Annotated in this window: 106 protein-coding genes, 6 pseudogenes and 1 riboswitch (1 of these 113 cut by a window edge); of the genes and pseudogenes, 63 read left to right on the top strand and 49 right to left on the bottom strand. The window is 60.0% G+C overall.

Annotated features, from left to right (window positions below; translation table 11 throughout):
• Positions 1–7 carry the beginning of a TonB-dependent siderophore receptor gene (locus LRS56_22235; GenBank protein WDU61516.1) on the bottom strand. Its footprint begins 2,297 nt before the window's first position, so only the first 7 of its 2,304 coding nucleotides appear in the window; the start codon lies at positions 5–7; its stop codon lies off the left edge, out of view.
• A 206-nt stretch (positions 8–213) separates the two neighbouring features.
• Here LRS56_22235 and LRS56_22230 point away from each other — a divergent pair, with 206 nt between their 5' ends.
• Positions 214–894, top strand: coding sequence for a Fe2+-dependent dioxygenase (locus tag LRS56_22230; GenBank protein WDU61515.1), 681 nt, complete (start codon positions 214–216; stop codon positions 892–894).
• A 2-nt stretch (positions 895–896) separates the two neighbouring features.
• Positions 897–1,646, top strand: a complete 750-nt coding sequence (locus tag LRS56_22225; GenBank protein ID WDU61514.1) for a tetratricopeptide repeat protein — start codon at positions 897–899, stop codon at positions 1,644–1,646.
• A 49-nt stretch (positions 1,647–1,695) separates the two neighbouring features.
• Here LRS56_22225 and LRS56_22220 read toward each other — a convergent pair whose 3' ends face one another.
• The 5 genes from LRS56_22220 to LRS56_22200 all read right to left on the bottom strand — a co-directional run bounded on the left by LRS56_22220 (position 1,696) and on the right by LRS56_22200 (position 6,789).
• A complete protein-coding gene (locus LRS56_22220; GenBank protein WDU61513.1) occupies positions 1,696–2,859 on the bottom strand; it encodes a type III PLP-dependent enzyme in 1,164 nt (387 codons plus the stop codon).
• 479 nt (positions 2,860–3,338) lie between these two features.
• Positions 3,339–4,496 (bottom strand): ABC transporter ATP-binding protein, encoded by a 1,158-nt coding sequence (locus LRS56_22215; GenBank protein WDU61512.1) that lies wholly within the window; start codon positions 4,494–4,496, stop codon positions 3,339–3,341.
• A complete protein-coding gene (locus tag LRS56_22210) occupies positions 4,493–5,146 on the bottom strand; it encodes an ABC transporter permease (GenBank protein ID WDU61511.1) in 654 nt (217 codons plus the stop codon). Before LRS56_22210 ends, LRS56_22215 begins: the two co-directional genes overlap by 4 nt.
• A gap of 12 nt (positions 5,147–5,158) precedes the next feature.
• The gene (locus tag LRS56_22205; GenBank protein ID WDU61510.1) at positions 5,159–6,052 is read right to left on the bottom strand and encodes a glycine betaine ABC transporter substrate-binding protein; all 894 of its coding nucleotides are present in this window, start codon (positions 6,050–6,052) and stop codon (positions 5,159–5,161) included.
• A gap of 20 nt (positions 6,053–6,072) precedes the next feature.
• Positions 6,073–6,789, bottom strand: coding sequence for an ABC transporter permease (locus LRS56_22200; protein WDU61509.1), 717 nt, complete (start codon positions 6,787–6,789; stop codon positions 6,073–6,075).
• A 331-nt stretch (positions 6,790–7,120) separates the two neighbouring features.
• Here LRS56_22200 and LRS56_22195 point away from each other — a divergent pair, with 331 nt between their 5' ends.
• From LRS56_22195 to LRS56_22185, 3 genes are all read left to right on the top strand, one after another.
• Complete coding sequence (locus LRS56_22195; protein WDU61508.1) at positions 7,121–8,704, top strand: peptide chain release factor 3; 1,584 nt, start codon at positions 7,121–7,123, stop codon at positions 8,702–8,704.
• A 192-nt stretch (positions 8,705–8,896) separates the two neighbouring features.
• Positions 8,897–9,154 (top strand): hypothetical protein, encoded by a 258-nt coding sequence (locus LRS56_22190; GenBank protein ID WDU61507.1) that lies wholly within the window; start codon positions 8,897–8,899, stop codon positions 9,152–9,154.
• Between the two features lie 98 nt (positions 9,155–9,252).
• Positions 9,253–9,522, top strand: coding sequence for a hypothetical protein (locus LRS56_22185; GenBank protein ID WDU61506.1), 270 nt, complete (start codon positions 9,253–9,255; stop codon positions 9,520–9,522).
• 218 nt (positions 9,523–9,740) lie between these two features.
• Here the strand turns inward: LRS56_22185 and LRS56_22180 are convergent, their stop codons facing one another.
• The 10 genes and pseudogenes from LRS56_22180 to LRS56_22135 all read right to left on the bottom strand — a co-directional run bounded on the left by LRS56_22180 (position 9,741) and on the right by LRS56_22135 (position 23,170).
• Positions 9,741–10,712, bottom strand: coding sequence for an ABC transporter ATP-binding protein (locus LRS56_22180; protein ID WDU61505.1), 972 nt, complete (start codon positions 10,710–10,712; stop codon positions 9,741–9,743).
• A complete protein-coding gene (locus LRS56_22175) occupies positions 10,712–11,680 on the bottom strand; it encodes an ABC transporter ATP-binding protein (GenBank protein WDU61504.1) in 969 nt (322 codons plus the stop codon). Before LRS56_22175 ends, LRS56_22180 begins: the two co-directional genes overlap by 1 nt.
• Positions 11,681–11,690: 10 nt before the next feature.
• Positions 11,691–12,602: an ABC transporter permease subunit gene (locus LRS56_22170; protein WDU61503.1), complete on the bottom strand. Its 912-nt coding sequence runs from the start codon at positions 12,600–12,602 to the stop codon at positions 11,691–11,693.
• Positions 12,603–12,612: 10 nt separating this feature from the next.
• On the bottom strand, positions 12,613–13,623 hold the full coding sequence (locus LRS56_22165; GenBank protein WDU61502.1) for an ABC transporter permease subunit: 1,011 nt from the start codon (positions 13,621–13,623) through the stop codon (positions 12,613–12,615).
• A 76-nt stretch (positions 13,624–13,699) separates the two neighbouring features.
• On the bottom strand, positions 13,700–15,298 hold the full coding sequence (locus LRS56_22160) for an ABC transporter substrate-binding protein (protein WDU61501.1): 1,599 nt from the start codon (positions 15,296–15,298) through the stop codon (positions 13,700–13,702).
• Between the two features lie 80 nt (positions 15,299–15,378).
• Positions 15,379–16,794, bottom strand: coding sequence for an OprD family outer membrane porin (locus LRS56_22155; GenBank protein ID WDU61500.1), 1,416 nt, complete (start codon positions 16,792–16,794; stop codon positions 15,379–15,381).
• 171 nt (positions 16,795–16,965) lie between these two features.
• Positions 16,966–18,571, bottom strand: a pseudogene (locus LRS56_22150) (ABC transporter substrate-binding protein).
• A gap of 305 nt (positions 18,572–18,876) precedes the next feature.
• Positions 18,877–20,505: an ABC transporter substrate-binding protein gene (locus LRS56_22145; protein ID WDU61499.1), complete on the bottom strand. Its 1,629-nt coding sequence runs from the start codon at positions 20,503–20,505 to the stop codon at positions 18,877–18,879.
• A 258-nt stretch (positions 20,506–20,763) separates the two neighbouring features.
• On the bottom strand, positions 20,764–22,365 hold the full coding sequence (locus LRS56_22140) for an ABC transporter substrate-binding protein (protein WDU61498.1): 1,602 nt from the start codon (positions 22,363–22,365) through the stop codon (positions 20,764–20,766).
• Between the two features lie 91 nt (positions 22,366–22,456).
• Positions 22,457–23,170 carry an SIMPL domain-containing protein gene (locus LRS56_22135; GenBank protein ID WDU61497.1) on the bottom strand — a complete coding sequence of 238 codons (714 nt, stop codon included), beginning with the start codon at positions 23,168–23,170 and terminating at the stop codon, positions 22,457–22,459.
• Positions 23,171–23,375: 205 nt separating this feature from the next.
• On the opposite strand from LRS56_22135, the pseudogene LRS56_22130 reads away from it, so the two are divergent.
• From LRS56_22130 to LRS56_22120, 3 genes and pseudogenes are all read left to right on the top strand, one after another.
• Positions 23,376–24,637 (top strand): annotated as a pseudogene (locus tag LRS56_22130) (ATP-binding protein).
• Positions 24,630–25,190 carry a response regulator transcription factor gene (locus LRS56_22125; protein WDU61496.1) on the top strand — a complete coding sequence of 187 codons (561 nt, stop codon included), beginning with the start codon at positions 24,630–24,632 and terminating at the stop codon, positions 25,188–25,190. The pseudogene LRS56_22130 and the gene LRS56_22125 overlap by 8 nt, the downstream one beginning before the upstream one ends.
• Before the next feature lie 100 nt (positions 25,191–25,290).
• Entirely contained in the window at positions 25,291–27,015 is a 1,725-nt protein-coding gene (locus tag LRS56_22120) for an ABC transporter ATP-binding protein/permease (GenBank protein WDU61495.1), read from the top strand.
• Between the two features lie 196 nt (positions 27,016–27,211).
• Here LRS56_22120 and LRS56_22115 read toward each other — a convergent pair whose 3' ends face one another.
• Positions 27,212–27,649 (bottom strand): DUF1043 family protein, encoded by a 438-nt coding sequence (locus tag LRS56_22115; protein ID WDU61494.1) that lies wholly within the window; start codon positions 27,647–27,649, stop codon positions 27,212–27,214.
• A gap of 147 nt (positions 27,650–27,796) precedes the next feature.
• Between LRS56_22115 and LRS56_22110 the strand changes: the two genes are divergently transcribed.
• The 3 genes from LRS56_22110 (at position 27,797) to zapE (ending at position 30,980) form a co-directional block, all read left to right on the top strand.
• Entirely contained in the window at positions 27,797–28,426 is a 630-nt protein-coding gene (locus tag LRS56_22110) for an alpha/beta hydrolase (GenBank protein ID WDU61493.1), read from the top strand.
• Positions 28,427–28,450: 24 nt separating this feature from the next.
• Positions 28,451–29,806 (top strand): tryptophan--tRNA ligase, encoded by a 1,356-nt coding sequence (locus LRS56_22105; GenBank protein ID WDU61492.1) that lies wholly within the window; start codon positions 28,451–28,453, stop codon positions 29,804–29,806.
• Positions 29,807–29,885: 79 nt separating this feature from the next.
• Positions 29,886–30,980 carry a cell division protein ZapE gene (gene zapE, locus LRS56_22100; GenBank protein ID WDU61491.1) on the top strand — a complete coding sequence of 365 codons (1,095 nt, stop codon included), beginning with the start codon at positions 29,886–29,888 and terminating at the stop codon, positions 30,978–30,980.
• A gap of 128 nt (positions 30,981–31,108) precedes the next feature.
• Here zapE and LRS56_22095 read toward each other — a convergent pair whose 3' ends face one another.
• Positions 31,109–32,005 (bottom strand): GlxA family transcriptional regulator, encoded by an 897-nt coding sequence (locus tag LRS56_22095; protein WDU65796.1) that lies wholly within the window; start codon positions 32,003–32,005, stop codon positions 31,109–31,111.
• A gap of 244 nt (positions 32,006–32,249) precedes the next feature.
• Here LRS56_22095 and LRS56_22090 point away from each other — a divergent pair, with 244 nt between their 5' ends.
• Positions 32,250–33,386 carry an acyl-CoA dehydrogenase family protein gene (locus LRS56_22090; GenBank protein ID WDU61490.1) on the top strand — a complete coding sequence of 379 codons (1,137 nt, stop codon included), beginning with the start codon at positions 32,250–32,252 and terminating at the stop codon, positions 33,384–33,386.
• Between the two features lie 113 nt (positions 33,387–33,499).
• Here LRS56_22090 and LRS56_22085 read toward each other — a convergent pair whose 3' ends face one another.
• A complete protein-coding gene (locus tag LRS56_22085) occupies positions 33,500–34,540 on the bottom strand; it encodes an NADP(H)-dependent aldo-keto reductase (GenBank protein WDU61489.1) in 1,041 nt (346 codons plus the stop codon).
• Between the two features lie 248 nt (positions 34,541–34,788).
• On the opposite strand from LRS56_22085, the gene rplM reads away from it, so the two are divergent.
• The 8 genes and pseudogenes from rplM to LRS56_22045 all read left to right on the top strand — a co-directional run bounded on the left by rplM (position 34,789) and on the right by LRS56_22045 (position 40,590).
• Positions 34,789–35,217 (top strand): 50S ribosomal protein L13, encoded by a 429-nt coding sequence (gene rplM, locus LRS56_22080; GenBank protein WDU61488.1) that lies wholly within the window; start codon positions 34,789–34,791, stop codon positions 35,215–35,217.
• Positions 35,218–35,231: 14 nt separating this feature from the next.
• Entirely contained in the window at positions 35,232–35,624 is a 393-nt protein-coding gene (gene rpsI, locus LRS56_22075; GenBank protein ID WDU61487.1) for a 30S ribosomal protein S9, read from the top strand.
• Positions 35,625–35,890: 266 nt separating this feature from the next.
• Positions 35,891–36,478, top strand: a pseudogene (gene petA, locus LRS56_22070) (ubiquinol-cytochrome c reductase iron-sulfur subunit).
• Between the two features lie 7 nt (positions 36,479–36,485).
• Complete coding sequence (locus LRS56_22065; GenBank protein WDU61486.1) at positions 36,486–37,697, top strand: cytochrome bc complex cytochrome b subunit; 1,212 nt, start codon at positions 36,486–36,488, stop codon at positions 37,695–37,697.
• Positions 37,697–38,479, top strand: a complete 783-nt coding sequence (locus tag LRS56_22060; GenBank protein WDU61485.1) for a cytochrome c1 — start codon at positions 37,697–37,699, stop codon at positions 38,477–38,479. The genes LRS56_22065 and LRS56_22060 overlap by 1 nt, the downstream gene beginning before the upstream one ends.
• Positions 38,480–38,628: 149 nt before the next feature.
• Entirely contained in the window at positions 38,629–39,246 is a 618-nt protein-coding gene (locus tag LRS56_22055; protein ID WDU61484.1) for a glutathione S-transferase N-terminal domain-containing protein, read from the top strand.
• Positions 39,247–39,263: 17 nt separating this feature from the next.
• Positions 39,264–39,683 (top strand): ClpXP protease specificity-enhancing factor, encoded by a 420-nt coding sequence (locus tag LRS56_22050; protein ID WDU61483.1) that lies wholly within the window; start codon positions 39,264–39,266, stop codon positions 39,681–39,683.
• 157 nt (positions 39,684–39,840) lie between these two features.
• Entirely contained in the window at positions 39,841–40,590 is a 750-nt protein-coding gene (locus tag LRS56_22045) for a FadR/GntR family transcriptional regulator (GenBank protein ID WDU61482.1), read from the top strand.
• 192 nt (positions 40,591–40,782) lie between these two features.
• On the opposite strand, the gene LRS56_22040 is transcribed toward LRS56_22045, so the two are convergent.
• The gene (locus LRS56_22040; GenBank protein ID WDU61481.1) at positions 40,783–41,940 is read right to left on the bottom strand and encodes a phospholipase; all 1,158 of its coding nucleotides are present in this window, start codon (positions 41,938–41,940) and stop codon (positions 40,783–40,785) included.
• A gap of 275 nt (positions 41,941–42,215) precedes the next feature.
• Between LRS56_22040 and kdgD the strand changes: the two genes are divergently transcribed.
• The 5 genes from kdgD (at position 42,216) to LRS56_22015 (ending at position 48,973) form a co-directional block, all read left to right on the top strand.
• The gene (gene kdgD, locus LRS56_22035; protein ID WDU61480.1) at positions 42,216–43,127 is read left to right on the top strand and encodes a 5-dehydro-4-deoxyglucarate dehydratase; all 912 of its coding nucleotides are present in this window, start codon (positions 42,216–42,218) and stop codon (positions 43,125–43,127) included.
• 54 nt (positions 43,128–43,181) lie between these two features.
• On the top strand, positions 43,182–44,627 hold the full coding sequence (locus LRS56_22030; protein ID WDU61479.1) for an aldehyde dehydrogenase family protein: 1,446 nt from the start codon (positions 43,182–43,184) through the stop codon (positions 44,625–44,627).
• Positions 44,628–44,813: 186 nt separating this feature from the next.
• Entirely contained in the window at positions 44,814–46,178 is a 1,365-nt protein-coding gene (locus tag LRS56_22025; protein WDU61478.1) for an MFS transporter, read from the top strand.
• Between the two features lie 11 nt (positions 46,179–46,189).
• Positions 46,190–47,743, top strand: coding sequence for a galactarate dehydratase (garD, locus tag LRS56_22020; protein WDU65795.1), 1,554 nt, complete (start codon positions 46,190–46,192; stop codon positions 47,741–47,743).
• A 261-nt stretch (positions 47,744–48,004) separates the two neighbouring features.
• On the top strand, positions 48,005–48,973 hold the full coding sequence (locus tag LRS56_22015) for an AEC family transporter (protein ID WDU61477.1): 969 nt from the start codon (positions 48,005–48,007) through the stop codon (positions 48,971–48,973).
• A gap of 84 nt (positions 48,974–49,057) precedes the next feature.
• Here LRS56_22015 and LRS56_22010 read toward each other — a convergent pair whose 3' ends face one another.
• The 6 genes from LRS56_22010 to gatC all read right to left on the bottom strand — a co-directional run bounded on the left by LRS56_22010 (position 49,058) and on the right by gatC (position 54,283).
• Positions 49,058–49,441, bottom strand: a complete 384-nt coding sequence (locus tag LRS56_22010; GenBank protein WDU61476.1) for a carboxymuconolactone decarboxylase family protein — start codon at positions 49,439–49,441, stop codon at positions 49,058–49,060.
• Positions 49,438–50,484, bottom strand: coding sequence for a calcium/sodium antiporter (locus LRS56_22005; protein ID WDU61475.1), 1,047 nt, complete (start codon positions 50,482–50,484; stop codon positions 49,438–49,440). Before LRS56_22005 ends, LRS56_22010 begins: the two co-directional genes overlap by 4 nt.
• Before the next feature lie 58 nt (positions 50,485–50,542).
• A complete protein-coding gene (locus LRS56_22000; protein WDU61474.1) occupies positions 50,543–50,914 on the bottom strand; it encodes a septal ring lytic transglycosylase RlpA family protein in 372 nt (123 codons plus the stop codon).
• A gap of 157 nt (positions 50,915–51,071) precedes the next feature.
• Complete coding sequence (gene gatB / locus LRS56_21995; protein WDU61473.1) at positions 51,072–52,517, bottom strand: Asp-tRNA(Asn)/Glu-tRNA(Gln) amidotransferase subunit GatB; 1,446 nt, start codon at positions 52,515–52,517, stop codon at positions 51,072–51,074.
• 10 nt (positions 52,518–52,527) lie between these two features.
• Positions 52,528–53,979: an Asp-tRNA(Asn)/Glu-tRNA(Gln) amidotransferase subunit GatA gene (gatA, locus tag LRS56_21990; protein ID WDU61472.1), complete on the bottom strand. Its 1,452-nt coding sequence runs from the start codon at positions 53,977–53,979 to the stop codon at positions 52,528–52,530.
• A gap of 16 nt (positions 53,980–53,995) precedes the next feature.
• A complete protein-coding gene (gene gatC / locus LRS56_21985) occupies positions 53,996–54,283 on the bottom strand; it encodes an Asp-tRNA(Asn)/Glu-tRNA(Gln) amidotransferase subunit GatC (GenBank protein WDU61471.1) in 288 nt (95 codons plus the stop codon).
• A gap of 210 nt (positions 54,284–54,493) precedes the next feature.
• On the opposite strand from gatC, the gene mreB reads away from it, so the two are divergent.
• The 8 genes from mreB to tldD all read left to right on the top strand — a co-directional run bounded on the left by mreB (position 54,494) and on the right by tldD (position 65,684).
• Complete coding sequence (mreB, locus tag LRS56_21980; protein ID WDU61470.1) at positions 54,494–55,531, top strand: rod shape-determining protein MreB; 1,038 nt, start codon at positions 54,494–54,496, stop codon at positions 55,529–55,531.
• Between the two features lie 140 nt (positions 55,532–55,671).
• Positions 55,672–56,772: a rod shape-determining protein MreC gene (mreC, locus tag LRS56_21975; GenBank protein ID WDU65794.1), complete on the top strand. Its 1,101-nt coding sequence runs from the start codon at positions 55,672–55,674 to the stop codon at positions 56,770–56,772.
• Entirely contained in the window at positions 56,772–57,260 is a 489-nt protein-coding gene (gene mreD / locus LRS56_21970) for a rod shape-determining protein MreD (GenBank protein WDU61469.1), read from the top strand. The genes mreC and mreD overlap by 1 nt, the downstream gene beginning before the upstream one ends.
• Positions 57,261–57,311: 51 nt before the next feature.
• Positions 57,312–57,908, top strand: a complete 597-nt coding sequence (locus LRS56_21965) for a Maf family protein (GenBank protein WDU61468.1) — start codon at positions 57,312–57,314, stop codon at positions 57,906–57,908.
• A 70-nt stretch (positions 57,909–57,978) separates the two neighbouring features.
• Complete coding sequence (gene rng, locus LRS56_21960) at positions 57,979–59,436, top strand: ribonuclease G (GenBank protein WDU61467.1); 1,458 nt, start codon at positions 57,979–57,981, stop codon at positions 59,434–59,436.
• Positions 59,437–59,512: 76 nt separating this feature from the next.
• Complete coding sequence (locus LRS56_21955; GenBank protein ID WDU61466.1) at positions 59,513–63,328, top strand: YhdP family protein; 3,816 nt, start codon at positions 59,513–59,515, stop codon at positions 63,326–63,328.
• A 48-nt stretch (positions 63,329–63,376) separates the two neighbouring features.
• A complete protein-coding gene (locus tag LRS56_21950; GenBank protein WDU61465.1) occupies positions 63,377–64,225 on the top strand; it encodes a carbon-nitrogen hydrolase family protein in 849 nt (282 codons plus the stop codon).
• Positions 64,226–64,241: 16 nt separating this feature from the next.
• A complete protein-coding gene (gene tldD, locus LRS56_21945; GenBank protein ID WDU61464.1) occupies positions 64,242–65,684 on the top strand; it encodes a metalloprotease TldD in 1,443 nt (480 codons plus the stop codon).
• A gap of 45 nt (positions 65,685–65,729) precedes the next feature.
• On the opposite strand, the gene LRS56_21940 is transcribed toward tldD, so the two are convergent.
• Positions 65,730–66,251: a ribosome-associated protein gene (locus LRS56_21940; protein ID WDU61463.1), complete on the bottom strand. Its 522-nt coding sequence runs from the start codon at positions 66,249–66,251 to the stop codon at positions 65,730–65,732.
• A 108-nt stretch (positions 66,252–66,359) separates the two neighbouring features.
• Here LRS56_21940 and pmbA point away from each other — a divergent pair, with 108 nt between their 5' ends.
• The 6 genes from pmbA (at position 66,360) to LRS56_21910 (ending at position 71,617) form a co-directional block, all read left to right on the top strand.
• On the top strand, positions 66,360–67,706 hold the full coding sequence (gene pmbA / locus LRS56_21935; protein WDU61462.1) for a metalloprotease PmbA: 1,347 nt from the start codon (positions 66,360–66,362) through the stop codon (positions 67,704–67,706).
• Between the two features lie 149 nt (positions 67,707–67,855).
• A complete protein-coding gene (locus LRS56_21930) occupies positions 67,856–68,251 on the top strand; it encodes a FagA protein (protein ID WDU61461.1) in 396 nt (131 codons plus the stop codon).
• On the top strand, positions 68,244–69,620 hold the full coding sequence (locus tag LRS56_21925; protein WDU61460.1) for a class II fumarate hydratase: 1,377 nt from the start codon (positions 68,244–68,246) through the stop codon (positions 69,618–69,620). Before LRS56_21930 ends, LRS56_21925 begins: the two co-directional genes overlap by 8 nt.
• A 27-nt stretch (positions 69,621–69,647) precedes the next feature.
• Positions 69,648–70,076: a hypothetical protein gene (locus LRS56_21920; GenBank protein WDU61459.1), complete on the top strand. Its 429-nt coding sequence runs from the start codon at positions 69,648–69,650 to the stop codon at positions 70,074–70,076.
• Position 70,077: 1 nt separating this feature from the next.
• Complete coding sequence (locus LRS56_21915) at positions 70,078–70,689, top strand: superoxide dismutase (protein WDU61458.1); 612 nt, start codon at positions 70,078–70,080, stop codon at positions 70,687–70,689.
• Between the two features lie 34 nt (positions 70,690–70,723).
• Entirely contained in the window at positions 70,724–71,617 is an 894-nt protein-coding gene (locus LRS56_21910) for a ZIP family metal transporter (protein ID WDU61457.1), read from the top strand.
• A 22-nt stretch (positions 71,618–71,639) separates the two neighbouring features.
• Here LRS56_21910 and LRS56_21905 read toward each other — a convergent pair whose 3' ends face one another.
• The 10 genes from LRS56_21905 to LRS56_21860 all read right to left on the bottom strand — a co-directional run bounded on the left by LRS56_21905 (position 71,640) and on the right by LRS56_21860 (position 78,660).
• Entirely contained in the window at positions 71,640–71,912 is a 273-nt protein-coding gene (locus LRS56_21905) for an HPr family phosphocarrier protein (protein ID WDU61456.1), read from the bottom strand.
• 16 nt (positions 71,913–71,928) lie between these two features.
• Positions 71,929–72,786: an RNase adapter RapZ gene (gene rapZ / locus LRS56_21900; GenBank protein ID WDU61455.1), complete on the bottom strand. Its 858-nt coding sequence runs from the start codon at positions 72,784–72,786 to the stop codon at positions 71,929–71,931.
• Between the two features lie 2 nt (positions 72,787–72,788).
• Positions 72,789–73,253, bottom strand: a complete 465-nt coding sequence (gene ptsN, locus LRS56_21895; protein WDU61454.1) for a PTS IIA-like nitrogen regulatory protein PtsN — start codon at positions 73,251–73,253, stop codon at positions 72,789–72,791.
• Positions 73,254–73,263: 10 nt separating this feature from the next.
• Positions 73,264–73,569, bottom strand: coding sequence for a ribosome-associated translation inhibitor RaiA (raiA, locus tag LRS56_21890; GenBank protein WDU61453.1), 306 nt, complete (start codon positions 73,567–73,569; stop codon positions 73,264–73,266).
• A 75-nt stretch (positions 73,570–73,644) separates the two neighbouring features.
• A complete protein-coding gene (locus LRS56_21885) occupies positions 73,645–75,138 on the bottom strand; it encodes an RNA polymerase factor sigma-54 (GenBank protein ID WDU61452.1) in 1,494 nt (497 codons plus the stop codon).
• 196 nt (positions 75,139–75,334) lie between these two features.
• Entirely contained in the window at positions 75,335–76,060 is a 726-nt protein-coding gene (lptB, locus tag LRS56_21880) for an LPS export ABC transporter ATP-binding protein (GenBank protein WDU61451.1), read from the bottom strand.
• Complete coding sequence (gene lptA, locus LRS56_21875) at positions 76,060–76,593, bottom strand: lipopolysaccharide transport periplasmic protein LptA (GenBank protein WDU61450.1); 534 nt, start codon at positions 76,591–76,593, stop codon at positions 76,060–76,062. The genes lptB and lptA overlap by 1 nt, the downstream gene beginning before the upstream one ends.
• Positions 76,580–77,152: an LPS export ABC transporter periplasmic protein LptC gene (gene lptC, locus LRS56_21870; GenBank protein ID WDU61449.1), complete on the bottom strand. Its 573-nt coding sequence runs from the start codon at positions 77,150–77,152 to the stop codon at positions 76,580–76,582. Before lptC ends, lptA begins: the two co-directional genes overlap by 14 nt.
• 8 nt (positions 77,153–77,160) lie before the next feature.
• Entirely contained in the window at positions 77,161–77,685 is a 525-nt protein-coding gene (locus tag LRS56_21865; GenBank protein ID WDU61448.1) for an HAD family hydrolase, read from the bottom strand.
• Positions 77,686–78,660, bottom strand: coding sequence for a KpsF/GutQ family sugar-phosphate isomerase (locus LRS56_21860; GenBank protein WDU61447.1), 975 nt, complete (start codon positions 78,658–78,660; stop codon positions 77,686–77,688).
• A gap of 311 nt (positions 78,661–78,971) precedes the next feature.
• On the opposite strand from LRS56_21860, the gene LRS56_21855 reads away from it, so the two are divergent.
• The 10 genes from LRS56_21855 (at position 78,972) to hisC (ending at position 87,023) form a co-directional block, all read left to right on the top strand.
• Positions 78,972–79,781, top strand: coding sequence for an ATP-binding cassette domain-containing protein (locus LRS56_21855; GenBank protein ID WDU61446.1), 810 nt, complete (start codon positions 78,972–78,974; stop codon positions 79,779–79,781).
• Complete coding sequence (gene mlaE / locus LRS56_21850) at positions 79,781–80,578, top strand: lipid asymmetry maintenance ABC transporter permease subunit MlaE (GenBank protein ID WDU61445.1); 798 nt, start codon at positions 79,781–79,783, stop codon at positions 80,576–80,578. Before LRS56_21855 ends, mlaE begins: the two co-directional genes overlap by 1 nt.
• Positions 80,578–81,045, top strand: a complete 468-nt coding sequence (gene mlaD, locus LRS56_21845; protein WDU61444.1) for an outer membrane lipid asymmetry maintenance protein MlaD — start codon at positions 80,578–80,580, stop codon at positions 81,043–81,045. The genes mlaE and mlaD overlap by 1 nt, the downstream gene beginning before the upstream one ends.
• A gap of 11 nt (positions 81,046–81,056) precedes the next feature.
• Positions 81,057–81,704 carry an ABC transporter substrate-binding protein gene (locus LRS56_21840; protein ID WDU61443.1) on the top strand — a complete coding sequence of 216 codons (648 nt, stop codon included), beginning with the start codon at positions 81,057–81,059 and terminating at the stop codon, positions 81,702–81,704.
• A complete protein-coding gene (locus LRS56_21835; GenBank protein ID WDU61442.1) occupies positions 81,701–82,006 on the top strand; it encodes an STAS domain-containing protein in 306 nt (101 codons plus the stop codon). Before LRS56_21840 ends, LRS56_21835 begins: the two co-directional genes overlap by 4 nt.
• A 114-nt stretch (positions 82,007–82,120) precedes the next feature.
• Positions 82,121–82,360, top strand: a complete 240-nt coding sequence (locus LRS56_21830) for a BolA family transcriptional regulator (protein WDU61441.1) — start codon at positions 82,121–82,123, stop codon at positions 82,358–82,360.
• 23 nt (positions 82,361–82,383) lie between these two features.
• A complete protein-coding gene (gene murA / locus LRS56_21825; protein ID WDU61440.1) occupies positions 82,384–83,649 on the top strand; it encodes a UDP-N-acetylglucosamine 1-carboxyvinyltransferase in 1,266 nt (421 codons plus the stop codon).
• A gap of 234 nt (positions 83,650–83,883) precedes the next feature.
• Complete coding sequence (hisG, locus tag LRS56_21820; protein WDU61439.1) at positions 83,884–84,519, top strand: ATP phosphoribosyltransferase; 636 nt, start codon at positions 83,884–83,886, stop codon at positions 84,517–84,519.
• 128 nt (positions 84,520–84,647) lie between these two features.
• Positions 84,648–85,967, top strand: coding sequence for a histidinol dehydrogenase (gene hisD, locus LRS56_21815; GenBank protein ID WDU61438.1), 1,320 nt, complete (start codon positions 84,648–84,650; stop codon positions 85,965–85,967).
• Between the two features lie 3 nt (positions 85,968–85,970).
• A complete protein-coding gene (gene hisC, locus LRS56_21810) occupies positions 85,971–87,023 on the top strand; it encodes a histidinol-phosphate transaminase (protein ID WDU61437.1) in 1,053 nt (350 codons plus the stop codon).
• 124 nt (positions 87,024–87,147) lie between these two features.
• On the opposite strand, the gene LRS56_21805 is transcribed toward hisC, so the two are convergent.
• Both LRS56_21805 and upp read right to left on the bottom strand, forming a co-directional pair.
• Positions 87,148–88,422 (bottom strand): uracil-xanthine permease family protein, encoded by a 1,275-nt coding sequence (locus tag LRS56_21805; GenBank protein WDU61436.1) that lies wholly within the window; start codon positions 88,420–88,422, stop codon positions 87,148–87,150.
• A 2-nt stretch (positions 88,423–88,424) separates the two neighbouring features.
• Complete coding sequence (gene upp / locus LRS56_21800) at positions 88,425–89,063, bottom strand: uracil phosphoribosyltransferase (protein ID WDU61435.1); 639 nt, start codon at positions 89,061–89,063, stop codon at positions 88,425–88,427.
• Between the two features lie 164 nt (positions 89,064–89,227).
• Between upp and LRS56_21795 the strand changes: the two genes are divergently transcribed.
• The 3 genes from LRS56_21795 (at position 89,228) to LRS56_21785 (ending at position 90,811) form a co-directional block, all read left to right on the top strand.
• Complete coding sequence (locus tag LRS56_21795) at positions 89,228–89,785, top strand: hypoxanthine-guanine phosphoribosyltransferase (GenBank protein WDU61434.1); 558 nt, start codon at positions 89,228–89,230, stop codon at positions 89,783–89,785.
• 61 nt (positions 89,786–89,846) lie between these two features.
• Entirely contained in the window at positions 89,847–90,332 is a 486-nt protein-coding gene (locus LRS56_21790) for a hypothetical protein (GenBank protein WDU61433.1), read from the top strand.
• A gap of 191 nt (positions 90,333–90,523) precedes the next feature.
• Complete coding sequence (locus tag LRS56_21785) at positions 90,524–90,811, top strand: PA4642 family protein (protein WDU61432.1); 288 nt, start codon at positions 90,524–90,526, stop codon at positions 90,809–90,811.
• A 67-nt stretch (positions 90,812–90,878) separates the two neighbouring features.
• On the opposite strand, the gene mqo is transcribed toward LRS56_21785, so the two are convergent.
• Together mqo and LRS56_21775 are read right to left on the bottom strand one after the other, a co-directional pair.
• Positions 90,879–92,387: a malate dehydrogenase (quinone) gene (gene mqo, locus LRS56_21780; protein ID WDU61431.1), complete on the bottom strand. Its 1,509-nt coding sequence runs from the start codon at positions 92,385–92,387 to the stop codon at positions 90,879–90,881.
• Between the two features lie 727 nt (positions 92,388–93,114).
• On the bottom strand, positions 93,115–93,348 hold the full coding sequence (locus LRS56_21775; protein ID WDU61430.1) for a hypothetical protein: 234 nt from the start codon (positions 93,346–93,348) through the stop codon (positions 93,115–93,117).
• 194 nt (positions 93,349–93,542) lie between these two features.
• Here LRS56_21775 and LRS56_21770 point away from each other — a divergent pair, with 194 nt between their 5' ends.
• Positions 93,543–94,127: a YajG family lipoprotein gene (locus tag LRS56_21770; protein ID WDU61429.1), complete on the top strand. Its 585-nt coding sequence runs from the start codon at positions 93,543–93,545 to the stop codon at positions 94,125–94,127.
• Between the two features lie 67 nt (positions 94,128–94,194).
• On the opposite strand, the gene LRS56_21765 is transcribed toward LRS56_21770, so the two are convergent.
• On the bottom strand, positions 94,195–94,404 hold the full coding sequence (locus tag LRS56_21765; GenBank protein WDU61428.1) for a hypothetical protein: 210 nt from the start codon (positions 94,402–94,404) through the stop codon (positions 94,195–94,197).
• A gap of 183 nt (positions 94,405–94,587) precedes the next feature.
• Here LRS56_21765 and LRS56_21760 point away from each other — a divergent pair, with 183 nt between their 5' ends.
• Entirely contained in the window at positions 94,588–94,845 is a 258-nt protein-coding gene (locus LRS56_21760) for a hypothetical protein (protein WDU61427.1), read from the top strand.
• Between the two features lie 135 nt (positions 94,846–94,980).
• Here LRS56_21760 and LRS56_21755 read toward each other — a convergent pair whose 3' ends face one another.
• Positions 94,981–96,144 (bottom strand): 1-acyl-sn-glycerol-3-phosphate acyltransferase, encoded by a 1,164-nt coding sequence (locus tag LRS56_21755; protein WDU61426.1) that lies wholly within the window; start codon positions 96,142–96,144, stop codon positions 94,981–94,983.
• A gap of 133 nt (positions 96,145–96,277) precedes the next feature.
• Here LRS56_21755 and LRS56_21750 point away from each other — a divergent pair, with 133 nt between their 5' ends.
• From LRS56_21750 to LRS56_21735, 4 genes are all read left to right on the top strand, one after another.
• Complete coding sequence (locus LRS56_21750; GenBank protein ID WDU61425.1) at positions 96,278–96,460, top strand: CPXCG motif-containing cysteine-rich protein; 183 nt, start codon at positions 96,278–96,280, stop codon at positions 96,458–96,460.
• A 10-nt stretch (positions 96,461–96,470) separates the two neighbouring features.
• Positions 96,471–96,731, top strand: coding sequence for a DUF2007 domain-containing protein (locus LRS56_21745; GenBank protein WDU61424.1), 261 nt, complete (start codon positions 96,471–96,473; stop codon positions 96,729–96,731).
• Between the two features lie 37 nt (positions 96,732–96,768).
• Positions 96,769–97,389 (top strand): SOS response-associated peptidase, encoded by a 621-nt coding sequence (locus tag LRS56_21740; protein ID WDU61423.1) that lies wholly within the window; start codon positions 96,769–96,771, stop codon positions 97,387–97,389.
• A 268-nt stretch (positions 97,390–97,657) separates the two neighbouring features.
• Positions 97,658–98,476, top strand: coding sequence for a M48 family metalloprotease (locus tag LRS56_21735; GenBank protein WDU61422.1), 819 nt, complete (start codon positions 97,658–97,660; stop codon positions 98,474–98,476).
• 46 nt (positions 98,477–98,522) lie between these two features.
• Here the strand turns inward: LRS56_21735 and LRS56_21730 are convergent.
• The 3 genes and pseudogenes from LRS56_21730 to LRS56_21720 form a co-directional block, all read right to left on the bottom strand.
• A pseudogene (locus LRS56_21730) lies at positions 98,523–99,105 on the bottom strand (TMEM165/GDT1 family protein).
• Positions 99,106–99,196: 91 nt separating this feature from the next.
• A riboswitch (yybP-ykoY riboswitch) is annotated at positions 99,197–99,316 on the bottom strand.
• A gap of 50 nt (positions 99,317–99,366) precedes the next feature.
• A pseudogene (locus LRS56_21725) lies at positions 99,367–100,364 on the bottom strand (class I SAM-dependent methyltransferase).
• A 30-nt stretch (positions 100,365–100,394) separates the two neighbouring features.
• The gene (locus LRS56_21720; GenBank protein ID WDU61421.1) at positions 100,395–101,360 is read right to left on the bottom strand and encodes a 2-hydroxyacid dehydrogenase; all 966 of its coding nucleotides are present in this window, start codon (positions 101,358–101,360) and stop codon (positions 100,395–100,397) included.
• Positions 101,361–101,444: 84 nt separating this feature from the next.
• Between LRS56_21720 and LRS56_21715 the strand changes: the two genes are divergently transcribed.
• The 5 genes and pseudogenes from LRS56_21715 to LRS56_21695 all read left to right on the top strand — a co-directional run bounded on the left by LRS56_21715 (position 101,445) and on the right by LRS56_21695 (position 110,574).
• Positions 101,445–102,077 (top strand): LysE family transporter, encoded by a 633-nt coding sequence (locus tag LRS56_21715; protein WDU61420.1) that lies wholly within the window; start codon positions 101,445–101,447, stop codon positions 102,075–102,077.
• 266 nt (positions 102,078–102,343) lie between these two features.
• Positions 102,344–104,026 (top strand): fatty acid--CoA ligase, encoded by a 1,683-nt coding sequence (locus LRS56_21710; GenBank protein WDU61419.1) that lies wholly within the window; start codon positions 102,344–102,346, stop codon positions 104,024–104,026.
• A 330-nt stretch (positions 104,027–104,356) separates the two neighbouring features.
• Positions 104,357–106,216 (top strand): DUF1302 domain-containing protein, encoded by a 1,860-nt coding sequence (locus LRS56_21705; protein ID WDU61418.1) that lies wholly within the window; start codon positions 104,357–104,359, stop codon positions 106,214–106,216.
• A 43-nt stretch (positions 106,217–106,259) separates the two neighbouring features.
• Positions 106,260–107,624, top strand: a complete 1,365-nt coding sequence (locus LRS56_21700) for a DUF1329 domain-containing protein (protein WDU61417.1) — start codon at positions 106,260–106,262, stop codon at positions 107,622–107,624.
• Between the two features lie 224 nt (positions 107,625–107,848).
• Positions 107,849–110,574, top strand: a pseudogene (locus LRS56_21695) (LuxR C-terminal-related transcriptional regulator).
• 40 nt (positions 110,575–110,614) lie between these two features.
• Here LRS56_21695 and LRS56_21690 read toward each other — a convergent pair.
• The 3 genes from LRS56_21690 to LRS56_21680 are packed head-to-tail and all read right to left on the bottom strand — an operon-like array spanning position 110,615 to position 113,977.
• Positions 110,615–111,391 (bottom strand): PP2C family serine/threonine-protein phosphatase, encoded by a 777-nt coding sequence (locus LRS56_21690; protein WDU61416.1) that lies wholly within the window; start codon positions 111,389–111,391, stop codon positions 110,615–110,617.
• 5 nt (positions 111,392–111,396) lie between these two features.
• Entirely contained in the window at positions 111,397–112,071 is a 675-nt protein-coding gene (locus tag LRS56_21685) for a VWA domain-containing protein (protein ID WDU61415.1), read from the bottom strand.
• 22 nt (positions 112,072–112,093) lie between these two features.
• Positions 112,094–113,977: a hypothetical protein gene (locus tag LRS56_21680; protein ID WDU61414.1), complete on the bottom strand. Its 1,884-nt coding sequence runs from the start codon at positions 113,975–113,977 to the stop codon at positions 112,094–112,096.
• Positions 113,978–114,065: the final 88 nt, after the last annotated feature.

Here is a 114,065-nt window from a genome sequence, read left to right as displayed (position 1 = left end):
GCGACATGACGTGTCCCTTCCCCAAGGATGTGAGGCCGCGGAATATAGGGTTAACAAGACTTCATATCAATTGCGATACATTGCTAATTGCAACGAATTTACATTCTTTACACTTTTTGCTTACGGTTTTTACGAACTCATCCGTCTGTCGCGTTTTACAGGCAGGATAAGAATCAATACCATTGGCGCCTCTCTGATTTCAGGTATTGCCCCATGTTGCTGCACATTCCCGGCCTGTTCTCTCGTGAGGAAGTGCAGCGCATCCGCCAAGCCCTGGAAACCACCGAGTGGGCCGACGGCAAAATCACTGCCGGGCACCAGTCCGCCAAGGCCAAACACAACCTGCAATTGCCCGAAGGCCATCCATTGGCCAAGGAAATCGGCGCGGCGATGCTCGAACGGTTGTGGAAAAATCCGTTATTCATGTCAGCGGCGTTACCGCACAAGGTTTTCCCGCCGTTGGTTAACTGCTACACCGCCGGTGGCAGTTTCGACTTCCATATCGACAATGCCGTGCGCCAGGCCCGGGGCAGCCATGAGCGGGTGCGTACCGACCTGTCGTCCACGTTGTTCTTCAGCGACCCGCAGGAATACGACGGCGGCGAACTGGAGATCCAGGACACCTTCGGCCTGCAGCGCGTCAAGTTGCCGGCCGGTGACATGGTGCTCTACCCCGGCTCCAGCCTGCACAAGGTCAACGCCGTGACGCGTGGGGCGCGTTACGCCTCGTTCTTCTGGACCCAAAGCCTGGTGCGCGAAGACAGCCAGCGTACGCTGCTGTTCGAGATGGACGGCGCGATCCAGCAACTGACCGCGGACGTCCCCGACCACCCCGCGTTGATCCAGCTCACCGGCACTTATCACAACCTGTTGCGCCGCTGGGTCGAGGTCTGAGCATGGGTTTTTTATTGCGCCGTGAAGAAGTGCTCAACGTCGAGCAGTTGCAAAGCATGCTCGACGACTCCCCGGTGCGTGCAGCGCAGGCGATCCTGATGGCGGCGAAAGAGGGCGTGGTCGACGCCCAGGCGCTGCTCGGGCAGATCCTGCTGGAAGGGCGCGGCATTGCGCGTGATGAAGCGCTGGCCCTGCGCTGGTTCCGGATTGCGGCCAAGGGCGGGCATTCGATGGCGCGCAATATGGCCGGGCGCTGCCTGGAGCATGGGTGGGGGTGTGCCGTGGATGAAGCGGCGGCGGCGCAGGAATATCGCCAGGCGGCCGAGGCCGGGTTGGATTGGGGGCAATACAACTACGCCAACCTGCTGGCTACTGGGCGCGGGGTTGCTGAAAACCAGCGACAGGCGCTGGCCTTTTATCGCCAGGCGGCGGAACAGGGCCACGCTAAGTCGATGAACCTGCTGGGGCGCTATCTTGAGGACGGCCGTTTTTGCCCCCAGGACCTGGAGGCGGCCGAGGCGTGGTATCGGCGCTCAGCCGAAGGCGGCGATTTTCGTGGGCAGTTCAGCTATGCGGCGGTGCTGGCGGACAGCGGTCAAATCGATGAGGCGCTGGGTTGGTTGGGCAAGGCGTTGGCAGGCGGCAATCTCAAGTTTCTGAACACGGCGCACAAGGCCCTCGCGGCGGCGAATGATCCGCAGATACGCGCGATGGCTGACGCCTACCAGCAACGCGCCGCCAGCTTTTCTTGAGGCATAAAAAAACCCATGACATGTCATGGGTTTTTTGTGTGCAGCGGTCTTACACGTAGAACGACTTCAACGGCGGGAAGCCATTGAACTCAACCGCGCTGTAGCTGGTGGTGTAGGCACCGGTCGACAGCCAGTACAAACGATCACCAATCGCCAGGTTCAGCGGCAGGCCGTACTTGTAGTTTTCGTACATGATATCGGCGCTGTCGCAGGTAGGACCGGCGATCACCACTTCTTCCATCTCGCCTTTCTTCTCGGTCCAGATCGGGAACTTGATGGCTTCGTCCATGGTTTCGATCAGGCCGGAGAATTTGCCCACATCCGTGTACACCCAACGCTCGACGGCGGTGCGCGATTTACGCGCTACCAACACCACTTCACTGACCAGGATACCGGCGTTGGCGATCAACGAGCGGCCTGGCTCCAGGATGATTTCCGGCAGGTCGTCGCCGAAATCTTCCTTGAGGAAGCGGATGATTTCTTCGGCGTAGGTTTCCAGGCTGTTGGTGCGGGTGATGTAGTTGGCCGGGAAGCCACCGCCCATGTTGATCAGCTTGAGGTGGATGCCGTCTTCTTCTTTCAGGCGTTCGAAGATCACTTTGACCTTGGCGATTGCCGCGTCCCATACGCTGATGTCGCGCTGTTGCGAGCCGACGTGGAACGAGATGCCGTACGGCACCAGGCCCAGGTCACGGGCGAGGATCAGCAGGTCCATGGCCATGTCGGTCTGGCAGCCGAATTTGCGCGACAAAGGCCAGTCAGCCGTGGTCGAGCCTTCAGTGAGGATACGTACATACACTTTCGAACCCGGCGCGGCCTTGGCGATGTTGCGCAGGTCGGCTTCGGAGTCGGTGGAGAACAGGCGCACGCCCTTCTCGTAGAAGTAGCGGATGTCCTTGGACTTCTTGATGGTGTTGCCGTAGCTGATACGGTCGGCGCTGACGCCACGGTCCATGACCTTGTCCAGCTCGTAGATCGAGGCGATGTCGAAGCTCGAGCCCTTGTCTTTCAACAGGTCGATGATTTCGACGGCCGGGTTGGCCTTGACCGCGTAATAGACTTTGGCGAACTCGAAACCGGCGCGCAGGTCATCGTAGGCCTGGCTGATCATCGCGGTATCGATTACCACGAACGGGGTTTCTTGCTTGTCGGCGAACGCCTTCATTTTGTCAAAAGTGGCGCGCGCGAAATAATCTTCGACGTTGATCGACATGCTGGGAACTCCTAAGGGCAAACTAATTTGATCAATGGGTGCAAATGAACGTCCTCCGTATCCCCACTTTGGTTCGCCTACTTCCCAAGGCATGTCGCCGAAAGCAAAAAGGCCATGGGAATAGACGCTTCCCTTGGCCTTGCTGTCTCGTCGTCAGTACTTGAGCCGGATGGATCGTTTCCAGCATGGACGTTCGGCGCGAACTTTAGGACGTGAGGGGCGATAGATCAACTAAAAATGTCGCGTTTTTGCACGCGTTCGTCGCGGGACCGCGTGCAGCTACTTATGTAACCGACAGGTGTGACGGATTGATGTTCCCTGGAGGGGCACAATTGAGGTAATTCCTCTGACACACCAACGATCCAAATGTGGGAGCGGGCTTGCTCGCGAAAGCGGTGTATCAGTCAATATATTCGGTGACTGACACTCCGCTTTCGCGAGCAAGCCCGCTCCCACAGTTTTAACCGAGGTGTGTCAGATCAGGCCAACGCAGTCTCGGCAGGCGACACAATGCTGGTCTTGCCCCCACGCGACTTGCCCGAGCTCAAGTACTCGGCAATCGACTCCTGGGTCACTTCACCCAGGAACACCCGCTCCGCATCCATCACCGGCAGCCACGAGCGGTTGAACTCGTACATGCGCGACAGCAGGATGCGCAAGTGCTCGTCATACGCCGCCGTGGCGTTGAACTCGCGCAGGTACTGGCCGCAGGTGCCGGTCTGACGGTGCAGGTCGCGACGTCGCACATAGCCCAGTGCCTTGTTCTCGGCGCAGGTGACCACCACGTAGCGGCGGTCGGTTTCGTCCATCAGCTCCAGGGCCTCGGCCACCGGGGTTTCCGGGCTGACCGACGGGGCGTTGTCCGCCGCGTCTTCGGCTTTCACCAGCAGCAGGCGCTTGAGGGTGCTGTCCTGGCCGACGAAGTTGCTGACGAACTCGTCAGCCGGGTGCGCCAGCAGGGTGTCCGGGTGGTCGATCTGCAGCAGCTTGCCGGCACGGAAGATCGCAATCTTGTCACCCAGCTTGATGGCTTCGTCGATGTCGTGGCTGACCATGATCACGGTCTTGTTCAGCGCACGTTGCATCTCGAAGAACTCGTTCTGGATCATCTCGCGGTTGATCGGGTCGACCGCGCCGAACGGTTCGTCCATCAGCAGCAGCGGGGCATCCGCCGCCAATGCGCGGATCACGCCGATCCGCTGTTGCTGGCCACCGGACAGCTCGCGCGGGTAGCGATGCAGGTACTGCTTGGGTTCCAGCTTGATCATGCTCATCAACTCGCGGGCGCGGTCGTGGCATTTCTGTTTGTCCCAGCCGAGCAGCTTGGGCACGACCACGATGTTTTCCTCGATGGTCATGTTCGGGAACAGGCCGATCTGCTGGATCACATAGCCGATGTTGCGACGCAGGGTCACTTCATCGAGATCGGTGGTGTCTTCGCCGTTGATCAGGATCTTGCCGGAGGTGGGCTTGATCAGGCGGTTGATCATTTTCAGCGTGGTGCTCTTGCCGCAACCCGATGGGCCGAGGAATACGCAAATTTCGCCTTCGTTGACGGTCAGGCTTACGTCGTTCACGGCAGACACGGTTTTGCCGTTGCTTTGAAAAGTCTTGGTCAGGTTTTGAAGTTCGATCATTTGAGCAGTCCTTTTGGAGTCAGCGAGCGTTGCAGCCATTGCAGAAGCAGGTCGGCGAAGATGGCCAGAAGACTGACCAGCACGGCGCCAACGATCAGCATCGACATGTCGCTGCGGCTGATGGAAGCCAGAATAAGTACACCCAAACCACCGGCGCCGATGGTGGCGGCGATGGTCATCACACCAATGTTCATCACTACGGCGGTGCGTACACCGGCAAGGATTACCGGCACGGCGATGGGCAACTCGACCATGCGCAGGCGCTGGCCGAAGGTCATGCCGATGCCTTTGGCGGCCTCGCGAATGCCCGGCTCGACGCCGGTCAGTGCCAGGTAGGTGTTACGCATGATCGGCAGCAGGGAGTAGAGGAACACGGCGGTGATCGCCGGCATCGGCCCCAGGCCCTGGCCGAATTTGGAGTAGAACGGCAGCAGCAGGCCGAACAGAGCGATGGACGGCACGGTCAGCAGCACCGTGGCGCTGGCTTGCAGCGGCCCGGCCAGGCTCGGGAAGCGGGTCATCAGCACGCCCAGCGGCACGCCGATAAAGATCGCCAGCAACACGGCGATACCGACCAGGGTGATGTGCTGCCCGGTGAGTTGCAGGACTTGGGCCCAATCAAGGTGGGAAAAGGCGTTCAGGAATTCCATGTCTTCTCCTTCTTAGTTGATCGGATGTTGGCGCAGGAAATCGGCGGCAACAGCGGAGGGGCTTTCATGCTCGACGTCGACCCGCGCATTCAGCTCGCGCATGGTTTTGTCATCGAACAGCGCGGCCAGTGGCGCAAGGTCGGCGGCCAATTCAGGATGGGCGTCGAGGTAAACCTGACGCACCACGGGGGCGGCGGTGTAGTCCGGGAAGTAGTGCTTGTCGTCTTCCAGCAGCTTCAATTTGAAGGCATTCAGGCGACCGTCGGTGGTGTAGACCAACCCGGCAAATACCTGGCCATTACGCAGCGCGGTGTAGACCAGGCCGGCGTCCATCTGCCGGGTGTTTTTGCGGGTCAGGTTCATGTCGTACAGCTTGACCATGCCACCCATGCCGTCGGACCGGTTGGCGAACTCGGTGTCCAGGGCCACCAGGCGCGTGCCTTTGGTTTTCTCGGCCAGGGCTTGGGTCAAGTCGCTGATGCTGTTGATCTGCGGGAATTCCTTGGCCACGTTCTCTGGCAGCGCCAGGGCGTAGGTGTTGCTGAACTTCGACGGGGAGAGCCAGACCAGGCCTTTTTTCGCGTCGAGTTCTTTCACCCGGGCGTAGGACTGTTCGCTGTCGAGCTTCTCATCCACGTGGTTGTACGCCACCAGCGACACGCCGGTGTATTCCCAGATCAGGTCCAGTTGCCCGCTTTCCTGGGCACTGCGCGCCAGGTTGCTGCCCAGGCCGCCGGTCACGCGGGTGTCGTAGCCCTTGGTGCGCAGGTACTGGGAGGTGATTTCGGCGAGCAGGGTCTGTTCGGTGAACACCCTTGCGCCGATGCGGATCACCGGTTTTTCAGCGGCTTGTGCAAAACCTGCAAACAGCAGGACGCAGCTCAATATCAATGTCAGTTTTTTCATGTGAGTTCCTTTGCCAAGCCTTAAGACGGACGCAACCCGCGTTCCAGCCAGAGGCGGCTGGCCATGGTCACCAGACCGTCGAGCAGCAATGCCAGCAGCGCGGTGCACGCGGCGCCAAGCAGCAATTGCGGCTGATTGTTCAGGGCGATGCCGGGGAAAATCAGGCTGCCCAGGCTGTTGGCACCAATCAGGAAGGCCAGCGGTGCGGTACCGACGTTGATCGCCAGGGCCACGCGCACACCACCGATGATGATCGGCACGGCGTTGGGCAGCTCCACGCGAAACAACACCTGGCGCGGCGTCATGCCGATGCCGGTAGCGGCTTCTTTGAGCGAGCCTTGGACGTTTTTCAGGCCCTCGTAAGTATTACGCACGATGGGCAGGAGGGAGGCGAGGAACAGCGCGAAGATGGCCGGGCCGCTGCCGATGCCAAGGACGCCGAGGGCGATGGCCAGTACGGCCAGGGGCGGGACGGTGTTGCCGATGTTGAAGATCTGCATGAAGCGTTCTGCGCGCCCGACCATGTTCGGTCGGCTGAGCAGGATACCGGCGGGGATGCCCACAATCAGGGCCGCCAGCATCGAGACTAGAACAAGGATCAAATGAGCTTGCAGGTAAAACAACAAATCGTCGCGGTACAGTTCGATCGTGTTGATGCCGATCCAGTGGATCAGCAGGGCCAGGAGAGCGACGACAACCGCTCCTCCTATCAGCCCTTTGCCATAGCGAATAGCCACAGGCGGACTCCTTTTTTCTTTTGTCGGCGACCACATTCTCCGGCGGCAATGCCATTCCTGGCTGTCGGCGAATAGAGTCGCGAAAAGCAGCTCGTCGATACCGGCAATGCGGTATGTATTCGAGCCATGAGCGCAGCCTCGTCAGGCTAACTTGCTGATTTATCAGCCCCTGTTCCGAGTGCGGTAGCAGGGGAGTGGACGTCTCTACCTTTTAAAAGGTTCCACACTTGGCAGCATTTAGCCACCCCCAATCGGGTGAACGGTGGTCCGGCCTACTGGGTTTGCGCTATACTCGCCGCCCTTTTTTGACTCACCTGCCAGGCGATTTCCCATGACCCACCAGGCCGCCGAAGTCGCGAAACGCCGCACTTTCGCCATTATTTCCCACCCCGATGCCGGTAAAACCACCATCACCGAGAAGCTCCTGCTGATGGGCAAGGCAATCGCTGTGGCCGGCACGGTGAAATCCCGCAAATCCGACCGCCATGCCACCTCCGACTGGATGGAAATGGAAAAACAACGGGGTATTTCCATTACCACGTCGGTCATGCAGTTCCCGTATCGCGACCACATGGTCAACCTGCTCGACACCCCGGGCCACGAAGACTTCTCCGAAGACACCTACCGCACCCTGACCGCGGTGGACTCGGCACTGATGGTCCTCGACGGCGGTAAGGGCGTTGAGCCACGGACGATTGCGCTGATGGACGTGTGCCGTCTGCGTGACACGCCGATTGTCAGCTTCATCAACAAACTCGACCGTGACATCCGCGACCCGATTGAATTGCTGGATGAGATCGAAGCGGTCCTGAAGATCAAGGCTGCGCCGATCACCTGGCCGATCGGTTGCTACCGCGATTTCAAGGGCGTGTACCACCTGGCCGACGACTACATCATTGTCTACACCGCCGGCCATGGTCACGAACGTACCGATGTGAAAATCATCGAGAAGCTCGACTCCGACGAAGCCCGCGCCCACTTGGGTGATGAGTACGACCGCTTCGTCGATCAGTTGGAGCTGGTGCAGGGCGCCTGCCACGAGTTCAACCAGCAGGAATTCCTCGACGGCCAACTGACCCCGGTGTTCTTCGGTACTGCCTTGGGCAACTTCGGTGTCGACCACGTGCTCGACGCGGTGGTGAACTGGGCGCCGAAGCCGCTGGCCCGCGTTGCCAACGAGCGCACCGTGGAGCCGGTCGAAGAGAAATTCACCGGCTTCGTGTTCAAGATCCAGGCGAACATGGACCCCAAACACCGCGACCGTATCGCCTTTATGCGCATCTGCTCCGGCAAATACGAAAAAGGCATGAAGATGCGCCACGTGCGCACCGGCAAGGACGTGCGCATCGGCGACGCCCTGACGTTCTTCTCCTCCGAGCGTGAGCAGCTCGAAGAAGCCTACGCCGGCGACATCATCGGCCTGCACAACCACGGCACCATCCAGATCGGCGACACTTTCACCGAAGGCGAAGCCCTGGGATTCACCGGTATCCCGCACTTCGCCCCGGAACTGTTCCGCCGCGTGCGCCTGCGTGACCCGCTCAAATCCAAGCAACTGCGCCAGGGCCTGCAGCAGTTGGCCGAAGAGGGCGCCACCCAGGTGTTCTTCCCCGAGCGCAGCAACGACATCATCCTCGGCGCCGTCGGTGTGCTGCAGTTCGACGTGGTGGCCAGCCGCTTGAAAGAGGAATACAAGGTTGAATGCTCCTACGAGCCGATTACCGTGTATTCCGCGCGCTGGATTGATTGCAGCGATAAGAAGAAGCTCGAAGAGTTCTCCAACAAGGCCGTGGAAAACCTCGCGGTCGACGGCGGCGGTCACCTGACCTACCTGGCGCCGACCCGGGTTAACCTGGCATTGATGGAAGAGCGTTGGCCGGATGTGAAATTCCGTGCGACCCGCGAACACCACTAAGGTCTGAGCGGTCGATAAAGGGCGAAGCTGTGATGGCTTCGCCCTTTTTTGTCGGCGCCGAAAAGCTAAAAGTGTGGGAGCGGGCTTGCTCCCACATTTTGATCTGCACAGGGCGATGAGTTGGCGAGAAGCCCACATCCGGTCTAGCGTTGCAAATACTTCACCCATTCACCGACGGATCAGGAGACTAACTTGCGTATAACTCAACGCGCCATTCAATGGATGCTACTGGGCGCCTTGGGCCTGTCTGCCTCCCTGGCGCACACATCGGCGCTGGCGGATGCAGGAACGCCCCAGTGGAAAGACACCGGCCCGGTCAGCAAGCGCAAGCAGAACGAGGTCAACTCCGGCAGTTGGCAGCCCCAGGCCCAGCCCGCGCCCAAGGAGGATGCAGAAAACCCCTACAACGAAGGTGAAGACAGCGAAACCTATGACGACGGCGACACCTGATAGCTGGCGCGAACCTGGTATCAGAACTAGCTTCAATGACTGGCGACGGTAAACCGCTGTCGTGCGGGACTCATCTACTGACTGGACGGAAATCGACCATGAGTATTTTTCAACGAGTAGTGCTGTTGATAAAGGTGCTGGTGCTGATGTCTTTGGGCATGTCGGCGGCCTGGGCGCATAGCCCGGTGCACAGCCTGGCGGGTGTGTCGGCAGTGCAGAGCGAGCCGGGCCAGGGGCTGCAACTGGCCAAGTCCGAGGCGGAGCCCGGTGATCAGGACCAGGGCGGCAGCAAGGACGATGATGACTCGACCACCAACGAGCCGGACAGTGATGACCCGGACGATGATGACGGCGACAGCCAGACGTAGCCCGCTCCCAAAAGAAAGCCCCTCCCACCAGGCTGATGCGCAACCTGATGGGAAGGGCTGTAGAACTCACTGACAGTCGCGGCGCCTTCTGTGGCGAGCGAGCTTGCTCGCGTTGGGGGGCGAAGCGCCCCCAAAAAAGCTTGGGACTACCGCGCACTCCAACGGGAGCAAGCTCCCTCGCCACAAAAGCAGCTCACCAAGAGGGAGCTGTAGGCAATTTAAGCCACAAACTGCTCCGCATAGTGGCAAGCCACTTGGCGGTTATCCAACGGCCGCAACAGCGGCTCCTCGCTGCTGCAGCGCGCCGTCGCGTACGGGCAGCGCTTGTGGAACGCGCAGCCAGGCGGCGGGTTCAACGGGTTAGGCAACTCGCCGACGATTTTGATCTTCGGTTTGTTCGGGTCCGGATGAATGGTCGGTGTGGCCGACAGCAGCGCCTGGGTGTAGGGGTGCAGCGGGCGGGCGTAGATGTCGTCCTTGGGGCCCACTTCCACCGGGCGGCCGAGGTACATCACCATCACGTCGTCGGCCACGTGCTGCACCACCGCCAGGTTGTGAGAGATGAACACGTAGGCGGTGTTGAATTCCTGCTGCAGGTCCATGAACAGGTTGAGCACCTGGGCCTGGATCGACACGTCGAGGGCCGAGGTCGGCTCATCCGCCACCAGCACTTTGGGTTGCAGCATCATGGCACGGGCCAGGGCGATACGCTGGCGCTGGCCACCGGAGAACATGTGCGGGTAGCGCTGATAATGCTCAGGGCGCAGGCCCACTTGCTTCATCATCGCCTGCACTTTTTCGCGGCGTTCGGCGGCGGACAGGTTGGTGTTGATCAACAGCGGCTCGCCGAGTTGATCACCGACTTTCTGGCGTGGGTTCAACGAAGCGTACGGGCTCTGGAACACCATCTGCACGTCTTTGCGCAGTTGCTTGCGCTGGGCCTTGTCGGCGCCGGCGACTTCCTGGCCGGCGATTTTCAAGGAGCCCGACGACGGCTCTTCAATCAGGGTCAGCGCACGGGCCAGGGTGGATTTGCCGCAACCCGACTCACCTACAACGGCGAGCGTCTTGCCGGCTTCCAGCTCGAAGGACACGCCATTGAGGGCGCGCACGGTGGCGTGGCCCTTGAACAGGCCACGGGACACTTCGTAGTGACGGGTGAGGTCGCGGGCGGTAAGAACGACGGCCATTACGCCACCTCCTGGTTCAAGGGGTAGAAGCAGCGCGCAAGGCTGTTGGATTTAGGGTCCAGACCCGGGCGGGTCTGACGGCAGCTTTCCTGCACATACGGGCAGCGCGGCGACAGCAGGCAACCCTGCGGGCGGTCATAGCGGCCCGGCACGATGCCGGGCAACGTGGCCAGACGCGTGGCGCCCAGGCTGTGCTCGGGGATCGCCTTGAGCAGCGCTTCGCTGTACGGGTGCGCCGGAATATCGAACAGTTGCGGCACCTGGCCGACTTCCACCGCTTGGCCTGCGTACATCACGCACACGCGCTGGGCGGTTTCGGCGACCACCGCGAGGTCGTGGGTGATCAGCACCAGGCCCATGTTCTGCTCTTTCTGCAGGGCCAGCAGCAGTTCCATGATCTGCGCCTGGATGGTCACGTCCAACGCGGTGGTCGGTTCATCGGCAATCAGCAGTTTCGGCTCGCCGGCGATGGCCATGGCGATGGCCACGCGCTGGCTCATACCACCGGACAGTTGGTGCGGATAGGCATCCATACGGCTGGCGGCGCCTGGGATTTCAACTTTTTCCAACAACTCGATGGCACGCTTGCGGGCTTGCTTGCCGGACATTTTCAGGTGCAGGCGCAGCACTTCTTCAATCTGGAACCCCACGGTGTAGCTGGGGTTCAGCGCCGTCATCGGGTCTTGGAAAACCATCGCCAGGTCTTTGCCGACGATCTGGCGACGCTGGCGGTTGCTCAGCTTGAGCATGTCCTTGCCGTCGAAGTTCAGGGCGTCGGCAGTGACGATGCCGGGGTGCTCGATCAGGCCCATCAGCGCCATCATGGTCACGGATTTACCCGAACCCGACTCGCCAACGATCGCCAGTACTTCGCCTTTGTCGACCGAAATGTCGAGGCCATCGACCACCGGCACGGCGGTCTTGTCGCCGAAGCGCACATTGAGATTCTTGATTTCTAACAGTGACATGGGAATCTCCTCAGGCGGCGTTCTTGAGTTTCGGGTCCAGCGCATCGCGCAGGCCGTCACCCATCAAGTTGATTGCCAGCACGCTGAGCAAAATAGTCAGACCGGGCAGGCTCACCACCCACCAGGCGCGTTCGATGTAGTCACGGGCCGAAGCCAGCATGGTGCCCCACTCAGGCGTTGGCGGTTGTACGCCAAGGCCAAGGAAACCCAGGGCTGCGGCATCGAGGATCGCCGAAGAGAAACTCAAGGTAGCCTGCACGATCAGCGGCGCCATGCAGTTGGGCAACACGGTGATGAACATCAGGCGTGGCAGGCCGGCGCCGGCGAGGCGGGCGGCAGTCACGTAGTCGCGGTTCAGTTCGCCCATCACCGCCGCGCGGGTCAGACGTACATAGGACGGCAGCGAGACGATCGCGATGGCGATCACGGTGTTGATCAGGCCAGGGCCGAGGATCGCGACGATGGCAACGGCCAGCAGCAGCGAGGGCAGGGCCAGCATGATGTCCATCAGACGCATGATGGTCGGGCCGAGCAAGCGCGGGAAGAACCCGGCAAACAGGCCCAGCAGGATGCCCGGGATCAGCGACATCACCACCGACGATAAACCGATCAGCAACGACAGGCGCGAGCCCTGGATCAGGCGCGAGAGCAGGTCGCGGCCCAGTTCATCGGTGCCGAGCAGGAACTGGATCTGCCCGCCTTCCAGCCACGACGGCGGGGTCAGCAGGAAGTCGCGGTATTGCTCGCTGGGGTTATGCGGCGCAACCCACGGGGCGAAGATCGCGCAGAACACGACCAGCAACATGAACAGCAGGCCGGCAACCGCGCCTTTGTTCTTGGAGAAGGCTTGCCAGAATTCTTTGTACGGGGACGGGTACAGCAGGCTTTGATCGACTGCTGACACTGGAGTAGGTGTGGTCATGGTCATGATCTCAGCGCTGGTGACGGATGCGTGGGTTGGCGAAGCCGTAGAGGATATCCACCACGAAGTTCACCAGGATCACCAGGCAGGCGATCAGCAGGATGCCGTTTTGCACCACCGGGTAGTCCCGTGCGCCAATGGCTTCGATCAGCCATTTGCCGATGCCGGGCCACGAGAAGATGGTTTCGGTCAGTACCGCACCGGCCAGCAGGGTGCCGACTTGCAGGCCGACCACGGTGAGCACCGGAATCAGCGCGTTACGCAGGCCGTGCACGAACACCACACGCGCCGGCGACAGGCCCTTGGCCTTGGCGGTACGGATGTAGTCTTCACGCAATACTTCGAGCATCGAGGAACGGGTCATCCGCGCAATCACTGCCAGCGGGATGGTGCCGAGCACGATGGCCGGCAGGATCAGGTGGTGCAGGGCGTCCCAGAACGCGTCCGGCTCGTCGGCCAGCAGGGTGTCGATCAGCATGAAGCCGGTGCGCGGCTCGATGTCGTAGAGCAGGTCGATCCGTCCGGAAACCGGGGTCCAGCCCAGGCTTACCGAGAAGAACATGATCAGGATCAGGCCCCACCAGAAGATCGGCATCGAATATCCCGCCAGGGAGATGCCCATCACCCCGTGGTCGAACAGGGATCCTCGCTTGAGTGCCGCGATCACCCCGGCCAGCAGGCCCAGGATACCGGCGAACAACAGGGCGGCCATGGACAGTTCCAGGGTCGCCGGGAAGAGGGCGGTGAACTCGGTCCACACGCTGGTGCGCGTGCGCAGGGATTCACCCAGGTCGCCTTGGGCGAGCTTGCCGACATAGTCCAGGTATTGCGCATACAACGGCTTGTTAAGGCCAAGGCGTTCCATTGCCTGTGCGTGCATCTCGGGGTCGACGCGGCGTTCGCCCATCATGACTTCGACAGGGTCGCCAGGGATCATGCGAATTAACGCAAACGTCAACAAAGTGATGCCGAAAAACGTGGGGATCAGTAACCCCAGTCGGCGGGCAATAAAACTAAACATCTTGTTGTGTACCTCAATCAGCCGGTTAGGCAGGTTCGGCGCCGTCAATGTCGACGGCGCCGAGCGTTTCTCTTATTTACTTCACCTGAGTGGTGGCGAAGTTATTTGTACCTAGAGGGCTTTGGGTGAAGCCTTCTACGTTCTTGCGCATGGCGGTGAACAGTTTCGGGTAAGCCATGGGAAGCCATGGTTGGTCCTTGTCGAAAACGTCCTGTGCTTGTTCATAGAGTGCAGCGCGCTGGCCGGGTTCAGCGATGGCGCGCGCCTTGTCGATCAAGTCTTGAAATTCTTTGTTACACCAGCGCGCGTAGTTTTCGCCGTTTTTGGCTGCATCGCAACTCAGGTTCGGCGTGAGGAAGTTGTCGGGGTCGCCGTTATCGCCTACCCAGCCAGCCGAAACCATGTCGTGCTCGCCGTTTTTAGCGCGCTTGAGCATCTCGCCCCATTCCATGACTTTGATATTGACCTTCAGGCCAATCTGGGCCAGATCCGCCTGCATACGCTGGGCGCCGAGCATCGGGTTGGGGTTGGTCGGGCCGCCGCCATTACGGGTGAACAGGGTGAATTCGGTGCCTTCCGGTACACCGGCCTCTTTGAGCAGGGCACGGGCCTTGTCCAGATCACGGGGTGGGTTTTTCAGTTTGTCGCTGAAACCCAGCAAGGTCGGCGGATAAGGGCCGGTGCCCACTACCGCGTTGCCTTTGCCGAACAGGGCTTCGGTATAACCGGCCTTGTCGAACGCGATGTTGATCGCGTGACGTACCCGCGCATCGCTCATGTATTTGTGGGTGGTGTTCAGCGCGGTGTAACTGGTGGTCATCGCCGCCAGTTCATCGACTTTCAGGTTCGGGTCTTTCTTGATGCTTGGAATGTCATCCGGCTTGGGGAACAGTGCGATCTGACATTCGTTGGCCTTGAGCTTCTGCAGGCGTACGTTGTTATCGGTGCTGATTGCCAGGATCAGCGGGTCGACTGCCGGTTTGCCGCGGAAGTAGTCGGGGTTGGCCTTGAACCGCGCCTGAGCGTCTTTCTGATATCGGATGAAGATAAACGGGCCAGTGCCGATGGGCTTGGCGTTGAGGTCTTCGGTCTTGCCGGATTTGAGCAACTGGTCGGCGTATTCCTTCGAGTGGATTGAAGAGAATGCCATTCCCAGGTCGGCCAAAAACGGTGCTTCAGGACGGGTCAGGGTGAAGACCACGGTGTGATCGTCGGTCTTCTCTACGCTCTTGAGCAGTTCCTTGAAGCCCATGCTTTCAAAGTACGGGTAGCCCACGAGGGACTTGTTGTGCCACGGGTGATTCGGGTCCAGCTGGCGCTGGAAGCTCCAAAGCACGTCGTCGGCGTTCAGGTTGCGCGTGGGTTTGAAGTAGTCGGTGGTGTGGAACTTGATGTCGTCACGCAGGTGGAAGGTGTAGGTCAGGCCATCGGCGCTGATCTCGGGCAGGTCTTTGGCCAGCGCGGGGATCACCTCGGTGGTGCCGGGCTTGAAGTCCACCAGGCGGTTGAACATGGTTTCCGCCGCAGCGTCAGCGGTGACGGCCGTGGTGTACAGGACCGGATCGAAGCCTTCCGGGCTGGCTTCGGTGCAGACCACCAGCGGTTTGGCCGAAATGCCGACGGCCACGCTCAACAGCGCGGCAGCAATGGCGGCTTGTAGCGGGAGCATTTTCATTCAGAGCCCTCTGCAATCGATGGGACCAGACAAGCGTAGACGGCAGGCTCGTCCTGAGCCCACCGTCTACCTGGTGCTAATTAAAGAATGTTGAACGGGATGGTGGTGACCAGACGGAACTCTTTGATGTTGCCGTCAGCTTGTTGTGCGCTGGCGCGGTGAGTCACGTAGGTACCACGGATGGTGGTGGCCTTGAGCGGGCCGCTCTGGATCGCGTAGGAGGTGCCAACACCGTATTCCTGGTGTTTCTCGCCGTCCATCAGGCGCAGGTCGCTGCGGCTCTCGCCCGTGGTGCCGTAGGCGGTACCGTTGTAGTGAGTACCGTCGATGCCCCAACCGCGAGCCGAGTAGACGTTGAACTTCAGGCCCGGTACACCGTACTCGGCCATGTTGATGCCGTAGGCGATCTGGAAGGACTTCTCGTTCGGGCTGTTGAAGTCGGAGGTCAGGGAGTTGGCCAGGTAGATGCCGTTGGTTTCGTGCAGGTAGTCGAAGTACTCGTCACCGTTAACTTCCTGGTACGAGAAGGTCAGGCTGTGAGCCTGGTGGGTCAGGCCCAGGGACAACGAGTAGGTGTCGTTGTCGATCTTGCCCATCTTCTTGCTGCCGGTATCGGTGGTTTTGTAGTAGTTCAGGCCGGTGGTCAGTGCCAGGGTCTGTGCATCACCCAGTTCATGGGTGGCGCCGAAGTAGTACTGGTTCCAGAAGTCTTCGACGTTAGCGGCGAACACGCTGGTTTTCAGGCTCTTGAACGGCTGGTAGTTGAAGCCCAGGGTTTTGACTTTGTCGGTTTCCTGGCCATTGCCGTATTCGGAGCGGAATTTCGACAGGCTCTGCTCGGTACGTGGCGAAACGCGGTCGAAGATACCGCCCTGGAACGACAGGTTGCTCAGCTCTTCGCTGTTGAAGCTCACACCCTCGAAGCTCGAAGGCAGCGCACGGTTACCGATGGTGTCGATGATACCGGTGCTGAAGTTCTGGCGACCGGCGGTCAAGGTGGTGTTGGACACACGGAACTTGACGTTGGCCAGGCCCAGTTTGCTCCACTGGCCTACAGCGTCACCGAAGGAATGAGCCAGGGTACGGTTGGAGCCGCCGGCGATGTCTTTCTGGTCGCGGTCGAGCGCGATGTAGTTGTACGCGGCAACTTCGGTGCTCACGCCAACGGTGCCTTGGGTGAAACCCGAGGTGTAGTTGAGGATGGTGCCCTGGGCCCAGTTGTAGCGGCGAGAGACGCGGGTAGTTACGTCGTTGGCTTTATCGGCTTCATTTTTGTAGTAGCCGAATTTCTGGCCACGAAATTTCATTTCGTTGGAGTACCAGTTACGGGTAGTACCGCCCAGGCTTTGACCGTCGATAAAGCCTTTGGCCTCGCTTTGGGCGCTGGAGCCGGCCAGGGTGGTAGGAACGAATTCCTGGCTGGCGGGTTCAGCGTAGGCGGTGGCCGTGATGCTGCTGATGGCCAGGGCCAGAAGCGCTTTGCTGCTCAGTTTCATGGGTGAAGCTCCTTTGGTTCTCTTTTTAATGCCGGTCTTTTTTGGTGATCCGGCTATTGGGTGTGTAACTCGTTCAAGCCATTGCAAACGTTTGCCGTAGGAAAAATCCCGATAAAAGGCTGCACGTTTGCAGCAGGGCGGGGAGCCGCCCTGCACAATCCGGTTATTTTCTTATGGGGTAACGCTGACGCCCGAGAACACGTTGCGGCCGAAGGGGCTCACTTTGAAGCCTTCGACTTTGGCGCTTAACGGCTGGTTGACCGTCGAGTGGGCGACGGGCGTGATCGGCACCTGCTGCTTGAGCAGTTGCTGCGCCTGTTTGTACAGAACAGTCCTTTGTTCGCGGTCGGTCACGACCTTGGCTTGCTTGATCAGCGTGTCGTACGCCGGGTCACACCACATGGAGTAGTTATTCCCGCCGATGGCGTCGCAGCTGTAGAGGGTGCCCAGCCAGTTGTCCGGGTCACCGTTGTCGCCGGTCCAGCCGATCAGGCTGATATCGTGCTCACCGTTCTTGGTGCGCTTGATGTATTCGCCCCACTCGTAGCTGACGATCTTGACCTTGAGGCCGATCTTGGCCCAGTCGCTTTGCAGCATCTCGGCCATCAGCTTGGCGTTGGGGTTGTACGGCCGTTGCACCGGCATCGCCCACAGGGTGATTTCGGTGCCTTCCTTCACGCCGGCGGCCTTGAGCAGTTCCTTGGCTTTTTCCGGGTTGTAGGCGGCGTCCTTGATGGTGTCGTCGTAGGACCATTGCGTCGGCGGCATGGCGTTGACCGCCAGTTGGCCTGCGCCCTGAGTACACGGCATTCAGGATGCTCTGCTTGTTCACCGCCATGTCCAGCGCCTGGCGCACTTCGAGCTGGTCGAACGGCTTGTGGCGCACGTTGTAGGCGATATAGCCGAGGTTGAACCCGGGCTTGGTCAGCAATTGCAGGTTGGGGTCGGCCTTGAGGGCATCGACGTCGGCCGGGCGCGGATGCAGGGTCACCTGGCATTCGCCGGCCTTGAGCTTCTGCACGCGCACCGAGGCGTCGGTGTTGATGGCGAAGATCAGTTGGTCCAATTGGACCTTGCTCGGGTCCCAATACTGTTTGTTGGCCACATAGCGTATCTGCGAGTCTTTCTGATAGCGCTGGAACACAAACGGGCCAGTGCCGATCGGCTTCTGGTTGATGTCACTGGGCTTGCCGCTCTTGAGCAACTGTTCGGCATATTCGGCCGACAGGATCGCGGCGAAGCTCATGGCGATGTTCTGCACGAACGCGGCGTCAACCGAGTTCAGGGTCATCACCACGGTGTGCGGGCCGGTTTTTTCGACCTTGGCAATGTTCTTGTTCAGGCTCATCCCGTTGAAGTACGGAAACTCGGTGGGGTAGGCCTTGCGAAACGGGTGGTCGGGGTCAAGCATACGGTTGAAGGTGAACAGCACGTCGTCGGCGTTGAAATCCCGCGTCGGCTTGAATTCCTTGTTGCTGTGGAATTTCACCCCTTCACGCAGGTGAAAGGTGTAGGTCAGGCCGTCTTCGGAAATATCCCATTTGGTTGCCAGTGCAGGTACCACGTTGGTCGCGCCTTTTTCAAACTCGACCAGGCGGTTGTACAGCGGCTCGGCCGCATCGTTGTCGGTGGCGGTGGTGTATTGCGCAGTGTCGAACCCTGCCGGGCTGCCTTCGGAGCAGAACACCAGGCTCTTTTTGTCGGCGGCTTGGCCCATCGTGGCCACAGCCAGCAGGCTGGTGCCAAAAATTGCGGATAGAACGGTGGTATGGCGCATGACGATCCCGATCCTTGTTTGTAATTGTCATCAGCGAGCAATCACCCAGGCTTTCGGCCTGGGGGACATCACTGATCCCACGCACAGCAAGTGCCTTTCCCAAGTTGGAGCCTCTGCTGTCCTACGACGGTATGGGCCGCGGACTTCGCAGTAAATGCGCCAAAATGGATTGACCTTGTAGGCAACAGGCGTGTTTACCGCGGTCCGTTGCTGTAGGACGCAACGTCAGCGAATGTGCTCTGTTTCCTATGGTCAAGGCAGAATGCAATAACGGCGACGTTATGAAACGTCGCCGTTATTAAGCATTACTTGCCGCTTACGCTCACGCCATAGAAGGAGTTCAAGCCAAACGGGCTGATCTTGAAGTCCTGCACGGTGTTGCGCATGGGTTGATACACCGTCGAGTGCGCGATAGGTGTCATCGGGACTGCATCTTTGAGGATATGTTGCGCCTGCTTGTACAGCTCGGTGCGTTTGGCGACATCCGATGTGGCCTTGGCTTCTTTCACGATGCCGTCGAATTTCTTGTCGCACCATTTGGAGAAGTTGTTACCGGCCAGCGAGTCGCAGCCGAACAGCACGTTCAGCCAGTTGTCCGGGTCACCATTGTCGCCGCTCCAGCCAATGATCATGGCCTGGTTCTCGCCGCCTTTGGAACGCTTGATGTACTCGCCCCACTCGTAGCTGGTGATCTTCACCTTGAGGCCGATCTTGGACCAGTCGTTCTGCAGCATTTCTGCCATCAGCTTGGCGTTCGGGTTATACGGACGCTGAACCGGCATGGCCCACAGGACGATCTCGGTACCTTCCTTTACGCCCGCTTCCTTGAGCAGCGCTTTGGCTTTCTCAGGGTCGAACTTGGCATCCTTGATGGTGGTGTCATAGGACCATTGGGTCGGCGGCATGGCGTTGACGGCCAACTGGCCGGCGCCCTGATACACGGAGTCGATGATCTGCTGCTTGTTCACCGACATGTCCAGTGCCTGGCGCACGCGCAGGTCGGCCAGCGGGTTAGGCTGGTCGCTGCCCTTGACCTTGTCCATCACGTTGTAGGCGATGTAGCCCAGGTTGAAACCGGCCTGGTTCGGCAGTTTCAGGTCCTTGTCTTCGCCCAGCGCCTTGAGGTCGGCCGGACGTGGGAACAGGGTGACCTGGCATTCGTTTTTCTTCAGCTTCTGGATACGCACCGATGGGTCGGTGGTGATGGCGAAGATCAGGTTGTCGATCTTCACGTCTTCAGGTTTCCAGTAGTCCTTGTTGCCGGTGTAGCGAATGTTCGAGTCTTTCTGGTAGCTCTTGAACACGAACGGGCCAGTGCCGATCGGCTTCTGGTTGATGTCCGCGGCTTTGCCTTCTTTCAACAGTTGGGCGGCGTATTCGGCCGACTGGATCGAAGCGAAGCTCATCGCCAGGTTCTGGATGAAGGCCGCGTCCACGGTGCCAAGGGTGAACTTGACGGTATGGTCATCGACTTTCTCGATGTTCTTGATGTTGGTGTCCATCCCCATGTCCGTGAAGTACGGGAACTCGGTGGGGTAGGCTTTGCGGAACGGATCGTCCTTGTTGATCATGCGGTTGAACGTGAACAGCACGTCATCGGCATTGAAGGTACGGGTCGGCTTGAAGTACGCGGTGGTGTGGAACTTGACGCCATCGCGCAGGTGGAAGGTGTACGTCAGGCCATCCGGGGACACGTCCCAGTTGGTGGCCAGCCCAGGAATCACAGCGGTGCCGCCGCGTTCGAACTGGGTCAGACGGTTGAACATGGTTTCGGCCGAGGCATCGAAGTCTGTTCCGGTGGTGTACTGGCCTGGGTCAAAACCAGCCGGGCTCCCTTCGGAGCAGAACACCAAGTTAGTCGCCGCTTGGGCGAACGGGGCTGCGGCCATAAGGCCAGCGCTCACTAATAACGGAAGGACTGCGTGTTTGAACATGTTGGCCTCATGATTTGTTGTCATTTTTGGTGGTGAGGGCGACCTCGTGAGTCGGCCTGCGGATACTTATGCAGGCGCCATACCCATTGCAAGATGTTGAACCGTTGCAATAGGCAAAGAGTGGTACGAACGTACAGGAATGTCGCAATTATGAAAGTTTGTACATAATTGCGTCTGTTTTGAGGGTTTTTTCGGTGCATTGTGCGCACCAAAAAAGCCCAACCGAGGCGTCTAGCGCCCTCGGTTGGGGCGTTGCTGTTACTTATCTAGACTCACGCCGTAGAACGGGGTCAGGCCAAAGGGGCTGATCTTGAAGTCCTGGACTTCCTTGCGCAGCGGTTGGAAAACCGTCGAGTTCGCAATAGGCGTTATAGGTACTTGTTCCTTAAGTATTTTTTGCGCCTGTTGATACCACTTGATGCGTTGCTCGCGGTCGCTGCTGACCTTGGCCTGCTGCACCAGCTTATCGTAGGCCGGGTTACACCATTTGGCGTAGTTGCTGCCCTTGACCGCAGCACAACTGTAGAGCACGCCGAGCCAGTTATCGGGGTCGCCGTTATCGCCGGTCCAGCCGTAAATCATCGCGTCGTGCTCGCCATTTTTTGCACGCTTGATGTACTCGCCCCACTCATAGCTGACGATATTGGCCTTGATGCCGACTTTCTCCCAATCCTGCTGGATCATTTGTGCCGACATTCGCGCATTCGGGTTGGAGGCGCGCTGGACCGTCATGGCCCACAAATTAATGGTAGTGCCAGGTGCAACCCCTGCTTCTTTTAGTAGCGCCCGCGCCTTGGTCGGATCGTAAGGCGCGTCCTTGATGCTTGGGTCATAAGACCACTGCGCCGGTGGCAGTGCGTTCTGCGCCAATTGCCCGGCGCTCTGGTACACAGCCTTGATGATCGCGGGCTTGTCGATGGCCATGTCCAGGGCCTGGCGCACTTTGAGCTGGTCCAGTGGTGGGTGTGTCACGTTGTACGCCAGAAAACCCAGGTTGAACCCGGCCTGCTGCAGCACGCGCAGGTTGGGGGCCTGCTTCATCACCTCGATGTCGGCGGGGCGCGGGTAGCCGCTGACCTGGCATTCACCGGCCTTGAGCTTTTGCAGGCGCGAGGCGGCGTCCGGGGTGATGGCGAACACCAGATTATCGAGCTTCACATCCTCGGGCTTCCAATACTGTTTATTGGCGACGTAGCGGATTTGCGAGTCTTTCTGATAGCGCTTGAACACAAACGGTCCGGTGCCCACCGGCTTCTGGTTGATCTCCTCAGCCTTGCCTTGCTTGAGCAACTGCGCAGCGTATTCGGCGGACTGCACCGAGGCGAAGCTCATCGCCAGGTTCTGCACGAACGAGGCATCGACGCTGTTCAGGTTGAAACGCACCGTGTGCTCGTCGAGTTTGTCGACACTCTTGATGGTGGTGTTCAACCCCATGTCGGTGAAGTACGGCGACTCGGAGGGGTAAGCCTTGCGGAACGGGCTGTCGGCATCCAGCAGGCGATTGAAGGTAAACAGCACGTCATCCGCGTTGAAATCGCGGGTAGGGGTGAAGTAGTCGGTGGTGTGAAACTTGACGCCATCGCGCAGGTGGAAGGTATACGTCAGGCCGTCCTGTGACACCTCCCAGCGCGTTGCCAGGCCCGGCTCGACCTCGGTGCCACCGCGCTTGAACTGGGTCAGGCGGTTGAACACGGTTTCGGCCGAGGCATCAAAGTCGGTGCCGCTGGTGTACTGGCTGGGGTCGAAGCCGGCCGGGCTGGCTTCGGAGCAGTAGACCAACGTGCTGGCGGCCTGGGCCATGGGCATAAAGGCCAGCAGGCCGGCGGCGAGGAGCAGTGGTTTTAAGGTGATTCTTTCCATTGAGACCCCTGAAGTGGCAGGCATATAAACGCTGCTTAAACGAAAACGGCGGTCACCGAGGTTACCGCCGTTGAGGTTTGTCAGGTAGGGGTTACGGCATCTGTACTTCAATCACACCATCAGCACTCATGCTGACCTGGCTGGTGCCGGCTTCGACTTCTGGCGTTGGTGCCGAATCCGCCATGGCCGCTTTCATCATCATGGCGCCACGGGCATACGGTTGTGGGTAACCATTAGTGTTGAAGTTCAGGTTGACGATCTTGTAACCCTTGCCGCCCAGCGCATCGGTGGCCAATTGGGCGCGTGCCTTGAACGCGGCAACGGCATCTTTGAGCAGCGCATCTTCGCTGGCCTTGCGTGTGGCGTCGGCGATGGCGAAGTCCATGCTGTCCATTTTCAGGGTGTTCAGCAGTTCGCCGGTGAGCTTGGACAGCGCCGGGAAGTCCGCGCTTTCCAGGCGCAGTTCGGCGCGCTCACGCCACCCAGTGATTTTCTGGTTCTTGTTGTCGTAGATCGGGTAGCTGTTACGGCTGCCCTGGCGCAGGGTCACGCCTTTGACTTCGCGCGCCTGGCCCAGGGCCGTGTTCAGGGTGGTGGTGATTTCGGCGGCGAGCTTGGCCGGGTCGGTATTTTGCGACTCGGTGTAGAGGGTGACGATCATCTTGTCGCGGGCCACCTCCTGGCTGGCCTCGGCGCGCAGGGAAACCTGATTGTAATGCAGCTCATCGGCGGCCATGGCCGGCAGGCTGGCCAGTGCGCTGGCGCTGAGGGTAAGAACGGCTGCGCTGCGAGTGAAACGAGACATGGAAGCTCCTTGGGATGTTCGTGTTCGGTATGACTGTAGACGGTGGCATCGGGTTCTTCGGGTTTACACATTCGCTACACGTGGTGGTGCGGCCGACGAACGGTCACTTTCGCGGCCTGCGTCAAAGAGCCACACACGCCGTGTCAGTGGGCCTGCTTCGTTTATACTCCCGGCGATCCGCCTGCAGCGCTCAACGGGAGAGCACATGCTCGCCGCCGTAAAACTGACTTCCGCCACCCGCCAGAACCTCTGGCGCCTGACGTTTATTCGTACCCTGGTACTGGCCGCACAAGCCGGTTCCGTCGGGCTCGCCTACTGGTTCGACCTGCTGCCGCTGCCTTGGCTGCAGTTGGCCGTGACCCTCGGCTTTTCGATTGTACTGTGTGTGTTCACCGCGATCCGGTTGCGCACCACGTGGCCGGTGACCGAGCTGGAATATGCCCTGCAATTGGCCTGCGACCTGTTTATCCACAGTGTGTTGCTGTATTTCTCCGGCGGTTCCACCAACCCGTTTGTTTCTTATTACCTGGTGCCCCTGACCATCGCTGCGGTGACCTTGCCATGGCGCTACTCGGTGGTGCTGTCGGGCATTGCGCTGACCCTGTACACCTTGCTGCTGGCGCGCTTCTATCCATTGCAGACGTTCCCCATTGCCCGCGAAAACCTGCAGATCTATGGGATGTGGTTGAGCTTTGCGCTGTCCGCCGCCGTTATTACCTTCTTCGCCGCACGCATGGCCGAAGAACTGCGCCGCCAGGAAGAGCTGCGCGCCATTCGCCGGGAAGAGGGCCTGCGTGACCAGCAACTGTTGGCCGTGGCCACGCAGGCCGCCGGTGCGGCCCATGAGTTGGGCACGCCGTTGGCCACCATGAGCGTGCTGCTCAAGGAAATGACCCAGGACCATCACGACCCGGCCCTGCAAGACGACCTCAGCGTGTTGCAGGAACAGGTCAAGCAGTGCAAGCAGACGTTGCAGCAACTGGTGCGCGCCGCCGAAGCCAATCGCCGCCTGGCGGTAGAGATGCAGGACGTGACCCAGTGGCTCGACGGAGCCCTGAACCGCTGGCACCTGATGCGGCCCGAAGCCAGTTACCGTTTTCATCTGTTGGGGCAGGGCAGCGTGCCGCGCATGGCGCCGCCGCCGGATCTGACCCAGGCGCTGTTGAACCTGCTGAACAACGCCGCCGACGCCTGCCCCGAAGGCTTGGGCGTGCAGCTGGACTGGGATGCCGAACACGTGACCATCAGCATTCGCGACCACGGTGCGGGTGTGCCGCTGGCGATTGCCGAACAAATCGGCAAACCTTTTTTACCACCAAGGGCAAAGGCTTCGGCCTTGGTCTGTTTTTGAGCAAGGCCAGCGTGACCCGCGCGGGCGGCTCAGTGAAGCTCTATAGTCATGAGGAAGGCGGCACGCTTACCGAGCTGCGCCTGCCCCGTGTCGCACGAGGAGATATCGATGAGTGACGAGATCCAAGTCGAAGGCGAAGAACTGCCGCACCTGCTGCTGGTAGATGACGACGCCACCTTTACCCGCGTGATGGCGCGTGCCATGAGCCGTCGCGGTTTTCGCGTGAGTACCGCAGGTTCCGCCGAAGAGGGCCTGACCATCGCCCAGGCCGACCTGCCGGACTACGCCGCGCTCGACCTGAAAATGGACGGAGACTCCGGCCTGGTGCTGCTGCCCAAGCTGCTGGAACTCGACCCGGAAATGCGCGTGGTGATCCTCACCGGTTATTCCAGCATCGCCACCGCCGTCGAGGCGATCAAGCGCGGCGCCTGCAACTACCTGTGCAAACCGGCGGACGCTGATGACGTGCTGGCCGCCTTGCTCTCCGAGCACGCCGACCTCGACACCCTGGTGCCGGAAAACCCGATGTCGGTGGACCGCCTGCAGTGGGAACACATCCAGCGCGTGCTGACCGAGCACGAAGGCAATATCTCCGCCACTGCCCGCGCCCTGGGCATGCACCGCCGCACCTTGCAGCGCAAGTTGCAGAAGCGCCCGGTACGTCGCTGAACGAAGTCTGAACAACCTGCTTCAGGCCGCACGGAGCCCTGAACCGATCGTCTATGATCGGTTCAAACGCCTGTCTCCCTTTCCCTACCGAGCCTGAACGATGAATCAGAACGCTGAATATTCCGCGGTCAACGACGCGGTGCGTGGGCAATTTTTACGGCGGGTGTGGGGGTTGATCACGCCTTATTGGCGCAGCGAAGAGAAGGGCAAAGCCTGGCTGCTGTTGCTGGTGGTGCTGGGTTTGTCGCTGTTCAGCGTTGCCGTATCGGTGTGGTTCAACAGCTGGAACCGGGATTTCTACAACGCCCTGGAACACAAGGACTACGACGCCTTCACCCATCTGCTGATGTACTTCAGCGTGATTGCCGTGGTGGCGATTGTGACCGGTGTGTTCACCTCTTACCTGCAACAGATGCTCACTATCCGCTGGCGTCGCTGGCTGACGGAAACCTACTTTACCCAATGGCTCGGCCACAAGAATTACTACCACCTGGAATACGGCGGTTACACCGATAACCCCGACCAGCGTATCTCCGAAGACCTCAACGCCTTCACCAGCAGCACCCTTACCCTGGGGCTGGGTTTTATCAGCAACCTGGTGAGCCTGGTGTCGTTCTCGGTGATTCTGTGGGGCGTGTCCGGCAGCATCGAGGTATGGGGCATCACGATTCCCGGCTACATGTTCTGGGCCGCGCTGGTTTACGCGGTGATCGGCAGCTGGTTGACCCACTTGATAGGTCGCAAACTGATCGGCTTGAGCAATCGCCAACAAAGGTTTGAGGCCGACCTGCGTTTCAGCCTGGTGCGGGTGCGCGAGAACGCGGAAAGCATCGCGCTGTTCAACGGCGAGCCCAACGAGCATCAGCAATTGAGTGCACGTTTCGGGCGGGTGTGGAGCAACTTCTGGAGCATCATGCAGCTCAAGAAGCGCCTGAGCTTCTTCACCAGCGGATACTCGCAGATCGCGATCATCTTTCCCTTTGTGGTCGCGGCGCCGCGTTATTTTGCCGGCAAAATCGAACTGGGCGTGCTGATGCAGGTGGCTCAGGCGTTCGGCAGTGTGCAGGGCAGCCTGAGCTGGTTTGTCGATGCTTACACGCTGCTCGCCAGTTGGCGCGCCACCTGTGATCGTCTGCTGAGTTTCGGCCAGGCCATGCAGGACAACGAAGGCCGCACCATGGGGATCGGTCTGCAGCATCAGGGCGGCGACTTGCAGGTCAAGGACCTGAGCCTGGACCTGGCAGACGGCCGTCATTTGCTGCAGGGCGCCGACCTGACGGTGGCCGAAGGCGAGCGCCTGATGCTCAGCGGTCGCTCCGGCAGCGGCAAGTCGACCTTGCTGCGGGCCATGGGCAACCTGTGGCCCAACGGTCACGGCAATATTCGCCTGCCGGCCGAGCGTTATCTGTTCCTGCCGCAAAAACCTTACCTGCCGATTGGCACGTTGAAGGCGGTGTTGAGTTATCCACAGGACGACAGCGCTTACCCGGCAGCGCGTTATGCACAGGTCCTGGAGACCTGCCGCCTGCCGCATCTGGTCGGCCGTCTGGATGAAGCCAACCACTGGCAGCGCATGCTCTCGCCAGGCGAGCAGCAGCGTCTGGCCTTTGCTCGCGCCTTGCTGTTCGCGCCGCAATGGCTGTACATGGACGAAGCCACGTCGGCGATGGATGAAGAAGACGAGGCGACGCTGTATCAGGCGTTGATCGATGAACTGCCGGGGCTGAGCATCGTCAGCGTCGGCCACCGCAGCAGCCTCAAGCGCTTCCATGGGCGGCATGTGCGGATCGAGGGTGGGCAGTTGCAGGAACAAGCGGTGTCCTGAGGACTGACTCGGTCAATGTGGGAGTCGGGCTTGCCCGCGATGGCGGTATGTCAGCAGCAGGTGTATCAACGCGTACACCGCTATCGCAGGCAAGCCAGCTCCCACAGTTGATCGGTGTTGTTTGATGGATTGAGCGTGCACAAAAAAGCCCGGCTGATCATCGATCAGCCGGGCTTTTTTAGTGCTTGAAGAGGGCTTACTTCTTCAGGCCGTAATGCTCATCCAGCATGCCAGGGGCGTTCGGCGTTTTTGGCGCGTAGTCCCTAGGTGGCTCCTGGTTTTCCCGGGGTGGGGTCAGGCGTTCGCGTGGGGTTTGCGGTGCATCGGAATGCAGCGCGGCCAGCAGGCGCTGACGGGTAATGTCGTCGAGGGCCAGGCGGTTGGCGCCATCGGCGAGGTGATCCTGTACTTCCTGGTAGCTCTGAGTGAGCTTCTTGACCAGGGTCGCGGTGCTGTTGAAGTGGGTAACAACCTCGTTCTGATAACTGTCAAAACGTTCCTGAATGTCATCCAACTGACGCTGCGTGCGGTTAGGCGCGGCATTCGGCAGCAAGCGAGCAACCAGGAAACCAATGGCGACACCGGCAACCAGGGCAAGAGTCGGCAACAACCAAACTAAGAGCGAGTGTTCCACGAGTCCTTCCTCTATAAACGGCTTTGCTTTACGTTAACGGCTCGGACCTGCGCTGTATACCGCGATTAAGCTCGCAATGATGCCATGCACAGACTTTTAGCTAGACGAGTCGACCCTTTGAGAGGTCACGGAGTTCATTCCTTGCTCATGCGTGAAACCCCCGTTTTGATCGATGGCCCGGTAGGCCAATTGGAAGCCCTGTACCTGGATCACCCCGAGCCACGTGGCCTGGCGCTGATCTGCCACCCTAACCCGGTGCAGGGTGGGACCATGCTCAATAAAGTCGTATCGACCCTGCAACGCACCGCCCGCGATGCCGGTTTGATCACATTGCGTTTCAATTATCGTGGCGTCGGCGCGAGTGCCGGTACCCACGACATGGCCACCGGTGAAGTCGACGATGCCGAAGCGGCCGCCACCTGGCTGCGCGAAAAACACCCGGACCTGCCGATCACCTTGCTCGGTTTTTCCTTCGGCGGTTATGTGGCCGCCAGCCTCGGTGGGCGCCTGGAAGCCAAGGGTGAAAAGCTCGCGCACCTGTTCATGGTCGCCGCTGCAGTGATGCGCCTGCGTGACAGCGACGTGCTGCCCCAGGGCTGCCCGTTGACCCTGATCCAGCCGGAAACCGACGAAGTGGTCGACCCGCAACTCGTCTACGACTGGTCGGCCGCCCTGAAACGCCCCCATGAGCTGCTGAAAGTGGCAGAATGCGGACACTTTTTTCATGGCAAGCTGACCGATCTCAAGGATCTGGTGCTGCCGCGCCTCTCGAATTGATAGCAGTCTGATAAGCGATTACCCATGACGACTCGTACCCGTATCCTCACCGGCATCACCACCACCGGCACGCCGCACCTGGGCAACTACGCCGGTGCGATCCGCCCGGCGATCCTTGCCAGCCAGGACGCCAATGCCGACTCTTTCTACTTCCTGGCCGACTACCACGCCCTGATCAAATGTGATGACCCGCAGCGCATTCAGCGCTCGCGTATGGAAATCGCCGCGACCTGGCTGGCCGGTGGCCTGGATGTAAACCGGGTGACTTTCTACCGCCAGTCCGACATCCCGGAGATCCCCGAGCTGACCTGGCTGCTGACCTGCGTGGCCGCCAAGGGCTTGCTCAACCGCGCCCACGCCTACAAGGCCTCGGTGGACAAGAACGTCGAAGCCGGCGAAGACCCGGACGCGGGCATCACGATGGGCCTGTACAGCTACCCGGTGCTGATGGCGGCGGACATCCTGATGTTCAACGCGCACAAGGTGCCGGTCGGCCGCGACCAGATCCAGCACGTTGAAATGGCCCGCGACATCGGCCAGCGCTTCAACCACCTGTTCGGCAAGGGTAAAGAATTCTTCACCATGCCCGAGGCGCTGATTGAAGAAAGCGTCGCTACCTTGCCGGGCCTGGACGGGCGCAAGATGTCGAAAAGCTACGACAACACCATCCCGTTGTTCACCAGCGCCAAGGACATGAAGGACGCCATCTCGCGGATCGTCACCGACTCCCGCGCCCCCGGCGAAGCCAAGGACCCGGACAACTCCCACCTGTTCACCCTGTACCAGGCGTTTGCCAGCAAGGCCCAGGAACAAGAATTCCGCACCGAATTGCAGCAAGGTTTGGGCTGGGGCGAGGCAAAGAATCGCTTGTTCAAGCTGCTCGACGGCCAGTTGGGTGAAGCCCGTGAACGCTATCACACACTGATGTCGCGCCCGTCGGACATGGAAGACTTGCTGTTGGTCGGCGCCAAGAAAGCCCGTGCTGTAGCGGCGCCGTTCCTGGCTGAGCTGCGCGAGGCGGTTGGCCTGCGTTCGTTCGTCAGCCAGGCGGCAGCGCCGGTAGCCACCAAGAAGAAAGCCGCCAAAGCCGCACGTTTTGTGAGCTTTCGCGAAGACGACGGCAGCTTCCGTTTCCGCCTGCTGGCGGCCGATGGTGAGCAACTGCTGCTGTCGCGCAACTTCGCCGACGGCAAAGCAGCCGGCGCGGTGACCAAGCAACTGCAAAGCGCTGACGCGCTGGACGTGCGCCCTGAGGCCCTGAGCTTCAGCGTATGGCTGGACGGCGCTGCGGTGGCCGACAGCGCCGAGTTCGCCGACGAAGCGTTGCGTGATTCGGCTATCGAAGCCCTTCGCGTTGCGTTGGCTCCAATCGAGGATTAACCCGACCAAGGGTTGATTGCCATTATCCAGGGCCGTCGTTACAGTGACGGCCCGTTTTTGTTGCCTTGCTAACGAAATTATGACGCCCCTAGAACGATATCAAGCTGATCTGAAACGCCCTGAATTCTTCCATGACGCGGCCCAGGAAAATGCGGTGCGTCATTTGCAACGCCTGTACGAAGACCTGGTCGCGGCCTCGCAAAGCAAGCCAGGGATGTTCAGCAAGCTGTTTGGCAAGAAAGACCACACGCCGGTCAAGGGCCTGTATTTCTGGGGCGGCGTCGGCCGCGGCAAGACTTACCTGGTCGACACCTTCTTTGAGGCGCTGCCGTTCAAGGAAAAGGTCCGCACCCACTTCCACCGCTTCATGAAGCGTGTGCACGAAGAGATGAAGACCCTGCCGGGCGAGAAAAACCCGCTGACCATCATCGCCAAGCGTTTCTCCGAAGAAGCGCGGGTGATTTGCTTCGATGAGTTTTTCGTCTCCGACATCACCGACGCCATGATCCTCGGCACCCTGATGGAAGAGCTGTTCAAGAATGGCGTGACCCTGGTCGCCACCTCGAACATCGTGCCGGACGGCTTGTACAAGGACGGCCTGCAGCGTGCGCGCTTCCTGCCGGCCATTGCGCTGATCAAGCAGAACACCGAGATCGTCAACGTCGACAGCGGCGTCGACTACCGCCTGCGCCATCTTGAGCAAGCGGAGTTGTTCCACTTCCCGTTGAACGACGCGGCGCACGACAGCCTGAAAAAAAGCTTCCGCGCACTGACGCCGGAATGCACCCAGGCGGTGGAAAACGACAAGCTGATGATCGAGAACCGCGAAATCATCGCGCTACGCACCTGCGATGACGTGGCCTGGTTCGAGTTCCGCCAACTGTGCGACGGCCCGCGCAGCCAGAACGACTACATCGAACTGGGCAAGATCTTCCACGCGGTGATCTTGAGCGGTGTGGAGCAGATGGGCGTCGCTACCGACGACATTGCGCGCCGTTTCATCAATATGGTCGACGAATTCTACGACCGTAACGTGAAGCTGATCATCTCGGCGGAAGTCGAACTCAAGGACCTCTACACCGGCGGTCGCTTGAACTTCGAGTTCCAGCGCACCTTGAGCCGTCTGCTGGAGATGCAATCCCACGAGTTCCTGTCGCGTGGGCACAAACCTTAAGAACGGTGTAGATCAAACTGTGGGAGGGGCTTGCCCCGATAGCGGTGCATCAGTCAATATCTACAGTGACTGACACTCTGCCATCGGGGCAAGCCCCCTCCCACATTTTTTACAGTGTTTGACCTGGCTTATGCGGCCTGCTGGAACTGCTGGCGGTATTGGTTCGGCGACAGCTCGGTGTGCTGCCTGAACAGCCGTGCGAAGAAACTCGCATCGTCGTAACCCACCTCATAACTGATGGTCTTGATGCTCTTGCGGCTGCCCGAGAGCAAGCCCTTGGCCGTCTCGATGCGCAGCCGTTGCAAGTAATGCAGCGGCTTGTCCCCTGTGGCGGTCTGGAAGCGGCGCATGAAGTTGCGGATGCTCATGCCGTGTTCCCGGGCGACGTCTTCGAAGCGGAACTTGTCGGCAAAATGCTCTTCGAGCCAGTGCTGGATCTGCAGGATGATCACATCCTGATGCAGCTTCTGCCCGCCAAACCCAATGCGCCCCGGCGAATAGCTGCGCTGCACTTCGTAGAGAATGTCGCGGGCCACGGCCTGGGCGATAGTGGCGCCGCAGAAACGCTCGATCAGGTAGATATAAAGGTCGCACGCCGAAGTGGTGCCGCCGGCGCAATACAGGTTGTCGGCGTCGGTAAGGTGCTTGTCCTGGTTGAGCTGGACCTTGGGGAAACGCTCGCTGAAGGCCGTGAAAAAACGCCAGTAGGTGGTCGCCTCCTTGCCATCGAGCAAGCCGGCTTCGGCCAGCCAGAACACCCCGGTGGCTTCGCCGCACAGTACGGCGCCGCGTGCGTGTTGCTCGCGCAGCCAGGGCAGCACCTGCGGGTAGCGCGTGCACAGGGCGTCGAAGTCATCCCAGAAGGCTGGTAGCACGATGATGTCGGCGTCTTCGAGGCCGCCATCCACCGGCATGATCACATCACTGAAGCTGCGCACCGATTGCCCGTCGGGGCTGACCAGGCGTGTTTCGAACGCCGGGGTCAGGCCCAGGCCTTGCTGTTTGCCGTAACGCAGGCTGGCCAGGTGGAAAAAATCCTTGGCTTGCATGAGGGTTGAAGCGAATACCCGATCAATGGCCAAAATGCTGACGCGCCGCAACGGCGTGGAGATTTGGTTAGACATAATTTCATTTATTCTTATAGGGGAAAGTGGTCACCAGACGGCTGGATCGTCTTATTTTTTGTCGCATGTGTCCAGTGTCCCGTGACGTCTTCGCGGCATAGGCTCTGTGGGCTTGTTTTTGTCCGACAATCCACGCAGGTGACCCATGATCCCCAGAACCTTGTTCAGCCCGGAACACGAACTCTTTCGCGAGAGCGTGCGCACGTTCCTCGAAAAACACGCCGCGCCGTTCCATGGGCAATGGGAGAAACAGGGGTATATCGACCGTGGCCTGTGGCGCAAGGCGGGGGAGGCGGGGATGCTGTGTTCGCATTTGCCGGAGGCGTACGGCGGCCTCGGCGCGGACTTTCTCTACAGCGCGGTAGTGATCGAGGAGATCGGCCGCCTGGGGCTGACCGGCATCGGGTTTTCGCTGCATTCGGACATTGTCGCGCCGTACCTCCTGCATTACGGCAGTGAGGCGCTGAAGCACAAATACCTGCCCAAATTGATCTCCGGGGAGATGGTCACGGCCATCGCCATGACCGAGCCGGGGGCCGGCTCCGACCTGCAAGGGGTCAAGACAACCGCCGTGCTGGACGGCGATGAGTATGTGATCAACGGTTCCAAGACCTTTATCACCAACGGTTTTCTCGCCGAGTTGGTGATTGTGGTGGCCAAGACCGACCCCAAGGCCGGCGCCAAGGGCACCAGCCTGTTTCTGGTGGAGGCAGACACGCCGGGCTTTGCCAAGGGCAAGCGCCTGGAAAAGGTCGGCATGAAGGCGCAGGACACCTCCGAGCTGTTTTTCCAGGACGTGCGCGTGCCCAAGGAAAACCTGCTGGGCCAGGCGGGCATGGGCTTTGCGTATTTGATGCAGGAGTTGCCTCAGGAGCGGCTGACCGTGGCGATTGGTGCGCTGTCCTCCGCCGAAGCGGCGCTGCAGTGGACACTGGACTACACCCGCGAGCGCAAGGCGTTCGGCAAGGCGATTGCCGACTTCCAGAACACCCGGTTCAAGCTGGCGGAGATGGCGACCGAGATTCAGATCGGCCGCGTGTTCGTCGACAAGTGCATGGCGTTGCACCTGGAAGGCAAGCTGGATGTGCCCACGGCGGCGATGGCCAAGTACTGGGCCACCGACCTGCAATGCAAGGTGCTCGACGAGTGCGTGCAGCTGCACGGCGGTTACGGCTTTATGTGGGAATACCCGATTGCCCGAGCCTGGGCGGATGCGCGGGTGCAGCGGATTTATGCGGGGACCAATGAGATCATGAAGGAGATTATTGCGCGGGCGCTTTGATGGTTTTGTAGGGGGGCTGATGGCCCCTTCGCGAGCAAGCCCGCTCCCACATTCGAGCGGTACTCGGTCAAATGTGGGAGCGGGCTTGCTCGCGAAAGCGGTCTAACTGCCAATCAAGGCGCTGGGTTCGGGTGATCCTTCTGAATCGCCTCAATCCCTTCCAGCACCTCTTTGGACAGCTCCAGGTCGGCACTGGCAATGTTGCTGTCCAGTTGCTCTAGGCTGGTGGCGCCAATGATGTTGCTGGTCACGAACGGCTGCTGCGTGACAAACGCCAATGCCATCTGCGCCGGGTCCAGGCCATGTTCCCGGGCCAGTGCCACATAACGGCTGCACGCCGCTTCCGACTGCGGGTTGAAGTAGCGGCTGAAGCGGCTGTACTCGGTCAGGCGCGCCTTGGCCGGGCGTGCGCCATTTTCGTATTTGCCGCTGAGCATGCCGAACGCCAGGGGCGAGTAGGCGAGCAGGCCGCACTGTTCGCGGATGGCGACTTCCGCCAGGCCCACTTCAAAGCTGCGGTTGAGCAGGTTGTAGGGGTTCTGGATCGATACTGCACGGGGCCAGCCACGCGCTTCGGCCAGGGCGAGAAATTTCATGGTGCCCCACGGGGTTTCGTTGGACAGGCCGATGTGGCGGATCTTGCCGGCTTTAACCTGTTCGTCCAGCGCTTCGAGGGTTTCTTCCAGCGGGGTGAGGTCGTCTTCGTCCTTGTGCTTGTAGCTCAGTTGGCCGAAGAAGTTGGTGCTGCGCTCCGGCCAGTGCAACTGGTAGAGGTCGATCCAGTCGGTCTGCAGGCGCTTGAGGCTGGCATCCAGGGCGTCGACGATGTGCTTGCGGTTGTGGCGCAGGTGACCGTCGCGGATGTAGTCGATGGTGTTGCCGGGGCCGGCGATCTTGCTCGCGAGGATCCAGTCGGCGCGGTCGCCACGGCTTTTGAAGTAATTACCGATGTAACGCTCGGTGGTGGCATAGGTGTCGGCCTTGGGCGGCACCGGGTACATTTCCGCCGTGTCGAGGAAGTTGATCCCCGCGGCCTTGGCCCGTTCGATCTGCGCGAAGGCCTCTGCCTCGCTGTTCTGCTCACCCCAGGTCATGGTGCCCAAGGCGATCGCGCTTACGTTCAGATCGGTGCGGCCCAGCTGTCGATAATCCATCGGGTACTCCTTCGGGGAAAACAATCATAAAAGCAGGTTGAATTTTTTTTCGCAATCTGCATAATTGCCCACCTCTTTCTGCAGTGGAAGTGATGCGCCGCCTGCCGAAGAATCTTGCCGTTGAACGGACGCGCCGACCCGAGCCCCCGATAGCGTCTGTATCCGGCTGCCTTTGACTTGTCAAAGTACGCACTATTCAGTAAGATCCGCCGTCTAATTTACAGGGCGGCCCCTGAGGCTATTAAAGAATGACAACTTTTACTGCAAAACCGGAAACAGTTCAGCGCGACTGGTTTGTCGTCGACGCCGCTGGTCAGACCCTGGGTCGTCTGGCCACTGAAGTCGCCAGCCGTCTGCGTGGCAAGCACAAGCCTGAGTACACCCCTCACGTTGACACCGGTGACTACATCGTGATCATCAACGCTGAGCAGGTACGTGTTACCGGCAACAAAGCGCAAGACAAAATGTACTACCGTCACTCCGGTTTCCCAGGCGGTATCAAGTCTTCGAACTTTGAAGGCCTGATTTCCAAGAAGCCTGAAGCCCCGATCGAAATCGCGGTCAAAGGCATGCTGCCGAAGGGCCCACTGGGTCGCGATATGTTTCGCAAGCTGAAAGTCTATGCGGGCGCTGTACACCCTCATGCTGCTCAGCAGCCCCAAGAACTGAAGTTTTAACGGAATAGTTCATTATGTCGGCGACTCAAAATTACGGCACTGGCCGTCGCAAAACCGCAACCGCACGCGTTTTCCTGCGTCCGGGCACTGGTAACATCTCGATCAACAACCGCACTCTGGATAACTTCTTCGGTCGCGAAACTGCCCGCATGGTAGTTCGTCAGCCGCTGGAACTGACCGAGACAGTTGAAAAGTTCGACATCTACGTCACCGTTATCGGTGGCGGTGTAAGTGGTCAAGCTGGCGCAATCCGCCACGGTATCACTCGCGCTCTGATGCAGTACGACGAAACCCTGCGTGGCGCTCTGCGCAAAGCTGGCTTCGTGACTCGCGATGCCCGTGAAGTTGAACGTAAGAAAGTCGGTCTGCGTAAAGCGCGTAAGCGTCCGCAGTACTCGAAGCGTTAATTCGCTTTACGTTCCACAAAAACGCCCAGCCTCCTCACGGAGCTGGGCGTTTTTTATTGCCTGCGATTTATGCAAAAAAACGCCGTGACAACTTGCCACATCCGTAGACCCCCTATACTACAAGGCCTGGAGGCGCAGGTCCGGGCAATTCCCTTGTCATACGTGGGGCTTTTCATTACCATCCGACAAAATTTTTATAAGTAAAAGATTCAACACTTAGTAGACGCCTGATTTAACAGGCCAAAAAGCTGATGGGAGAGGACTGAATGAGCAATGACGGCGTGAATGCAGGCCGGCGTCGCTTCTTGGTAGCAGCCACATCCGTGGTGGGTGCTGCAGGAGCGGTGGGGGCTGCGGTCCCGTTCGTGGGGTCATGGTTTCCCAGTGCCAAGGCGAAAGCCGCAGGTGCACCGGTGAAGGTGAATATCAGCAAAATCGAGCCAGGCCAGCAGATGATTGCTGAGTGGCGCGGCCAGCCGGTTTTCATTGTTCGTCGTACCGAGGAAATCCTGGGGAATCTGAAGAAAATCGAAGGTCAACTGTCTGACCCCGACTCGAAGAATTCCGACCAGCCTGCCTACGTTGATAAGGAAATTCGCTCGATCAAGCCAGAGATTCTGCTGCTGATCGGTATCTGCACCCACTTGGGCTGCTCGCCTACCTTCCGCCCGGAAGTTGCTCCTGCCGACCTTGGCAAGGACTGGGTCGGTGGCTATTTCTGCCCTTGCCACGGTTCGCACTACGACCTGGCCGGCCGCGTCTACAAGTCTCAGCCCGCACCCTTGAACCTGCCGGTTCCGCCGCATCAATACGAGACTGACAGTATCGTGATCATTGGTGTCGACCAGGGGAGAAAGCCTGATGAGCAAGTTCATGGATTGGGTGGATGCACGCTTCCCCGCCACCAAAATGTGGGAAGACCATCTCAGCAAATATTACGCGCCAAAAAACTTCAACTTCTTCTACTTCTTTGGCTCCCTGGCTCTGCTGGTGCTGGTCAACCAGATCGTCACCGGTGTGTGGCTGACGATGAGCTACACCCCGTCGGCGGAAGAGGCGTTTGCCTCCGTCGAGTACATCATGCGTGACGTCGAGTACGGCTCGATCCTGCGCCTGCTGCACTCCACCGGTGCTTCGGCGTTCTTCATCGTGGTCTACATGCACATGTTCCGTGGCTTGCTCTACGGTTCGTACCAGAAGCCCCGTGAGCTGGTGTGGGTCTTCGGCATGTTGATCTACCTGGCGCTGATGGCTGAAGCCTTCATGGGCTACCTGCTGCCGTGGGGCCAGATGTCGTACTGGGGCGCCCAGGTGATCATCTCGCTGTTCGGTGCAATCCCGGTGATCGGCAACGACCTGACCCAGTGGATCCGCGGGGACTACCTGATCTCCGGCATCACCCTGAACCGCTTCTTCGCCTTGCACGTGGTGGCCTTGCCGATCGTGATCCTGGGCCTGGTGGTGCTGCACATCCTGGCGCTGCACGAAGTGGGCTCCAACAACCCGGATGGCGTGGACATCAAGAAGCACAAGGACGAGAACGGCATCCCGCTGGATGGCATTCCGTTCCACCCGTACTACACCGTGAAAGACATTGTCGGTGTGGTGGTGTTCCTGTTCGTGTTCTGCTCGATCGTGTTCTTTTTCCCGGAGATGGGCGGTTATTTCCTGGAGAAACCTAACTTCGAACAGGCTAACGCCTTCAAGACCCCTGAGCACATTGCCCCGGTGTGGTACTTCACGCCGTTCTACGCAATCCTGCGGGCGATCCCCGACAAACTCATGGGCGTGATCGCCATGGGGGCGGCCATCGCGGTGCTGTTCGTGTTGCCCTGGCTCGACCGCAGTCCGGTCAAATCCATGCGCTACAAGGGCTGGCTGAGCAAAATCTGGCTGTGGGTGTTCTGCATTTCGTTCGTGATCCTGGGTGTGCTGGGCGTATTGGCGCCGACCCCTGAGCGTACGTTGCTGTCGCAGGTCTGCACCTTCCTGTACTTCGCCTACTTCATTCTGATGCCGTTCTACACCCGGCTCGAGAAGACCAAACCGGTTCCGGAAAGGGTGACTGGCTGATGAAAAAGTTATTTGTTGCTTTGATGCTTGCGGCGCTGCCGCTACTGTCCTTCGCCGCCGAGCACGGCGGCCCGGAGCTGGAAAAAGTCGATATCGACGTGTCCGACAAGGCCGCCATGCAGGACGGGCTGCGGACGTTCACCAACTACTGCATGGGCTGCCACAGCGCCAAGTTCCAGCGCTACGAGCGTGTCGCCGATGACCTGGGCATCCCGCATGACGTGATGCTCAGCCACTCGGTGTTCACCGGCGCGAAGATCGGCGACCACATGAGCATCGGCATGCAACCTGCCGACGCCAAGACCTGGTTCGGCGCTGCGCCGCCCGACTTGACCCTGGTGGCACGTGTTCGCGGCACCGATTGGCTCTACGGTTACCTCAAATCCTTCTACGAAGACCCGGCGCGTCCGTATGGCGTGAACAACAAAGTCTTCCCGAACGTCGGTATGCCTAACGTTCTGGTCGGCCTGCAGGGTCGTCAAGTGGTAGGATGCAAGCAGGTTCAGGTCGTTGAAGACGGCAAGAAGCAATATGATCCGTTGACCGGCACGCCGCTGACGCATGAAGCGTGCGATCAACTGACCATCGTGCCCAAGACCGGTACGCTGAACGAAGAGCAGTTCGACGAGAAGGTCAAGAATCTGGTGACCTTCCTGGCCTACTCGGCCAACCCGGTCAAATTGCAACATCAGCGCATCGGTACCTATGTGTTGCTGTACCTGGCCTTCTTCTTTGTATTCGCCTATCTGCTCAAACGCGAATACTGGAAGGATGTGCATTGATCCAACCGTAAGCAATTGCTGTTAATCTTGCGCGCCCAGCGGCATCTCTGAATACGTAGCGGTCTGGTTGAACCAGGCACTACAGGGATGCTCTCTGGGCGCGCTCGTTTTTGAGCTTTCGATAATTTCAACAAGCGAGGAGGACCGCCATGGGCGTGACCAATCGGTTGGCCTGTTACTCCGACCCCGCCGACCACTATTCCCACCGAGTACGCATCGTGCTCGCAGAGAAGGGTGTCAGCGCCGAGATCATCAGTGTGGAGGCAGGTCGTCATCCGCCGAAACTGATCGAAGTGAACCCTTACGGCAGCTTGCCCACCCTGGTCGATCGTGACCTGGCGTTGTGGGAGTCAACCGTGGTGATGGAATACCTGGATGAGCGTTACCCTCATCCGCCTTTGCTGCCGGTGTATCCGGTGGCGCGTGCCAACAGCCGCCTGCTGATCCATCGGATCCAGCGTGACTGGTGCGGGTTGGTGGATGTGATTCTGGATTCGCGTAGTAAAGAAGCGGCTCGGGTGCAGGCTCGCAAGGAATTGCGTGAGAGCCTGACCGGTGTTTCGCCGCTGTTCGCCGACAAACCTTTTTTCCTCAGCGAGGAACAAAGCTTGGTGGATTGCTGCCTATTACCGATACTCTGGCGTTTGCCGATTCTCGGTATTGAACTGCCGCGGCCAGCCAAGCCGCTGCTTGATTACATGGAGCGCCAGTTTGCGCGTGAGGCTTTCCAGGCGAGTCTGTCTGGTGTCGAACGCGATATGCGCTAAGGCTTAAGGAGCCGCTGATGAACTCCAGTCGACCCTACCTGGTCCGCGCGCTCTATGAGTGGATTGTGGACAACGATTGCACCCCGCACATGCTGGTCAATTCCGAATTTCCTGCGGTTCAGGTACCGCAGGGTTTTGCCAGTGACGGGCAGATTGTGTTGAACGTATCACCCAGTGCCGTGCGCCACTTGCACATGGACAACGAAGCCGTGAGCTTCGAAGGGCGTTTTGGCGGCGTGCCGCATACGCTGTTCGTGCCGATCGGCGCCATTCTCGGGATCTATGCCCGTGAAAACGGCCAAGGCATGGTGTTTGATCTGGAGTCGCCTTTCGAGGAGGACGAAACGATCGAAAACCAGGACGGCGATGATGTGCCGCCACCCGACGCAGAGCCACCGCGCCCTAGCGGCCGGCCGAGCCTGAAAGTGGTGAAGTAACCAGCCTTCACCTTCGGGTGAGCCGGGAAAATGCCTCGACCTGTGTCGGGGCATTTTTTTGCGCGCAGGATATAAGTGAAAGTCGTGATAGAACGGTGATCGTACAACCGCCATGGGCTATGATGGTGTTTTAGTCCACCGAGATAGATGATTTCACATGGAAAACGCCAGCACCGCCCCTCGTCTTCCCCGCAAGCGCCGCAGCCTTGCCCAGGAATTGGTCACGGTGTTGTCCGAGCAGATCCGCGACGGCCAACTCAAGCGGGGTGACAAGTTGCCCACCGAGTCGGCAATCATGGATGCCCATGGGGTCAGCCGCACGGTGGTGCGAGAGGCTATTTCACGTCTGCAGGCGGCAGGGCAGGTTGAAACCCGTCACGGCATCGGCACGTTTGTTTTGGATACGCCAAGCCCCAGTGGTTTCCGGATTGACCCGGCCACGGTCGTGACCTTGCGTGATGTGCTGGCGATTCTCGAGTTGCGTATCAGCCTGGAAGTGGAGTCGGCCGGCCTTGCCGCGTTACGCCGCAGCGATGAGCAGCTGGCGGCCATGCGTGCAGCGCTCGACGCCCTGAATGAAAGTGCGGCGCACGCCGGCGACGCAGTCGCTTCGGACTTCGCCTTCCACCTGGAAATCGCGCTGTCCACTGGCAACCGCTACTTCACCGACATCATGACCCACCTGGGTACCAGCATCATCCCGCGTACCCGCCTGAATTCGGCACGTCTGGCCCATGACGACCACCAGCACTACATGGATCGCCTGAGCCGCGAACACGAAGAGATTTATGAGGCGATTGCCCGCAAGGATTCGGACGCGGCGCGAGCGGCCATGCGCCTGCATTTGACCAACAGCCGTGAGCGGCTGCGCCATGCTCATGAAGAGGCAGAGGCGCAGCGCAACTAATCGTGAAATAAAACAGATACATTCCCTTGTGGCGAGCGGGCTTGCCCGCGTTGGGCTGCGCAGCAGCCCCAGTAAAAGGCCCCGTTTTTTCCTGAAAGAACTCATCGTTCGGTTTTGCGGCCGCTACGCGGCCCAACGCGGGGAAGCCCGCTCGCCACAGTTGATCTCCAGTATTTGGAATTGCGTTTCGATTTAGTTGGCAGGCGTGTTCGGCTTGTAATCCGTGAGCAGCAGATAAGTACTCCACCCCCACCAGTCATTGGTCCAGTGCTTGTCGTTGAGGTCATTCACGTCCTTGCGGCGCAGCACCTTGTCCCCCTCCAGCTTGAACAGTGGCGAAAAGTTATTCGCCGGGTTCTGTGCCGCGTTCAAATCCGGCACATACAGCGGCGCCTTGAAGTTGGCCGGGGAGGGCGCCGCGCCGCTGATAAAGGTCTCGAAGATCTCATCCGCCGAGGCTTGCACCGCACGTTTGACCTGCACCCGATTGTCCGCGTCGATGGCGTCGAAGTAGCGTTTATCCCCATACGCATGCCATTGGTCACCCAAGGCATTGCGCACCTTGAGCCCGAACTTGCTGTCTTCGTCGTGCATGAAACGGCTGATCAGTGAGCCCAGCTCGCCCGGTGTCACCACGGCTGCCAACTGTTTGCGCGGCACCCGCAGGTGGCCGGCGGAAAACAGGTCGGTCAAGAAGTGGTCCGCAAAGCTGTTCATCGCATACGCCAGTTCCAGCGCCTGGTCGGTGCCGGTTTGGTGAGCCACGACTGCCTGTTGCAGCGCCGCCGTATGGCCTGCCAGGTAGGCCGACAGCGCCCACTCGCCAAAGTGGTCGGCGTTGTCCGCCGCCAGTTTCAAGTAACGCCCTAGCGGTATTAGCGCCGAGACCGCACTGCCGCCGCCGGTGATGCGGTTCCATTCCTCCGACAGCGTGTCGCCCAAAGCATCGTAGGCTTCATGGGCTTGCTTGCCGTCCTTGATCGCCTGGCTTACAGCATTGATCTCCTTTTGCATGACCGCGAGGATCTTGTGCGCTTCCTCCCGCGAGGCGGGCAGTACCGCCAGCGAGTTGAAAGCTGCGCCGAAGCGCTGAACGCGGTCGGCGGGGGAGGCGCCATCACTGATCGGCTGGCCGGGGATGCCATAGAAGTCACCGCCCAGCGCGATCACTTGGCCGTAGGTGAGCGCGAGCCCATTGGGCAGGTGCAACTCGACTTGGCGTGCGGGAATCGCCGGGGCGTCCTTGGCGAAACGCAACAGGGTGTCATCGCCGATGGCGGTGTGCTCACCCCCTTCGAAGCGCAGGGTCGGCGGGTTCTTTTCGGGTGCTGCGAGTTCAAGACCTGACATGTTAGCTCCTTGCTATGTCGTAGGAATTTTCCTTAAAGGCTGTATGTATATACAGCTATGTCGAGCATAGAGGAATAATTTCCTACGTCAAGAAGGTCGCGTGATAGCCCCCTACACGCCGCATAACCCATGTGGGTGCAGTGTCAGGCGCCCTCACAGCGAATCAGCGAAAAATTGCTGTTGACGAAATTATTTATAGTTGTACGATGACGTACGACATCATCAAAACCAACAACAACCTTTCCCAGAAAGTTTTCGCCCAGGGTGTTCGAATAATGAATCCACAAGAACTGAAGTCCATCCTCTCCCACGGTCTGCTGTCTTTCCCGGTGACCGATTTCAACGCCCAGGGTGACTTCCACCAGGCGGGCTATATCAAGCGTCTGGAATGGCTGGCCCCTTACGGCGCCACTGCCCTGTTCGCTGCCGGCGGTACCGGTGAGTTTTTCTCCCTCGCTGCCAGCGAATATTCCCAGGTGGTGAAAACCGCCGTTGATACCTGCGCCACCAGCGTGCCGATTCTGGCCGGTGTTGGCGGTGCGACTCGCCAGGCCATCGAATATGCGCAAGAAGCCGAGCGCCTGGGCGCCAAAGGCTTGCTGTTGCTGCCGCACTACCTCACCGAAGCCAGCCAGGACGGCGTCGCCGCCCACGTTGAAGCGGTGTGCAAGTCGGTAAAAATCGGCGTGGTGGTTTACAACCGCAACGTCTGCCGCCTGACCGCGCCGTTGCTGGAACGCCTGGCCGAGCGCTGCCCGAACCTGATCGGCTACAAAGACGGCCTGGGTGACATCGAACTGATGGTATCGATCCGCCGTCGCCTCGGTGACCGTTTCAGCTACCTCGGCGGCCTGCCGACTGCAGAGGTTTACGCCGCTGCCTACAAGGCCCTGGGCGTGCCGGTGTACTCCTCGGCGGTGTTCAACTTCATCCCGAAAACCGCGATGGATTTCTACCACGCCATTGCCAAAGACGATCACGCCACTGTCGCCAAGATCATCGACGACTTCTTCCTGCCGTACCTGGATATCCGTAACCGCAAGGCCGGGTATGCCGTGAGCATCGTCAAGGCAGGTGCAAAAATCGCCGGCTACGACGCAGGCCCTGTGCGCACGCCGCTGACCGACCTGTTGCCGGAAGAGTACGAAGCCCTGGCCGCGCTGATCGACAAGCAAGGCGCGCAATAACCTATCTACAAGGCCGCTGAGTAATCAGCGGCCTTTTGCGTCAGGAGAAGATTTGTGTCCCAAGCTCAACGTTACGAAAACTACATCAATGGCCAATGGGTGGCCGGTGCCGACTATTGCGTCAACCTCAACCCGTCGGAGTTGTCTGATGTCATTGGCGAATACGCCAAGGCAGACGTAGCCCAAGTCAACGCCGCCATCGATGCCGCCCGCGCCGCTTTCCCGGCCTGGTCGACGTCCGGTATCCAGGCTCGCCACGACGCGCTGGATAAAGTCGGCAGCGAAATCCTCGCCCGCCGCGAAGAACTCGGCACCCTGCTGGCCCGGGAAGAAGGCAAGACCCTGCCCGAAGCCATCGGCGAAGTGACCCGCGCCGGTAACATCTTCAAGTTCTTCGCCGGTGAATGCCTGCGCTTGTCCGGTGATTACGTGCCGTCGGTACGCCCGGGCGTCAACGTCGAAGTGACCCGCGAAGCCCTCGGTGTTGTTGGCCTGATCACCCCGTGGAACTTCCCGATCGCCATCCCTGCGTGGAAAATCGCCCCGGCCCTGGCCTACGGCAACTGCGTAGTGATCAAGCCTGCGGAGCTGGTACCGGGCTGCGCCTGGGCCCTGGCCGAAATCATCTCCCGCGCCGGCTTCCCGGCCGGTGTGTTCAACCTGGTGATGGGCAGCGGCCGTGTGGTTGGCGACGTGCTGGTCAACAGCCCTAAAGTCGACGGCATCAGCTTCACCGGATCCGTAGGCGTGGGTCGCCAGATCGCCGTCAGCTGCGTATCGCGCCAGGCCAAAGTGCAATTGGAAATGGGCGGCAAGAACCCGCAGATCATCCTCGACGACGCCGACCTCAAGCAGGCTGTCGAGCTGTCGGTACAGAGCGCGTTCTACTCCACCGGCCAGCGTTGCACGGCGTCCAGCCGCCTGATCGTGACCGCCGGTATTCACGACCAGTTCGTCGCGGCCATGGCTGAGCGCATGAAGTCGATCAAAGTCGGCCACGCCCTCAAAAGCGGCACTGACATCGGCCCGGTGGTCTCCCAGGCTCAGTTGGACCAGGACATGAAGTACATCGACATCGGCCAAAGCGAAGGTGCGCGGCTGGTGAGCGGTGGCGGCCTGGTGACCTGCGATACCGAGGGCTACTACCTGGCACCGACGCTGTTTGCCGACAGCGAAGCCGCCATGCGTATCAGCCGTGAAGAGATCTTCGGCCCGGTGGCCAACGTGGTGCGCGTGGCGGACTACGAGGCGGCGCTGGCCATGGCCAATGACACCGAGTTCGGTCTGTCGGCGGGCATTGCCACCACGTCGTTGAAGTATGCCAACCACTTCAAGCGCCATTCCCAGGCCGGGATGGTGATGGTCAACCTGCCGACTGCCGGTGTGGATTACCACGTTCCATTCGGTGGCCGTAAGGGCTCCTCCTATGGTTCGCGCGAGCAGGGTCGCTATGCGCAAGAGTTCTACACCGTGGTGAAAACCAGCTACATCGGTTCGTAATACGCAATACCCGTGACAACGGGCTTGTGTGGGAGCTGGCTTGCCTGCGATAGCATCACCGCGGTGTGACTGACACACCGCAGTGCCTGCATCGCGGGCAAGCCCGGCTCCCACCTAGGTCGGTTCTCACAACAAAAACAGAAAACAATTACCCGCAAAAAAAATAATTAGTGGGAGTACTTCTACATGCAAGCGACCAAGCCGACCCATGTCCGCTATTTGATCCTGCTCATGCTGTTCCTGGTGACCACGATCAACTACGCCGACCGGGCCACCATTGCTATCGCGGGCTCCAGCCTGCAAAAAGACCTCGGCATCGACGCGGTCACCCTCGGTTATATCTTCTCTGCATTCGGTTGGGCCTACGTGGCCGGGCAAATTCCCGGCGGCTGGCTGCTGGACCGTTTCGGTTCGAAAAAAGTCTATGCCCTGAGCATCTTCACCTGGTCACTGTTCACCGTGCTGCAAGGCTATGTCGGTGAGTTCGGTGTCTCCACTGCGGTTGTTGCGCTGTTCATGCTGCGCTTCATGGTGGGCCTGGCTGAAGCGCCATCCTTCCCCGGTAACGCGCGTATTGTCGCCGCCTGGTTCCCGACTGCTGAACGCGGTACGGCGTCGGCGATCTTCAACTCGGCGCAGTACTTCGCCACGGTGTTGTTCGCACCGCTGATGGGCTGGATCGTCTACCGCTTCGGCTGGCAGCACGTGTTTATCGTGATGGGCGTGATTGGCATCGTGTTCTCGCTGATCTGGCTGAAAGTTATCCACAGCCCGCGCCAGCACCCGATGATCAACGAAGCCGAGCTCAATCACATCGCCGCCAATGGCGCGATGGTCGATATGGATCAGGACAAAGGCAAGGGCAAGAAAACCGACGGTCCGAAGTGGGATTACATCCGTCAGTTACTGACCAATCGCATGATGCTGGGCGTTTACCTGGGCCAGTACTGCATCAACGGCATCACTTACTTCTTCCTGACCTGGTTCCCGGTGTACCTGGTACAGGACCGTGGCATGACCATCCTCAAGGCCGGTTTCATCGCCTCGTTGCCGGCGATCTGCGGGTTTATCGGTGGCGTGCTGGGCGGGGTGATTTCCGACTACCTGCTGCGCAAAGGCCATTCGCTGACGTTCGCCCGCAAGGCGCCGATCATCGCGGGCCTGCTGGTTTCCAGCAGCATCATTGCGTGTAACTACGTCGACGTTGAATGGATGGTGGTGGGCTTCATGGCGCTGGCCTTCTTCGGTAAAGGCGTTGGCGCACTGGGCTGGGCGGTGGTGTCCGACACCTCGCCGAAACAAATCGCCGGTCTCAGTGGCGGCTTGTTCAACACCTTCGGTAACCTGGCGTCGATCACTACGCCGATTGTCATCGGCTATATCATCAGCACCACCGGCTCGTTCAAATGGGCCCTGGTGTTCGTCGGCGCCAACGCGCTGGTGGCAGTGTTCAGCTACCTGGTTATCGTCGGCCCGATCAAACGTGTAGTACTCAAAGAGCCGCCAAGCAAGGGGCCAGAGTTGACCAACCTAACCGAAGCGCATTCCTGAGAGGCCCCGTGATGCAGTTGATTGAACATGCCGACTCGCCGCGCTCGATCCGTTTGCACGAGCGCGACAACGTGGTGATCGTGGTCAATGACCAGGGCGTACCGGCCGGGACCGAGTTCCCGGACGGCCTGGTGACCGTGGATTTCATCCCTCAGAGCCACAAAGTGACGCTGGAAGATATCCCCGAAGGCGGTCAGATAATTCGCTACGGCCAGACCATCGGTTACGCCCTGGCGCCGATTCCGCGCGGCAGTTGGGTCCAGGAAGATCAACTGCGCATGCCCACCGCGCCGCCGCTGGACAGCTTGCCGCTGTCCACCGAGGTGCCTGAAACCCAGGCACCGCTGGAAGGTTTTACGTTTGAGGGTTACCGCAATGCCGACGGCACCGTCGGCACGCGCAATATTCTCGGCATTACCACCACGGTGCAGTGCGTGACCGGGGTGCTGGATCATGCGGTCAAGCGCATCAAGGACGAATTGCTGCCCAAGTACCCCCACGTCGATGACGTGGTGGCGCTGACCCACAGCTATGGCTGTGGGGTTGCGATTACCGCGAAGGACGCCTACATACCGATCCGTACCGTGCGCAACCTGGCGCGCAACCCGAACCTGGGCGGCGAAGCCTTGGTGATCAGCCTGGGTTGCGAGAAATTGCAGGCCGGGCAGGTGATGCACGACAACGACAGCTCCGTCGATTTGAGCGAGCCGTGGTTGTATCGGCTGCAGGATTCCAGCCACGGTTTTACCGAGATGATCGAGCAGATCATGGAACTGGCCGAGGTCCGCTTGAAGAAGCTCGACCAGCGCCGCCGGGAAACCGTGCCGGCGTCCGAGCTGATCCTGGGCATGCAGTGCGGCGGCAGTGATGCGTTTTCCGGCATCACCGCCAACCCGGCGCTGGGCTATGCCTCGGATTTGCTGTTGCGGGCCGGGGCGACGGTGATGTTTTCTGAAGTCACTGAAGTCCGCGATGCTATCTATCTGCTGACTTCACGTGCTGAAAGCACAGATGTTGCCCAAGAGCTTGTAAGGGAAATGGACTGGTACGACCGCTACCTGGCCAAGGGCGAGGCGGATCGCAGCGCCAACACCACGCCGGGCAACAAGAAGGGCGGGTTGTCGAACATTGTCGAGAAGTCCTTGGGCTCCATCGTCAAGTCCGGCAGCAGCGCGATCAACGGCGTACTGGGCCCGGGCGAGCGTTTCAAGCGCAAGGGCCTGATCTTTTGTGCCACGCCGGCCAGCGACTTTGTGTGCGGAACCTTGCAGCTTGCTGCGGGGATGAACCTGCATGTGTTCACCACCGGGCGCGGCACGCCTTACGGGCTAGCGATGGCGCCAGTGGTGAAGGTCTCGACGCGCACGGAGCTGGCGCAACGCTGGCCGGACCTTATCGATATCGACGCCGGGCGCATTGCCACCGGGCGTGCGACCATCGAGGAGCTGGGCTGGGAGTTGTTCCACTTCTACCTGGACGTGGCCAGCGGCAAAAAGCAGACCTGGGCGGAGCATCACAAACTGCACAACGACATCACCTTGTTCAACCCGGCGCCGATTACCTGATTCGAGGGTGGCAGGCATGTTCTGGCGGTCGGGCTTGTTGTGGCGAGCGGGCTTGCCCGCGTTGGGGCGCGCAGCGCCCCCAGAACAGCCAACAAAGGTACATCAGGCACCCCTCAGCGTCTGGCTTTGGGGCCGCTTCGCGCGCCAACGCGGGCAAGCCCGCTCGCCACAGGGTGTTGGGGTATGGCGGTAGACCAGACGAAGCGGCCTACACTGGCTTATCATTAGCCACCTAACGACGCTCACCAAGGTTCTCCCGGCATGCTGGCAATTTTCCTCACTACTCTCACCATCACTGCGCCGGTGTTTGCCATGCTGTTCCTGGGGGTGCTGCTCAAGCGCGTCAACTGGATCAACGACAACTTTATCCACACGGCTTCGTCTCTGGTATTCAACGTCACCATGCCGGCGTTGCTGTTCCTGGGCATCCTGCATGCCGACCTGCACTCGGCGCTCAAGCCGGGCTTGCTGCTCTATTTTGCCGTCGCCACGCTCCTGAGCTTTGCCCTGGCCTGGGGGTGGGCAATTTTTCGCTGCCCGCGTGAAGACCGGGGCATCTACACCCAGGGCGCATTTCGCGGCAATAACGGGGTGATCGGTCTGGCGCTGGCGGCCAGCATGTACGGCGACTATGGCATCTCCCTCGGCGCGATCCTCGCGGCGCTGGTGATCCTGTTTTACAACACCCTGTCGACCATCGTGCTGGCGGTGTACAGCCCGGTGATCAAGTCCGACCCGTGGAGCATCTGCAAAAGCGTGGTGGCCAACCCGCTGATCATCAGCGTAATTGCCGCCGCACCGTTCGCGATTTTCAAGATCGGCCTGCCGGGCTGGCTGGAGTCATCCGGGCAGTACCTGGCGGACATGACTCTGCCACTGGCGCTGATCTGTATCGGCGGCACCTTGTCGCTGGCGGCGCTGCGCAAAAGCGGGAGCATGGCCCTGAGTGCCAGCCTGGTGAAGATGATCGGGTTGCCGCTGGTGGCGACGCTGGGGGCCTGGCTGTTGGGGTTCCGAGGGCCGGAGCTGGGGATTCTGTTTCTGTATTTCGGCGCGCCGACCGCGGCGGCCAGCTTTGTCATGGCCCGGGCGGCGGAGGGCAATCATGAGCTGGCGGCGGCGATTATTGTGATTACTACGTTGATGGCGGCGGTGACCACCAATATCGGGATTTTCGTGTTGCAGGCGGGGGGGGTGGATCTGAGGTCTCGAGTGATCTTCAGGGCCTAATCGCAGGCAAGCCAGCTCCCACAGTTTGATGTGTGAATACATTCAAAGGTGGGAGCTGGCTTGCCTGCGATAGCTATTTGAGCTTCACTGCTTATCGGCCTGATACGCCTCAATCACTTCCTGCGCCGCACGAAACGCATCAATCGCCGCCGGCACACCGGCATACACTGCGCAATGCAGCAGCGCTTCGCGAATCTCTTCCACGGTGCAGCCATTGTTCAGCGCGCCACGTACATGGCCCTTTAGCTCCTGCGGGCACTTGAGCGCGGTCAGGGCGGCGAGGGTGATCAGGCTGCGCGTCTTCAACGGCAAACCTTCGCGGTTCCACACGCTGCCCCAGGCGTGGTCGTTGACGAAGTCCTGCAGCGGCTGGGTGAACTCGGTGGCGTTGCCCAGGGCGCGGTCGACGAACACATCGCCCATGACCTGGCGACGCATCTCAACCCCGGGCTTTTTCGGATCGGTCATAGCGGTTCCCTCTTGTGTTGGCGGCGCCAGGCTCGCAGCGTGCTGAACAACAGAAAAGCCACCAGCACTGGCAGGACGTAATACAGCATCAGTTGTTCAAGCTTGTTGGCCAGCGGCATGCCGGTGGTGAATGACATCACATGCAGCCCATACGCCAGGTATAGGCCCAGCAGCACCAGGCCCTCGGCGCGGGTGACGCGGTAGCCGGTATAAAACACCGGCAGGCACAGCACCACGACGCCGAGCATCACCGGCAGGTCAAAATCCAGGGCGTTGGGCGACACCGACAGCGGTGAAGGGGCGAGCAGGGCGGTCAGCCCCAATACGCCGAGCAGGTTGAACAAGTTGCTGCCGATCACGTTACCCACCGCAATTTCACGCTCGCCGCGCAGGGCGGCAATCAGCGACGTGGCCAGGCACGGCAGCGAGGTGCCGACGCCGATCAAGGTCAGGCCGATCACGCGTTCCGACAGGCCCAGGTCGCCTGCTACATCCACCGCTGCGCCCAGCAGCAAATGCCCGGCCAGTACCAGAATCAGAAAACCGCCGAGCATCAACAGCACGCTGCTCAACCACGGGGCGCGGGCCACGGTATCCAGCGTGCGAGGGCGGCGCGAGTGGCGCGTCTGGTAGTGCAAGACTCCGAGGTACGCGAGCAGTGCAACAAGCAGCAACAGGCCGTCGATGGGGGTGAGCTCTTCGTTGGCGGCGAGGGTGAATACCAGCAGCCCGGCCAGGATCATCACCGGGATATCCAGGCGCACCAGTTGGCGTGAGACCCGCAGCGGAATAATCAACGCCGACAGGCCGAGGGTCACCAGGATGTTGAAAATGCTGCTGCCGATCACGCTGCCCACGGCGATATCGGTATTGCCCGCCAGGGTGGCTTGCAGGCTCACTGTCATCTGCGGCGCGCTGCTGCCGAAGGCGACGATGGTCAGGCCGATGATCAGCGGCCGCACCTTGAGGCTGGCGGCCAGGCGCACGGCGGCGCGCACCAGGATTTCGGCGCCGACGATCAACAGCAGCAGGCCGCTGACCAATTCCAGCAGGCTCCAGGGTGAGAGGGCGATTAATCCGAAAATGGCCAGGGCTCCCTCTTTAGTTGCTCAGGGCTTGCACGCGAACGCGTGCGGTGCCGTTGCTGAGCATACCCAGTTGCTCGGCGGCTTTGCGTGAGAGATCAATCAAGCGCCCACGGGTATGCGGGCCGCGATCATTGATGCGGACCACGACAGATTTGTCGTTGTCGAGATTAGTGACCTTGACCTGGGTGCCAAAGGGCAGTCGCCGGTGGGCGGCGGTCATGGCGTTCTGGTTGAAGGGTTCACCGCTGGCGGTCTTGTTGCCATGGTGCTTGGCGCCGTAATAGGAGGCGGTGCCGGTTTCGTCGTAGCCATTGGGGTTGATGATGCCGCTGGCGCAGCCAGCCAGCAGGGAGAACAAGGCCAAGAGGCCGAGTAGACGCTTCATGTTCAAGGATGCCCCCATAATAATGTGGGAGCTGGCTTGCCTGCGATGCAGGCGACTCGGTGTTTCAAGGGCACCGAGGTGATGCAATCGCAGGTAAGCCAGCTCCCACAGGGAATCCGGGTTGGAGGTGAAATCCCGCCCGGACCGTTCACCGCTGTCAGCCTTCGAGCTTGCTTTTCAGCAACTCGTTCACTTGTTGCGGGTTGGCCTTGCCCTTGGAGGCTTTCATGGCCTGGCCGACAAAGAAGCCGAACATCTTGCCGCGCTTGGCTTCGTCTGCCGCACGGTATTGCTCGACCTGCTCGGCATTGGCCGCGAGCATTTCATCGAGTACGGCCGAAATGGCGCCGCTGTCGGTGACTTGCTTGAGACCGCGCTTCTCGATGATCTCGTCGGCGTTGCCTTCACCGCTGGCCATCGCCTCAAACACCGTCTTGGCGATTTTGCCGGAGATGGTGTTGTCCTTGATCCGCAGCAGCATGCCGCCCAGTTGCTCGGCGCTGACTGGCGCCTCGTCGATTTCCAGGCCCTGCTTGTTCAGCAGGCTGCCCAACTCAACCATCACCCAGTTGGCCGCCAGTTTCGCGTCGCCGGCGATGCTCACGACTTTTTCAAAGTAGTTGGCTTGTTCACGGCTGGAAGCCAGTACGCTGGCATCGTAGACCGACAGGCCGAACTGCGCCTGGAAGCGCTCGCGTTTCTGCTGCGGCAATTCCGGCAGGGTGGCGCGGATGTCACTGAGGAACGAATCCTCGATGACCACCGGCAACAGGTCCGGATCGGGGAAGTAACGGTAGTCGTTGGCTTCCTCTTTGCTGCGCATGGCGCGGGTTTCGTCTTTGTTCGGGTCGTACAGGCGGGTTTGCTGGATGACCTTGCCGCCGTCTTCGATCAGTTCGATCTGGCGACGCACTTCGCTGTTGATCGCCTTCTCGATGAAGCGGAACGAGTTGACGTTCTTGATCTCGCAGCGGGTGCCGAACTCGACCTGGCCCTTCGGGCGGATCGACACGTTGCAGTCGCAACGCAGCGAGCCTTCGGCCATGTTGCCGTCGCAGATGCCCAGGTAGCGCACCAGCGCGTGGATCGTCTTGACGTAGGCTACGGCTTCCTTGGCGCTGCGCATGTCAGGCTCGGAGACGATCTCCAGCAACGGCGTGCCTGCGCGGTTCAGGTCGATACCGGTGGCGCCCGGGAATTCTTCGTGCAGGCTCTTGCCGGCGTCTTCTTCCAGGTGCGCACGGGTCACGCCGACACGTTTGATGGTGCCGTCTTCCAGCGGGATGTCCAGGTAGCCCTTGCCGACAATCGGCAATTCCATCTGGCTGATCTGGTAGCCCTTGGGCAGGTCCGGGTAGAAGTAGTTCTTGCGTGCGAACACGTTGTGCTGGCCGATTTCGGCGTCAATCGCCAGGCCGAACATCACCGCCATGCGCACCGCTTCCTGGTTCAGCACCGGCAGCACGCCGGGCATGCCCAGGTCTACCAGGCTGGCCTGGGTGTTGGGCTCGGAGCCGAACGTGGTGGCGCTACCGGAGAAAATCTTCGATTGGGTGGCGAGCTGGGTATGAATCTCCAGCCCGATCACAACTTCCCATTGCATAGTGTTCTCCTCAGAAGCCGGTAGGGGTGCGGGTGTGCCAGTCGGTGTGCAACTGGTACTGGTGCGCCACATTAAGCAGGCGGCCTTCCTGGAAATACGGGGCGAGCAATTGCACGCCCACCGGCAGGCCATCGACGAAACCGGCGGGCATGGACAAGCCCGGCAGGCCCGCGAGGTTGGCGGTGATGGTGTAGAGGTCTTCCGGGTACTCGGCGATCGGGTCGCCGGTCTTGGCGCCGATTTTCCAGGCCGGGTTCGGCGTGGTTGGGCCGAGGATCACGTCGACTTCATTAAAGGCAGCCATGAAGTCGTTCTTGATCAGGCGACGGATCTTTTGCGCCTTGAGGTAGTACGCGTCGTAGTAGCCGGCCGACAGGGCGTAGGCACCGACCATGATGCGGCGTTGTACTTCGGCGCCGAAGCCTTCGCCACGCGAGCGTTTGTACAGGTCGGTGAGGTCTTTCGGGTTTTCGCAGCGGTAGCCGAAACGCACGCCGTCGAAGCGCGACAGGTTCGAGGAGGCTTCTGCCGGAGCGATCACGTAATAGGCAGGAATCGCGTGCTGGTTGTTCGGCAGGCTGATTTCCTTGATCACCGCGCCGAGGCCTTCCAGCGTCTTGACGCTGTTATGCACCCGTTCGGCGATACGTGGGTCGAGGCCGGCGCTGAAGTATTCCTTCGGCACGCCGATGCGCAGGCCCTTGAGCGAGGTATTCAGGCTGGCGCTGTAGTCCGGCACCGGCTCATCAATGCTGGTGGAGTCCTGGGTATCGAAGCCTGCCATGCCTTGTAACAAAATCGCGCAGTCTTCGGCAGTGCGTGCCAGAGGGCCGCCCTGATCCAGGCTGGAGGCGTAGGCGATCATGCCCCAACGGGAAACGCGACCGTAGGTCGGCTTCAAACCGGTGAGGTTGGTGAAGGCCGCCGGCTGGCGGATCGAGCCGCCGGTGTCGGTGGCGGTGGCGGCTGGCAGAAAGCGTGCGGCAACTGCCGCAGCCGAGCCACCGGACGAGCCACCCGGCACGTGTTCCAGGTTCCACGGGTTTTTCACCGCGCCGTAGTAGCTCGATTCGTTGGCCGAGCCCATGGCGAACTCGTCCATGTTGGTCTTGCCCAGGGTCACAGCCCCGGCGGCAGCCAGCCTGGACACCACGGTGGCGTCGTAGGGCGCTTTAAAGTTGTCGAGCATCTTCGAGCCGCAGCTGGTGCGAATGCCCTGGGTGCAGAACAGGTCTTTGTGGGCGATCGGTGCGCCCAGCAGCGCGCCATTCTCACCGTTGGCGCGACGGGCGTCGGCGGCCTTGGCCTGGCTCAGGGCCAGTTCTTCGGTGAGGCTGATGAAGCTGTTGACCTTTGGATCGTGCTCGGCGATACGCGCCAGCAGGGTCTTGGTCAGCTCTTCGGAAGAAAACTTTTTGTCGGCGAGACCGCGGGCGATCTCGGCCAGAGTCATGTGATGCATGAAAGGCTCTTTCCCTTTAGTCGATGACTTTCGGAACCAGGTACAGGCCGTTTTCGACCGCTGGTGCGATGGACTGGTAGGCCTCGCGATTATTGCGCTCGGTCACGACGTCTGCGCGCAGGCGCTGGCTGGCTTCCAACGGGTGAGCCAGGGGCTCGATGCCGTCGGTATTCACCGCCTGCATTTGGTCAACCAGCCCGAGAATGCTGTTCAGGGCTGCGGTGGTCTGTGGAAGATCGGCATCATTGAGGCCAAGCGAGGCCAGATGAGCGATTTTTTCCACGTCGGAGCGTTCAAGTGTCATGGGAATCTCCAGTGGAAAACAGAACGGAAGCTGTCCGTGTGTTAGATTGTCGGAACACTACCGCATTTCTACGGTCTTACGGCCGCGATTGTGGGGGTTGGTGCACAGAAAGTCGGCCAATTTAGCACATTGGCGCCTTGCCCAAAATCCCTGTCGTTGTTAGAGTTTGCCGCACTTTTTTACCCACGCGTTGCCTAGGGTCCCTTTCCCATGTTCAAGAAACTGCGTGGCATGTTTTCCAGCGATCTTTCCATTGACCTGGGCACTGCCAACACCCTTATTTACGTGCGCGAGCGCGGTATCGTTCTGAATGAGCCATCGGTTGTGGCCATTCGGACCCATGGTAATCAGAAAAGTGTCGTTGCCGTCGGCACCGAGGCCAAGCGCATGCTCGGCCGTACACCAGGCAATATTGCTGCCATTCGTCCGATGAAAGACGGCGTGATCGCCGACTTCAGTGTCTGCGAGAAGATGCTGCAGTACTTCATCAACAAGGTTCACGAAAACAGTTTCCTGCAGCCCAGCCCTCGTGTGCTGATCTGCGTTCCATGCAAGTCCACCCAGGTGGAGCGTCGTGCCATCCGTGAATCGGCCCTTGGTGCCGGTGCCCGCGAAGTGTTCCTGATCGAAGAGCCGATGGCCGCTGCGATCGGTGCCGGCCTGCCGGTTGAAGAGGCCCGCGGTTCGATGGTGGTGGATATCGGTGGTGGTACCACTGAAATCGCCCTGATTTCCCTGAATGGTGTGGTCTATGCCGAATCCGTACGTGTGGGCGGCGACCGTTTCGACGAAGCGATCATCACTTACGTGCGTCGTAACTACGGCAGCCTGATCGGCGAATCCACTGCCGAGCGCATCAAGCAGGAAATCGGTACCGCTTACCCGGGCGGCGAAGTTCGCGAAGTCGATGTTCGCGGTCGCAACCTGGCCGAAGGCGTTCCACGTGCCTTCACCCTGAACTCCAATGAAGTGCTGGAAGCTCTGCAAGAGTCCCTGGCCACCATCGTTCAGGCTGTGAAGAGCGCCCTGGAGCAATCGCCGCCAGAACTGGCTTCCGATATCGCCGAGCGTGGCCTGGTGTTGACGGGTGGTGGCGCGCTGTTGCGTGACCTCGACAAGCTGCTGGCCCAGGAAACCGGCCTGCCGGTGATCGTCGCCGAAGACCCGCTGACCTGCGTCGCCCGTGGCGGTGGCCGTGCATTGGAAATGATGGATAAACACACCATGGACCTGCTCTCCAGCGAATAAGTATTTGCTCGTTAGCCCATGTTTCGCCCGCAGGCAGCACTTTGCAGTGCTGCCTGTTGGCGTTTATCTTCTTCAATCTGCATCCAGGCCGGTTAGATGCCGTATGAATAAAGAGAACATTTGCCTGGGAGGAGCGGCTTATTAAACCGCTTTTCGCCAAAGGCCCCTCATTGGGCGTGCGCTTATTGGTGCTGGTCGTGCTTTCGGTCGCGCTGATGGTGGTCGATGCCCGCTTTGCACTGCTCAAGCCCGTGCGTAGCCAGATGTCGCTGGTGTTGATGCAGACTTACTGGATCACCGACCTGCCGCAACGTCTCTACCAGGGCGTGGCCAGCCAATTTGGCAGCCGCACCGAGCTGGTCGCCGAGAACGAAAAACTCAAGACTGAAAACCTGCTGCTGCAGGGGCGCATGCAAAAGCTTGCGGCCCTCACCGAGCAGAACGTTCGGCTGCGCGAGTTGCTTAATTCTTCCGCGTTGGTCAACGAAAAGGTCGAAGTGGCCGAGTTGATCGGCATGGACCCCAACCCCTTTACCCATCGCATCATCATCAACAAAGGTGAGCGCGACGGCGTGGTGCTCGGCCAGCCGGTACTCGATGCACGTGGCCTGATGGGTCAGGTGGTCGAGCTGATGCCCTACACCTCGCGGGTGCTGCTGCTGACGGACACCACCCACAGTATTCCGGTGCAGGTCAACCGTAACGGCCTGCGTGCGATTGCCAGCGGCACCGGCAACCCCGAGCGCCTGGAGTTGCGGCACGTGGCGGACACTGCCGACATCAAGGAAGGCGACCTGCTGGTCAGCTCTGGCCTGGGTCAGCGGTTCCCGGCGGGTTACCCGGTGGCGACGGTCAAGGAAGTGATTCACGATTCCGGCCAGCCTTTTGCGATTGTGCGCGCCGTGCCCACGGCCGCCTTGAACCGCAGCCGCTACCTGCTGCTGGTGTTCAGCGATAACCGTACCCCGGAAGAGCGCGCCAACGACGCCGCCCAGGCTCAGGAAGCGGAAGACAAGCAGAACGGCAGCGTACCGGCCGTGCCAGCCACGGTGCCGAAACCGGCGTTCGTGGGGCCGCCGGCACCTGAGGCAATCCCGGCAACGCCAGTGGCGACGCCGGTCAAGCCTGCGGCCCACTCGGCACGCCCGGCCAAGCCGGCTGCATCGGCGCCCGCAGCCACCACGCCGGCTACCCGGCCAGCGGGCGCCGCTCCGGCTACCACGCGCCAGAGGGAGGAATAATGGCCGGTACACATTCACGCAACGGTTGGATCGTCTGGCTGACCTTCGCTATCGGCTTGCTGCTCAGCGTTTCGCCACTGCCGCAATTCATGGAAATCCTGCGCCCGCTTTGGCTGGCGTTGCTGCTGGCTTTCTGGTCGTTGAACCTGCCGCATAAAGTCGGGATGGTCACAGCGATGTTCCTGGGCTTGGCGGAAGATGTGCTCTATGGCACCTTGCTGGGTCAGAATGCGTTGATCCTGACCCTGATCACCTTCCTGGTACTGTCGCTGCAGCAACGTCTGCGCATGTTTCCGATGTGGCAGCAGTGCCTGGTGATCCTGGTGATCTTCGGCCTGGCGCAGCTGGTTCAGCTGTGGCTGAGCGCCTTGACCGGTAACCGCCAGCCGACCCTGGCCTTGGTATTACCGGCCCTGGTCAGTGCCTTGCTGTGGCCATGGATCAGTTTCGGCCTGCGCGGGTTACGTCGGCGCTATAAAATCAATTGAATGGATTGCGAGGCTCTGCCTGGTTATCGAACTCAACAGGGAGAGTCTGCAATGAATTCGCTTTATCTGGCCTCGGGCTCCCCGCGGCGGCGTGAACTGCTGACCCAGATCGGTGTGCCTTTCACCGTGGTCAGCGCCGCCATTGATGAAACCCCACTTAACAACGAAACCCCCGTTTCCTACGTCGAGCGTCTGGCTCGGGGCAAGGCCACGGCGGGTTTCGCTGCGCTTGAGCCAACCTCGGGCGCCTGTGTGCTGGGCGCCGACACGGCCGTGATCGTTGACGGCCAGATCCTCGGCAAGCCCGTTGACCAGGCTGATGCCCTGGCGATGTTGATGGCCCTGGCGGGTCGTGAGCATGAAGTCCTGACCGCCATTGCCCTCACGGATGGCCAACGTTGCGAAACGCGTTGTGTAAGCAGCCGTGTACGTTTTCGCGGGGTTTCTGTCGAGGAGGCTACAACCTACTGGCACAGTGGTGAACCTCAGGACAAAGCGGGCGGCTATGCTATCCAAGGCTTGGGTTCGGTGTTTGTCGCCGGCCTCAATGGCAGTTATTCCGCCGTGGTAGGACTGCCGGTGTGCGAAACCGCGCAACTGCTCGACCAATTCGGCATACCCTGTTGGCAAAACCTTACCGTGCGCTGAGCGCTGTACTTCAGCGCCCAGCCTTAAGCGACCGGTCACTATTGTGAAAACGCCTGAACGAGACCCAGCCATGAGTGAAGAGATTCTGATCAATATCACGCCGATGGAATCACGCGTGGCGGTGGTAGAGAACGGTGTTCTGCAAGAGGTGCACGTCGAGCGTACCCAGAAACGCGGGATCGTCGGCAATATCTACAAAGGCAAAGTGGTGCGCGTATTGCCGGGGATGCAAGCCGCATTCGTCGATATCGGCCTGGACCGTGCGGCGTTTATCCATGCTTCGGAAATCTCCCTGCGCGAAGGCCCGGCAGTAGAAAGCATCAGCGCGTTGGTACATGAAGGGCAGAGCCTGGTGGTGCAAGTCACCAAGGACCCCATCGGCTCCAAAGGCGCACGCCTGACCACCCAGTTGTCGATCCCGTCGCGCTACCTGGTGTACATGCCGCGTACCGCGCATGTTGGCATTTCCCTGAAAATCGAAGATGAAGCCGAGCGAGAGCGCCTGAAAAAGGTAGTCAGCGACTGCGTGGCCGCCGAGGGCATCAAGGAAGCCGGTGGTTTTATCCTGCGCACCGCCGCCGAAGGCGCAGGCGCCGATGAAATCCTGATGGACATCCGCTACCTGCGGCGCCTGTGGGACCAGATCGGGGTGCAGATCAAGACCATCGGCGCGCCCAGCGTTATCTATGAGGACCTGGGCCTGGCCCTGCGCACCTTGCGCGACCTGGTCAGCCCCAAGATTGAGAAAATTCGCATCGACTCGCGGGAAACCTTCCAGCGCACCACGCAATTTGTTGCCGAGCTGATGCCGGAAATTGCCGACCGCCTGGAGCATTACCCTGGCGAGCGGCCGATCTTCGACCTGTATGGCGTCGAAGACGAAATCCAGAAAGCCCTGGAGCGCAAAGTGCCGCTCAAGTCCGGCGGCTATCTGGTGGTGGACCCGGCGGAAGCCATGACCACCATCGACGTCAACACCGGCGCGTTCGTGGGCCATCGCAACCTCGAAGAAACCATCTTCAAGACCAACCTCGAAGCGGCCACCGCCATTGCCCGCCAACTGCGCCTGCGCAACCTGGGCGGCATCATCATTATCGACTTCATCGATATGGAGGACGAAGAGCACCAGCGTCAGGTGTTGCGCACCCTGGAGAAGCAGCTCGAACGCGATCACGCCAAGACCAATATTATCGGGATTACCGAGCTGGGCCTGGTGCAGATGACCCGCAAGCGCACCCGTGAGAGCCTCGAGCAAGTGCTGTGCGAACCGTGCAGCAGTTGCCAGGGGCGCGGCAAGTTGAAGACCCCGGAAACGGTTTGCTACGAGATTTTCCGGGAAATCTTACGAGAGGCGCGTGCCTATCAGGCCGAAGGTTATAGAGTGCTCGCGAACCAGAAAGTGGTGGATCGGTTGCTGGATGAAGAGTCCGGTAACGTCGCTGAATTGGAAGGTTTTATCGGACGCACGATTCGCTTCCAGGTCGAAACCATGTATTCCCAGGAACAATACGACGTGGTGCTGCTCTGATCCCCATTCGCTTTGTTTTTACGAGACCGGCAGACCGTGATCTGCCGTCCGCTTACTGCCTTGAGGGTCGCCTGACATGGAGCGTCTGATACGCTTTTTTGCCGCTTTGACCCGTTGGGGCCTGGGCCTGTGCGCCTTGCTGCTGGTATTGGCGGCGGTGTACGTGAGCCTGGGTCGTGAATTGACCCCGCTGGTGGCTGAATACCGTGCAGAAGTTGAAGCCAAGGCCCAGGCCGCGGTGGACATGCCGCTGCACATCGGCAGCCTGGAAGGGCGCTGGAGTGGCTTTGCCCCGGTATTGCTGGCCCATGACGTGATGGTCGGCGAGGGCAGCAGTGCCTTGCGCCTGGACCAGGTTGAGGTGGTACCGGATATCTGGGCCAGCCTGATGGCGCGTGAAGTGCGCATTGCGCATCTGGAAGTCAGCGGCCTGCAACTGAGCGTCAAGGAAGACCAGGACGGCCATTGGCAGCTGCAAGGCGTACCGGTGCAGGACGACCAGCCGCTGGACCCGGAGCAGTTGCTCAAACGTATGCAGCTGGTCAAGCGCGTGTCGTTGCTCGACAGCCAGGTCACCCTGCAACCGTTCGACCAGGCGCCGCTGACCCTGACATACGTGGGCTTGAGCCTGCACACCGGCGCTACCCGCCAACGTCTGGACGCACGCCTGACCCTGCCCGACGGCCAGCCCCTCGCGCTGAGCCTGCGCAGTCGCATTCGTGCGAGCCAATGGAAGGAGGGCGAGGTCGAGGCCTACTTGAGCCTGCCCCAGAGCGATTGGGCCAAGTGGATTCCGGCCAGGCTGACTCAGCAATGGAAACTCACACAGTTCAAGGCCGGCGGCGAATTCTGGCTGAGCTGGGCCAAGGGCACCGTGCAAAGCGCGGTGGTGCGCCTCAATTCGCCACAGGTGAAGGGCAGCTACGCCGACCGCAAGCCGGTGCATATCGAGAATCTGGCGCTGACCGCCTACCTGCAACGCAGCCAGACCGGCCTCAAGGTGTTGTTCGATTCGCTGGCGATGAACCTGGGCGAAACCCGCTGGGAATCGCGCCTGCAGTTGCAGCAAAGCCTGGCGACCGACAAAGCCCTGGAGGTCTGGAAGTTACAGGCCGACCGCATCGACCTGACCCCGATCACGCCATTGTTGAACGCCTTGGCGCCATTGCCGGAAGGCTTCGCCAAAACCGTCGAACACCTCAAGGCCACCGGACTGCTGCGCAACGTGCTGGTGGATTTTCGCCCCGAGGACACGACCGAGCAGAAAGTCAGCTTCGCCGCCAACCTCGAGCGTGTGGGGTTTGATGCCTATTTCGGCGCGCCGGCTGCGCGCAACGTCTCCGGCAGCATCAGCGGTTACCTGGGCCATGGCGAGTTGCGCATGGACAGCAAGGACTTTTCCCTGCACCTGGACCCGATCTTCGCCAAGCCCTGGCAGTACCTCCAGGCCAATGCACGCCTGACCTGGAAACTGGATAAAGAGGGTTTCACCCTGATCGCGCCGTATATCAAGGTGCTGGGCGAAGAGGGCAAGATCGCCGCCGATTTTTTGATTCGCCTGCATTTCGACCATAGCCAGGAAGACTACATGGACCTGCGGGTCGGCATGGTCGATGGCGATGGGAAGTTCACGCCCAAGTACCTGCCTGCGGTGCTCAGCCCGGCCCTCGACGAATGGCTGCGTACGGCGATTCTCAAGGGCGCGGTCGAGCAAGGCTTCTTCCAATACCAGGGCTCGTTGAATCACGACGCGCTGCCGGCGTCGCGCAATATCAGCCTGTTCTTCAAAGTGCATGACGCTGAGCTGGCGTTCCAGCCGGGTTGGCCGCATGTGAGCAAGGTCAAGGGCGAAGTGTTTGTCGAGGAGAGCGGCGTGCGCATCCTGGCCAGCAAGGGCCAGTTGCTCGACACCAAGGTCAAGGATATCTACGTCAATATTCCGCACGCGCCTGCGGGCAAAGACAGCCACCTGCTGCTCACTGGCGGTTTTGCTGGCGGGCTTGGCGACGGCCTGAAAATTCTGCAGGAAGCGCCGATCGGCACCGCATCGACCTTTGCCGGTTGGAAAGGTGAAGGCGACCTGCAAGGCAAGCTGGACCTGGATATTCCGCTGGCCAAAGGCACCGAGCCCAAGATCGTGGTGGACTTCCAGACCGACAAGGCGTGCCTGCAATTGGCCGAACCCTCCCTGGACCTGACCCAGCTCAAGGGCGAATTCCGCTTCGACAGCGCCAAGGGCCTGAGCGGGCAGAACATTACGGCCCAGGCGTTTGACCGGCCGCTCACTGCGCAGATTTTTGCCGATGGCAAGCCCGGCGATATCAGCACCCGGATCACGGCCAAGGGCCAGGTCACGGTCAAGCGGTTGACGGATTGGCTGAAAATCAGCCAGCCACTGCCGGTGTCCGGAGATATCCCGTACCAGCTGCAGGTCAATCTGGACGGCGCCGACAGCCAGTTGATGGTCAATTCCAACCTCAAGGGTGTCGCCGTGGATTTGCCGGCACCGTTCGGCATGCCGGCCAGCCAAGGGCGTGACAGCACGTTCCGCATGACGTTGCAGGGCGCCGAGCGCCGTTATTGGTTCGATTATGGCGAGCTGGCGAACTTCACCTTTGCCGCGCCGCCGGACAAATTCAATGAGGGTCGCGGCGAGCTGTTCCTCGGAGACGGCGATGCTTTATTGCCCGCCGGCAAGGGCCTGCGTATTCGCGGCGTGCTCTCGGAACTGGACATCGACCCGTGGAAAAAACTGGTCGACCGCTACGCCGGCAATGACCCGGGCGGCAGTGCCAAGCAACTGCTCAGCGGCGCGGATTTCAAGGTCGGCAAACTGACCGGCTTCGGCACTCAGTTTGATCAGGTCAGCCTGCAGCTGGACCGTAAACCCGCAGCCTGGGGCTTGCAGCTCGACAGCCTGCAAGCCAAAGGCGCGGTGAACCTGCCGGATGCCAAGGGCGCGCCGATTGCGATCAACCTGCAATACGTGAAGCTGCCGGCGGTGGACCCGACGGTGCAAGCCGATGAAAACGCACCGGACCCGTTGGCTGATGTTGATCCCAAGGATATCCCGGCACTTGATATCGCTATCGATCAACTGTTCCAGGGGCCGGACCTGATAGGGGCCTGGTCGCTGAAAATCCGCCCAACCGTTAAAGGCATGGCCTTCAACACCCTGGATCTGGGCCTCAAGGGCATGCAACTCAAGGGCGCTGGTGGCTGGGAGGGTGCGCCGGGTGCCAGCAGCAGCTGGTACAAGGGGCGTCTGGATGGCAAGAATATTGGCGATGTGCTCAAGGGTTGGGGGTTTGCACCGAGCGTGACCAGTGAAGAGTTTCACGTCGACGTGGACGGTCGCTGGCCGGGCTCGCCGGCCTGGGTCGGGCCCAAGCGCTTTTCCGGCAGCCTGGATGCGGCGTTTCGTAAGGGCCAGTTCGTTGAAGTGGAAGGTGGCGCCCAGGCGCTGCGGGTGTTCGGCCTGCTTAACTTCAACTCCATCGGCCGCCGCCTGCGCTTGGACTTCTCTGATTTGCTCGGTAAAGGGTTGAGTTATGACCGGGTCAAAGGTTTGCTGGCGGCCAGTGATGGTGTGTTTGTGACCCGCGAGCCCATCACCATGACCGGGCCTTCCACCAACCTGGAGCTCAATGGCACCCTGGATCTGGTGGCCGACCGTGTCGACGCCAAGCTGCTTGTCACCCTGCCGGTCACCAATAACCTGCCGATTGCCGCGCTGATTGTCGGTGCGCCTGCCATTGGTGGCGCGTTGTTCCTGATCGACAAGCTGATCGGTGACCGTGTTGCGCGCTTCGCCAGCGTGCAATACAAGGTGGAAGGCCCCTGGAAGGATCCAAAAATCACTTTCGACAAGCCATTTGAAAAACCAAACTGAGAGCCTGTGGAGTAGCATGGCCGCATGCCCTGTACGGAGTGTCGGCCCATGTCCTTTGCGGTAATTCAAATGGTCAGCCAGAGTGATGTGCTGGCCAACCTGGCCCAGGCCCGGCGCTTGCTTGAGCAAGCGGCGGCAGGTGGTGCGAAGCTGGCAGTATTGCCGGAGAACTTTGCCGCCATGGGCCGCCGTGACGTGGCCGATATCGGTCGCGCCGAGGCGTTGGGCGAAGGCCCGATCCTGCCGTGGTTGAAACAGACCGCCCGCGACCTCACCTTATGGATAGTGGCCGGCACTTTGCCGCTGCCGCCCAAGGACCAACCCGACGACAAGGTAAATGCCTGCTCGCTGCTGGTCGATGATCGGGGCGAAATCGTCGCCCGTTACGACAAGCTGCACCTGTTCGATGTCGATGTAGCGGATGCTCGCGGTCGCTATCGCGAATCCGATGACTATGCTTTCGGTGGCAATGTGGTGGTGGTGGATACGCCGGTGGGCCGGTTGGGCCTGACGGTGTGTTACGACTTGCGTTTCCCGGAGCTGTACAGCGAGTTGCGTGCGGCAGGGGCTGAATTGATTACCGCGCCCTCGGCGTTCACGGCGGTGACCGGCGCAGCCCACTGGGACGTGCTGATTCGCGCCCGGGCCATCGAGACCCAGTGCTACCTGCTGGCTGCCGCGCAGGGCGGGGTGCATCCGGGTCCACGGGAAACCTACGGCCACGCGGCGATTGTCGACCCGTGGGGGCGCGTGCTGACCCAACAGGATCAAGGCGAAGCGGTGTTGCTGGCCGAACGCGATAGCAGTGAACAGGCGTCGATACGGGCGCGCATGCCGGTGGTCAACCATCGGCGCTTTTTCTCGCAGGGCGCGCAGCGGCCTGCTTCAGAACGATGAATTTAAGGCCAAACCTATGAGCGAGTTGTTGTCCTCAGTCAGTGAACACCTCCTGGTACCCGGTGGCGTGACCATCGAAAGTTTGCAAACCGTGCTTGGCGATCTGGCCGGGCCGGGCATCGACGCGGCCGACCTGTATTTCCAGGGGCAGATTTCCGAGTCGTGGGCCCTCGAAGACGGCATCGTCAAGGAAGGCAGCTTCAACCTTGACCAAGGCGTGGGTGTGCGTGCGCAGTCCGGTGAGAAAACCGGTTTTGCCTACAGTAATGCCATCACCCTGGAAGCTTTGGGCTTGGCGGCGCGTGCGGCGCGCTCGATTTCCCGTGCTGGTCAAAATGGTACCGTGCAGGCATTCAGCACCCAGGACGTGGCCCAGTTGTACGCGCCGGATAACCCGCTGGAAGTGATCAGCCGTGCGGAAAAAGTCGATTTGCTCAAGCGTATCGATGCGGCCACGCGTGCCCTCGACCCGCGCATCCAGCAAGTCACCGTGAGCATGGCCGGTGTGTGGGAACGCATTCTGGTGGCGTCCACCGACGGCGGGCTGGCGGCGGATGTAAGGCCGCTGGTGCGTTTCAACGTCAGCGTGATCGTCGAACAAAATGGCCGTCGCGAGCGCGGCGGGCATGGCGGCGGCGGGCGTACGGACTACCGTTATTTCCTCACCGAAGACCGTGCCATGGGTTATGCCCGTGAAGCGCTACGTCAGGCGTTGGTCAACCTGGAAGCCATCCCGGCACCGGCCGGTACGTTGCCGGTGGTGTTGGGCTCTGGCTGGTCCGGTGTGTTGCTGCACGAAGCCGTGGGCCATGGCCTGGAGGGCGACTTCAACCGCAAGGGCAGTTCGGCCTACAGCGGGCGTATGGGCGAGATGGTTGCGTCCAAGCTCTGCACGATTGTCGATGACGGCACCCTGGCTGGGCGCCGTGGCTCGCTGAGCGTCGACGATGAAGGCACGCCGACCGAGTGCACCACCCTGATCGAAAACGGGGTGCTCAAGGGCTATATGCAAGACAAGCTCAACGCCCGCCTGATGGGTGTGGCGCGTACCGGTAACGGCCGTCGCGAATCCTACGCGCACCTGCCAATGCCGCGCATGACCAACACCTACATGTTGGGTGGCGAAAGCGATCCGGCGGAAATCATCGCCTCGGTCAAACGCGGGATCTACTGTGCCAACCTCGGCGGCGGCCAGGTGGATATCACCAGCGGCAAGTTTGTGTTTTCCACCAGCGAGGCGTACCTGATCGAGGACGGCAAGATCACCGCACCGGTCAAAGGCGCAACGTTGATTGGTAACGGTCCGGAAGCCATGAGCAAGGTGTCGATGGTCGGTAACGACCTGTCGCTGGACAGCGGCGTGGGCACGTGCGGCAAGGATGGGCAGTCGGTGCCGGTCGGTGTCGGCCAGCCAACGCTGAAAATTGATGCGATCACCGTGGGTGGCACGGGGTCGTAAGGGGTGGAGCTTCGGGTGGCGCAAGCCGCCACCCGGGGAAGAGGATCAGCGCAGGCCGCGTTGAGTCTCGTCCAGCTCTCGGATGTACTTGAAGATTTTACGGCTGGTGGCCGGCGCCTTGTTATGCGCCTGCTCGTGCTGGGCCTGACGGATCAGGGAGCGCAATTGCTGGCGGTCCGCATCCGGGTAGTCCAGCACGAATTTCTCCAGCACCGCGTCATCGCCCGAGATCAGGCGGTCACGCCAACGCTCCAGGTTGTGGAAGCGTTCGTTGTACTGGCGAGTGGAGGCATCGGTTTGATCAAGCAAGGCCAGAATCGCGTCAGTGTCCTGATCGCGCATCAGCTTGCCGATAAACATGATGTGCCGTTTACGCGCGATATTCGCGGTGTGCTTGGGTGCATCCGCAAGCGCCCGGCGCATTTCGTCGGTCAGTGGCAATTTTGCAATCAAGTCTTTCTTGAGCGTTGTAAGGCGCTCGCCGAGGTCAACCAGAGCATGCAGCTCACGTTTGACCTGGGTTTTGCTTTTCTCCCCATCGAGGGAGTCGTCGTAAGAATCAACCATGGTGGCAGTCCGCAAAGAAACGCCGCCATGATAACCAGTCGGGGGCCGCTTGTCCGGCCCGGTCGCTCGATGGCCTTAACCGAAAGCAGAATTTGAGTGGAGAAAACCATGAGTGCAGCCCAAAGCGTCGGTCCGCAAGCGTTACCGGCACTGCAGGAACAAGTCGAGCAGATCCTTGCCGAGGCCAAGCGCCAGGGGGCCAGTGCCTGCGAGGTGGCTGTGTCGCTGGAGCAGGGGCTGTCGACTTCGGTGCGTCAGCGGGAAGTGGAAACCGTTGAATTCAACCGTGACCAGGGGTTTGGCATCACCTTGTACGTGGGGCAGCGCAAAGGCTCGGCCAGCACCTCGGCCAGCGGCCCGGAAGCAATTCGCGAAACGGTCGCCGCCGCCTTGGCGATTGCCAAGCACACCTCCGAGGATGAAAGCTCGGGCCTGGCCGACAAAGCGCTGATGGCCAAGGACCTGAAGGACTTTGATCTGTTCCACGCCTGGGACATTACGCCTGAGCAGGCCATCGAACAGGCGCTGACCTGTGAAGCGGCGGCGTTCGACGCCGATCCGCGCATCAAGAACGCTGATGGCACCACGTTGAGCACTCATCAAGGTTGCCGCGTATACGGCAATAGCCATGGTTTTATCGGCGGTTATGCGTCCACTCGTCATAGCTTGAGCTGCGTGATGATCGCCGAAGCCGATGGCCAGATGCAGCGTGACTACTGGTACGACGTGAGCCGCCAAGGCGAATTGCTGGCGGACCCGGTCAGCATCGGCCAGCGTGCTGCGCAACGCGCCGCGAGCCGGTTGGGCGCGCGTCCGGTGCCGACGTGCGAAGTGCCGGTGCTGTTTTCGGCCGAGCTGGCCGGTGGCTTGTTCGGCAGCTTTCTGGGGGCGATTTCCGGCGGCAACCTGTACCGCAAATCCTCGTTCCTGGAGGGGGCCATCGGGCAGAAGCTGTTCCCGGAATGGCTGACCATCGACGAGCGTCCGCACTTGATGCGGGCCATGGGCAGCTCGGCGTTCGACGGTGATGGCCTGGCCACCTATGCCAAACCGTTCGTCGAGAAAGGCGAGTTGGTGTCCTACGTACTGGGCACTTACGCCGGTCGCAAGCTTGGCCTGCCAAGCACCGCTAATGCCGGCGGCGTGCATAACCTGTTCGTGACCCATGGCGATGAAGACCAGGCCGCGTTGTTGCGGCGTATGGGGCGTGGCCTGCTGGTGACCGAATTGATGGGCCACGGCCTGAACATGGTCACGGGCGATTATTCCCGTGGCGCGGCGGGATTTTGGGTGGAGAACGGCGAGATTCAATTCGCGGTTCAGGAAGTTACTATCGCCGGCAATATGCGCGATATGTTCAAGCAGATTGTCGCCGTGGGGAATGACCTGGAACTGCGCAGCAACATTCGCACGGGGTCGGTATTGATCGAGCGGATGACCGTCGCCGGCAGCTGATCCGCCTGTTCCGCTGAAAAAAAGCGCGCTATGCCCCATGGATAGCGCGCTTTTTTTGTGCCCGCATTTCAAGTGGAGCACGATGCCGCCATTGCGTTGATTCTCAATATCATTTAATAATAAATATCATTACCGAATGAGTGTGGATCATGAGTTCTGTCCTGCATGAGGATCCTTACCTGGAGAGCTGGCGCTGGATGAGTCGTCAGATTCGCTGTGGCCTTGATCCCAATGAGCCTCGCCTGATCGAACATTACCTCAACGAGGGGCGCTACCTGGCGTGTTGTACCGCCACCCATCCGTGGACGATCGCCGAAACGTCATTCCGCCTGCTGATCGACACCGCCAGCGATATCGCGCTGCCGTGGCACTGGCGCTCCATCTGTCTGGACCAGGCCTGGCGCCCGCTGCGCGACCTGGAAAAACTCTCTCACTGTGCCTGCCGCCTCAAGCGCTGGCAGACCTTTGCCTGGCAATTGGCGACCTGCGAATTGCTGCCGTCTATTTCTCACTCCGACCTGGTGCAAGGATCTAACGATGAGTAACACCCGTATCGAACGCGACAGCATGGGCGAACTGCAAGTGCCAGCCGAGGCCCTGTACGGTGCGCAGACCCAGCGTGCGGTGAACAACTTCCCGATCAGCAATCAGCGCATGCCGGCGCAATTCATTCGCGCCCTGATCCTGGCCAAGGCCGCCGCCGCGAAGGTTAACGTCGACCTCAAGCAGATCAGCGAAGGGCAGGGCAAGGCGATTGTCGATGCCGCCCAAGGCCTGCTGGAAGGCGATTACATGCAGCACTTCCCGGTGGATATCTTCCAGACCGGTTCCGGCACCAGTTCCAACATGAACGCCAACGAAGTGATTGCGACCCTGGCCAGTCGCTTGCTGGGCGAGGCGGTCAACCCTAATGACCATGTGAACTGTGGCCAAAGCAGCAATGACATCATCCCGACCACCATCCACGTCAGCGCAGCCTTGGTGATGCATGAGCAGACCTTGCCGGCGCTGCTGCATCTGGTGCAGGTGATCGAGCAGAAGGCCGAAGAGGTTCATCCGTTCATCAAGACCGGGCGCACTCACCTGATGGATGCGATGCCGGTGCGCATGAGCCAGGTGCTCAATGGCTGGGCGCAGCAGCTCAAGGCCAATATCGGGCACTTGCAGGACCTGCTGCCGAGCCTGCAGGCACTGGCTCAGGGCGGTACGGCCGTGGGGACCGGGATCAATGCGCATGCGGAATTTTCCGCACGTTTCAGCCTGCAGTTGAGCCACCTGACCGGCGTGAAATTCACCCCGGGCAAGAACCTGTTCGCCCTGATCGGCTCCCAGGACACCGCCGTTGCGGTCTCCGGTCAACTCAAAGCCACTGCCGTGTCGTTGATGAAAATCGCCAACGACCTGCGCTGGATGAACTCCGGTCCGCTCGCAGGCCTGGGTGAAATCGAGCTGGAGGGCCTGCAGCCAGGTTCGTCGATCATGCCGGGCAAGGTCAACCCGGTGATTCCGGAAGCCACAGCCATGGTCGCCGCCCAAGTCATCGGCAATGACAGCGTGATCACCATTGCCGGCCAGTCGGGCAATTTCGAGCTGAACGTGATGCTGCCGATCATCGCCCAGAACCTGCTCAGCAGCCTTGAATTGCTGGCCAACTCCAGCCGCCTACTGGCCGACAAGGCCATCGCCAGCTTCAAGGTCAACGAGGCCAAGCTCAAGGAAGCGCTGTCGCGCAACCCGATCCTGGTCACCGCACTCAACCCGATCATTGGTTACCAAAAGGCCGCTGAAATCGCCAAGAAGGCTTATCAGCAAGGCCGCCCGGTGATTGATGTCGCCCTCGAGCACACCGACTTGCCGCGCAGCCAACTGGAGGTCCTGCTGGACCCGGAAAAGCTCACGGCCGGCGGCGTGTAAACACTGACCCTGCTTTGGAGGCTCACCATGGAGCACTGGAAACGCACGATCGAACGGGCCAATCGCTGCTTTATGGCGGGCGAGCTGGTTGACGCTCGCGAGGCCTATTTACAAGCCCTGGCCCTGGCCCAAGTGTTGTTCGAACGCTGGGCGGATGCCGACGAAGCAGTGGCGGCTTGCGTCATTTCCCATCACAACCTGGCAGACCTGCATCTGCGCCTGAACCAGCCGGAGGAAAGCGCGGAATACCTCTGTGCCATTCACCAGCGCCTGTTGCAGACCATGCAGGACCCACGCCTGAGTCCGCAATTGCGCGAGGCGGCCCTGCGCCAGAGCAGCAAGACCTACGTCGAACTGTTGAATTTCATCAGCGATCACGGCGAATACCCGCGCACCCATCGCTTGCTCGGCGGTACTGCCCCGCAACCGACCACTCCTCATTACGGAGCACACTGATATGTCCTACACCTTGCCTGCCTTGCCTTATGCCTACGATGCCCTGGAGCCGCATATCGATGCGCAAACCATGGAGATTCACTACACCAAGCACCACCAGACCTACATCAACAACCTCAATGCTGCGGTTGAAGGCACGGAGTTCGCGGGCTGGCCGGTAGAGAAACTGGTGTCCAGCGTGCAGCAACTGCCGGAAAAACTGCGGGCGGCGGTGATCAACCAGGGCGGCGGCCACGCCAACCATTCGTTGTTCTGGGCCGTGATGTCACCAAAAGGCGGCGGCAAGCCAGAAGGCGCACTGGGCAAAGCCATCGACGAGCAGTTGGGCGGTTTCGATAGCTTCAAGGAGGCGTTCACCAAGGCCGCCTTGACCCGTTTCGGCAGCGGCTGGGCGTGGCTGAGCGTAACCCCGCAAAAGACGCTGGTCGTGGAAAGCAGTGGTAACCAGGACAGCCCTTTGATGAACGGCAACACGCCGATCCTGGGCCTGGACGTCTGGGAGCACGCCTATTACCTGCTGTACCAGAACCGTCGCCCGGAATACATCAACGCCTTCTACAGTGTCATCAATTGGCCGGAAGTCGCCGCACGCTATCAGGCTGCTTTGGCCTGACATTCAACCCACATAACAAGATCTAAGGCCGACTATGGGCACTGAAACACTGGCGATCAGCAGCGGGCGAATGTTTCGTTATGCGTTTGGCTCGCTGCTGCTATTGGCAGGGACTGCATTGCTGGTGGCCCATGGGCTGGCCTGGCTGGACCTTGAACCGCGCATTTTGCGAGCCTTGCAGGGCGGCTCGATCTGCGCGCTCGGTACGGCGCTCGGCGCGGTTCCGGTGTTGGTGATCAGGCGGATGCCAGTGGCGTTGAGCGATACGCTGCTGGGCTTTGGTGCCGGGGTGATGCTGGCGGCCACGGCGTTTTCGCTGATTGTACCGGGCATCGCCGCCGCTGAAGGCTTGGGGCTCTCGCCTTGGGGCGCCAGTGGCTTGATCAGTTTCGGCATCATGCTGGGTGCTTTCGGGCTGTATCTGGTTGACCGCAAGGTCTCCGGTGCGAGCCCGGAAATGCTGGTGGGTACCCCGGATAAACCGGTAATCCCGCCGCGCATCTGGCTATTTGTGTTTGCCATCATTGCCCACAATATCCCCGAAGGCATGGCTGTAGGTGTTTCCGCCGGCGGCGGCATGCCGGATGCCGACAGCCTGGCCATGGGCATTGCCTTGCAGGATGTGCCCGAGGGGCTGGTCATTGCGCTGGTGTTGGCCGGGGCGGGAATGTCTCGGGTCAAAGCCTTCCTGATCGGAGCCGCATCAGGGTTGGTAGAGCCGGTATTCGCCGTGCTTTGCGCCTGGCTGGTGAGCCTGGCTGAGGTGCTGTTGCCCTTGGGGCTGGCGCTGGCGGCGGGTGCGATGCTGTTGGTGGTGACCCACGAAGTGATCCCGGAGTCGCGGCGCAATGGCCACGAAAAGCTTGCCAGCCTGGGGCTGTGCATCGGGTTTTGTTTAATGATGGTGATGGATACGGCATTGGGGTGAGGCTATTGCAGCCTCACGCGCTTTACTCACCCTCATCAAAATAGTTGTTGATCAACGCCACCAGGGCGTCCATCGCTTCCTGCTCTTGCTCACCTTCGGTCTTCAAGTGAATCTTGGTGCCCTTGCCGGCGGCCAGCATCATCATGGCCATGATGCTCTTGCCATCGACCATGGACTCCGGAGTGCGCCCTGCGCGGATCTGGCAGGGGAACTGCCCTGCCACGCCGACGAACTTGGCCGAGGCGCGGGCGTGCAGGCCCAGCTTGTTGATGATTTCAATTTCCAGAGCGGGCATCGCGGGGGTGTTCCTTTCAGCTAAGGTCGCGGTGGCGAACCTGGACGTTCTTGAGGGTTTGTTGCAGCACCCGGCCCAGGCGCTCCGTCAGGTAGACGGAGCGGTGGTGGCCGCCGGTGCAGCCGATGGCAATGGTGACATAGGCCCGATTGCTCGCGGCAAAGCGCGGCAGCCATTTGAGCAGGTAGCTGGAGATATCCTGGAACATCTCTTCAACATCCGGCTGCGCGGCCAGGTATTCGGCCACAGGCTGATCCAGCCCGGACTGGTCACGCAATTCCGGCTTCCAGTAAGGGTTGGGCAGGCAACGCACATCGAATACCAGGTCGGCATCCACCGGCATGCCGCGCTTGAAGCCGAAGGACTCCACCAGAAATGCCGTGCCGGGCTCCGGCTGGTTCAGCAGGCGCAGCTTGATGGCATCGCGCAGTTGGTACAGGTTCAGGCCCGTGGTGTTGATCTTGAGGTCGGCGAGGTCAATGATCGGCCCCAGCAGCTTGGTCTCGTCTTCGATGGCTTCGGCCAGTGAGCGATGCGGGCTGCTGAGAGGGTGGCGTCGGCGGGTCTCGGAGAACCGCTTGAGCAGGGTCTCTTCGTCGGCATCCAGGTACAGCACGTCGCAATGAATGTGCTTGGCCCGCACTTCCTCAAGCAGTTGCGGGAAGCGCTCAAGGTGGCTGGGCAGGTTGCGGGCATCAATTGAAACGGCGACCAGAGGTTGCGCCAGTTCGGTGTGAATCAGCGCACGCTCCGCCAATTCCGGCAGAAGGCCGGCCGGCAGGTTGTCGATGCAATAGAAACCGTTGTCCTCAAGAACATTGAGGGCGGTGCTTTTACCCGAGCCGGAACGGCCGCTGACGATGATCAAACGCATGATTACTGCCCGTTTTGTTCATCCAGGACAACCTGGTACAACGCCTCATTGCTGCTGGCGCTGCGCAGTTTGTCGCGTACTTCCTTGCGGTCGAGCATGCTGGCGATCTGCCGAAGCAGTTCCAGGTGCGCATCGGTAGCGGCCTGGGGGACCAGCAATACAAACAGCAGGTCGACCGGGGCGCCGTCGATGGCGTCGAAATCGATAGGTTTTTCCATGTGCAGCAGGGCGCTGACAGGGGACTCGCACCCTTGCAGGCGGCAGTGAGGAATGGCGATGCCGTTACCAAAACCGGTCGAACCCAGTTTTTCACGGGCAATCAGCGACTCATAAACAACTTGCTCATCCAGTTCAGGCACTTCGTGGCTGATCAGCTTGGCAATTTGTTCGAGGGCTTTCTTTTTGCTGCCGCCCGGCACGTTCACAAGTGAACGGCCGGGGGTCAGGATGGTTTCAAGTCGGATCATGGGGGGAGAGTTAACGACCTGTACCTTGCATCAGGTGCAGATTCTTTTCCTTATGCTTTATGAGTTGGCGGTCCAGCTTGTCGTAGAGTGAGTCAATCGCTGCGTACATATCTTCATGCTCCGCATTGGCGACGAGCTTCGCATTCGGTACGTGCAGGGTGGCCTCGATTTTCTGCTTGAGCTTATCGACCTCCATGATGACCTGCACGTTGGTGATCTTGTCAAAATGCCCCGCAAGCTTGTTCAGCTTGCTCTCGGTGTACTCACGCAGGGGTTTGGTGACTTCCAGCTGGTGTCCACTGATGTTGACTTGCATACAGCTTCTCCTTCGTTGCCAGTGCATAAAGCGGCAGGTAGGAATACCTGCCACTGGAACGCTGTGGCCCGCCCGTCACATCAAACGCTTACGCTCGCTGGAAGGCGCGATCCCGAGGGACTCGCGGTACTTGGCGACGGTTCGACGGGCGACCTGAATGCCTTGTGCCTCCAGTAAACCAGCGATCTTGCTGTCACTCAACGGCTTTTTCTGATTTTCCGCGGCAACCAGTTTTTTGATGATCGCGCGGATCGCCGTGGACGAGCATTCACCGCCTTCGGAGGTGCTTACATGGCTGGAGAAAAAGTATTTCAGTTCATATATACCCCGTGGGGTATGCATGAATTTTTGCGTGGTCACCCGGGAAATCGTCGATTCGTGCATGCCCACCGCTTCAGCGATATCGTGCAGAACCAGCGGTTTCATCGCTTCGTCGCCATATTCCAGGAAGCCGCGCTGGTGCTCGACGATCTGGGTGGCCACTTTCATCAGGGTTTCATTACGGCTTTGCAGGCTCTTGATGAACCAGCGCGCTTCCTGCAACTGGTTGCGCATGAAGGTGTTATCGGCGCTGGTGTCGGCGCGGCGTACAAAACCGGCATATTGCGGGTTGACCCGCAGGCGTGGCACCGACTCCTGGTTCAGCTCCACCAGCCAGCGCTCGTTGTCCTTGCGCACGATCACGTCAGGCACCACGTACTCGGCTTCGCTGGACTCGATCTGTGAGCCTGGGCGTGGGTTGAGGCTCTGCACCAGTTCGATGACCTGGCGCAGGTCGTCTTCCTTGAGCTTCATGCGGCGCATCAGCTGGCTGTAGTCGCGGCTGCCCAACAGGTCGATGTAATCGGTGACCAGGCGCTGGGCTTCGGCGAGCCAAGGGGTCTTGGCGGGCAGCTGGCGCAGTTGCAGCAACAGGCATTCGCTGAGGCTGCGCGCGCCGATGCCGGCCGGTTCGAACTGCTGGATGCGGTGCAGGACGGCTTCGATCTCGTCCAGCTCGATGTCCAGCTCCGGGTCGAAGGCTTCCAGAATTTCTTCGAGCGTCTCGTCCAGATAACCCTGGTTATTGATGCAGTCGATCAGGGTCACGGCGATCAGGCGATCGGTGTCCGACATCGGCGCAAGGTTCAGTTGCCACAGCAGATGGCTCTGCAGGCTCTCGCCGGCGGAGGTGCGGGTGGTGAAGTCCCACTCGTCATCATCATTGCTGGGCAGGCTGCTGGCGCTGGTCTGGTAGACGTCTTCCCAGGCGGTGTCGACGGGAAGCTCGTTGGGAATGCGTTCGTTCCAGTCGCCTTCCTCAAGGTTATCCACCGTGGGGGCGGTTTCCTGGTAGGACGGTTCCTGCACGTCGGGGTTGGGTTTTTGCTCTATGTTGTCGGCCAGCGGGTCTGCATTATCGAAGTCGTCGCCTTCTTCCTGGCGTTCGAGCATCGGATTGGACTCCAGGGCCTCCTGGATTTCCTGTTGCAGGTCCAGGGTCGACAATTGGAGCAGGCGGATGGCCTGTTGCAGCTGCGGTGTCATCGTCAGCTGCTGGCCCATTCTCAGGACTAGCGATGGTTTCATAGCAGGGGCTTAACACCTTATTCGCCGGCGCAGTGCGCCATCCACGACAGGGCGCGTGAGCGCCAAACATAAGCAAATTATATGCCTGATATCGGGGGCTTTGCCTAGAGCGCGGTAACAATAAAAATCCGGAGGTTTTTATTGACTCCCGCACTTCGGGCAAACGACCTGCCACCGCCAGTGTTTACAGGCAGATTTACAGGCGGAACTCGTGACCCAGGTACACTTCCTTGACCAGCTCGTTGGCCAGGATGGTGGCGGAGTCGCCTTCGGCGATCAGTTGGCCATCGTTCACGATATAGGCGGTTTCGCAGATATCGAGCGTCTCACGGACGTTGTGGTCGGTGATCAGCACGCCAATGCCCTTGGCCTTGAGGTGGTGGATGATCTGCTTGATGTCGCCGACCGAGATCGGGTCGACGCCGGCAAACGGTTCGTCCAGCAGGATAAACTTGGGTGCGGTAGCCAGGGCCCGGGCGATCTCCACGCGGCGACGCTCACCACCGGACAAGCTCATGCCGAGGTTGTCGCGGATGTGGTTGATGTGGAATTCCTGCAGCAGGCTTTCCAGCTCCTTGCGCCGGCCGTCACGGTCGAGTTCCTTGCGGGTCTCGAGGATTGCCATGATGTTGTCGGCTACCGACAGTTTGCGGAAGATCGACGCTTCTTGCGGAAGATAGCCGATACCGGCACGGGCGCGGCCGTGCATGGGCTGGTGGCTGACGTCCAGGTCGTCGATCAGCACGCGACCCTGGTCCGCCTGGACCAGGCCGACGATCATGTAGAAGCAGGTGGTCTTGCCGGCGCCGTTGGGGCCGAGCAAGCCGACGATCTGGCCGCTGTCGATCGACAGGCTGACGTCGCGCACGACCTGACGGCTTTTATAGGCCTTGGCCAGATGCTGGGCTTTCAGGGTTGCCATTACTCGGCCTTCTTCTTCGGCTGGATAACCATGTCGATGCGTGGGCGCGGTGCGGTGACCTTGCTGCCATTCGCACGACCGGCGTTAGCAATCTGTTTCACGGTGTCATAGGTGATCTTTTCACCTTCCGTGGAGTTGCCGTCGGGGCTGAGGACCTTGGCCTGGTCGATCAGGACGATGCGGTTCTGCTGGGCGTGGTACTGGATGGTCTTGCCGTAGCCCTTCATCGGGCCGGTATCGGCAGCAGACTGCTTCTGTTCGAAGTAAGCCAGGTTGCCGACCGAGGTCACCACGTCAATGTCGCCAGCCGGGGTACGAGTCAGGGTCACGGTATTACCGGTGATCTTCATCGAGCCTTGGGTGATGATCACGCCGCCGGTGTAGGTGGCGACACCTTGTTTGTCATCCAGCTGCGCATCGTCAGCCGAGATGTGGATCGGTTGCTGGCTATCGTTCGGCAGAGCCCAGGCGCTCACGCTTCCCAGTGCTGCGCCCAGACCGAGCAAAATAGGGAGAGTTTTAACGAGCCTCATACTGTCCTCTTACGTTCGATAGCAGGTGTATCCTGCTTTCTTTCAAATACGCTTTCATTCCCTTGCCAGTCGATACACCGCCAGCGCCGTCGATTCTAACGTCTTGCTCGGTCTGCGCATATTGCTTCTGCGGGAATACGGTCATGCGACTGCTGGTAATCACGGTATCGCGGTTTTTTGCGTCGGTGCGCGCAACGCGCACCGAGTCGATCAGTTCCACTTCGGTGCCGTCCGGGTTGACCTCGCCACGCTTGCTGGTGACGTGCCACGGAAACTCGGTGCCACGGTAGATGTTCATGTCCGGGTTGGTCAGCAGGGTGACTTCGGTGGCCTTCAAATGCTCGACCTTGTCCGAGGTCATCTCGTACTGCACCTTGCCATCGGGCAGGAACTGCACGCTTTTGGCATTGATGGCGTAGTAGTCGATAGCGCCCTCGTCAACCTGCGCAGCAGGCTGGTCGAGAAAGCGCTCCGGGCTGATATTCCAGTAGCCCACCGCCAGGAACAGCGCGGCGATGACCCCGAATAGCAGGAAGTTGCGAATCTTTTTACTCAGCATAAAACGCTCTATAAGTAGGCGGCGTGGGCCGCTTCAAGGCTGCCCTGGGCACGCAGGATCAGCTCGCAGAACTCGCGGGCGGCACCTTCGCCACCCCGCGCGGTGGTGATGCCATGGGCATGCTCGCGAACAAACGCCGCCGCATTGGCCACGGCCATCCCCAGGCCGACTCGGCGGATCACCGGCAGGTCGGGCAAGTCATCGCCCAAGTAGGCAACCTGCTCATAGCTTAGGTTGAGTTGGCCAAGAAGCTCGTCCAGAACCACCAGTTTATCCTCACGGCCTTGATACAGGTGAGGAATCCCCAGGTTTTGTGCGCGGCGTTCCACAACAGGGGTTTTTCTGCCGCTGATAATCGCGGTTTGCACGCCCGACGCCATCAGCATCTTGATGCCTTGGCCGTCGAGGGTGTTGAACGTCTTGAACTCGCTGCCATCTTCGAGGAAGTACAGGCGGCCATCGGTCAGCACGCCGTCTACGTCGAAAATCGCCAGTTTGATGTTTTTACCGCGTTGCATCAGGTCGCTGGTCATTTACATCACTCCCGCACGCAGCAAGTCGTGCATATTCAGGGCGCCAATCGGGTGGTCGTCGGTATTGACCACCACCAGCGCGCCGATCTTGTGGTCTTCCATGATCTTCAAGGCTTCGGCCGCGAGCATCTCGGGGCGGGCAGTCTTGCCGTGTGGGGTCATTACCGCATCGATGGTGGCGGTGTGGATGTCGATGGTGCGGTCCAGGGTGCGACGCAAGTCGCCGTCGGTGAAAACCCCGGCCAGGCGCCCGTCGGCTTCCAGGATCACGGTCATGCCCAGGCCCTTGCGGGTCATTTCCATCAGCGCGTCCTTCAGCAATGTGCCGCGCTGTACGTGGGGCAATTCATCGCCCGAATGCATGACATTTTCCACTTTGAGCAGCAAGCGGCGGCCCAGGGCGCCACCCGGGTGGGAGAACGCGAAGTCTTCAGCAGTAAACCCGCGGGCTTCCAGCAACGCCACGGCCAGGGCATCGCCCATGACCAGCGCGGCAGTGGTGGAGGAGGTCGGCGCGAGGTTCAGTGGGCAGGCTTCATGGGCTACGTGAACATTCAGGTTCACTTCGGCGGCCTTGGCCAGCGTCGATTCCGGGTTGCCGGTGACGCTGATCATCTTGATGCCCAGGCGCTTGATCAGCGGCAGCAGGGTCACGATTTCGTTGGTGGTGCCGGAATTGGACAGGGCGAGGATGATGTCATCCTTGGTGATCATGCCCATGTCGCCATGGCTGGCTTCGGCCGGGTGCACGAAAAACGCGGTAGTTCCGGTGCTGGCCAGGGTGGCGGCGATCTTGTTGCCGACGTGGCCCGACTTGCCCATGCCGACGACGACAACGCGGCCCTTGCTGGCCAGAATCATCTCGCAGGCGCGTACGAAATCCGCGTCGATACGGGCCAGCAAGCCTTCTACGGCTTCAAGCTCTAGGCGGATGGTGCGTTGTGCGGATTGAATAAGGTCGCTGGATTGGCTCATGTCTTAAATCGTATAGCCTGACGAAAAGTCGGCGATTATAGCGGTAATGATCAATTCCCTCACGCAAGTTCGTCAGGCTTTATTTACTCGGGATGCGAGATTCCTTCCTTGGTTGTATGCCCGGCAAGGTTTTTTCACTGTCGCCAATCTGAACAAGCACTGTTCCGGCCTTGGGCGCGTTGTACCACCAGTGATATAGTTCGCCGCCAGTTCGGTCCGCCCAGCCCATGTGGCTATCTATTGCGCACTCGTTGCAAACGTTTGTCGCAAACGTGGTGTCTGAGTGAAAGGCTGCATCCCAAGGAGTTTAGATGAGTGCCGATAACGCCTACGCGGTCGAGCTGAAGGGACTGACCTTCAAGCGCGGGACGCGCAGCATCTTCAATAACGTCGATATTCGCATTCCCCGCGGCAAGGTCACGGGCATCATGGGGCCTTCCGGTTGCGGCAAGACCACCCTGTTGCGCCTGATGGGCATGCAATTGCGCCCCAGCGCCGGCGAAGTGTGGGTCAACGGCCAGAACCTGCCGACGCTGTCGCGCAGCGATCTGTTCGATGCACGCAAGCACATGGGTGTGCTGTTCCAGAGCGGTGCGTTGTTCACCGACCTTGATGTTTTCGAGAACGTCGCGTTCCCGCTGCGGGTGCATACCCAGCTGTCCGACGAAATGATTCGTGACATTGTGTTGCTGAAACTGCAGGCCGTAGGCCTTCGCGGCGCCATCGACCTGATGCCTGACGAGTTGTCCGGCGGCATGAAGCGCCGGGTCGCCCTGGCGCGTGCCATCGCCCTCGATCCACAGATCCTCATGTACGACGAGCCCTTCGTCGGCCAGGACCCGATCGCCATGGGCGTGTTGGTGCGCCTGATCCGCCTGCTCAACGATGCGCTGGGGATTACCAGCATCGTGGTCTCTCACGATCTTGCAGAAACCGCGAGCATTGCCGATTACCTCTATGTAGTCGGCGATGGCCAGGTGCTGGGCCAGGGCACGCCTGAAGAACTGATGAACGCAGACAACCCGCGCATTCGCCAATTCATGACCGGCGATCCCGATGGCCCGGTGCCTTTTCATTTTCCGGCAGCGGATTACCGCTCAGATCTTCTGGGGAAGCGCTGATGCGCAAGACATCTCTTATCGAAAAGGTTCGCCTTTTCGGTCGCTCCGGTATCGACATCGTCGAAGTGCTGGGGCGCTCAACGATTTTCCTGTTCCACGCCTTGCTCGGCCGCGGCGGCATCGGTGGTGGCTTTGGCCTGCTGATCAAGCAATTGCACTCGGTGGGTGTGATGTCGCTGGTGATCATCGTGGTCTCCGGCGTGTTCATCGGCATGGTGCTGGCGTTGCAGGGTTTTAATATCCTCTCCAGCTACGGTTCGGAGCAGGCCGTTGGGCAGATGGTCGCCCTGACGCTGTTGCGTGAGCTGGGGCCGGTGGTCACGGCCTTGCTGTTCGCCGGTCGCGCAGGTTCGGCGCTGACTGCCGAGATCGGCAATATGAAGTCCACCGAGCAGTTGTCCAGCCTGGAAATGATCGGCGTGGACCCGCTCAAATACATTGTTGCCCCGCGCCTGTGGGCCGGCTTCATTTCCCTGCCACTGCTGGCGATGATTTTCAGCGTGGTCGGCATCTGGGGCGGTTCGTGGGTGGCGGTGGACTGGCTGGGCGTCTATGACGGGTCCTACTGGGCCAACATGCAAAACAGCGTGACCTTCAGCGGTGACGTGCTCAACGGCATCATAAAGAGCATCGTCTTTGCCTTTGTAGTGACCTGGATCGCCGTATTCCAAGGCTACGACTGTGAGCCCACCTCAGAAGGGATCAGTCGCGCCACCACCAAGACCGTTGTGTACGCCTCGCTGGCGGTACTGGGCCTTGACTTCATTTTGACCGCCTTGATGTTTGGAGATTTCTGATGCAAAACCGCACTGTGGAAATCGGTGTCGGCCTTTTCTTGCTGGCTGGCATCCTGGCTTTACTGTTGCTGGCCCTGCGGGTCAGTGGCCTGTCGGCCAGCCCCACCGCCGATACTTATAAACTTTACGCGTACTTCGACAATATCGCCGGTTTGACTGTCAGAGCTAAAGTGACCATGGCCGGTGTGACGATCGGCAAGGTCACGGCAATCGATCTGGATCGCGACAGCTTCACCGGGCGAGTGACCATGCAACTGGACAAGAAGGTAGATAACCTGCCGACCGACTCCACTGCATCTATCCTCACTGCGGGTCTGCTGGGCGAGAAGTACATCGGTGTCAGCGTGGGTGGGGAAACAGCCCTGCTCAAGGATGGTTCGACAATCCACGACACACAGTCGTCGTTGGTGCTTGAAGACTTGATCGGTAAATTCCTGCTCAATACGGTCAATAAAGACGCCAAATGAGGAATCTGTTCATGATCTCTACCTTGCGACGTGGCCTGCTGGTGCTGCTGGCAGCGCTGCCGCTGATGGCCAACGCGGCGGGTTCTGCCCACGAGCTGGTGCAGGACACGACTAACAAGATGTTGGCTGACCTGTCGGCCAACAAGGAAAAGTACAAGCAAGATCCGAGTCAGTTCTATAACGCGCTCAATACCATTGTCGGCCCGGTGGTCGATGCCGAAGGCATTTCCCGCAGCATCATGACGGTCAAGTATTCGCGCAAGGCTACGCCGGCGCAGATGCAGACCTTCCAGGAAAACTTCAAGAAGGGCCTGTTCCAGTTCTACGGCAACGCTTTGCTGGAATACAACAACCAGGGCATTACCGTGGCTCCAGCCGGCGATGAGTCGGGCGATCGCACCAGCGTCAACATGAGCGTCAAAGGCAACAACGGCGCCGTCTACCCTGTGCAGTACACCCTGGAGAAGGTCAACGGCGAGTGGAAACTGCGTAACGTGATCATCAACGGTATCAACATCGGCAAGCTGTTCCGTGACCAGTTCGCTGACGCGATGCAGCGCAATGGCAACGATCTGGACAAAACCATCAATGGTTGGGCCGGTGAAGTAGCCAAGGCCAAGGAAGAAACTGATAAAGCTTCCGGGAAGCCCGCGCAATGAGCGAGTCGGCTGTTCGTCTTAGCGACGCCGGCGAGTTGTTCATCAGCGGCGTGCTGGATTACCGCACCGGGCCGGACCTGCGCAAGCAGGGCCAGGCACTGATCAAGACCAATACCGCCCCTGAACTGGTGCTGGATTGCTCGGCGGTGACCAAGTCCAGCAGCGTCGGCCTGTCGTTGTTGCTGTGCTTTATGCGTGATGCCCAGACGGCCAGAAAGCCGGTGAGCATTCGTTCATTGCCCGACGACATGCGCGAAATTGCCGAGGTTTCCGGTTTGACCGAGCTGTTGGCACATCCTTAATACACATTATCGCAAAAGCCCCCCGTCAGAGTCCTGCTATGCGGGGTTCGCAGGCGCGGGGCTTTTTTGTATGATGTGCGACCCGTGCGCACTGGGCGCCGATAGAGGTTGAGCATGCAGGCCCTAGAAGTTAAGAGCTTCCTTGAAGGAAAGCTGCCGGATACGAGCGTTGAAGTTGAAGGCGAAGGCTGCAACTTCCAGCTGAACGTGATTAGCGATGAACTGGCGGCATTGAGCCCGGTCAAGCGTCAACAGCAGATCTATGCCCATTTGAACCCGTGGATCACCGATGGCAGCATCCATGCGGTCACTATGAAATTTTTCAGCCGCGCGGCCTGGGCCGAGCGCACCTGAGCCCCCAAGGCGTCGAGATTCTTATGGATAAATTGATTATTACCGGTGGTGGCCGCCTTGATGGCGAGATCCGCATTTCCGGTGCGAAAAACTCCGCCCTGCCGATCCTGGCGGCGACCCTGCTGTGCGATGGCCCGGTAACCGTAGCCAACCTGCCGCACCTGCACGACATCACCACGATGATCGAGCTGTTCGGCCGCATGGGCATTGAGCCGGTGATCGACGAGAAACTGTCCGTCGAAATCGACCCGCGCACCATCAAGACCCTGATCGCCCCGTACGAACTGGTGAAAACCATGCGTGCATCGATCCTGGTGCTCGGCCCGATGGTTGCCCGCTTCGGTGAAGCTGAAGTGGCCCTGCCTGGCGGTTGCGCCATCGGCTCGCGTCCGGTCGACCTGCACATCCGTGGCCTTGAAGCCATGGGCGCGACCATCGACGTCGAAGGCGGCTACATCAAGGCCAAGGCGCCGGAAGGCGGTCTGCGTGGCGCGAACTTCTTCTTTGATACCGTCAGCGTGACCGGTACCGAGAACATCATGATGGCAGCTGCCCTGGCCAACGGCCGCAGCGTGCTGCAAAACGCCGCACGCGAGCCGGAAGTGGTCGACCTGGCCAACTTCCTGATCGCCATGGGTGCCAACATCACCGGCGCCGGCACCGACACCATCACTATCGAAGGTGTGAAGCGCCTGCACTCGGCTACCTATAAAGTGATGCCGGACCGTATCGAGACTGGCACCTACCTGGTGGCTGCTGCCGTTACCGGTGGCCGCGTCAAGGTCAAGGACACCGATCCGACGATCCTTGAAGCAGTGCTGGAAAAGCTCAAGGAAGCCGGTGCTGAAATCACGACCGGTGCCGACTGGATCGAGCTGAACATGCACGGCAAGCGGCCAAAAGCCGTCAACGTGCGGACCGCCCCGTACCCGGCGTTCCCGACCGACATGCAGGCGCAGTTCATTTCCTTGAACGCGATTGCCGAAGGCACCGGTGCCGTGATCGAGACCATCTTCGAAAACCGCTTCATGCACGTGTATGAACTGCACCGCATGGGCGCCAAGATCCAGGTCGAAGGCAACACTGCGATCGTGACCGGTATCGACAAGCTCAAGGGCGCGCCAGTAATGGCTACCGACCTGCGTGCGTCGGCCAGCCTGGTGATTTCTGCGTTGTGCGCAGACGGTGACACCCTGATCGACCGCATCTACCACATCGACCGTGGTTACGAGTGCATCGAAGAAAAACTGCAGATGCTCGGCGCAAAAATCCGCCGCGTGCCGGGCTAACCCCGGGCTGCAAACACTGTCACTGTGGCGAGCGGGCTTGTCTTGCGTAGCAACCCCAAAAATGGGACTGCTACGCAGTCCAACGCGGGCAAGCCCGCTCGCCACGGGGCTGTGTTTGTTGTTACCTGAGCAGTTACTGAATTTGTTTCAAATCGAGGCTGTAATGGCCTCGATCTGTGTCTGGCGCCGTTTGCGACCGGACCGCAATAGCCTGATGAAGGACTGACGTTTCCCATGTTGACCATCGCACTGTCCAAGGGCCGCATCCTTGACGACACTTTGCCGCTTCTGGCTGAAGCGGGCATCGTGCCGACCGAGAATCCGGACAAGAGCCGCAAGCTGATCATCCCCACGACCCAGGACGACGTTCGCCTGCTGATCGTACGGGCTACCGACGTGCCGACCTACGTTGAACATGGCGCGGCCGACCTGGGTGTCGCCGGTAAAGACGTGTTGATGGAATACGGCGGCCAGGGCCTGTACGAGCCGCTGGACCTGCGTATCGCCCTGTGCAAGCTGATGACCGCCGGCCGTGTCGGTGATGTCGAGCCCAAAGGCCGCCTGCGCGTGGCCACCAAGTTCGTCAACGTCGCCAAGCGCTACTACGCCGAGCAAGGCCGCCAGGTCGACATCATCAAGCTGTACGGCTCGATGGAGCTGGCCCCGCTGATCGGCTTGGCCGACAAGATCATCGACGTAGTCGACACCGGCAACACCCTGCGTGCCAACGGTCTCGAGCCTCAGGATTTTATTGCCGACATCAGCTCCCGCTTGATCGTCAACAAAGCTTCGATGAAGATGCAACACGCCCGTATCCAGGCGTTGATCGACACCCTGCGCACCGCAGTGGAGTCTCGACACCGCGGTTGACCTACCTGCGTAGCTGAAAAGCTACGCCCGTCTATCCGCCTCATAGCCAGAATTCTCAGGTGCCCAAGCGGAAACGACTGCTAGTTTAGGGCGCCTGAGTTTTTGCCAATTCTATTGAGGCCCTCGCTATGACCACGTCCACTGCAATTGCCCGACTCAACGCTGCCGACCCGGATTTTGCCCATCATCTGGATCATCTGCTGAGCTGGGAAAGTGTGTCCGACGACTCGGTCAACCAGCGAGTACTCGACATCATCAAAGCCGTGCGCGAGCGCGGTGATGCGGCGCTGGTGGACTTCACCCGCCAGTTCGATGGCCTGGACGTGGCCTCCATGTCCGACCTGATCCTGCCCCGCGAGCGCCTGGAACTGGCGTTGACGCGCATCACCGCACCCCAGCGCGAAGCCCTGGAAGTGGCGGCGGCGCGGGTGCGCAGCTACCACGAAAAGCAGAAACAGGACTCCTGGAGCTACACTGAGGCCGACGGCACCGTGCTGGGCCAGAAGGTCACGCCGCTGGACCGCGCCGGGTTGTACGTGCCGGGCGGTAAAGCCTCTTATCCGTCGTCGGTCTTGATGAACGCGATCCCGGCCAAAGTGGCGGGCGTGACAGAAGTGGTCATGGTGGTGCCGACCCCGCGTGGCGAAATCAATGAGCTGGTGCTGGCCGCCGCCTGTATCGCCGGTGTCGACCGTGTGTTCACCATCGGTGGTGCGCAAGCCGTTGCAGCTCTGGCCTATGGCACCGAAAGCGTACCCAAGGTTGATAAAGTGGTCGGCCCCGGCAACATCTACGTCGCCACTGCCAAGCGCCATGTGTTTGGCCAGGTGGGTATCGACATGATCGCCGGCCCTTCGGAAATCCTGGTGGTGTGCGATGGCCAGACCGACCCGGACTGGATCGCCATGGACCTGTTTTCCCAGGCCGAACACGACGAAGACGCGCAGGCGATCCTGGTCAGCCCGGACGCCGAGTTCCTCGACAAGGTGGCCGCCAGTATCAATAAGCTGCTGCCGACCATGGACCGCGCCGAAATCATCGAGAAGTCGATCAATGGCCGTGGCGCGCTGATCCTGGTGCGTGACATGGAGCAGGCTATCGAAGTGGCCAACCGTATCGCCCCGGAGCACTTGGAGCTGTCCGTCGCAGACCCACAAGCCTGGCTGCCGTCGATTCGCCACGCCGGTGCGATCTTCATGGGCCGCCACACCAGCGAAGCGCTGGGCGACTATTGCGCAGGCCCGAACCACGTACTGCCGACCTCCGGCACTGCGCGTTTCTCGTCGCCGCTGGGGGTGTATGACTTCCAGAAGCGTTCGTCGATCATCTTCTGCTCGCCACAAGGCGCTTCCGAGCTGGGCAAGACCGCCTCGGTGCTGGCCCGTGGTGAATCCCTCAGCGCCCACGCCCGTAGCGCCGAATACCGCATCCTTGAAGAGGGGAAATAAGACATGAGCAAATTCTGGAGCCCTTTCGTCAAGGACCTCGTGCCTTACGTGCCCGGCGAGCAGCCCAAGCTGACCAAACTGGTCAAGCTCAACACCAATGAAAACCCCTACGGCCCGTCGCCTAAAGCGCTGGCCGCGATGCAGGCCGAGTTGAATGACAACCTGCGCCTGTACCCGGACCCCAACAGCGACCTGCTCAAGCAGGCCGTGGCCAAGTATTACGGAATCGACGCCGGCAAGGTTTTCCTCGGCAATGGTTCCGATGAAGTGCTGGCGCACATCTTCCACGGCCTGTTCCAACACGACTTGCCGCTGCTGTTTCCGGATATCAGCTACAGCTTCTATCCGGTTTACTGCGGCCTCTACGGCATCAAGTCCGACCCGGTGCCGCTGGACGAGCAGTTCCAGATCCGCGTGGCGGATTACGCCAGGCCCAACGGCGGGATCATCTTCCCCAACCCGAACGCGCCCACTGGCTGCGTACTGGCGCTGGACGCGGTAGAGCAGATCCTCAAGGCCAGCCCGGATTCGGTGGTGGTGGTCGATGAAGCCTATATCGACTTCGGCGGCGAAACCGCGATCAGCCTGGTGGACCGCTACCCGAACCTGCTGGTGACCCAGACCCTGTCCAAATCGCGCTCACTGGCCGGTTTGCGTGTGGGGCTGGCCGTGGGCCACCCGGACCTGATCGAAGCGCTGGAGCGGGTCAAGAACAGCTTCAACTCCTACCCGCTGGATCGCCTGGCGATTGTCGGCGCCGCGGCGGCATTTGAAGACCGTGAGTACTTCGAAAAAACCTGCCAACAGGTGATCGACAGCCGCAACCAGGTGGTCGCGCAACTGGAAGGTAAGGGCTTTGAGGTGTTGCCGTCAGCGGCCAACTTCATCTTTGCCCGCCACCCCCGGCACGACGCCGCCGGCCTGGCGGCCAAGTTGCGTGAGCAAGGGGTGATCGTGCGGCACTTCAAGCAGGAGCGGATTGCCCAATTCCTGCGGATCAGCATTGGTACGCCGGAGCAGAACCAGGCGCTGATCGATGGGCTTGGCGAGCTTTAACATCCGCTGAAATCAACTGTGGGAGCGGGCTTGCTCGCGAAGGCGGTGTATCAGTCACATAGTTATCGACTGACACTACGCGTTCGCGAGCAAGCCCGCTCCCACATTGGTTTTGCGGCGTTAATTACAGCAACGGCTCATCCGGCTTCTTGTTCTTCCAGCCATCATTGCCCGGCAGCAGCAGGTTCAAACCAATCGCTACCACCGCACACAGGGCGATGCCCTTCAGGCCGAAATCATCCGGGCCGGTGCCGGTACCCACCAGCACGCCGCCAATCCCGAACACCAGGGTCACCGACACAATCACCAGATTGCGCGCCTCACCCAGGTCGATCTTGTGGCGGATCAGCGTGTTCATGCCGACAGCCGCAATCGAGCCGAACAGCAGGCACAGAATCCCGCCCATCACCGGCACCGGGATGCTTTGCAGCAGTGCGCCGAACTTACCGATAAACGCCAGGCTGATGGCAAACACCGCTGCCCAGGTCATGATTTTCGGGTTGTAGTTCTTGGTCAGCATCACCGCGCCAGTCACCTCGGCGTAGGTGGTGTTCGGCGGGCCGCCAAACAGGCCGGCAGCCGTGGTGGCAATCCCGTCACCCAGCAGGGTGCGGTGCAGGCCGGGCTTCTTCAGGTAGTCGCGACCGGTCACGCTGCCCACTGCAATCACACCACCGATATGTTCGATCGCCGGGGCCAGGGCCACCGGGACGATAAACAGGATCGCCTGCCAGTTGAACTCCGGCGCGGTGAAGTGGGGCAGGGCGAACCACGGTGCGGCGGCGATCTTCGCCGTGTCGACCACGCCAAAGTAGAACGACATGGCAAAGCCCACCAGCACGCCGGAGATGATCGGCACCAGGCGGAAGATGCCCTTGCCGAACACCGCCACGATCAGCGTGGTCAGCAGCGCCGGCATCGAGATCAGCATCGCGGTCTGGTAATGGATCAGCTCGGCGCCGTCGCCGGACTTGCCCATCGCCATATTCGCGGCAATCGGCGCCATGGCCAGGCCGATGGAAATGATCACCGGCCCGATCACCACCGGCGGCAGCAGCCGGTCGATAAACCCGGTGCCTTTGATCTTCACTGCAGCGCCGAGGAAGGTGTAAACGAAACCGGCCGCCATCACCCCACCCATGGTCGCCGCCAGGCCGAACTGCTGCTTGGCGAGAATGATCGGGGTGATAAAGGCAAAGCTCGACGCCAGGAACACCGGCACCTGCCGCCCGGTGACCAATTGGAACAGCAACGTGCCCAGCCCCGCGGTAAACAGTGCAACGTTTGGATCAAGACCTGTGATCAGTGGCATCAACACCAGCGCGCCAAATGCTACGAAGAGCATCTGTGCGCCAGACAGGATCTGGCGCCAAAGCGGGTCGTTGAATTCGTCCTGCATGCTCACGCGTCCTTCTGCTTGGTGCCGAAGATCTTGTCACCCGCATCGCCCAGGCCAGGGATGATGTAGCCGTGTTCGTTCAGGCGCTCATCGATGGATGCGGTATAGATCTGCACATCCGGGTGGGCCTTCTCGACGGCGGCGATGCCTTCGGGTGCGGCGACCAGCACCATGGCGCGGATATCCTTGCAACCGGCCTTTTTGAGCAGGTCGATGGTGGCAACCATGGAACTGCCGGTGGCGAGCATCGGGTCGATGATCATGGCCAGGCGTTCGTTGATTTCCGGGACGAGTTTTTCCAGGTAGGTGTGCGCCTGCAACGTTTCTTCATTGCGGGCCACGCCGACGGCGCTGACTTTGGCGCCCGGGATCAGGCTGAGCACGCCTTCGAGCATGCCAATGCCGGCGCGCAGAATTGGCACTACGGTGATTTTCTTACCGGCAATTTTCTCCACCTGCACGGGACCGGCCCAACCGGGGATCTCGTAGTTTTCCAGGGGCAGATCTTTGGTGGCTTCGTAAGTGAGCAGCGCTCCAACTTCCTGAGCAAGCTCACGGAAATTCTTCGTGCTGATGTCGGCACGGCGCATAAGGCCGAGTTTGTGTCGGATCAGCGGGTGGCGGATCTCGCGAGTGGGCATGGGAAAGGCTCCGGCGGCGGGCAAAAAAACCGGCCTAGATTAATCTATCCGAGGGTGTTGTCCTATAGACATCTAGTACGTTAGTCCATTAAGGCTTGATCGTTGCCCCTCACATGCGTACCTTTGCCCGCTTTTCTTGCCACAGCACCCCCTTGGAGAGCGCCATGTCCGCTGATCTCGAGCATATCCGTCAAATCATGCGCGAGGCTGACTGCCTGTACACCGAAGCGCAAGTCGAAGAGGCGATCGCGAAGGTCGGCGCTCACATCACCCGTGAAATGGCCGAGACCAACCCGGTAGTCTTCTGCGTGATGAATGGCGGCCTGATTTTCGCCGGCAAATTGCTGACCCATCTGCAGTTCCCGCTGGAAGCTTCCTACCTGCACGCCACTCGTTATCGTAACGAAACCACTGGCGGCGACCTGTTCTGGAAAGCCAAGCCGGAAGTCTCGTTCATCGACCGCGACGTGCTGATCATCGACGACATCCTCGATGAAGGTCACACCCTGGGTGCGATCATCGACTTCTGCAAACACGCCGGCGCACGCAAAGTGCACACCGCCGTGCTGATCGACAAAGACCACGACCGCAAGGCCCGCCCGGACCTGAAAGCCGATTACGTCGGCCTGCCGTGCATCGACCGCTACATCTTCGGTTACGGCATGGACTACAAAGGCTACTGGCGCAACGCCAATGGGATCTTCGCCGTCAAAGGGATGTAAGCAGGATTCAGGCGCAGGGTTGTCATGCTATCGTGCTTGGCCCCTGCGTCTGGAGCTGTTCATGAGCCTGTTGACTCGCACTTGCGCCGCCCTGGCGTTGATTCTCAGTTTGCCCCTGGCTGCGGCCCCCGCACCGATGCACAGCCAGTTCCTGCCCTCGGACGACCTGACCCTGCGCGCCGAAACCCCGGACCAGCAACAACTGCTGCAAGTCACCGAGTACGCGGTGGTGGTGGGTAACCAGCGCCAGTCCAACCAGCAGCCGATCCCGGTGACCTCGCCGTTGATGATCCGCCTCAAGGGCAAGTCCCTGAACAAAGGCGCGAGCATTGCCCAGGTGGTGCTCAATTTCGATGCCGAAAGCAAAAGCCTGAAAAAGCCAGTATTCGACGACAACAGCAAAACCCTGACCTTGTCCTACCCGATGACGCAGTACCGCGTGATCGTCGACCTGCTGCGCAACGACACGGTGTATGTGCAGTTCCTGAGTTATGCCAACGGGCATATCTGGGCGGACTTGCACACTGGGGCTGTGCGTTCCAAGTAACGAGGTGCGCGGAAGATCAAAAGGTGGGAGCTGGCTTGCCTGCGATGCGGTCAACTCGGTCCATCAGCAATACCAGGGCGATACCATCGCAGGCAAGCCAGCTCCCACATTGAGCTCATGCTGCTTTCGAAGCCGGTACACCGCAGGTAAACTGCGTTTCCCGTGTAAATGTCTGCAGGCTGGAGTCGGTAATGCGTAAAGATAAGAAACAGGTGATTGGTGACGAGATCGGCGACGATCAGATCAAGTTGTTCCTGGACTTCGAGCCGGTTGACGCGACTTCACCCTCCCTGCACAAACTGATCAAAGCCTACCGTGGCCTGCGTATCGACGATTTTGAGCGGTTCCTGGGCTTTTTCAAGGACGCCGGCCTGGACCTGGATGGCAAGGATGAGCACGGCCAGACCTTCGTGGATCTGATCAAGGACCAGCGCAACGCGGACGAGTACATCGAGTTGATCGAAAAAGCTCGCGGCTGATTATCCGAGACAAAAAAACGCCCCGTTCTCATCACGAGAGCGGGGCGTTTTTTATGGCGTCACCGCCTCAAGCGTAGCTCTCGGTCTCGGCGGCAGGTTCAACCAGCTCCAGGCTGATGTTGTTCTGCGCGTTGATCTTGCGATACAGCTCGGCATCGGTCTCCAGGACCTTTTCACGCGCCGGGAAGATCTCGTGCAGCTTGGCTGCCCACTCACCGGCAGCCTTGCCCGGGAAGCAGCGCTCGATCAGTTCCAGCATGATCGACACGGTCACCGAAGCACCCGGGGACGCGCCCAGCAGGGCGGCGAGTGAGCCGTCTTTGGCCGCGACCAGCTCGGTGCCGAATTGCAGCACGCCGCCTTTTTTCGGGTCTTTCTTGATGATCTGCACCCGTTGGCCGGCCACTTCCAGGCGCCAGTCTTCGGCTTTCGCCTCGGGGTAGAAGCGGCGCAGGGATTCCAGGCGCTGCTCCATGGATTGGCGCACTTCGCTGACCAGGTACTTGGTCAGGTCCATGTTGTCGCGGGCTACGGCCAGCATCGGGCCGATGTTGCCGGCGCGAATCGACAGCGGCAAATCGAGGAACGAGCCGTGCTTGAGGAACTTGGTGGTGAATCCGGCGTACGGCCCGAACAGCAGGGACTTCTTGCCATCCACCACGCGGGTGTCCAGGTGCGGCACGGACATCGGTGGCGAACCCACGGCGGCCTGGCTGTAGACCTTGGCCTGGTGGTGCTTGACCACTTCCGGGTTGTCGCAGCGCAGCCATTGGCCACTTACCGGGAAGCCGCCAAAGCCTTTGCTTTCTTCGATGCCCGAGGCTTGCAGCAGCGGCAGGGCCGCGCCACCGGCGCCGAGGAACACGAACTTGGCGTCCACTTCGCGGCTGTTGCCGCTGTTGACGTCCTTGATGCTTACGGTCCAGCCGGCGCCGTTACGCTTGAGGCCGGTGACGCGCTTGCTGTACTTGATCTGGGCGTCCGGCGAGCTGGTCAGGTGCGAGAGCAACTGGTTGGTCAGCGCGCCGAAGTTGACGTCCGTGCCGTTCATCACGCGGGTGGCGGCGATTTTTTCGTCGAGCGGACGGCCCGGCATCATCAGCGGCATCCACTCGGCCATCTCATTGCGGTCTTCGGTGTAGTGCATGTCCGAAAACGCATGGTGCTGGCTAAGGGATTCAAAGCGCTTCTTGAGGAAGTCCACGCCTTTTTCGCCCTGCACGAAGCTCAGGTGCGGCACCGGGCTGATGAAGGATTTGGACGAGCCGAAGGTGCCCTTTTTGGTCAGGTACGCCCAGAACTGCTTCGATACCTCGAACTGGGTGTTGATGTGCACGGCTTTCTTGATGTCGATGGAGCCATCGGCGGCCTGGGGCGTGTAGTTCAGCTCACACAGCCCGGCGTGGCCGGTACCGGCGTTGTTCCACGGGTTGGAACTTTCCGCGGCACCCGAATCCATCAGCTCAACGACTTCCAGCTTGAGGCCGGGGTCGAGCTCTTTGAGCAATACGGCCAGGGTGGCACTCATGATGCCGGCCCCTACCAGTACTACGTCGACTGCTTCGTTATGCGCCATTTAACGCGTCTCCAAAATCTGCAGCACCAAATTGACGGCATGGCTGCCAGGAGTGACGGGGCGGTTCACGTGTTGCCCCAGATTACCCATGGCCAGGATCGCCATGTCCGTTTCGCAATTCTTTGCAACTTCAGCACACGCTTCCTGCCGGGCTAATCTGCCTATGAACGCATTCATGGGCGCCTGTGGCAATTCGACTTATGGTCAAAGCGTGCGATTCGTGCAACCAATCCGTAGCGGACAGGCTCAAGCTCCGGTTTTTGAGGCGTGCTCGGTCCTGTGTGGTTGGGCTGTTCCAGACGCTGATGGTGCTTGTACAAACGCCAAACTATTCATTTGCTCGCCACACTCTTGTGAAGTTGTGAAAACCCGTTTTTTCACGCTCTTTTGAAGACGTGAACCTCAAAAAAGGGCTGCCTCAGCCTGGCACCTGGCCCACAAACCTTTACCGACACGCGGCAAAACGGGCAAACAACTCAAGTGGCCGAGCGCAATGGCAGCTCTGGCAGATTCGGTAAAGAGGGGTGGTTTGCAAAGAAAACAGCAAGCGCGCCAGCTTCACTCGATCTGTGTGGGCGGCTCTCTGTGGGCGATTCTTGGGGGTTAATACCGAGGCATTAACGATGCTGCGAGGCCCGATCAGGAGACGTCCTTATAATCGGGGGGAGATTGTAGCGAAGAACGCCAAGGAAATGGGCGTGTTTTATGACTTTTATTAGGTGTTCGGTCAGGCGGCCAACGGCTGGTGACGCGGCGACCGCACCGGGCGTGGGCTTACCCGCGCACTGGCCGGCAGCGGGCGGTGCATCCAGCTCAGGCGAATTTCTTCGATTTCCACCCAGCCCTCGCCCACGGGAGGCTGGCAGCACTCTTTGAATGCCTGGCAGCGACCTTGCGCATCCAGCAGGGCGAACTGGCGAAGGGCGGGCTTGCGCGTAAACAGCGACCAGAGAAAATGCATGGCGATCAACCTCCTGAGATTGGAGCCAAGCATGCCTGCCCGGGATGACGAGCCCATGTAACGGCTGTGACATCTGGGTTACATCGAACCGCTGTCCGGGCAACAGGTCACAGGTTGTAACTGCCGCTAGTTCCCTGCAGTGGCGCCCCGCTATACTGCCGGCCTGTCGGTACCTGATTTCTGGAGAGAAGAGCATGTTGCAACGCCTGTTGTTCGGTTTGATCACTGTGACCAGCTTGACCCTGGTTGGCTGCGCCAACAGCCCGCAACAACTGAGCCCTGAACCGAAGATCACCACGCAGTTGGCCCCGGTGGGGCATGGCCAGCCGGTGTCGGTGCGTGTGGTGGATGGTCGTCCGTCGCCAACATTGGGTTCCCGTGGCGGTCTTTACCCTGAAACCGCGCTGGTCTCGGTAAATGCTCAGGACGTGCTGCCCAAGCTGCAGGCCCAGGCCGAAGCTGCCGTACGCCTGTTGGGCTTCACCCCGGCCAACTCGCCGGGCGCGCCGCAGTTGACCATCACCCTGGCCGAGCTGAAATACCAGTCGCCCAAAGAAGGTTTGTATGTGACTGAAGCGTCCATCGGCGCGACGTTCAAGTCCGACGTCACCGCCGGTACCCGTCGCTACAGCGGCCGCTATGGTGCTTCGCTCAACCAGCGCTTCGGCATGTCGCCGAACCAGGAAACCAACACCAAGCTGGTCAGCGACGTGCTGAGTGACGCCTTGACCCGCCTGTTCAAAGACCCAAGCATCGGTTCATTGCTCAGCTCGCAATAACCGCTTAAAGCGCTTTACAAGAAAAGCCGGGCTCAGTGATGAGCCCGGCTTTTTTTCGTCTTCAGTTTCACGCCGCCGTGTCGATACAGAAATCCAGCAGGCTGACCCCCGTCAACAGATCGGCCTCCGGCAGGTCCGCGTGCTGGTGCCCGCCAAGGGCGCAATACACCAGCCAGTGGCGGTCCTGAACGTTAAACGCCAGGCCGCCGATCAGCGCCTCTTGCTCATCGCTTGGGGCTATCAGATACAGCCGATCCTGGTTGTGCGCGTGCAGCATGACAAGCTCCCGAACGATCGAAGGGCAACAGAGTGGCTTGTTAAGGTGACGTTCAGGTGACGGCGTAAATTACTGGATACATTAACCGTCATTGGGGGAGGGAGCGTTTGCGGCGCCGGAGGCCACTATCGTTCAGGTTTGTATCTGAATCGATACCAAAACACTGTTTTACCGAGGTTTGCGATGGCGCTGCCCGCACTATTGATCAATGTTGTGGCTTTATCAGTGGCCTGCCCGGGTGCGGCCCTGTTGTTTATTACCCGTCTGCGCGAACAGCGCGCCATGGCCGAACTGGCCGCACAAAGCGAAAGCCGCGCGATCGACCAGCCGATGTTGTTTCTGGATGTGCGCACCGAACGGGCGCATCGTCTGGCTTACCGCATCGGGTTCGCCTGCCTGGGGCTAGCGCTGGCCATTTCCTGGCTCAGCACCCACCTCTAAAAATACCGCTGAATAACTGTGGAAGCAGGCTGGTGTGGGAGCAGGCTTGCCTGCGATAGCATCACCTCGGTGTGACTGATACACCGAGGTGTCTGCATCGCGGGCAAGCCCGCTCCCACATTTTTTGATCGGTGTTTACAGGGGGATGCCTGCTTTAACCCGATACTGATTACGCACCGGCGTTGCATATTGCACCACCAAAAAGGGCCGGTGCTCGGCCGGGCATTCGTTCAAGCGCCGTTCCCACTCTGCCTTCGCCTTGGCCAATTCATCGGCCGGGAACACGTCAGCCGCCTTCGGCACCTGCAATTGCGGGTCGGCGTCGTTCCATTGCTGGTACGCCAGGTAGTGCACCGGGAACAGCCGGTAACCGCCCAGAATCTGCCGGTCCATTTCCACCGCCAGCAGCTTGGTGTCTTCGAAACGCTCGGTAATCGGCGGCGCGAAGTTGATGTGCACCCGGCCCTTGTAGCCCGTGATGCCAAGGGCGATGCTCACGTCATCCTCGCCCGGTGCCTTGCTGTAGGTGCCTGTGGTAGCGCGGATGTACAACTCGCGAGCCTTGGCGGTATCGCACGGGTCGTACTCGTAGCTGATGGACACCGGCGTCAGGTTCAGCGACTGGATCACCTCGGCAAACGGCTCGTCCTTGCGGCTGACGTGGAACATCTTGAGGATCGCCGACTCGGTGCGATCATCGCCATCTTTGGCACGGCCTTCGGCCTGGGCGATCCAGATCGACTGGCAATCATTGCGGATCGAATGGTTGATGTAGGCCGATAGCAGGTTGAACGCCGCCATCTTTTCCTTTCGCCCGGTGATCGAGCGGTGCACGATAAAGCTCTTGTTCAGGCGCATCAGGTCGCTGACAAACGGCTTTTGCAGCAGGTTGTCGCCGATGGCGATACGCGGCGTCGGCAGGCCGGCGTGGTAGACGGCGTAGTTGACGAAGGCCGGGTCCATCACGATATCGCGGTGGTTGGCCAGAAACAGGTAGGCGGTGCCGGACTTGAGTTGCTCGACGCCGGTGTAGGTGACGCCGTCGGTCGCCCGGTCGATGGTGTGGTCGACGTAGTACTCGACTTTGTCCTGCAGGGTAGCCACGGTGGTGACGCCGGCGAACTCACGGCGCAATTTGCGGGCAATCATCGGCTTGAGCAGCCAGCCCAGGGCGCCGGCAAAGCGCGGGAAGCGGAAGTGGGTCAGGATGTCCAGAAAGGCCTTGTCACTGAACAGACGTGCCAGCACTGCCGGGACTTCGCTGTCGTTGTAAGGTCGGATGGTATCGAATTCGCCCATCATGCTCTCTTGTTAGAAACGGCTAGGGTAAGTAAAGGAAATACCAGGGTGCGGCCTGAGTAATTGGCTCGGCCGAAATATAGCCCTGTAAATAGACCGGCGATTATACGCACAAGTCACCTGGGAGACTGCGATGCTGGAAACCGCGACGTACGATTGTCCTTATTGTGGGGAAGTGGTCGAGACAACCGTGGATTTGTCCGGTGGTGATCAGACCTATATAGAAGACTGCCAGGTGTGTTGCCGGCCGATCATTTTTGATCTGCAGGTGCACGGCGACGAATGGATGCTTGAAACCCGTAGTGAAAACGAATAGCGGGGGCGCCATGCAGCGAATCTACGAACCGGAAAACCTGATGGAAGGCGAGCTGCTGCAACAGATGCTCGCCAGCGAGGGCATCGAGGCGCACCTGGTGGGGCGCCATCTGCTTGGCGGCACCGGCGAATTGCCGATATTCGGGCTGCTGGGGCTGGAGGTGGACAACGACCAGGCCGTCGACGCCCGTGCGTTGATCACCGCCTACATTGGCGCGCAGCCTGTGCCCGGCGATGAACCCGACAGCTTCCCCGACGTGTTGGTCTGTTAGGCTGTAGCTCGGTTTACCCCAAGAGTCGTGTTGCCCCATGTGTGGACGTTATGCCCTGTTTCGCTGGAATCCCGCCTTTGCTGCCTTGCCGGGCTTTCCGGCCGACCAGCAGCCCCAGTGGAACATCTCCCCGAATGATTCAGTGTTGATCCAGCGCTCAAGCGAGGGCCAGCGCACCCTGGCGCGAGCGCGCTGGGGCCTGACGCCGCCGTGGCTCACAGACCTTTCGCGCACCCCGGCCCACGCCCGCGCCGAAACCCTGGCCGAGCAGCCGATGTTTCGTGAAGCTTTTCGCCAGCGTCGTTGCCTGCTGCCGGCCAATGGTTTCTACGAATGGCGCGGCACCCAGCGCAAGCGCCCGTACTGGCTGACGCCGGGCGAGGGCTCCACGCTGTTCTTTGCAGCGATCTGGGAAGCGTACCCGGTGCAGGAGCAGGTGTGGCTGAGTACGGCGGTGGTGACCCAGGCTGCGCAGAGCCAGCGGCGGCCTTTGATTCTGGACGCGGCGGGGCAGGAAGCCTGGCTCAACCCAGATACGCCGCTGCATGTGTTGCAAGGCTTGTTGGCCAGTGAGCCGAGCGCGTTGCGCGAGCGGGTGCTGGCCAATATGGTCAATGATCCCAAGCTCAATGGGCCGGAGTGCCTGACGCCGGCTTGAACGTTGTGGTTATGTGTTGGATGTACCGGCCTCATCGCAGGCAAGCCAGCTCCCACATTTGACTGGGTTCACACATTCAAAATGTGGGAGCTGGCTTGCCTGCGATAGCGGCCTCGAAACCACCGCAGCTCTCTAGGCCTTGAACTGATTGATCAGTCGCGCCTGGGCGTCGGATTTGTCCGAAACTTCGCAGTTAAACGTCTTATGTATCTGGCGCAGATACAAATGACCGCCTACGATACGCGCCATGTTTTCAGGGAGACGGATCATGAAGAAATCATTGGCGGTAAGTGGATTGGTGGCAGCGCTGCTGCTGGCAGGTTGCCAGTCGGTCAACACCACCAGCGGCGGCGCTGTGGGGGTGGAGCGCAAGCAATACATGTTCAGCATGCTGTCGAGTCAGGAAGTCGACCAGATGTATGCCCAGTCCTACCAGCAGACGCTGGGTGAGGCGAGCGGCAAAGGCATGCTCGACAAGACCAGCGCAAACGCCAAGCGCGTGCAGGCGATCGCCAACCGCCTGATCGCCCAGGCGCCCACCTTCCGTCCGGATGCGGCGCAGTGGAAGTGGGAAGTGAACCTGATCAAGAGCGACGAGATGAACGCCAACTGCGGGCCTGGCGGCAAGATCTTCGTCTACAGCGCGCTGATCGATAACCTCAAGCTCACCGATGACGAACTGGCCGCAGTCATGGGCCATGAAATCGCGCATGCCTTGCGTGAGCACGGCCGTGAAGCCATGTCCAAAGCCTACGGAATCGAGATGGCCAAGCAGGGCGCCGGTGCTCTGTTCGGCTTGGGCCAGGACAGCCTGGCGCTGGCGGACACGGTGGCCAACTACGGCATGACCTTGCCCAACAGCCGCAGCAATGAAAACGAAGCGGACCTGATCGGCCTGGAGCTGGCAGCGCGTGCCGGCTACAACCCGAACGCGGCCATTACGCTGTGGAACAAAATGGCCAAGGCTTCGGAAGGCGCGCCGCCGGAGTTCATGAGCACGCACCCTGCGTCCGACAGCCGGATCGCCTCGTTGCAGGCGGCGATTCCGAAAGTGATGCCGCTTTACCAGCAGGCCAAAAAATCCTGACCCTGTGAAGATCCAAATGTGGGAGCGGGTTTACAGTCTTAAATCCTTAGATCCAGCCGCTGCTCTGCATGGCCTTGTACACCGCAACAATCGCCAAGATGAAAAAACGCCGTGGCCGCCAGTCGACGAATCAGGGTCAACGGCAGTTTTTCCGCGGCGAAATTCCCCGCCAGAACCACCGGTACGTTGGCAATCAACATGCCCAGGGTGGTGCCGATAATCACCAGCCACAGCTCAGGGTATTGAGCCGCGAGCATCACTGTGGCGATTTGGGTCTTGTCACCGATTTCTGCAAGGAAGAACGCGATCAGCGTGGTCAGGAACGGCCCGAACTTGCGCGTGGTACTGGCCTCGTCATCGTCGAGTTTGTCCGGCACCAGGGTCCACAGCGCGGTGGCGCAGAAGCTCGCTGCGAGGATCCAGTGCAGCACCGCATCCGAGAAGAAACTCCCGAACCAGGCGCCCACGGCACCGGCGGCCGCATGGTTGGCCAGGGTCGCAGCAACGATGCCGGCGATGATCGGCCAGGGTTTGCGAAAGCGTGCGGCAAGGATGAGCGCGAGCAGCTGCGTCTTGTCGCCGATTTCGGCCAAGGCAACGATTGCGGTAGGAACGAGTAATGAATCCAGCATCAGGTAGTTTCCAGGGGCGGGTCGACACGGCTATGACACGTACAGCCTTCCCGCCCCGGGTAAGGTGTGCGTGTCATAGGTCTTGTCAAACCCCGGTCCGTCTGTGCGGACTCCTGGGTCGCATACGCCATGGTCTGCTGACCAAGTATGTTGACGTATGCCGGACGAGCGTGGCGCTCGTGGGAGACTACTCCCCTAGGACGGAGCGGATTCTGCCTAGGCAAAACCCATTCGGCAAGCCTTCTTTTTCAAATGGCATCAGCCGCGCTTGGCACGGTAAATGCGGAAACCATTGCCTTCAGCCTTGATTGCGCACACGCCCAAGTGCTCCTCGATCAGCGGCTGGTACTTGAGGAAGCTGTTGGCAACCAGGCGCAGTTCGCCGCCTTTTGCCAGGTGTTTCGCCGCTTTTCGCAGCAGGTTTTCCGTGGCGAAATAATCGGTGTGAACCCCCACGTGAAATGGCGGGTTGCTCAAAATCGCGTTCAAACCCATCGGCGCGGCGTCGATGCCGTCACCGGTCAGCACCTCGGCTTCCAGGCCGTTGGCGGCCAGCGTCAGGCGGCTGCTGGCGGCGGCGAAAGCGTCCACATCCAGCATCGTCACCGTGTTGTGCGGGTAGCGACGTTTTACCGCGGCCCCCAGCACCCCTGCGCCGCAACCGAAGTCCAGCAGATGACCGCTCGGCAGTTTGTCCAGGTGCTCCAGCAACAACTCGGTGCCGCGATCCAGGCGACCGTGGCTGAATACGCCTGGCAGGCTCACCACCTTGAGCGGCCCTTCGGCCAGTGGCACCTCGAAAACCTGCGCCAGGCTTTCCAGCTCGACCGCTTGCGGGGCATCGGCCACGGTGACTTGCCACAGCTGGCAATGCCGCGCGTTGTCGAGCTTGCGCGGCTTTCCGAAGGGGATCATCTGCTTGGCCGCGCTTTCGATACCGGCTTTTTCTCCCCCACCAGAAACAGCTCGGCGCCGGGCAAACGTGCCGCCACGGCGTTGAGCAGGTAGTCGGTGAGGTCCTTGGATTTGGGCAGGAAGATCACCGCCGCGTCAAACGTGCGCTCAGGCACGTTCACTCCGAAATGGCTGCGCTCGGGGAAGCGTGCGTCGAGCGCCGCCTGGTCACCGGCATGCCAGCTCCAGCCGTGGGCGTTGGGCAGGCGGCCGAGCAAGTCGTCGGCGGGCAAGCCCACCAACAGCAGGTTGCCTTGAAAAAGTTCGGCCTGACGAAGCAGTACTTCACTGCGCGGATCCATGGTCTGCTCCTTGAAAAGGGGCGCAGTTTATCAACTGACGACGCGCAGCGGGGCGCCGCTGAAAAAGCCCCGGGCGTTTTCCGCCAACTGGCCGACGATGCGCTGGCGTGCCTCGCGGCTGCCCCAGGCATTGTGCGGCGTGACGATCAGGCGGGGGATGTCGCCAGCCAGCAACGGGTTGCCGTTGACCGGCGGCTCCACGCTCAGCACATCGGTGGCCGCACCACCCAGATGGCCATTGCGCAACGCGTCCGCCAGCGCCTGTTCGTTGATCAAGCCACCGCGCGCCGTGTTGACGATAAACGCACCGGGCTTGAGCAGCGCCAGTTCGCGGGCGCCGATAAAGTCGCGGGTGTGGTCGTTGAGCGGGCAGTGCAGGGTGAGCGCGTCGACCTGCGCGAGCAATTCATCCAGCGGCACGCGGTCGGCGCGTGCAGGGCGCCCGGGAATCGCACCCAGCAGCACGCGCATGCCGAAGGCTTCGGCCAGGCGCGCCACGGCACTGCCCAGTTCGCCGTGGCCGAGCAGGCCGAGGGTTTTGCCTTCCAGCTCGACAATCGGGTAGTCCAGCAGGCAAAACTGTTTGGCCTGCTGCCATTTGCCCGCCGTGATGTCGCGCTGATAGTCATTCAAGCGCGTTGCCAGGTTCAGCAGCAGCATGATCGTGTGCTGCGCCACCGACGGCGTGCCGTAGCCCTGGCAGTTGCTCACGGTAATCCCATGGGCGCGGGCGGCGGCGAGGTCGACGTTGTTGGTGCCGGTGGCCGACACCAGGATCAGCTTGAGCTCAGGGCACGCCGCCAGCGTCTCGGTATTGAGTGCGATTTTGTTGCTGATGACTACCTGGGCGCCTTGCAGGCGTTCCACCACGTTCTGCGCGGTGGTGTCGGTAAACAATTGCAGGTCGCTGAAGCTGTTGCGCAGCTCGCTGAGGTCAAGGTCCCCCAGGTCCAGGGACGGGTGATCAAGGAAGACGGCGCGGACATTGTTCGTCATCAACTGTACCTTTTGCGACAGGGTTCGAAGGCGTAATCTGCCGAGCCTATCAGATGAAATAATCAGTTACTTAATGGAGTGAGCATGTACGTCGCCGAGTTTTTGACCGTAGCCTTGATTCACTTGTTGGCGGTGGCCAGCCCCGGCCCGGATTTCGCCGTGGTGGTGCGTGAAAGTGTTACCCATGGCCGTCGTGCCGGGACCTGGACCGCGCTGGGTGTGGGCTCGGCGATTTTCCTGCACGTGGGTTACTCGTTGCTTGGTATCGGCTTGATCGTGTCCCAGTCCATCGTGTTGTTCAACGCGCTGAAATGGGCGGCGGCGGCTTACCTGCTGTACATCGGCTTCAAGGCCCTGCGGGCGCAGCCGGCCAAGCCGGCCGCCGAGGGGGAGTTGCACCGCGAAGCCGGCGAACGCACCCCGCGTGGGGCATTTACCGCGGGTTTTGTGACCAACGGCTTGAATCCCAAGGCCACATTGTTCTTTCTGTCGCTGTTCACCGTGGTGATCAACCCGCACACGCCGCTGGCGGTGCAGGCCGGTTACGGCGTGTACCTGGCCGTGGCGACGGCGCTGTGGTTCTGCCTGGTGGCCATGCTGTTCAGCCAACAGCGCGTGCGTGCAGGGTTTGCGCGGATGGGGCATTGGTTCGACCGCACCATGGGCGCGGTGCTGATTGCCATCGGTGTAAAACTCGCCTTCACCAGCATGAAGTAAACGATATTTTCGCGTGACCACAGCTCAAAATGTGGGAGCGGGCTTGCTCGCGAATGCGGGGTATCAGTCGGTATAGCTTTGACCGAACCACCGCATTCGCGAGCAAGCCCGCTCCCACTTTGGGTCTCGGCAAGGTCTCGATAATGGCTCAAAGCTAGCATTTGCTGGGGGCTGCAAATCATTCCTTTGGCTGATTTGGCTGACACATAAGGTCTCTAAAGTGCAGGTCTTCAAGCCAAGACCATGCAGTCATAAAAGGGATTCGTATGTTGCAGACCCGTGTTATCCCGCCCGCCGAAGGTGCGTACCAATATCCGTTGTTGATCAAACGCCTGTTGATGTCCGGAACCCGATACGAGAAGACCCGGGAAATCGTCTATCGCGACAAACTGCGCTACACCTACCCTACGTTGATCGAGCGCGTCGCCCGCCTGGCGAATGTCTTGACCGAGGCCGGGGTCAAGGCCGGCGACACGGTGGCAGTCATGGACTGGGACAGCCATCGTTACCTGGAGTGCATGTTCGCCATCCCGATGATTGGCGCGGTGATCCATACCATCAACGTGCGCCTGTCGCCGGAACAGATTTTGTACACCATGAACCACGCCGAGGACCGCTTTGTGCTGGTCAACAGCGAGTTCGTGGGGCTCTACCAGGCGATCGCCGGGCAGTTGAGCACGGTCGACAAGACCCTGCTGCTGACTGACGGCGACGCCAAGACCGCCGAGCTGCCCAACCTGGTCGGCGAGTACGAAACCCTGCTGGCCGCCGCCAGCCCGAAGTACGACTTCGAGGATTTCGACGAACATTCCGTCGCTACCACCTTCTACACCACCGGTACCACCGGCAACCCCAAAGGCGTGTATTTCACCCACCGCCAGCTGGTGCTGCACACGATCGGCGTGGCGACCATCATGGGCAGTGTCGACAGCGTGCGCCTGCTGGGCACCAACGACGTATACATGCCGATCACCCCGATGTTCCACGTGCATGCCTGGGGCCTGCCTTACGTAGCAACCATGCTCGGCTTGAAGCAGGTGTACCCCGGCCGCTACGACCCGGAGTACCTGGTGGAGCTGTGGCGCAAAGAAAAGGTCACTTTCTCCCACTGCGTGCCGACCATCCTGCAAATGGTGCTCAACGCCAAGGCCGCCCAGGGCGTGGATTTTGGCGGCTGGAAAATCGTCATCGGCGGCAGCGCCCTCAACCGTTCGCTGTATGAAGCCTCCAAGGTGCGTGGGATTCAGCTGACTGCCGCGTACGGCATGTCCGAGACCGGGCCGCTGGTGTCCTGTGCCCACCTCAACGAAGAGCTGATGGCCGGTACCGAGGACGAGCGCACCACCTATCGCATCAAGGCCGGCGTGCCGGGGCCTTTGGTGGACGCGGCGATTGTCGACGGCGAGGGCAATTTCCTGCCTGCCGATGGTGAATCTCAAGGCGAGCTGGTGCTGCGCGCGCCGTGGCTGACCGAGGGCTATTACAACGAGCCGCAAAAAGGCGCCGAACTGTGGGCCGGCGGCTGGATGCACACCGGCGACGTGGCCACGCTGGATGCCTTCGGCGTGATCGATATCCGCGACCGCATCAAAGACGTGATCAAGACCGGTGGCGAGTGGATCTCCTCCCTGGCCCTCGAGGATCTGGTCAGCCGTCACCCGGCGGTACGCGAAGTAGCGGTGGTGGGCATCGCCGACCCGCAGTGGGGCGAACGCCCGTTTGCGTTGCTGGTGGTGCGTGATGGCCATGTGATAGGGGCCCGTGAGCTCAAGGAACATCTCAAACCCTTCGTGGAGTTGGGCCATTTGAGCAAGTGGGCGATTCCAAGCCAGATCGCGGTTGTTACGGAAATTCCCAAGACCAGCGTCGGCAAACTCGACAAAAAACGTATCCGGATTGACATCATTGAATGGCAGGCCAACAACAGTACGTTCCTGTCCACCCTCTGAGCTGATTTGCCGTGCCTGTATGGCACGGCAATGCTCTATCTCGTGCCTTCACTTGTGATTTGCGATTTTTCAGCCATCCTTGCCGCGTCGGCTCTCGCCGACATGGCGAAAGGGTTGTGGCAGACGGGTCGGTGATGCAAATCACACTTTAGAGGGATCAAGCACTACCCCCTGCTGGCTATAGTCCCTTCCAGAGTTTTTCACGGATGTTCCGCTTCGGGCCATGGGGGCTCGGCTGCCGAGCGGCATTGGAATCGTTGTATTCCGGCCGTTACACGCATCACAGAAAAAACTCACTGCCATAACAATAATGCACATGGAGTAGCGTCGATGACCTCAGTAAACCAGTTCTGGCGCCGGGCAAGACTGCCCCTGGCCGTCAGTCTCGCCTCTACGCTCGCCGGGCCCGCATTCGGCGTCAGTTTCAATATCGGTGAAATCGAAGGGAGTTTTGACTCGTCGCTTTCGGTGGGGGCGAGCTGGTCTACCGCTAAGCCCAACCAGGATCTGATTGGTGCCAACAATGGCGGCAACGGTTTGTCCCAGACCTCCGACGACGGCCACTTGAATTTCAAACGCGGCGAAACGTTCTCGAAGATCTTCAAGGGCATTCATGACCTGGAACTGAAGTACGGCGATACCGGTGTGTTTGTGCGTGGCAAGTACTGGTATGACTTTGAGCTCAAGGATGAAAGCCGGGAGTTCAAGGACATCAGCGATAGCAACCGTAAAGAGGGCGCCAAGTCCTCGGGCGGGCAGATTCTCGATGCGTTCGTCTACCACAACTACGCGATTGCCGATCAGCCCGGCAGCGTGCGGTTTGGTAAGCAGGTAGTGAGCTGGGGTGAAAGTACTTTCATCGGCGGCGGCATCAACTCGATCAACCCGATCGATGTGTCCGCGTTCCGCCGTCCGGGGGCTGAAGTCAAGGAAGGCTTGATTCCGGTCAACATGTTCTATGTATCGCAGACGCTGACCGATAACTTGTCGGCGGAAGCTTTTTATCAGTTGGAATGGGACCAGACGGTTACCGATAACTGCGGTACGTTCTTTTCGCAGCCAGACGTCATATCTGATGGTTGCGACAACAATCTTCGAGTCTTGAGCAAGCGCTCGCGCATTTCGCCTTTAGCCTATCCCACTCTCAATGCTGCGGGCGTAGATGTGAATGAGGAAGGCGTACTGGTGCGCCGTGGCCCCGATCGTGATGCTCGGGACAGCGGCCAGTTTGGCGTAGCGATGCACTATAACTTCGAACCGCTGGACACCGAGTTCGGCGCGTACTTCATGAACTATCACAGCCGTGCGCCGATTTTCAGTGCGCAAGGGGCACCCGCGTCAGCGTACAGCCGTCCTCTGGGTCCATTGGCGGCGTTGCGCCCGGTGATTGTGGCGGGTAGCTCCAACTACTTCGTCGAATACCCGGAAGATATCCGTCTTTATGGTTTGAGTTTTTCCACCACGCTGCCTACCGGAACCGCATGGAGCGGCGAGTTGAGCTACCGGCCAAATGCGCCGGTTCAATTGAGTACTACCGACATACTCTATGCCGGCGTCACGCCTATTCCCGGCTTTGGCAACGCTTCCGTACTCAAGGGTTCGCCGGGTCAGGACCTGCACGGTTACAACCGCAAGGAAGTCACGCAGTTCCAGACCACGTTCACGCACTTCTTTGATCAGGTGATGGGCGCTAGCCGCTTGACCACCGTTGGTGAAATCGGGGTGACTCACGTGGGGGGCCTGGAAAGTAAATCCGATGCGCGTTATGGGCGCGACCCGGTGTTTGGTCCAGGTACATTGCCCGGTGGTTTCTGTAATACGCTCAATAACTCGACCGCCGTAGGCGCCGGCCTGGGCAACGCCAATGGGTTGAACACCAACTGCAACAACGATGGCTTCACCACTGCCACTTCCTGGGGTTACCGCGCCCGTGCCATCTGGGAATACCCGGACGTCTTCGCCGGCGTAAACCTCAAGCCAAACGTGGCCTGGTCCCATGACGTCAAGGGTTACTCCCCAGGTCCTGGCGCCAACTTTGAAGAAGGCCGTAAAGCCGTCAGCCTTGGCCTGGATGCCGAATATCAAAACACCTATACCGCCAGTCTGAACTACACCAACTTCTTCGGTGGGGATTTCAGTACGGTGAATGACCGAGACTTTGTTGCCCTGAGCTTCGGCGCGAACTTCTAAGCACACTTTTTCAGCTGCATGTATTTTCAGGAAGAACCAGAACATGAAAATAACTAAAAGTCTGTTGCACGTAGGTGTGCTTGGACTGTCGATCCTGGCGACCAACGTCATGGCGGCAGTCTCGGCGGATGAGGCGTCCAAGCTGGGCACCACCCTGACCCCGATGGGCGCTGAAATGGCCGGTAACGCCGCCGGTACCATTCCTAAATGGTCGCCACTGCCAACCAACGCCGGCGCCGTGGATGCCCGTGGCTTCCTGGCCAACCCGTATGCCAGCGAGCAACCGCAGTTCACCATCACCGCGCAAAACGTCGAGCAGTACAAAGACAAGCTGGCGCCGGGCCAATACGCGATGTTCAAGCGTTACCCGGAAACCTTCAAGATGCCGGTTTATCCGACCCATCGCGGCGCTACCGTGCCGGCGGAGGTGTTCGCCGCCATCAAGAAGAACGCCACCACCACCAACCTGGTGTCCGGCGGCAACGGCCTGGAGAACTTCGAAACGGCCGTACCGTTCCCGATCCCGAAAAGCGGCGTGGAAGTCATCTGGAACCACATCACCCGCTATCGCGGCGGCAGCGTGACGCGCCTGGTCACCCAGGCCACGCCGCAAACCAATGGTTCCTACAGCCTGGTGTACTTCCGCGACCAGTTCGTGTTCCGCGACAAAATGAAAGACTTCGACCCGAAAAACCCGGGCAACGTGTTGTTCTACTTCAAGCAGCAGGTGACTGCGCCAGCGCGTCTGGCCGGTGGTGTGCTGTTGGTGCACGAAACCCTGGACCAGGTGAAGGAGCCGCGTTCGGCGTGGGTCTACAACGCCGGCCAGCGCCGTGTGCGCCGGGCGCCGCAAGTGTCCTATGACGGCCCGGGTACCGCGGCCGACGGCCTGCGTACCTCCGACAACCTCGACATGTACAACGGCGCGCCGGATCGCTACGACTGGAAACTGGAAGGCAAGAAGGAGATTTACATCGCCTCCAACAGCTACAAGATCGACGATCCGAAGCTCAAGTACGCCGACATCATCAAGGCCGGCCACATCAACCAGGACCTCGCTCGCTATGAGCTGCGCCGCGTCTGGCATGTGGTCGCGACCTTGAAGGAAGGCCAGCGTCACATCTATGCCAAGCGTGACTTCTTCATCGACGAAGACACCTGGCAAGCGGCGGTCATCGACCACTACGACGGCCGTGGCCAACTGTGGCGCGTCGCCGAAGCCCATGCCGAGAACTACTACGACAAGCAAGTGCCGTGGTACGCCCTGGAAACCCTCTACGACCTGCAGTCCGGCCGCTACCTGGCCTTGGGCATGAAGAACGAAGAGAAGCAGGCTTATGACTTTGGCTTCACCGCCACCACCAGCGACTTCACCCCGGCGGCCCTGCGCCAGGACGGTGTTCGCTAAGCCATAGCTGTCGCCAAATGTGGGAGGGGCTTGCCCCCGATAGCGGTCTGACAGTCAAAAGATGCATCGACTGATCCGCCGCCATCGGGAGCCAGCCCCCTTCCACATTTTTTGTCGCAGTTCTTTTTCAGGCAAATGTTGCAAAGATCTACAAACCTGCCGCTTTTACCGCTAGTCTGCGGACATCTGCAGTGCCGACTACAGCCTTCTACAAGAGCCCGGCGATGACTGATCTGTCCCGAATTCAAGGGCCTGCCAGCGCGGTAATTCCAGCTCTGGAAGGTCGCTTCTACAGGCCACCGCTGCCTGACGGCTACGTGCTGCGGCCGCGCCTGTGCGAACGGCTGGCCGGCGGGCTGGAAGGGCGACTGTTGCTGGTCAGCGCACCGGCGGGGTTCGGCAAGAGTTCGTTGGCGGTAGAGTTCTGCCAGAGCCTGCCGGCTCACTGGCAAAGCCTGTGGCTGGGCCTGAGCCCCCGGGACAATGACCCCGGCCGCTTCCTCGAGCGCCTGCTCGACGGCTTGCAGCAATACTTCCCGCAACTCGGTGCCCAATCCCTGGGTCTGCTGAAAATGCGTCAACGCCATCAGCCCTTCGCCTTTGAAGAATGGCTCGATGGCCTGCTCGATGAGCTGACCGCGCACCTCTCTACCCGCGCGCCGCTGTTACTGGTGCTGGATGACTACCATCTGGCCCAGGGTCCGGTGCTCGATCGCTGCCTGCAGTTTTTCCTCAACCATTTGCCCGATGGCCTTCTGGTGCTGGTGACCAGTCGCCAGCGCCCGGACTGGCATCTGGCGCGGCTGCGGCTGTCGCGGCATTTGCTGGAGCTGCATGAACAGGACCTGCGCCTGACCCATGCCGAATCCCTGGCCGTGCTGGACCGTCACAGCAGTTCCTTGCGCGGCGAGGCCCTCGACAACCTGATCCGCCGCAGCGAGGGTTGGGTGGCCGGCCTGCGCTTCTGGCTGCTGGCCGCTTCCGAGGCGGGCAGCGAAGGTACCCTGCCGCAAAGCCTGCACGGTGGCGAAGGGCTGATCCGCGATTACCTGCTCGAAGAGGTGATCGACTGCCTGCCGGCCGAAGTGCAGGCGTTCCTGTTCGACACCGCCCCCAGGAGCGCTTTTGCAGTGAGCTGTGCGACGCCGTGCGGGAGGCCCACGACAGCGCCGAAATCCTGCGTTACCTGCAATCCCACCAAGTGTTTCTGGTGCCGCTGGACGAGCAAGGCCACTGGTTTCGTTATCACCATCTGTTCTCCGACTTGTTGCGCTCCCGGCGCGCCAGCAGCAATGTGCTGCCGGCTGCCAGCCTGCACCTGCGCGCTTGCCGCTGGTTCAATGCCCAGGGCTTGATCGATGAGGCGGTGGAGCAGGCGTTGCGCGCCGGCCACCTGGATGTGGCGGCCAACCTGGTGCAGAACCTGTCCGAAGAGCAACTGCTGGCCGAGCAAAATGTCGGCATGCTGCTGCGTTGGAAAATGGACTTGCCCGACAGCTTGCTGATCAGCACGCCGCGCTTGATCGTGCTGTACAGCTGGGCCCTGGGGCTGGCCTGCCAACTGGACGCGGCGGAGGAATTATCCAGCTATCTCAGCCGTTTCCTGCCAGCGCCGACGGCCACCGCGCAAAAGTCGATGCTGGCTCAATGGCTGGCGTTGAGCGGGATCATCGCGCGCGGGCGAGGGGACCGCGAGCTGACCCAGCGTTATTGCAGCGAAGCCTTGGAAAGCCTGCCGCAACGGCGTTACGGCCAGCGTTTGATGTGCCTGTCGACCCTGTCCAATCTGGCCATTGTCGATGCCGACCTGTGGCGTGCCCGTGGCCTGAATCGCGAATCCTTGGAGCTGGCGCAGCGCGTCGGCAACCCGCTGTTCGAGGCCCTGGCCCATTACGACCGTGCGCGGGTGCTGCAGGCGCGCGGCGAAATCCTGCGTTCCCTGGATGAAGTGCGCCAGGGCCTGCAACGCCTGCATGGCCTGGCGCCGCAACGGCTATACGCGGTGCGTGCGCGGTTGTCGCTCTATGAAGGCTACTTGCTGCTGGTGCGGTTCCAGACCGAAGCCGGGCTTGCCCGCCTGCGAGCGGGCCTCGCCGAAGCCCGCGCCTGCCGCGATATCAGCGTGTTGATCGGGCATTGCGTGATTGCCAGTTTCGAAGGGCGGCGCGGTGACTTTCCCACAGCCTTCGCCGAACTCGCTGAAGCCGAACGCTTGATGCACATCTGGGACGTGCCGCCGATCTACTACTTGGCGATGATCACCCTGATCAAATGCGAATTGTGGCTGGCCCAGGGCCGCACCGACCTGGCCGACGCCTGGCTGACCCGCCTGGGGCAAACCTACAACGGTGAACATGCCGCCGCGGCGCCGGAGTTTCATCCGCATTTGCCGCAACATATCGGGCTGCAACAGGCGGCGCTGGATGCCACTCGCTATCAAACCGATGCTGCCCTGCAACGGCTCGAGGCGTTGGCGCAACAGGCGCACAACAGCGGGCGCCAGATGATTGCCCTGATGGCCCTGACCCAACAGGCGCAATTGCTGCTGGACAGCGGCCAGGAAGCCAAGGCGCGGGCGGTTTTTGCCCGAGCCCTTGAGGCGGGCGCAGGCGGCGCGCTGCAACCCTTCCAGCGGCTGTTGGAAAGCCATCCGGAATGGATGCGCGAGCGACTCGGCAAGGACTCCGATGGCCTGCTGAACCAGAGCCTCATGGCGCAGCTGCCCGCCACCGCCGTCATCGAAACCCCCGCTAACCATGAAACCTTGAGCGCCCGGGAGCTCGCGGTATTGCAGCTCATCGCTGAGGGCTGCTCCAACCAGGAAATCAGCAACCGGCTGTTCATCTCCCTGCACACGGTCAAGACCCACGCGAGCCATATCAACAGCAAGCTGGGGGTCGAGCGACGTACGCAGGCAGTGGCGCGGGCGCAGGAGATGGGGTTGTTGTGAGGCTTCAAAAATTTGCCGACCAGGGATGGAAAACTTCTGATTATTGCGTCTGACGCAGTACCGACAGCAGTCCAACCGCGCAGTCATCCGAGGTTTTACTGGCAATGGAGTCGCCGAGGTTACCCTCTAGAACCGCTTTCATTTTTTTCCTTGGTAAGCGGATATTCCATTCCAATAATTTCTTGATAGCGGGTGCAGGTGTTGTAGTGACTTTTTGGTAAAGGCTTTCTGCTGCCCCGTCACTCATGATCATGAATCCCGCATGATCCTGAGTTAGGCCACAATAAATTCGTAGTCTAGGTACGGCGCGTGGGTCCGTGACAAATACTGTGGTATTTGTGAACTCGCCGTTATCCGGGAGTGAAAGTACGTGGGCCTGTCCTTCTGAATCAACCATCGCTATAAGCCCGTCTCCCAAGTGAGCAGCCAAATAACGTCCATGGCTGTGCGCGACAAACAACAGTGTGCTTGCCAGGTCATCAGCATTGCATTCCAGCTCCACAGCCTTCAGTTGTAGAGCTTTCATGCATCGGGAGATAACTTCTTCGGCAGCCGTCACGGGGTTGTTTTCAGCCATTTTCCACAGTGTTTCGAAGTGCCTGCAAATATAAGCCAGCATCGTATTCACTACGACCTTCGCTCCCTCCTCGGATCTGGATCGGGATCCTGCACCATCAGCAAGCGCAATACATGTGATCCCCTTCACGCGCCGGGCGGCTACAAAGTCTTGGCAAGGGGTTTGCGTTTTCGCGTGCGAACTGCCTGCGATGAACGCGCAGGCAGTAAGAGCACGGTAATCTAGAACGGTGCTGGTCATGGTTTTTAGATGTGCCCCCAGGCGGCGATACCGGCTGTATCCAGTGTTACTTCATCTCCCGGTGTCGATTGTGAAACGCGTGAAACACTGCGGCTGAGCCAAAGGAAGAATTCGTTGAAGTTCAGGCCCTTCAAGCGAAGTGGTGGGCGTTTCGGTGAAAACTGTTTGAGATACTCAAGGTTGGCTGCCGGACCAATAGCAATCGGGAAAACAGTGAGTGTTCGTTTTTCAGTCAGGCTGACTACTCGAGCGGCTGCTGAAGATATGTCATCTGTAGGTTCCCCATCCGTCATGATGACCATCCAAGGTTGGTAGTAATCAACGCCGGCGCGTTTGTAGTCTTCTTTTCGCGCTTCGAGCAGATCCAGTGCGATGCTGACGCCATGTCCCATGGGTGTCATTCCGCTAGCTACCAAGGGTGGAACGTCCTGGCGTTCAATCGAGTTGAAGTCCAACGATTTTTGGGCGGTGCCACCGAATGTGACGATACAAATCTCAGCGGCATATTGAGCTACTTCATCTGCACGGATAGCGTCGAAAAACATCTGCACACCCGATTGAAGTTCTGCAATTGGCGAACCGTCCATAGAGCCGCTGGTATCCAGCACCAGGCAGATCGGAACCCGCGCTGTTGGGTTTTCGAGGAGGTCTTCCTGACGAAGTACGTAGTCTTCCTGCATGTAATCATCCTTGTGAGAGTGTTTATAAAAAGCGTTTCAGGAGAAGGTTGAGCAACCGGAAAAGAACACTCTTCGCGGAGTCTGGTTTTTTAGCTATCGTTTTTTTGGGTTCTGGCCGAGGTGAAGTAACGTGTCTTTGTGGCTGTCTTATTACAACCTTTGCCGGCGACACAGAGGGCGGGTTACGTGGTATTGGCGGTGCAATAGTTTGGATAGCACGAGGTTGCGTCGGTTTTGTGTGCTGCGGCGCGGCGATTGTTATCGTTGGGGGAGGCGGACGCTGCTGGGCTCGCTCGATTTCCTTCTGGCTTTCACGAGCCATCTCTTCCACATTTGCTCGGCGTTGGCACTGGGAGCAGCGGGTGGATTTTCTTGTGAGTACCCACTTTTTGGATTCAATGTAGGTCTTTTTACAGCTCCCACAGATGGTTTCGACCGGGTCCGATATATGAAAGGCATCAGGAAAAAGGGCATTGGAGCTTTTATTTTGATCCAGTGCAGTCGCGTATAGGTTCAGTTGCTCCAGCCACTTATCAATCTGGGTACGTTGGTTGTCTTCAAAGGTGTTCCCGAAAGCTTGCTTCAGCGTATAAGGCAAATGGCTCCAGATATTCTGCCAGGCCCCTTTTGGTGTCACGGATGTCTTTCCTTTACCGCTGTTCTTTTTGTATCGGTAAGGAAAGTTTCTGTTCTTGATATTTTCCTCTTGTGAGCCACCGCCTTGTTGAGCGTAGGGCGGCTTTCCGGGCAGTAAAATCATGAACAACATTGTTGCGACGGCAAATAACTCATGATCCTTGGTGCGTAAAAAAACCGCGTAATTCTGTCCTTGGAGCTCCGGTGCCGTGTAATTGGGCGTTCCTACCTCGCACGGAAACCCCTCAATTTGAAAGCTGTCTGTGTCCACCATCCAGATGCGTGTACTTTCTTGTGTCACGAGTAAGTTCATCGGATTGATGTCGCCAATAATAATATTGAGCGAATGCAGGTAGTGCACCTGCTTGAGAAACGCTATGCCAATATTGACTAAGTCTTTTCGTGTCCATGAAGGAAATGCTTTTGCCAGCATGGGTTTGCCGAACGCCGAAGATTGTAAGGTTCGGCCATTAGCCATAGGCATCACATAACCGACAAATTGGCCTTCAATATTACGGACCGACTCTGTAGGCCAGCATATACCTTGCTCTACTATCTGACGCGTCACCATCAGTTCGATTTTTTGTTGCCGTCGGATGGTCAGTTTTTCGGCATGATAGATTTTGCACACCTCCCGACCTCCCGGTAAGGCGTAAATCGATCCCTCTCCACCCGAGCTTATAGCTTTGCCAAGCCTTATATGCCTCCCTGATGAACTTATTAGCGCATGGCCTTCCCGTGGGACATTGGTGATTTGAATGGGCGAGTCGGGTCTAGTTGTGGGGGTGGCTGGAAGCTCAAAAGGCATAATTTTTTTTGGGCTTGCAGGACCGGTCCAAAGTTGAGCCCTGACGTTCAGGGCTTTACAGTATGGGAACAGATTTTTATTGTCTGTAAGCAATAGCAAGTCATAGTGGCTGCTGAGCTCTACGCACAGTGGCGCTCTTTGAGGCGTGCTCAATGGTGCACTGCGTTTGATTGCGAATATCGACTGCCCCTCAAAAGCGAATTCTGCTAACAGATCGCCAGGCTTTAATACGAGGCCTTTCGGAAGCTTTTCATGAAAACGTGAGTTTTTATTGGAAAAGTAGTTAAGAAGGCTGGCACCTGAGTCGGGTTGATTGTTTCCCTTGGCACGAGTGATTAGCTCTTCAAGGGCGGCGTAAGTCACAAACGGCAGTCCCTTTTTCCGATGGATACGACGGACAATGTCTGGATCCCGAAGCAGGAGGCTGTGATCGATGAGTACGTGCTCTGCGGTTGTGGTCATGGCTTCCGGTTGCCTTGTCTCAATCTGATCCATTGCGGTATGGGTATCCGCTTTTTCAATTGCTCTCTCAGGCCGCAGCTCAGTTCTT

Origin of the sequence: Pseudomonas poae (assembly GCA_028869255.1) — a bacterium.
GTDB lineage: Bacteria > Pseudomonadota > Gammaproteobacteria > Pseudomonadales > Pseudomonadaceae > Aquipseudomonas > Aquipseudomonas poae_C.
Note: the sequence above shows the minus strand (reverse complement) of the source record. Positions and strands in the feature narration are given on the sequence as shown.

Excerpts from the sequence above, each read along its gene's own strand:
- LRS56_21910 (WDU61457.1), top strand. The coding sequence starts at position 70,724 with ATGGGCACTGAAACACTGGCGATCAGCAGCGGGCGAATGTTTCGTTAT.
- garD (WDU65795.1), top strand. The coding sequence starts at position 46,190 with ATGCAGTTGATTGAACATGCCGACTCGCCGCGCTCGATCCGTTTGCAC.
- LRS56_21940 (WDU61463.1), bottom strand. The coding sequence starts at position 66,251 with ATGGTTGATTCTTACGACGACTCCCTCGATGGGGAGAAAAGCAAAACC.
- LRS56_22205 (WDU61510.1), bottom strand. The coding sequence starts at position 6,052 with ATGAAAAAACTGACATTGATATTGAGCTGCGTCCTGCTGTTTGCAGGT.
- LRS56_21915 (WDU61458.1), top strand. The coding sequence starts at position 70,078 with ATGTCCTACACCTTGCCTGCCTTGCCTTATGCCTACGATGCCCTGGAG.
- LRS56_22055 (WDU61484.1), top strand. The coding sequence starts at position 38,629 with ATGGGCGTGACCAATCGGTTGGCCTGTTACTCCGACCCCGCCGACCAC.
- LRS56_21745 (WDU61424.1), top strand. The coding sequence starts at position 96,471 with ATGCAGCGAATCTACGAACCGGAAAACCTGATGGAAGGCGAGCTGCTG.
- mreB (WDU61470.1), top strand. The coding sequence starts at position 54,494 with ATGTTCAAGAAACTGCGTGGCATGTTTTCCAGCGATCTTTCCATTGAC.
- LRS56_21760 (WDU61427.1), top strand. The coding sequence starts at position 94,588 with ATGGCGCTGCCCGCACTATTGATCAATGTTGTGGCTTTATCAGTGGCC.
- gatC (WDU61471.1), bottom strand. The coding sequence starts at position 54,283 with ATGACACTTGAACGCTCCGACGTGGAAAAAATCGCTCATCTGGCCTCG.
- LRS56_22160 (WDU61501.1), bottom strand. The coding sequence starts at position 15,298 with ATGAAAATGCTCCCGCTACAAGCCGCCATTGCTGCCGCGCTGTTGAGC.
- LRS56_22050 (WDU61483.1), top strand. The coding sequence starts at position 39,264 with ATGAACTCCAGTCGACCCTACCTGGTCCGCGCGCTCTATGAGTGGATT.
- rapZ (WDU61455.1), bottom strand. The coding sequence starts at position 72,786 with ATGCGTTTGATCATCGTCAGCGGCCGTTCCGGCTCGGGTAAAAGCACC.
- LRS56_22040 (WDU61481.1), bottom strand. The coding sequence starts at position 41,940 with ATGTCAGGTCTTGAACTCGCAGCACCCGAAAAGAACCCGCCGACCCTG.
- LRS56_21930 (WDU61461.1), top strand. The coding sequence starts at position 67,856 with ATGAGTTCTGTCCTGCATGAGGATCCTTACCTGGAGAGCTGGCGCTGG.
- LRS56_21715 (WDU61420.1), top strand. The coding sequence starts at position 101,445 with ATGTACGTCGCCGAGTTTTTGACCGTAGCCTTGATTCACTTGTTGGCG.
- LRS56_22185 (WDU61506.1), top strand. The coding sequence starts at position 9,253 with ATGAGTATTTTTCAACGAGTAGTGCTGTTGATAAAGGTGCTGGTGCTG.
- LRS56_22145 (WDU61499.1), bottom strand. The coding sequence starts at position 20,505 with ATGTTCAAACACGCAGTCCTTCCGTTATTAGTGAGCGCTGGCCTTATG.
- raiA (WDU61453.1), bottom strand. The coding sequence starts at position 73,569 with ATGCAAGTCAACATCAGTGGACACCAGCTGGAAGTCACCAAACCCCTG.
- LRS56_21720 (WDU61421.1), bottom strand. The coding sequence starts at position 101,360 with ATGACGAACAATGTCCGCGCCGTCTTCCTTGATCACCCGTCCCTGGAC.
- LRS56_21770 (WDU61429.1), top strand. The coding sequence starts at position 93,543 with ATGTTGCAACGCCTGTTGTTCGGTTTGATCACTGTGACCAGCTTGACC.
- LRS56_21795 (WDU61434.1), top strand. The coding sequence starts at position 89,228 with ATGTCCGCTGATCTCGAGCATATCCGTCAAATCATGCGCGAGGCTGAC.
- LRS56_22060 (WDU61485.1), top strand. The coding sequence starts at position 37,697 with ATGAAAAAGTTATTTGTTGCTTTGATGCTTGCGGCGCTGCCGCTACTG.
- mqo (WDU61431.1), bottom strand. The coding sequence starts at position 92,387 with ATGGCGCATAACGAAGCAGTCGACGTAGTACTGGTAGGGGCCGGCATC.
- LRS56_22045 (WDU61482.1), top strand. The coding sequence starts at position 39,841 with ATGGAAAACGCCAGCACCGCCCCTCGTCTTCCCCGCAAGCGCCGCAGC.
- LRS56_22180 (WDU61505.1), bottom strand. The coding sequence starts at position 10,712 with ATGGCCGTCGTTCTTACCGCCCGCGACCTCACCCGTCACTACGAAGTG.
- rng (WDU61467.1), top strand. The coding sequence starts at position 57,979 with ATGAGTGAAGAGATTCTGATCAATATCACGCCGATGGAATCACGCGTG.
- LRS56_21830 (WDU61441.1), top strand. The coding sequence starts at position 82,121 with ATGCAGGCCCTAGAAGTTAAGAGCTTCCTTGAAGGAAAGCTGCCGGAT.
- LRS56_22165 (WDU61502.1), bottom strand. The coding sequence starts at position 13,623 with ATGTTTAGTTTTATTGCCCGCCGACTGGGGTTACTGATCCCCACGTTT.
- LRS56_21865 (WDU61448.1), bottom strand. The coding sequence starts at position 77,685 with ATGACCAGCGACCTGATGCAACGCGGTAAAAACATCAAACTGGCGATT.
- LRS56_22195 (WDU61508.1), top strand. The coding sequence starts at position 7,121 with ATGACCCACCAGGCCGCCGAAGTCGCGAAACGCCGCACTTTCGCCATT.
- LRS56_22120 (WDU61495.1), top strand. The coding sequence starts at position 25,291 with ATGAATCAGAACGCTGAATATTCCGCGGTCAACGACGCGGTGCGTGGG.
- tldD (WDU61464.1), top strand. The coding sequence starts at position 64,242 with ATGAGCGAGTTGTTGTCCTCAGTCAGTGAACACCTCCTGGTACCCGGT.
- LRS56_22155 (WDU61500.1), bottom strand. The coding sequence starts at position 16,794 with ATGAAACTGAGCAGCAAAGCGCTTCTGGCCCTGGCCATCAGCAGCATC.
- LRS56_21855 (WDU61446.1), top strand. The coding sequence starts at position 78,972 with ATGAGTGCCGATAACGCCTACGCGGTCGAGCTGAAGGGACTGACCTTC.
- LRS56_21955 (WDU61466.1), top strand. The coding sequence starts at position 59,513 with ATGGAGCGTCTGATACGCTTTTTTGCCGCTTTGACCCGTTGGGGCCTG.
- LRS56_21680 (WDU61414.1), bottom strand. The coding sequence starts at position 113,977 with ATGACCACAACCGCAGAGCACGTACTCATCGATCACAGCCTCCTGCTT.
- lptA (WDU61450.1), bottom strand. The coding sequence starts at position 76,593 with ATGAGGCTCGTTAAAACTCTCCCTATTTTGCTCGGTCTGGGCGCAGCA.
- LRS56_21765 (WDU61428.1), bottom strand. The coding sequence starts at position 94,404 with ATGCTGCACGCGCACAACCAGGATCGGCTGTATCTGATAGCCCCAAGC.
- LRS56_22135 (WDU61497.1), bottom strand. The coding sequence starts at position 23,170 with ATGTCTCGTTTCACTCGCAGCGCAGCCGTTCTTACCCTCAGCGCCAGC.
- LRS56_22015 (WDU61477.1), top strand. The coding sequence starts at position 48,005 with ATGCTGGCAATTTTCCTCACTACTCTCACCATCACTGCGCCGGTGTTT.
- hisG (WDU61439.1), top strand. The coding sequence starts at position 83,884 with ATGTTGACCATCGCACTGTCCAAGGGCCGCATCCTTGACGACACTTTG.
- LRS56_21920 (WDU61459.1), top strand. The coding sequence starts at position 69,648 with ATGGAGCACTGGAAACGCACGATCGAACGGGCCAATCGCTGCTTTATG.
- LRS56_22220 (WDU61513.1), bottom strand. The coding sequence starts at position 2,859 with ATGTCGATCAACGTCGAAGATTATTTCGCGCGCGCCACTTTTGACAAA.
- LRS56_21755 (WDU61426.1), bottom strand. The coding sequence starts at position 96,144 with ATGGGCGAATTCGATACCATCCGACCTTACAACGACAGCGAAGTCCCG.
- LRS56_22010 (WDU61476.1), bottom strand. The coding sequence starts at position 49,441 with ATGACCGATCCGAAAAAGCCCGGGGTTGAGATGCGTCGCCAGGTCATG.
- LRS56_21705 (WDU61418.1), top strand. The coding sequence starts at position 104,357 with ATGACCTCAGTAAACCAGTTCTGGCGCCGGGCAAGACTGCCCCTGGCC.
- rplM (WDU61488.1), top strand. The coding sequence starts at position 34,789 with ATGACAACTTTTACTGCAAAACCGGAAACAGTTCAGCGCGACTGGTTT.
- rpsI (WDU61487.1), top strand. The coding sequence starts at position 35,232 with ATGTCGGCGACTCAAAATTACGGCACTGGCCGTCGCAAAACCGCAACC.
- LRS56_21775 (WDU61430.1), bottom strand. The coding sequence starts at position 93,348 with ATGCATTTTCTCTGGTCGCTGTTTACGCGCAAGCCCGCCCTTCGCCAG.
- LRS56_21805 (WDU61436.1), bottom strand. The coding sequence starts at position 88,422 with ATGCAGGACGAATTCAACGACCCGCTTTGGCGCCAGATCCTGTCTGGC.
- LRS56_22175 (WDU61504.1), bottom strand. The coding sequence starts at position 11,680 with ATGTCACTGTTAGAAATCAAGAATCTCAATGTGCGCTTCGGCGACAAG.
- mlaE (WDU61445.1), top strand. The coding sequence starts at position 79,781 with ATGCGCAAGACATCTCTTATCGAAAAGGTTCGCCTTTTCGGTCGCTCC.
- LRS56_22085 (WDU61489.1), bottom strand. The coding sequence starts at position 34,540 with ATGGATTATCGACAGCTGGGCCGCACCGATCTGAACGTAAGCGCGATC.
- lptC (WDU61449.1), bottom strand. The coding sequence starts at position 77,152 with ATGCTGAGTAAAAAGATTCGCAACTTCCTGCTATTCGGGGTCATCGCC.
- LRS56_22105 (WDU61492.1), top strand. The coding sequence starts at position 28,451 with ATGACGACTCGTACCCGTATCCTCACCGGCATCACCACCACCGGCACG.
- LRS56_22090 (WDU61490.1), top strand. The coding sequence starts at position 32,250 with ATGATCCCCAGAACCTTGTTCAGCCCGGAACACGAACTCTTTCGCGAG.
- LRS56_21700 (WDU61417.1), top strand. The coding sequence starts at position 106,260 with ATGAAAATAACTAAAAGTCTGTTGCACGTAGGTGTGCTTGGACTGTCG.
- LRS56_21835 (WDU61442.1), top strand. The coding sequence starts at position 81,701 with ATGAGCGAGTCGGCTGTTCGTCTTAGCGACGCCGGCGAGTTGTTCATC.
- LRS56_22230 (WDU61515.1), top strand. The coding sequence starts at position 214 with ATGTTGCTGCACATTCCCGGCCTGTTCTCTCGTGAGGAAGTGCAGCGC.
- LRS56_22025 (WDU61478.1), top strand. The coding sequence starts at position 44,814 with ATGCAAGCGACCAAGCCGACCCATGTCCGCTATTTGATCCTGCTCATG.
- LRS56_22125 (WDU61496.1), top strand. The coding sequence starts at position 24,630 with ATGAGTGACGAGATCCAAGTCGAAGGCGAAGAACTGCCGCACCTGCTG.
- LRS56_22110 (WDU61493.1), top strand. The coding sequence starts at position 27,797 with ATGCGTGAAACCCCCGTTTTGATCGATGGCCCGGTAGGCCAATTGGAA.
- LRS56_21950 (WDU61465.1), top strand. The coding sequence starts at position 63,377 with ATGTCCTTTGCGGTAATTCAAATGGTCAGCCAGAGTGATGTGCTGGCC.
- LRS56_21690 (WDU61416.1), bottom strand. The coding sequence starts at position 111,391 with ATGACCAGCACCGTTCTAGATTACCGTGCTCTTACTGCCTGCGCGTTC.
- ptsN (WDU61454.1), bottom strand. The coding sequence starts at position 73,253 with ATGATCCGACTTGAAACCATCCTGACCCCCGGCCGTTCACTTGTGAAC.
- LRS56_21860 (WDU61447.1), bottom strand. The coding sequence starts at position 78,660 with ATGAGCCAATCCAGCGACCTTATTCAATCCGCACAACGCACCATCCGC.
- murA (WDU61440.1), top strand. The coding sequence starts at position 82,384 with ATGGATAAATTGATTATTACCGGTGGTGGCCGCCTTGATGGCGAGATC.
- LRS56_21710 (WDU61419.1), top strand. The coding sequence starts at position 102,344 with ATGTTGCAGACCCGTGTTATCCCGCCCGCCGAAGGTGCGTACCAATAT.
- LRS56_22000 (WDU61474.1), bottom strand. The coding sequence starts at position 50,914 with ATGAAGCGTCTACTCGGCCTCTTGGCCTTGTTCTCCCTGCTGGCTGGC.
- LRS56_21840 (WDU61443.1), top strand. The coding sequence starts at position 81,057 with ATGATCTCTACCTTGCGACGTGGCCTGCTGGTGCTGCTGGCAGCGCTG.
- LRS56_22215 (WDU61512.1), bottom strand. The coding sequence starts at position 4,496 with ATGATCGAACTTCAAAACCTGACCAAGACTTTTCAAAGCAACGGCAAA.
- LRS56_21965 (WDU61468.1), top strand. The coding sequence starts at position 57,312 with ATGAATTCGCTTTATCTGGCCTCGGGCTCCCCGCGGCGGCGTGAACTG.
- zapE (WDU61491.1), top strand. The coding sequence starts at position 29,886 with ATGACGCCCCTAGAACGATATCAAGCTGATCTGAAACGCCCTGAATTC.
- kdgD (WDU61480.1), top strand. The coding sequence starts at position 42,216 with ATGAATCCACAAGAACTGAAGTCCATCCTCTCCCACGGTCTGCTGTCT.
- LRS56_21750 (WDU61425.1), top strand. The coding sequence starts at position 96,278 with ATGCTGGAAACCGCGACGTACGATTGTCCTTATTGTGGGGAAGTGGTC.
- LRS56_22170 (WDU61503.1), bottom strand. The coding sequence starts at position 12,602 with ATGACCACACCTACTCCAGTGTCAGCAGTCGATCAAAGCCTGCTGTAC.
- LRS56_22065 (WDU61486.1), top strand. The coding sequence starts at position 36,486 with ATGAGCAAGTTCATGGATTGGGTGGATGCACGCTTCCCCGCCACCAAA.
- gatA (WDU61472.1), bottom strand. The coding sequence starts at position 53,979 with ATGCATCACATGACTCTGGCCGAGATCGCCCGCGGTCTCGCCGACAAA.
- LRS56_21735 (WDU61422.1), top strand. The coding sequence starts at position 97,658 with ATGAAGAAATCATTGGCGGTAAGTGGATTGGTGGCAGCGCTGCTGCTG.
- upp (WDU61435.1), bottom strand. The coding sequence starts at position 89,063 with ATGCCCACTCGCGAGATCCGCCACCCGCTGATCCGACACAAACTCGGC.
- LRS56_21785 (WDU61432.1), top strand. The coding sequence starts at position 90,524 with ATGCGTAAAGATAAGAAACAGGTGATTGGTGACGAGATCGGCGACGAT.
- LRS56_21790 (WDU61433.1), top strand. The coding sequence starts at position 89,847 with ATGAGCCTGTTGACTCGCACTTGCGCCGCCCTGGCGTTGATTCTCAGT.
- hisC (WDU61437.1), top strand. The coding sequence starts at position 85,971 with ATGAGCAAATTCTGGAGCCCTTTCGTCAAGGACCTCGTGCCTTACGTG.
- LRS56_21905 (WDU61456.1), bottom strand. The coding sequence starts at position 71,912 with ATGCCCGCTCTGGAAATTGAAATCATCAACAAGCTGGGCCTGCACGCC.
- hisD (WDU61438.1), top strand. The coding sequence starts at position 84,648 with ATGACCACGTCCACTGCAATTGCCCGACTCAACGCTGCCGACCCGGAT.
- LRS56_21740 (WDU61423.1), top strand. The coding sequence starts at position 96,769 with ATGTGTGGACGTTATGCCCTGTTTCGCTGGAATCCCGCCTTTGCTGCC.
- LRS56_21685 (WDU61415.1), bottom strand. The coding sequence starts at position 112,071 with ATGCAGGAAGACTACGTACTTCGTCAGGAAGACCTCCTCGAAAACCCA.
- LRS56_21925 (WDU61460.1), top strand. The coding sequence starts at position 68,244 with ATGAGTAACACCCGTATCGAACGCGACAGCATGGGCGAACTGCAAGTG.
- LRS56_21885 (WDU61452.1), bottom strand. The coding sequence starts at position 75,138 with ATGAAACCATCGCTAGTCCTGAGAATGGGCCAGCAGCTGACGATGACA.
- gatB (WDU61473.1), bottom strand. The coding sequence starts at position 52,517 with ATGCAATGGGAAGTTGTGATCGGGCTGGAGATTCATACCCAGCTCGCC.
- LRS56_22140 (WDU61498.1), bottom strand. The coding sequence starts at position 22,365 with ATGGAAAGAATCACCTTAAAACCACTGCTCCTCGCCGCCGGCCTGCTG.
- LRS56_22225 (WDU61514.1), top strand. The coding sequence starts at position 897 with ATGGGTTTTTTATTGCGCCGTGAAGAAGTGCTCAACGTCGAGCAGTTG.
- mlaD (WDU61444.1), top strand. The coding sequence starts at position 80,578 with ATGCAAAACCGCACTGTGGAAATCGGTGTCGGCCTTTTCTTGCTGGCT.
- pmbA (WDU61462.1), top strand. The coding sequence starts at position 66,360 with ATGAGTGCAGCCCAAAGCGTCGGTCCGCAAGCGTTACCGGCACTGCAG.
- LRS56_22210 (WDU61511.1), bottom strand. The coding sequence starts at position 5,146 with ATGGAATTCCTGAACGCCTTTTCCCACCTTGATTGGGCCCAAGTCCTG.
- mreD (WDU61469.1), top strand. The coding sequence starts at position 56,772 with ATGGCCGGTACACATTCACGCAACGGTTGGATCGTCTGGCTGACCTTC.
- lptB (WDU61451.1), bottom strand. The coding sequence starts at position 76,060 with ATGGCAACCCTGAAAGCCCAGCATCTGGCCAAGGCCTATAAAAGCCGT.